Source organism: Kineosporia succinea, from assembly GCF_030811555.1.
In the GTDB taxonomy this organism is placed as follows: domain Bacteria; phylum Actinomycetota; class Actinomycetes; order Actinomycetales; family Kineosporiaceae; genus Kineosporia; species Kineosporia succinea.
This window is the reverse complement of sequence record NZ_JAUSQZ010000001.1, coordinates 4,651,562-4,766,904: the sequence shown is the minus strand read 5'-3', so window position 1 is coordinate 4,766,904 and position 115,343 is coordinate 4,651,562. Positions and strand designations below refer to the sequence as shown.

Annotated in this window: 91 protein-coding genes, 1 tRNA gene, 3 rRNA genes and 2 pseudogenes (2 of these 97 running past the window's edge); 14 read left to right on the top strand and 83 right to left on the bottom strand. The window is 69.7% G+C overall.

Features of this window, described 5'->3' with window-relative positions:
- Positions 1 to 214 carry the 3' portion of a NucA/NucB deoxyribonuclease domain-containing protein gene (locus tag J2S57_RS20705; protein ID WP_307245507.1) on the top strand. It extends 1,157 nt beyond the left edge of the window, so 214 of the gene's 1,371 nt are visible here — the last part of the coding sequence; the start codon falls outside the window, past its left edge; its stop codon occupies positions 212 to 214.
- Positions 215 to 1,666: 1,452 nt separating this feature from the next.
- Here J2S57_RS20705 and J2S57_RS20700 read toward each other — a convergent pair.
- Positions 1,667 to 2,512 carry an NAD(P)-dependent oxidoreductase gene (locus J2S57_RS20700; RefSeq protein WP_307245505.1) on the bottom strand — a complete coding sequence of 282 codons (846 nt, stop codon included), beginning with the start codon at positions 2,510 to 2,512 and terminating at the stop codon, positions 1,667 to 1,669.
- Between the two features lie 45 nt (positions 2,513 to 2,557).
- Here J2S57_RS20700 and J2S57_RS20695 point away from each other — a divergent pair, with 45 nt between their 5' ends.
- The 3 genes and pseudogenes from J2S57_RS20695 (at position 2,558) to J2S57_RS35390 (ending at position 5,391) form a co-directional block, all read left to right on the top strand.
- A complete protein-coding gene (locus J2S57_RS20695) occupies positions 2,558 to 3,904 on the top strand; it encodes a DUF3631 domain-containing protein (protein WP_307245503.1) in 1,347 nt (448 codons plus the stop codon).
- 28 nt (positions 3,905 to 3,932) lie between these two features.
- Positions 3,933 to 4,142 carry an excisionase family DNA-binding protein gene (locus J2S57_RS20690; protein ID WP_307245501.1) on the top strand — a complete coding sequence of 70 codons (210 nt, stop codon included), beginning with the start codon at positions 3,933 to 3,935 and terminating at the stop codon, positions 4,140 to 4,142.
- Positions 4,139 to 5,391: pseudogene (locus tag J2S57_RS35390) on the top strand (tyrosine-type recombinase/integrase). Before J2S57_RS20690 ends, J2S57_RS35390 begins: the two are co-directional and overlap by 4 nt.
- A gap of 102 nt (positions 5,392 to 5,493) precedes the next feature.
- On the opposite strand, the gene J2S57_RS20675 reads toward J2S57_RS35390, so the two are convergent.
- From J2S57_RS20675 to leuS, 3 genes are all read right to left on the bottom strand, one after another.
- Positions 5,494 to 8,070, bottom strand: coding sequence for a DEAD/DEAH box helicase (locus J2S57_RS20675; protein WP_307245495.1), 2,577 nt, complete (start codon positions 8,068 to 8,070; stop codon positions 5,494 to 5,496).
- A gap of 312 nt (positions 8,071 to 8,382) precedes the next feature.
- Positions 8,383 to 8,456: transfer RNA gene (locus J2S57_RS20670), tRNA-Pro, on the bottom strand.
- Positions 8,457 to 8,545: 89 nt separating this feature from the next.
- The gene (gene leuS / locus J2S57_RS20665; RefSeq protein WP_307245493.1) at positions 8,546 to 11,056 is read right to left on the bottom strand and encodes a leucine--tRNA ligase; all 2,511 of its coding nucleotides are present in this window, start codon (positions 11,054 to 11,056) and stop codon (positions 8,546 to 8,548) included.
- Positions 11,057 to 11,248: 192 nt separating this feature from the next.
- Here leuS and J2S57_RS20660 point away from each other — a divergent pair, with 192 nt between their 5' ends.
- Complete coding sequence (locus J2S57_RS20660; RefSeq protein WP_307245491.1) at positions 11,249 to 12,217, top strand: intradiol ring-cleavage dioxygenase; 969 nt, start codon at positions 11,249 to 11,251, stop codon at positions 12,215 to 12,217.
- A gap of 72 nt (positions 12,218 to 12,289) precedes the next feature.
- Here J2S57_RS20660 and der read toward each other — a convergent pair whose 3' ends face one another.
- The 11 genes from der to ald form a co-directional block, all read right to left on the bottom strand.
- The gene (gene der, locus J2S57_RS20655) at positions 12,290 to 13,801 is read right to left on the bottom strand and encodes a ribosome biogenesis GTPase Der (RefSeq protein WP_307245488.1); all 1,512 of its coding nucleotides are present in this window, start codon (positions 13,799 to 13,801) and stop codon (positions 12,290 to 12,292) included.
- Positions 13,801 to 14,562: a (d)CMP kinase gene (gene cmk / locus J2S57_RS20650; RefSeq protein WP_307245486.1), complete on the bottom strand. Its 762-nt coding sequence runs from the start codon at positions 14,560 to 14,562 to the stop codon at positions 13,801 to 13,803. Before cmk ends, der begins: the two co-directional genes overlap by 1 nt.
- Positions 14,563 to 14,870: 308 nt before the next feature.
- Complete coding sequence (locus tag J2S57_RS20645; RefSeq protein ID WP_307245484.1) at positions 14,871 to 15,977, bottom strand: prephenate dehydrogenase; 1,107 nt, start codon at positions 15,975 to 15,977, stop codon at positions 14,871 to 14,873.
- Positions 15,978 to 15,981: 4 nt separating this feature from the next.
- Positions 15,982 to 16,368, bottom strand: a complete 387-nt coding sequence (aroH, locus tag J2S57_RS20640) for a chorismate mutase (RefSeq protein ID WP_307245482.1) — start codon at positions 16,366 to 16,368, stop codon at positions 15,982 to 15,984.
- Positions 16,369 to 16,420: 52 nt separating this feature from the next.
- Complete coding sequence (locus J2S57_RS20635; protein WP_307245480.1) at positions 16,421 to 17,320, bottom strand: pseudouridine synthase; 900 nt, start codon at positions 17,318 to 17,320, stop codon at positions 16,421 to 16,423.
- Positions 17,317 to 17,988 carry an SMC-Scp complex subunit ScpB gene (scpB, locus tag J2S57_RS20630; RefSeq protein ID WP_307245478.1) on the bottom strand — a complete coding sequence of 224 codons (672 nt, stop codon included), beginning with the start codon at positions 17,986 to 17,988 and terminating at the stop codon, positions 17,317 to 17,319. The genes J2S57_RS20635 and scpB overlap by 4 nt, the downstream gene beginning before the upstream one ends.
- Positions 17,989 to 18,031: 43 nt before the next feature.
- The gene (locus J2S57_RS20625; protein ID WP_307245476.1) at positions 18,032 to 19,063 is read right to left on the bottom strand and encodes a segregation and condensation protein A; all 1,032 of its coding nucleotides are present in this window, start codon (positions 19,061 to 19,063) and stop codon (positions 18,032 to 18,034) included.
- Positions 19,047 to 19,862, bottom strand: coding sequence for a ParA family protein (locus J2S57_RS20620; protein ID WP_307251086.1), 816 nt, complete (start codon positions 19,860 to 19,862; stop codon positions 19,047 to 19,049). The genes J2S57_RS20625 and J2S57_RS20620 overlap by 17 nt, the downstream gene beginning before the upstream one ends.
- Positions 19,863 to 20,133: 271 nt before the next feature.
- Positions 20,134 to 21,111, bottom strand: coding sequence for a site-specific tyrosine recombinase XerD (gene xerD, locus J2S57_RS20615; protein ID WP_307245474.1), 978 nt, complete (start codon positions 21,109 to 21,111; stop codon positions 20,134 to 20,136).
- On the bottom strand, positions 21,101 to 21,352 hold the full coding sequence (locus J2S57_RS20610; protein ID WP_307245472.1) for a hypothetical protein: 252 nt from the start codon (positions 21,350 to 21,352) through the stop codon (positions 21,101 to 21,103). The genes xerD and J2S57_RS20610 overlap by 11 nt, the downstream gene beginning before the upstream one ends.
- A gap of 164 nt (positions 21,353 to 21,516) precedes the next feature.
- Positions 21,517 to 22,632, bottom strand: coding sequence for an alanine dehydrogenase (gene ald / locus J2S57_RS20605; protein WP_307245470.1), 1,116 nt, complete (start codon positions 22,630 to 22,632; stop codon positions 21,517 to 21,519).
- 159 nt (positions 22,633 to 22,791) lie between these two features.
- On the opposite strand from ald, the gene J2S57_RS20600 reads away from it, so the two are divergent.
- Positions 22,792 to 23,400, top strand: a complete 609-nt coding sequence (locus J2S57_RS20600) for a hypothetical protein (RefSeq protein WP_307245467.1) — start codon at positions 22,792 to 22,794, stop codon at positions 23,398 to 23,400.
- Between the two features lie 1,133 nt (positions 23,401 to 24,533).
- On the opposite strand, the gene J2S57_RS20595 is transcribed toward J2S57_RS20600, so the two are convergent.
- From J2S57_RS20595 to J2S57_RS20395, 41 genes and pseudogenes are all read right to left on the bottom strand, one after another.
- Entirely contained in the window at positions 24,534 to 25,412 is an 879-nt protein-coding gene (locus J2S57_RS20595; protein WP_307245465.1) for an alpha/beta fold hydrolase, read from the bottom strand.
- A 126-nt stretch (positions 25,413 to 25,538) separates the two neighbouring features.
- Entirely contained in the window at positions 25,539 to 26,177 is a 639-nt protein-coding gene (locus tag J2S57_RS20590) for an NUDIX domain-containing protein (RefSeq protein ID WP_307245463.1), read from the bottom strand.
- Complete coding sequence (gene pyrG, locus J2S57_RS20585) at positions 26,174 to 27,877, bottom strand: CTP synthase (protein ID WP_307245461.1); 1,704 nt, start codon at positions 27,875 to 27,877, stop codon at positions 26,174 to 26,176. Before pyrG ends, J2S57_RS20590 begins: the two co-directional genes overlap by 4 nt.
- Before the next feature lie 93 nt (positions 27,878 to 27,970).
- On the bottom strand, positions 27,971 to 29,080 hold the full coding sequence (locus tag J2S57_RS20580; RefSeq protein WP_307245459.1) for a glycosyltransferase family 4 protein: 1,110 nt from the start codon (positions 29,078 to 29,080) through the stop codon (positions 27,971 to 27,973).
- Positions 29,077 to 30,738, bottom strand: a complete 1,662-nt coding sequence (gene murJ, locus J2S57_RS20575) for a murein biosynthesis integral membrane protein MurJ (protein ID WP_307245457.1) — start codon at positions 30,736 to 30,738, stop codon at positions 29,077 to 29,079. The genes J2S57_RS20580 and murJ overlap by 4 nt, the downstream gene beginning before the upstream one ends.
- Before the next feature lie 64 nt (positions 30,739 to 30,802).
- Positions 30,803 to 31,645, bottom strand: coding sequence for a hypothetical protein (locus J2S57_RS20570; protein ID WP_307245455.1), 843 nt, complete (start codon positions 31,643 to 31,645; stop codon positions 30,803 to 30,805).
- Positions 31,642 to 32,658, bottom strand: a complete 1,017-nt coding sequence (locus J2S57_RS20565; RefSeq protein WP_307245453.1) for a copper transporter — start codon at positions 32,656 to 32,658, stop codon at positions 31,642 to 31,644. The genes J2S57_RS20570 and J2S57_RS20565 overlap by 4 nt, the downstream gene beginning before the upstream one ends.
- Entirely contained in the window at positions 32,658 to 33,890 is a 1,233-nt protein-coding gene (gene steA / locus J2S57_RS20560; RefSeq protein WP_370882689.1) for a putative cytokinetic ring protein SteA, read from the bottom strand. The genes J2S57_RS20565 and steA overlap by 1 nt, the downstream gene beginning before the upstream one ends.
- A gap of 140 nt (positions 33,891 to 34,030) precedes the next feature.
- Positions 34,031 to 35,785, bottom strand: coding sequence for a DNA repair protein RecN (gene recN / locus J2S57_RS20555; protein WP_370882688.1), 1,755 nt, complete (start codon positions 35,783 to 35,785; stop codon positions 34,031 to 34,033).
- A gap of 22 nt (positions 35,786 to 35,807) precedes the next feature.
- A complete protein-coding gene (locus J2S57_RS20550) occupies positions 35,808 to 36,863 on the bottom strand; it encodes an NAD kinase (RefSeq protein ID WP_307245446.1) in 1,056 nt (351 codons plus the stop codon).
- A 145-nt stretch (positions 36,864 to 37,008) separates the two neighbouring features.
- On the bottom strand, positions 37,009 to 37,809 hold the full coding sequence (locus J2S57_RS20545; RefSeq protein WP_307245443.1) for a TlyA family RNA methyltransferase: 801 nt from the start codon (positions 37,807 to 37,809) through the stop codon (positions 37,009 to 37,011).
- Complete coding sequence (locus J2S57_RS20540; RefSeq protein WP_307245441.1) at positions 37,810 to 38,688, bottom strand: hypothetical protein; 879 nt, start codon at positions 38,686 to 38,688, stop codon at positions 37,810 to 37,812.
- A gap of 57 nt (positions 38,689 to 38,745) precedes the next feature.
- Positions 38,746 to 39,807, bottom strand: a complete 1,062-nt coding sequence (locus J2S57_RS20535) for an HAD-IIA family hydrolase (protein WP_307245439.1) — start codon at positions 39,805 to 39,807, stop codon at positions 38,746 to 38,748.
- The gene (locus J2S57_RS20530) at positions 39,804 to 40,247 is read right to left on the bottom strand and encodes a hypothetical protein (protein WP_307245437.1); all 444 of its coding nucleotides are present in this window, start codon (positions 40,245 to 40,247) and stop codon (positions 39,804 to 39,806) included. Before J2S57_RS20530 ends, J2S57_RS20535 begins: the two co-directional genes overlap by 4 nt.
- A 112-nt stretch (positions 40,248 to 40,359) precedes the next feature.
- Entirely contained in the window at positions 40,360 to 43,452 is a 3,093-nt protein-coding gene (locus J2S57_RS20525; RefSeq protein WP_307245435.1) for a hypothetical protein, read from the bottom strand.
- A 551-nt stretch (positions 43,453 to 44,003) separates the two neighbouring features.
- A 5S ribosomal RNA gene (gene rrf / locus J2S57_RS20520) occupies positions 44,004 to 44,120 on the bottom strand.
- Positions 44,121 to 44,223: 103 nt separating this feature from the next.
- Positions 44,224 to 47,352: ribosomal RNA gene (locus tag J2S57_RS20515) — 23S ribosomal RNA — on the bottom strand.
- Between the two features lie 434 nt (positions 47,353 to 47,786).
- Positions 47,787 to 49,303, bottom strand: a 16S ribosomal RNA gene (locus J2S57_RS20510).
- The 16S, 23S and 5S rRNA genes sit together here, the layout of an rRNA operon.
- Positions 49,304 to 49,819: 516 nt before the next feature.
- Positions 49,820 to 50,887, bottom strand: a complete 1,068-nt coding sequence (locus tag J2S57_RS20505; RefSeq protein ID WP_307245433.1) for a beta family protein — start codon at positions 50,885 to 50,887, stop codon at positions 49,820 to 49,822.
- 145 nt (positions 50,888 to 51,032) lie between these two features.
- A complete protein-coding gene (gene tyrS / locus J2S57_RS20500) occupies positions 51,033 to 52,331 on the bottom strand; it encodes a tyrosine--tRNA ligase (protein WP_370882687.1) in 1,299 nt (432 codons plus the stop codon).
- A gap of 112 nt (positions 52,332 to 52,443) precedes the next feature.
- Complete coding sequence (locus J2S57_RS20495) at positions 52,444 to 53,052, bottom strand: DNA-3-methyladenine glycosylase (protein WP_307245429.1); 609 nt, start codon at positions 53,050 to 53,052, stop codon at positions 52,444 to 52,446.
- Positions 53,053 to 53,465: 413 nt separating this feature from the next.
- A complete protein-coding gene (argH, locus tag J2S57_RS20490) occupies positions 53,466 to 54,896 on the bottom strand; it encodes an argininosuccinate lyase (protein ID WP_307245427.1) in 1,431 nt (476 codons plus the stop codon).
- Between the two features lie 124 nt (positions 54,897 to 55,020).
- Positions 55,021 to 55,548 (bottom strand): arginine repressor, encoded by a 528-nt coding sequence (locus J2S57_RS20485; protein ID WP_307245425.1) that lies wholly within the window; start codon positions 55,546 to 55,548, stop codon positions 55,021 to 55,023.
- Complete coding sequence (argF, locus tag J2S57_RS20480; protein ID WP_307245423.1) at positions 55,545 to 56,474, bottom strand: ornithine carbamoyltransferase; 930 nt, start codon at positions 56,472 to 56,474, stop codon at positions 55,545 to 55,547. Before argF ends, J2S57_RS20485 begins: the two co-directional genes overlap by 4 nt.
- A complete protein-coding gene (locus tag J2S57_RS20475) occupies positions 56,471 to 57,658 on the bottom strand; it encodes an acetylornithine transaminase (RefSeq protein ID WP_370882686.1) in 1,188 nt (395 codons plus the stop codon). The genes argF and J2S57_RS20475 overlap by 4 nt, the downstream gene beginning before the upstream one ends.
- Before the next feature lie 62 nt (positions 57,659 to 57,720).
- A complete protein-coding gene (gene argB / locus J2S57_RS20470) occupies positions 57,721 to 58,620 on the bottom strand; it encodes an acetylglutamate kinase (RefSeq protein ID WP_307245419.1) in 900 nt (299 codons plus the stop codon).
- A complete protein-coding gene (gene argJ, locus J2S57_RS20465) occupies positions 58,617 to 59,771 on the bottom strand; it encodes a bifunctional glutamate N-acetyltransferase/amino-acid acetyltransferase ArgJ (protein ID WP_307245417.1) in 1,155 nt (384 codons plus the stop codon). Before argJ ends, argB begins: the two co-directional genes overlap by 4 nt.
- Positions 59,772 to 59,791: 20 nt before the next feature.
- Positions 59,792 to 60,181 carry an ACT domain-containing protein gene (locus tag J2S57_RS20460; RefSeq protein WP_307245415.1) on the bottom strand — a complete coding sequence of 130 codons (390 nt, stop codon included), beginning with the start codon at positions 60,179 to 60,181 and terminating at the stop codon, positions 59,792 to 59,794.
- Positions 60,182 to 60,224: 43 nt separating this feature from the next.
- Positions 60,225 to 61,271: an N-acetyl-gamma-glutamyl-phosphate reductase gene (gene argC, locus J2S57_RS20455; RefSeq protein WP_307245413.1), complete on the bottom strand. Its 1,047-nt coding sequence runs from the start codon at positions 61,269 to 61,271 to the stop codon at positions 60,225 to 60,227.
- Positions 61,272 to 61,418: 147 nt separating this feature from the next.
- Positions 61,419 to 63,935: a phenylalanine--tRNA ligase subunit beta gene (gene pheT / locus J2S57_RS20450; protein ID WP_307245411.1), complete on the bottom strand. Its 2,517-nt coding sequence runs from the start codon at positions 63,933 to 63,935 to the stop codon at positions 61,419 to 61,421.
- A complete protein-coding gene (pheS, locus tag J2S57_RS20445; RefSeq protein ID WP_307245409.1) occupies positions 63,935 to 65,023 on the bottom strand; it encodes a phenylalanine--tRNA ligase subunit alpha in 1,089 nt (362 codons plus the stop codon). Before pheS ends, pheT begins: the two co-directional genes overlap by 1 nt.
- 102 nt (positions 65,024 to 65,125) lie before the next feature.
- The gene (locus J2S57_RS20440; RefSeq protein ID WP_307245407.1) at positions 65,126 to 66,286 is read right to left on the bottom strand and encodes a TrmH family RNA methyltransferase; all 1,161 of its coding nucleotides are present in this window, start codon (positions 66,284 to 66,286) and stop codon (positions 65,126 to 65,128) included.
- Positions 66,287 to 66,334: 48 nt separating this feature from the next.
- Positions 66,335 to 66,715, bottom strand: coding sequence for a 50S ribosomal protein L20 (rplT, locus tag J2S57_RS20435; protein ID WP_307245405.1), 381 nt, complete (start codon positions 66,713 to 66,715; stop codon positions 66,335 to 66,337).
- A gap of 64 nt (positions 66,716 to 66,779) precedes the next feature.
- Positions 66,780 to 66,974 carry a 50S ribosomal protein L35 gene (gene rpmI / locus J2S57_RS20430; protein ID WP_307245402.1) on the bottom strand — a complete coding sequence of 65 codons (195 nt, stop codon included), beginning with the start codon at positions 66,972 to 66,974 and terminating at the stop codon, positions 66,780 to 66,782.
- Positions 66,975 to 67,871: 897 nt separating this feature from the next.
- Positions 67,872 to 68,442 (bottom strand): annotated as a pseudogene (infC, locus tag J2S57_RS20425) (translation initiation factor IF-3); the annotation flags it as partial.
- Positions 68,443 to 68,793: 351 nt separating this feature from the next.
- Entirely contained in the window at positions 68,794 to 69,531 is a 738-nt protein-coding gene (locus J2S57_RS20420) for an SseB family protein (protein ID WP_307245400.1), read from the bottom strand.
- A 25-nt stretch (positions 69,532 to 69,556) separates the two neighbouring features.
- Positions 69,557 to 70,312 carry a bifunctional 1-(5-phosphoribosyl)-5-((5-phosphoribosylamino)methylideneamino)imidazole-4-carboxamide isomerase/phosphoribosylanthranilate isomerase PriA gene (gene priA / locus J2S57_RS20415; RefSeq protein WP_307245398.1) on the bottom strand — a complete coding sequence of 252 codons (756 nt, stop codon included), beginning with the start codon at positions 70,310 to 70,312 and terminating at the stop codon, positions 69,557 to 69,559.
- A gap of 225 nt (positions 70,313 to 70,537) precedes the next feature.
- The gene (gene hisH / locus J2S57_RS20410; RefSeq protein WP_307245396.1) at positions 70,538 to 71,185 is read right to left on the bottom strand and encodes an imidazole glycerol phosphate synthase subunit HisH; all 648 of its coding nucleotides are present in this window, start codon (positions 71,183 to 71,185) and stop codon (positions 70,538 to 70,540) included.
- Between the two features lie 71 nt (positions 71,186 to 71,256).
- The gene (locus J2S57_RS20405; RefSeq protein WP_307245393.1) at positions 71,257 to 72,006 is read right to left on the bottom strand and encodes a succinate dehydrogenase/fumarate reductase iron-sulfur subunit; all 750 of its coding nucleotides are present in this window, start codon (positions 72,004 to 72,006) and stop codon (positions 71,257 to 71,259) included.
- Positions 72,007 to 72,027: 21 nt separating this feature from the next.
- Positions 72,028 to 74,013, bottom strand: a complete 1,986-nt coding sequence (locus tag J2S57_RS20400; protein WP_307245391.1) for a fumarate reductase/succinate dehydrogenase flavoprotein subunit — start codon at positions 74,011 to 74,013, stop codon at positions 72,028 to 72,030.
- A 1-nt stretch (position 74,014) separates the two neighbouring features.
- Positions 74,015 to 74,635 (bottom strand): succinate dehydrogenase cytochrome b subunit, encoded by a 621-nt coding sequence (locus J2S57_RS20395; RefSeq protein ID WP_370882685.1) that lies wholly within the window; start codon positions 74,633 to 74,635, stop codon positions 74,015 to 74,017.
- Positions 74,636 to 74,805: 170 nt separating this feature from the next.
- Here J2S57_RS20395 and J2S57_RS20390 point away from each other — a divergent pair, with 170 nt between their 5' ends.
- Positions 74,806 to 75,747 (top strand): LysR family transcriptional regulator, encoded by a 942-nt coding sequence (locus tag J2S57_RS20390; protein WP_307245387.1) that lies wholly within the window; start codon positions 74,806 to 74,808, stop codon positions 75,745 to 75,747.
- A gap of 77 nt (positions 75,748 to 75,824) precedes the next feature.
- Here the strand turns inward: J2S57_RS20390 and hisB are convergent, their stop codons facing one another.
- Together hisB and J2S57_RS20380 are read right to left on the bottom strand one after the other, a co-directional pair.
- The gene (gene hisB / locus J2S57_RS20385; RefSeq protein WP_307245385.1) at positions 75,825 to 76,424 is read right to left on the bottom strand and encodes an imidazoleglycerol-phosphate dehydratase HisB; all 600 of its coding nucleotides are present in this window, start codon (positions 76,422 to 76,424) and stop codon (positions 75,825 to 75,827) included.
- 33 nt (positions 76,425 to 76,457) lie between these two features.
- Positions 76,458 to 77,597 (bottom strand): histidinol-phosphate transaminase, encoded by a 1,140-nt coding sequence (locus J2S57_RS20380; RefSeq protein WP_307245383.1) that lies wholly within the window; start codon positions 77,595 to 77,597, stop codon positions 76,458 to 76,460.
- A gap of 128 nt (positions 77,598 to 77,725) precedes the next feature.
- Here J2S57_RS20380 and J2S57_RS20375 point away from each other — a divergent pair, with 128 nt between their 5' ends.
- Positions 77,726 to 78,613 (top strand): hypothetical protein, encoded by an 888-nt coding sequence (locus J2S57_RS20375; protein WP_307245382.1) that lies wholly within the window; start codon positions 77,726 to 77,728, stop codon positions 78,611 to 78,613.
- Between the two features lie 41 nt (positions 78,614 to 78,654).
- Here J2S57_RS20375 and J2S57_RS20370 read toward each other — a convergent pair whose 3' ends face one another.
- Positions 78,655 to 79,575 carry an SDR family NAD(P)-dependent oxidoreductase gene (locus tag J2S57_RS20370; protein WP_307245380.1) on the bottom strand — a complete coding sequence of 307 codons (921 nt, stop codon included), beginning with the start codon at positions 79,573 to 79,575 and terminating at the stop codon, positions 78,655 to 78,657.
- Between the two features lie 162 nt (positions 79,576 to 79,737).
- Between J2S57_RS20370 and J2S57_RS20365 the strand changes: the two genes are divergently transcribed.
- Positions 79,738 to 80,304 carry a TetR/AcrR family transcriptional regulator gene (locus tag J2S57_RS20365; RefSeq protein ID WP_307245378.1) on the top strand — a complete coding sequence of 189 codons (567 nt, stop codon included), beginning with the start codon at positions 79,738 to 79,740 and terminating at the stop codon, positions 80,302 to 80,304.
- Here the strand turns inward: J2S57_RS20365 and J2S57_RS20360 are convergent.
- Both J2S57_RS20360 and hisD read right to left on the bottom strand, forming a co-directional pair.
- Complete coding sequence (locus J2S57_RS20360; protein ID WP_307245376.1) at positions 80,294 to 80,824, bottom strand: DUF1697 domain-containing protein; 531 nt, start codon at positions 80,822 to 80,824, stop codon at positions 80,294 to 80,296. The genes J2S57_RS20365 and J2S57_RS20360 overlap by 11 nt on opposite strands.
- A 7-nt stretch (positions 80,825 to 80,831) precedes the next feature.
- On the bottom strand, positions 80,832 to 82,160 hold the full coding sequence (hisD, locus tag J2S57_RS20355; RefSeq protein WP_307245374.1) for a histidinol dehydrogenase: 1,329 nt from the start codon (positions 82,158 to 82,160) through the stop codon (positions 80,832 to 80,834).
- 89 nt (positions 82,161 to 82,249) lie between these two features.
- Here hisD and J2S57_RS20350 point away from each other — a divergent pair, with 89 nt between their 5' ends.
- Both J2S57_RS20350 and ybaK read left to right on the top strand, forming a co-directional pair.
- Positions 82,250 to 82,903, top strand: a complete 654-nt coding sequence (locus J2S57_RS20350; protein WP_307245372.1) for an LON peptidase substrate-binding domain-containing protein — start codon at positions 82,250 to 82,252, stop codon at positions 82,901 to 82,903.
- A gap of 66 nt (positions 82,904 to 82,969) precedes the next feature.
- Entirely contained in the window at positions 82,970 to 83,494 is a 525-nt protein-coding gene (gene ybaK, locus J2S57_RS20345) for a Cys-tRNA(Pro) deacylase (RefSeq protein ID WP_307245369.1), read from the top strand.
- Positions 83,495 to 83,551: 57 nt separating this feature from the next.
- Here the strand turns inward: ybaK and J2S57_RS20340 are convergent, their stop codons facing one another.
- The 21 genes from J2S57_RS20340 to mraZ all read right to left on the bottom strand — a co-directional run bounded on the left by J2S57_RS20340 (position 83,552) and on the right by mraZ (position 109,118).
- Positions 83,552 to 84,034: a hypothetical protein gene (locus J2S57_RS20340; RefSeq protein WP_307245367.1), complete on the bottom strand. Its 483-nt coding sequence runs from the start codon at positions 84,032 to 84,034 to the stop codon at positions 83,552 to 83,554.
- Positions 84,035 to 84,110: 76 nt separating this feature from the next.
- Positions 84,111 to 87,650: a DNA polymerase III subunit alpha gene (dnaE, locus tag J2S57_RS20335; RefSeq protein ID WP_307245365.1), complete on the bottom strand. Its 3,540-nt coding sequence runs from the start codon at positions 87,648 to 87,650 to the stop codon at positions 84,111 to 84,113.
- A gap of 314 nt (positions 87,651 to 87,964) precedes the next feature.
- The gene (locus J2S57_RS20330) at positions 87,965 to 88,894 is read right to left on the bottom strand and encodes an RluA family pseudouridine synthase (RefSeq protein ID WP_307245363.1); all 930 of its coding nucleotides are present in this window, start codon (positions 88,892 to 88,894) and stop codon (positions 87,965 to 87,967) included.
- Positions 88,887 to 89,519, bottom strand: coding sequence for a signal peptidase II (gene lspA / locus J2S57_RS20325; RefSeq protein WP_307245362.1), 633 nt, complete (start codon positions 89,517 to 89,519; stop codon positions 88,887 to 88,889). Before lspA ends, J2S57_RS20330 begins: the two co-directional genes overlap by 8 nt.
- 72 nt (positions 89,520 to 89,591) lie before the next feature.
- Entirely contained in the window at positions 89,592 to 89,969 is a 378-nt protein-coding gene (locus tag J2S57_RS20320; protein ID WP_307245359.1) for a TraR/DksA family transcriptional regulator, read from the bottom strand.
- Between the two features lie 259 nt (positions 89,970 to 90,228).
- On the bottom strand, positions 90,229 to 90,996 hold the full coding sequence (locus tag J2S57_RS20315; RefSeq protein WP_307245357.1) for a DivIVA domain-containing protein: 768 nt from the start codon (positions 90,994 to 90,996) through the stop codon (positions 90,229 to 90,231).
- Positions 90,997 to 91,166: 170 nt separating this feature from the next.
- Complete coding sequence (locus J2S57_RS20310) at positions 91,167 to 91,448, bottom strand: YggT family protein (protein WP_307245355.1); 282 nt, start codon at positions 91,446 to 91,448, stop codon at positions 91,167 to 91,169.
- 457 nt (positions 91,449 to 91,905) lie between these two features.
- The gene (locus J2S57_RS20305) at positions 91,906 to 92,403 is read right to left on the bottom strand and encodes a cell division protein SepF (protein ID WP_307245353.1); all 498 of its coding nucleotides are present in this window, start codon (positions 92,401 to 92,403) and stop codon (positions 91,906 to 91,908) included.
- A 36-nt stretch (positions 92,404 to 92,439) separates the two neighbouring features.
- Complete coding sequence (locus J2S57_RS20300; RefSeq protein ID WP_307245351.1) at positions 92,440 to 93,132, bottom strand: YggS family pyridoxal phosphate-dependent enzyme; 693 nt, start codon at positions 93,130 to 93,132, stop codon at positions 92,440 to 92,442.
- A 31-nt stretch (positions 93,133 to 93,163) separates the two neighbouring features.
- The gene (gene ftsZ, locus J2S57_RS20295) at positions 93,164 to 94,615 is read right to left on the bottom strand and encodes a cell division protein FtsZ (protein WP_307245349.1); all 1,452 of its coding nucleotides are present in this window, start codon (positions 94,613 to 94,615) and stop codon (positions 93,164 to 93,166) included.
- 191 nt (positions 94,616 to 94,806) lie between these two features.
- Positions 94,807 to 95,940 (bottom strand): cell division protein FtsQ/DivIB, encoded by a 1,134-nt coding sequence (locus tag J2S57_RS20290; RefSeq protein WP_307245347.1) that lies wholly within the window; start codon positions 95,938 to 95,940, stop codon positions 94,807 to 94,809.
- A complete protein-coding gene (gene murC / locus J2S57_RS20285; protein ID WP_307245345.1) occupies positions 95,937 to 97,490 on the bottom strand; it encodes a UDP-N-acetylmuramate--L-alanine ligase in 1,554 nt (517 codons plus the stop codon). The genes J2S57_RS20290 and murC overlap by 4 nt, the downstream gene beginning before the upstream one ends.
- Complete coding sequence (locus J2S57_RS20280) at positions 97,487 to 98,575, bottom strand: UDP-N-acetylglucosamine--N-acetylmuramyl-(pentapeptide) pyrophosphoryl-undecaprenol N-acetylglucosamine transferase (RefSeq protein WP_307245343.1); 1,089 nt, start codon at positions 98,573 to 98,575, stop codon at positions 97,487 to 97,489. The genes murC and J2S57_RS20280 overlap by 4 nt, the downstream gene beginning before the upstream one ends.
- The gene (gene ftsW / locus J2S57_RS20275) at positions 98,572 to 99,828 is read right to left on the bottom strand and encodes a putative lipid II flippase FtsW (RefSeq protein ID WP_307245341.1); all 1,257 of its coding nucleotides are present in this window, start codon (positions 99,826 to 99,828) and stop codon (positions 98,572 to 98,574) included. Before ftsW ends, J2S57_RS20280 begins: the two co-directional genes overlap by 4 nt.
- Positions 99,825 to 101,273 carry a UDP-N-acetylmuramoyl-L-alanine--D-glutamate ligase gene (gene murD, locus J2S57_RS20270; RefSeq protein ID WP_307245339.1) on the bottom strand — a complete coding sequence of 483 codons (1,449 nt, stop codon included), beginning with the start codon at positions 101,271 to 101,273 and terminating at the stop codon, positions 99,825 to 99,827. Before murD ends, ftsW begins: the two co-directional genes overlap by 4 nt.
- Positions 101,270 to 102,355 (bottom strand): phospho-N-acetylmuramoyl-pentapeptide-transferase, encoded by a 1,086-nt coding sequence (gene mraY / locus J2S57_RS20265; RefSeq protein ID WP_307245337.1) that lies wholly within the window; start codon positions 102,353 to 102,355, stop codon positions 101,270 to 101,272. Before mraY ends, murD begins: the two co-directional genes overlap by 4 nt.
- A 177-nt stretch (positions 102,356 to 102,532) precedes the next feature.
- A complete protein-coding gene (locus J2S57_RS20260) occupies positions 102,533 to 104,113 on the bottom strand; it encodes a UDP-N-acetylmuramoyl-L-alanyl-D-glutamate--2,6-diaminopimelate ligase (protein WP_307245335.1) in 1,581 nt (526 codons plus the stop codon).
- A 31-nt stretch (positions 104,114 to 104,144) separates the two neighbouring features.
- Positions 104,145 to 106,451, bottom strand: a complete 2,307-nt coding sequence (locus J2S57_RS20255) for a peptidoglycan D,D-transpeptidase FtsI family protein (RefSeq protein ID WP_307245334.1) — start codon at positions 106,449 to 106,451, stop codon at positions 104,145 to 104,147.
- Positions 106,452 to 106,597: 146 nt separating this feature from the next.
- Positions 106,598 to 107,092: a cell division protein FtsL gene (gene ftsL, locus J2S57_RS20250; RefSeq protein WP_307245331.1), complete on the bottom strand. Its 495-nt coding sequence runs from the start codon at positions 107,090 to 107,092 to the stop codon at positions 106,598 to 106,600.
- Positions 107,089 to 108,147, bottom strand: coding sequence for a 16S rRNA (cytosine(1402)-N(4))-methyltransferase RsmH (gene rsmH / locus J2S57_RS20245; protein ID WP_307245329.1), 1,059 nt, complete (start codon positions 108,145 to 108,147; stop codon positions 107,089 to 107,091). Before rsmH ends, ftsL begins: the two co-directional genes overlap by 4 nt.
- 539 nt (positions 108,148 to 108,686) lie before the next feature.
- Positions 108,687 to 109,118: a division/cell wall cluster transcriptional repressor MraZ gene (mraZ, locus tag J2S57_RS20240; protein WP_307245328.1), complete on the bottom strand. Its 432-nt coding sequence runs from the start codon at positions 109,116 to 109,118 to the stop codon at positions 108,687 to 108,689.
- A gap of 660 nt (positions 109,119 to 109,778) precedes the next feature.
- Between mraZ and J2S57_RS20235 the strand changes: the two genes are divergently transcribed.
- From J2S57_RS20235 to J2S57_RS20225, 3 genes are read left to right on the top strand one after another with little or no spacing between them, the layout of a single operon-like run.
- A complete protein-coding gene (locus J2S57_RS20235; RefSeq protein WP_307251083.1) occupies positions 109,779 to 110,771 on the top strand; it encodes an AAA family ATPase in 993 nt (330 codons plus the stop codon).
- Positions 110,768 to 112,126, top strand: a complete 1,359-nt coding sequence (locus tag J2S57_RS20230) for a DUF58 domain-containing protein (protein WP_307245326.1) — start codon at positions 110,768 to 110,770, stop codon at positions 112,124 to 112,126. The genes J2S57_RS20235 and J2S57_RS20230 overlap by 4 nt, the downstream gene beginning before the upstream one ends.
- A complete protein-coding gene (locus J2S57_RS20225; protein ID WP_307245324.1) occupies positions 112,123 to 114,585 on the top strand; it encodes a transglutaminase TgpA family protein in 2,463 nt (820 codons plus the stop codon). Before J2S57_RS20230 ends, J2S57_RS20225 begins: the two co-directional genes overlap by 4 nt.
- A 377-nt stretch (positions 114,586 to 114,962) precedes the next feature.
- Here J2S57_RS20225 and J2S57_RS20220 read toward each other — a convergent pair whose 3' ends face one another.
- On the bottom strand, positions 114,963 to 115,343 hold the 3' portion of the coding sequence (locus J2S57_RS20220; RefSeq protein ID WP_307245322.1) for an SCO2097 family morphological protein. It continues 6 nt past the right edge of the window; the window shows 381 of its 387 coding nt (coding positions 7–387); the start codon falls outside the window, past its right edge; it ends in the stop codon at positions 114,963 to 114,965.

Below are 115,343 nucleotides of genomic sequence, written 5' to 3'. Positions count from 1 at the left end.
CGGACTGTGCGCAGACATCGTTCCACTGCTCCAAAATGGCACCTGGCGGTTCTACCAGGACCCTAATGCGCCTGCTGTCACTTTCAACGAACCATGCGTTCGCGGCCACGTCCCCGAAACGTTGAACGAGGCGGCCGGTGGCGCCCTCGGAAACAACTCGCTGAATCAGCGCGTTCTTGACCTCGAGAAGTTCACCGTCGCGATCGTTGCCTGAAGTCGGTTCGACGTTCGGGGCGCGACTCGTTATCATTCGAGGCGCGCCCCTCAACTTGTCATGGAGGAAGAGTGAATGAAACAGGAACCCATCCGTGGAGTTGGGCACTGGGCGGTCGCTACCCAGGATTTTCCCTGACTTTCACTCACGGAATTTCCGTGGCCGATCTTCTTGCTCGTTACTCAATTGATCCCGAATCCGTCCAGGAACTCGACTTCTCTCGCGCCCAAACCCTATTGCATCCGGGTCCGGAAGAGGCGATCCTTCGGGTCGGTGAATTGCAGGGCTGGGCTTTCGGGTTTGAGAACCTTGGTTTCGAGGGTTCGGCACCGTCCCGGCTGCATGCCTTGTCACGGGACACAGAAACTCTGCTGTTGGTCAAGGGGCACTCTGCTCCCGACAAATTTGCTCACTGGGTGAACTCGGAGCCGAGGGAAATTTTTTCGCCCGGTAACGAATACACTCTCAGAGCGGTTGACTCGCATCCGTTCTGGGATGCGACGGAGGCTCTTGGTCTGGCCGTGCCTCCGGTCGAGGGCCTCTTGGCTGCGATGCAGGTAGTGGGTGAACACGTCGGCTTTGCTCTGAGCGAGGAGACAGAGCGCGGAAACCTGCTTTCAGGGCTCCTGGCTCAAGCTCTTCCGCCTCTCCCCTCACCGGTGCCCCAACCGCCACGGGTTCATCCGCAGCCCCAAGCGCGCGGGCTTGGGCCACATCTAGGTGACTTGCGGCAGCCCTAGATCGGCCCCGGAACCAGGACGCCCCATTGGCAGGGCGCCCTACTCGTTATTCGCGTAGCGATCCCAGAAAAATGCCGGTCGGAACTAAGACGATCAGCAACTGATAGTAGCCATTACCTCGCTGACGTTGCTCGGAGGCGATCTTCGTGGCCGTGAAGTCTACGGTTGCGAGCAGTATCTTCTTCGCCTCACTGTCGTCCTCCACTTTCGTCACCAGCTCGGCGTCCGCCGCAAGATCCTCACGCAGCCTATCCAGACCTAAGTTTGGTCACAGCCGTTCGGTTTCTCTCGACGCACCTCGCTGACCTGCAGCGAGGTCGAGCGATGTGGCCAATCCCAGGCACTAAGTAACTGCCCAATGCGGCCTCAGGCGGCATCCGTTTTGGCAATCGTTCTCAAGTCTGCTTGAAGTCCATTGTTTTGCAACAGCTTTCGATCCATCGCAAGTGGGTCAGAAGTACAAGTGACGTCCATGATGCTCGGCCGCGTCGTGGCCAGCCGGCCAGGCAAGCGGTCGGCGCGGCGTGAGCACGGACCGACCTGTGCTTTTGCCCGGTTTCCGGTCCTCCGCCAGCTCTGGATCTCAGGCACTAAGCGAATGACCGAACTCAGGACTGAGGCCGGCCGATCCCCACCAGGCAGAACGAACCGGCCCCGGCTCAAGGTAGGAGCCGGGGCCGGTTCTCTGCGCAGGTGGCAACCGTACGCCCGATCAGTGGCGCAGAACGTCCGTGGCTGCCTGAGGCGTCAGGTCCCAGTTATTGCGGGTCTCGCTCCACTGATCCAGCACATCGGCCAGGGCCGCAACGGACGCGCCCGGATATCCCGCCGCGTCGAGCTCTGAGGCCGCGACCGTGAGGTCCGGCGACCAGCGCCAGGCAATCGCCGCCATCTCGGCCACGTAGTCAGGTTCGCTGAGGTAGCTACCGCTGCGCTGCTGCGCCAGGGCAAGCAGTTCGTCTCTGACACCGTGCTCGTCGCCCAGGGCGTGCGCCAGAACGGTGAGGACGCGGGCGCCCTTCTGGTAGATCGAGTAAGCCGATTTGAGGGCTGAGGCCTTACCCAGCTCAGTTCCCAGGGCCTTCACGATGACGTCGGTTCCCTCGAAGAGCGCCGCGACGGTCGCCGTTGCCTCGCTCGGGCCGGAGACGTACAGCGCGGGCTTCTTCCCGGTGCCGGGGACGGATCCGATGATCGCGCCGTCGACCACGGTGGCGCCGGGCAGCGTCTTCACGATGCCGTCGAGTTGCTGGCTCGTGACCGGGTTCGCCTCGACATACACGCGTCCGTTCACGTCGTACCGACCCACGTCGTCCGCGACCGCTTCGGCGAACATCGGCGGGCAGATGCTCAGGATGACGTTCGAGCGCTCGACCAGGCCCCGCACGTCCGCAACCGCGGTGAGGCCGGCCGCCGAAGCACGCGCCACGGTCGCTTCACTGCGGCCAGCCGAACACCAGAGCACGTCTTCGGAGTTGGTCCGGGCCTGAGCTGCGATCCCTGCGCCCATCCGGCCGGGGTGAAGAACGCCAACGGTCAGCGCTTCTGAGGACGTCACAAAGCCTCCTGCGTAACGGTTTCGAGCTATACCTAGGCCGATGCCTTGAGCACCCTGTCTACCAGTGCTGCCACCCACGGCCTGAAGTTCTGGACGCACGCCGCGCGCCTGGTGATCCGGGCCCCTGAGAAGCGGTGCGGCAAGTCCCGGCTCCTGGACATCATCGAAGCCCTGTGCTGGAACGCCCTCATTACCGTGAACGCCTCCCCGGCAGCGGTTTACCGCAGCATTGGCAGCGACGACCCGCCGACGCTCCTGATCGACGAGGCCGACACGATCTTCGGTCCGGCCGCCGCCGGAGCGAACGAAGACCTGCGAGGGCTGCTGAACGCCGGGCACCAGCGCAACCGGCCCACGATCCGTTACGACGCGTCCAAGAACAAGGTCGAGAAGATCCAGACGTTCACGATGGCCGCCATCGCCGGAATCGGTGCCATGCCCGACACGATCGAGGACCGGGCCGCGGTGATCCTGATGCGCCGACGCGGCCCTGGCGAGTCGGTCGCCCCCTACCGGGAGCGTCGCGACGGCCCGGCCCTGCGAAAGCTGGCCAACCAGCTCAACAAGTGGATCCGCTCTCACCCCGAGCTACAGCACTCCGAGCCCACCATGCCGGTCGAGGACCGTGCCGCCGACACCTGGGAATCCCTGGTGGCCATCGCCGACCTGGCCGGAGGTGAGTGGCCTGCCCGGGCTCGCGCCGCCTGTCTGGCGCTGACGGCCGAGCGGGAAGCGAACGCGGATGTGCCGCTACAGGTTCGGCTCCTGGCCGACATCCGCACCGCGTTCGAGGGTGACGACGCGCTGCCCACGGCAACGCTCCTGGCCCGCCTCAACCTCGACGAAGAAGCACCCTGGATCGACTACGGACCCCGGGGCGAGAGCCTGACCGCGACCCAGCTGGCGAAACTGCTTCGCGAGTACGGCATCCGGGTCCGCAACTTCCGCTTCGCCAACGGCAACCAGGCCAAAGGCTACGGCCGAAGCATGTTCGCCGACGCGTGGGCCCGCTACTGCCCCGAGACGCCGGCCGACGCTGAACCGGAGGTCGAGGCACAGGGCCCGCTCTGGGAGCCGTCCCCGCCGTCCCAACCGTCCCCGCCCTGGTCGGAACGTCCCCGACCGCTGCCTGAGCCGTCCCAACTGCCGTCCCACGACACCCCGGGAGCCGTCCCGACGCCGATCCGAGGCGTCGAGCTGGGACGGCTGAGCGCCACACGTGGGACGGCTCCTGGGACGGTAAACGCTGAGTCGGTCACGCCCTTGACCAGCGACGGGACGGCCGGGACGGCTGGGACGGCATCTCAGGACACGCACCCGGCCGTCTGCATCCGCTGCCGCGAACCCATGACCTATGACGACGGCACCCACACCCACCCCGCCTGCGCCTGAAACCTCACAGACGAGGAGAACACCCCGCATGAAGGCACAGCACGCCGTCATCGCCCCAAAGTGGCACACCGTGGCCGAAGTCGCCGCAATGCTCGGCTACGGCCTGACCAAAACCAAAATGCTCGTCATCACCGGCGAAATGCGATCGCTGAAAGACGGCCGGTCCCGCCGGATCCTCCCCGAGTGGGTAGACGAGTACATTGCCCGCCGCGTCGATGAAATGGAGCGTGCCGCGTGACCAGGTCCCGAGCGAACGGTGAGGGCTCGATCTTCCCCTACCGAAACGGATACGGCGCTTACGTCTGGATCACGACGCCTTCCGGGAAGCGCCAGCGCAAGTACGTCTACGGCAAGACGCGTGAGATCGTGCACGACAAGTGGATCAAATTGATGGGCGAAGCCAGCAAGGGTTCCGTCGCCCCGAAGGTTCCTAAGCTCGGCGATTACCTCAACACGTGGCTTACCGAGGTAATTGCCCCCGGGGCCGCGCCAGCAACATACGCGATCTACGAATCGCACACGCGCCTGCACATCATCCCGCACCTGGGAGAGAAGCGACTGGACAAGCTCGGTGTCCGTGACGTGCAGATCTGGATCAACAATCTCCGAAAGACCTGCCTTTGCTGCGCCAACGAGCGTGACGCAAAGCGTCCTATCCCCCGCTGCTGCGCGGCCGGTAAGTGCTGCAATGACTTCCTTTCCGATCGCAGCGTCGGGGTGTCCGTGCCGTTCTCCGGTCGGCCCTCTCGCAAGCCATGCGCGAGGAACTGCTGAGCCGCAACGTGGCCATGTCAGTTACGGTCCCTACTCGCCGCAAGAGGAAGCGGAGTTCCTGGACAAGCGACGAGGCGCGCACGTTCCTCGAAAGCGCCCGAAGCGCCCAGGACCCGATGTATGCCGTCTACGTGCTGATCCTCACGATCGGTCTCAGGAAAGGTGAGGTCCTGGGATTGCTCTGGAATGACGTTGATCTTTCCGGCGAAACATTGGCCGTCAATCATCAACTGCAGCGCGTCCACGGAAAGCTGTACCACCGCGCGACTAAGACCGAGGAATCTGAGGATTCGCTACCGCTGGTCTCTCTTGGGACCGCCGCCCTTCGCTGGCAGTACGCTGCCCAGGAACGGGCCAAGAGAGCCGCTGGCGAAGCCTGGCAACCCGGGAGCTGGGTGTTCACGACTCGGTACGGCACTCCGATCGAGCCTCGAAACTTCAGTCGCTATTTTGAGGCCCGCTGCGAGGCGGCCGGCGTCCCCCGTATCACTGTGCACGATGCCCGCCGTACGTGCGCAACACTACTTGTTGACCTAGATGTGCACCCGCGAGTCATTATGAGGATTCTACGGCACACCCAAATTTCCATGACGATGGATATCTACGCGCAAGCATCGTCCAAAGCGACCAGGGAAGCACTGCGACAACTTGGCAATGAGCTAGACCCCCCAGAGGCCCAGTTGCCTGGCGACGGACTTGAAGGACATCACTGATGATCAAATCCCACTGAATCTAATCACGTAAAAGAAGTCGAGGCCAGCGCCCCAATGAAGCAGAGCTCCGGCGTTCAGGAAACGCCGGAGCTCTGCTGACGCCTACTCTCCCGGTCGAATCCGATCTTGCATGAGGCGATCAAGCACCTGCGAAGGCAAACAACCGTTGTCCACAAGCGTGGTCTGGACATGTTGACGAATTACGTTCAACGTTCGAGAGATCGATGCGGCGGCCAGGAGATCATTCCACACGGCTGCTGTGTCTCCAGCTATCTGCCGAACAACTTCGGTAGAAGCAAGGTAGACGCTTGCGTTGGCAACAGGAGCATGTTCAGGATCCACGGTGAGTCGATCTGAAATCAAAATTGTTGGACTTCCCGCAGGGGCATGATCAACACCAAGATCTGACGCCAACTGATCCATTTGAGTGTTTGCTTGGCGAATATCCTTTAGCGGCAGAAGTCCATCCGAGTGCTCCTCGGATTTTGCCTCAATCGCCAGCCACATCGCCATATCCCAGCGCCAAGCTGAATCGCAACGACCTTGACCAGCCGGTTTGTTTGCTGCCGCTCCTAGATACTTGCCCAGGAGTGTCAAAGCCATTTCATAGGGCCCTGAATCGTCTTGATCCAAGTTGATCTTCATTTGCTCCAGATCGGCCCTTATCCGGTCCGCCCTCAGTTGCCCCGTGAGCACTGCGACAATATTGTTAACTGCGATACTGTCAGATTCCAAAATCGACATCTCGTCAGCGCCTGGAAAATCTGCCATTTCCCTGAGCCATGTGCTTCGATTCGACGCCGCTTGGGCGTCACGTACAAGTTGCCTCGCTCGGGCCCTATGTGCCTCGCCTTGGGCGCCCAGGTGAAGCCAAACACCTGCGATATACAGCAGTAAGCCTCGGTACTCTCGCGTTGCGGAGCCCCCAGCGCCAACAGCACGAGCAGCCCTTTCCAGTTCTTGGCTGGCGGCGAGCCAATCGCTATCGTGAGCGAGTTCCCAAGCCGCGACCTCGATCTTTGCCGACTCGCCAAGGGCTATAGCACCAGGTTCATCTACCTTTTTGGCATCCTCGCGAAACTCTACTACGTGGGGCTCGCCACCCTCACGCCAAGCAAGCCCATGATCGAGGAAAACTCGAACATTATCGAGAATGTCGGAAGCAACCTGGCTTTTGCTATTCTGCCAGCCAAAATCAACTTCCGCCTGAAGCTCGGGCTCAAGCGCCTTCCTGTTTTCAGTTCGTGAAAAGTACCGCGTTATATCTGATCCCAGCACGACTACCACAGCGTAGTCATTCGGCCCCCTGGTGCATCGACCAGCGCCCTGAATTATCCTAGTCCGGAGGCGCTCAGCGAGAGCAGCACTCGACTGCGCGCGCTCACTCAAGAATTTCTCTTGTAAGGTCCCTGCATCCGGTTTTCCCACTAGCACGACAACCCGGCATGAATCTCCAGGCAGGTCCATTCCGTCATAGCGATTGGCCAAGCCTAGAATCCCAGTGGGCGACTTCTTGAATTCTGCAAGTCCATTTTCTAGCACGCTTTTTCCAAGCACCGGAACATCTTCGCTTGCAAGGGTACGGGAGATTTGCTCAGTACTCTCCGAAGAAGATTGACTGAGAACCAGAGCCTTGTTCGTGACCCCTACGATTTCCTTGGTTAAGGCTACGGCATCACCATCGGCAGCAAGATCCGGGAAAACAAATAGACGCCGTCCTGAGCGTGGAGGCGTTTTGGATGGCAAAGGCATTCTCACGATTTCAGATCGACCAAACGCGCGCTCAAGTTCTCCCCCCGCGCCTAACGTGGCTGAGAGGTAGACTCGCTGCGTCGCACTAGCAAAAACAGTATTTGCAAACGTCGGGGGAATCATGGGTCGAATTTGTATTCCCCCGTATGATAGATAAACCGCGCATGCAGCCAACCCTGTTCGAATCATAGCCAGCTGAAACTTGAATGGCTCAGCAAGTCGCGCCAGCGCAGCATCTAGATTGCTCAGCGCTTCTGGGTTAACAGCGGGAAGAATCATGCGCACCTGATGATGCGCCCCTGGATCGGGTAGACCTTGGAAACGCTGTATTTGCAGGCCCGACAAGAAGGGGCGTAGAGATTCAAGTATAGCTAGGTAGGCCTCTTCGGATTCATATCGGCGAATATTGACACCGTATTGCTCTCCCACAAATTGCTCACCGGCGTGCGCATCGTCAAGAACGATGAGGTGAGGTTGCGGCAATTTCGGGCTACTGTTGAATATGGAACTATAGTTCGTAATTCCGATTGCTTCACCGCTATCGACATTGCTCTGGTGAGTTGTGTCCCAGTTGTGATGGCTTCCGATGAGCAGATGCGCTGAAATTCCCTCCGCTTCTGCCGTAAACGCGACCTGGCGGGCAAGTTGTTTAGTCGGAGTCGCATAAAGTACTGGCCCCTTAGCCTGGCGCCGGACCCATTCAGCGATTAAGAGGCCGGGGAGTGTTTTTCCGGTGCCAGTCGGGAGCTCGAGCGCAAGATCAGATATGCCCTCATGCTCCTTGGCGTAAGCTCGCAGCACATCTCCTTGATGGATCCACAAGGAGCTGACAGCGTCGCTCGTCCGAGGTAAGGCCCCACGCGAGTACAGCTCTTCAGGCGTCTCAAATTGCTGTTGGGCCTTCTTGGGCTTGCCTACGAATGCCACGAAACAGTCCCCTCTGTCGCGATCGTCACCCGACAGCACCACGACGGGCGTAAGACCTCATTGGCAGTAGTCGCCGCAATCTTAGGTGGCCTGCTGCTGTTCCGCTCCAACCTCGCCTCCACGTGCCACAGAGCGGCTCATGCAGGCAAGAGCTAGGCCTCCGTCAAGGTGGGCGCGAGCAACCGTTGCTGTACTAGGTTGCTGTACTTCCGAGATTGGAACGCTCAGCCCGGGCGAAGCGCCAGAAACAAATAATGGCTCTGACCAGCATTTCTGCTGGTCAGAGCCATTATTCGCGGCGAACCGCGTCTGTCGGGCTGACAGGATTTGAACCTGCGACCCCCTGACCCCCAGTCAGGTGCGCTACCAAGCTGCGCTACAGCCCGCCCTCAGTTCCGGTTTCCCGCCCTGAGTGCTCCGCTAGCTTAGCGCACTCCGGACGGTGCTCCGCGCACCGTCCGGAGTGCCCCACGGCTCAGCGGGCGAGTGCGATGTTCACCAGCTTCGGCGCCCGCACGATCACCTTCGCGATCGTCGCGTCACCCAGCGCCTTGCGCACCACGTCCGACTCCAGGCTCAGGGCCTTCAGGTCGTCTTCGGTGATCCCGGCCGGCACCTGCAGACGGGCCTTCACCTTGCCGTTGATCTGCACCACGCAGGTGACCTCGTCGTCGACGGTCAGCGCCTTGTCGACCACCGGCCACGACGTGGTGGCGACGGAGGGCTCGTGGCCCAGCTTCACCCAGGCGTCGTCAGCGGTGAACGGGGCGAAGCAGGACAGCACCACGACGAGACTCTCCACGCCCTCACGCACGGCCGGGTCGTCCGCACCGGGCCCCTTGTCGATCGCCTGCTGCAGCAGCGTCGTCAGCTCCATCAGCCGCGCGATGACGACGTTCTGGCGCACGTCTTCCATCTTCTGCGTGATCTCGTCGAGCAGCCGGTGCACACCGCGCCGCACCGCGACATCCCCCGAAGCCACATCAGCGCCCAGGGTCGAGACAGGCACCGCCGAAGCCAGGCGTCGCACCCGGTTCAGCCACTTCACCGCACCGGCCGGCGAGACCGTGGCCCAGTCGATGTCGTCTTCCGGCGGGCCGGCGAAGATCATCGTGACGCGCACCGCGTCCGGACCGTACTGAGCGATCTGTTCCTGGAGGTTGACGATGTTGCCCAGGCTCTTGCTCATCGCCTTGCCCTCCATGATCACCTGACCCTGGTTGGTCAGGCGCCGGAAGGGCTCCACGAAGTGCAGCAGACCTGCGTCGTGCAGGGCCTTGGTCATGAAGCGCGCGTACAGCAGGTGCAGGTTCGCGTGCTCCTTGCCGCCGATGTAGTGATCGACCGGCAGCCAGCGCTTGACGCCCTCGGGGTCGAACGGCCCCTCGGCGTAGTCCGGGTTCGGGAAACGCAGGTAGTACCACGACGAGTCGACGAACGTGTCCATCGTGTCGGTGTCCCGCCGGGCCGGCTTGCCGCACTGCGGGCAGTCGACCTTGAGCCACTCGGTGGCCGTGCCCAGCGGCGACTGGTTCGCGTCGGGCTTCAGCGAGAAACCGCTCTCCGGCAGCTTCACCGGCAGCTGGTCGACGGGCACGCCGACCTCGCCGCAGTCGTCACAGTGGATGATCGGGATCGGCGTGCCCCAGAACCGCTGCCGCGACAGCAGCCAGTCGCGCAGGCGGTAGGTGATCGCGCCCTCGCCCAGGCCCTCTTTCTCCAGGTGCGCGATGATCGCGGGCAGGGCCTCCGCCGACGGCAGACCGTCAAAAGCACCGGAACCGACCATGGTTCCGCGAGCGGCCGTGGCCACGCCCGTAACCGCAGGGTCTTCCTCACCGGTCTCGACGACCTTGCGAACCGGAAGCCCCATCGCCTTCGCGAAGTCGAGGTCACGCTGGTCGTGCGCCGGAACGGCCATCAGCGCGCCGGTGCCGTAGTCGGCCAGCACGTAGTCGGACGCGTAGACCGGAATCTGCTCGCCGTTGACCGGGTTGACCGCGTACGAGCCGAGGAACACACCGGTCTTGGCGCGGTCGGAGGCCATCCGCTCGACCTCGGACGTGCCGCCCAGCGCGGCGATGTACGTCTCGAGCGCCTCGCGGTGCTCGTCGGTCACCAGCTCGCGGGCCAGCGGCGCGTCGGCCGCGACCACGAAGAACGTGGCGCCGTAGAGGGTGTCGGGACGCGTGGTGAACACGCGGACCGGCTCGTCACGACCCACGATGGTGAAGTCGACGTGCGCACCGGACGAGCGGCCGATCCAGTTGCGCTGCATGGCCAGGATGTCTTCGGGCCAGGTGCCCTTGAGCTGGTCCATGTCGTCGAGCAGACGCTGCGCGTAGTCGGTGATGCGGAAGAACCACTGCGTCAGGTTGCGGCGCTCGACCAGGGTGCCGCACCGCTCGCACGCCCCCTGGACGACCTGCTCGTTCGCCAGCACGGTGTGGTCTTTCGGGCACCAGTTGACCGGCGAGGCCTTGCGGTAGGCCAGGCCCTGGTCGAACAGCTTCAAGAAGATCCACTGGTTCCAGCGGTAGTACTCGGGGTCGCTGGTGTGCAGCCGCGTGCGCCAGTCGAACGAGACACCCAGACGCTTGAACGACGCTGCCTGCACGGCGATGTTGTCGTAGGTCCAGGTGCGCGGGTGCAGGTCACGCTTGATCGCGGCGTTCTCGGCGGGCAGGCCGAAGGAGTCCCAGCCGATCGGGTTCAGCGTGTTCAGGCCCCGCAGCCGGTCGAACCGGGCGATGACGTCGCTGATGGAGTACACCTCGGCGTGACCCATGTGCAGGTCGCCGGAGGGGTACGGGTACATGCTGACGATGTACGAGCGCTGGTCGCGACCCTCAAGAGCCTCTTCGTGGCCGGGCTCGGGCGCCGTGAGGCCGTGGGCCTCGAACGTGCGCTTCTCGTCCCACACCTTGACCCACTGGTCCAGGTCGATCTCGTCGACGGAGTCCCGCCGCTCCTCATGCTCGTTCATATCGCCCAACATCTGCATGGTTCCGGGAGGTTGACCTCACAACTCTAGTGGACTAGGCGTCCGCACCCGACCTCCCCGGGTTCTCCCAGACAGCCGGGACGTGAGGAACAGGGATTCCACAGCCGACGCATAGATCAGCTTGCTTGGCTCGTGTCACTCCAGAAACCAGCACACACCACCAGGAGCCCCACCGTGAGCCCCGACCTTCCCGACCCGATCACCGACAACGCCGCCTACGTGCGGGCCGTGCACGACAAGGGCCTGAGCTTCGACCTGAAGACGATGTCCCGGCGCCGGATGCTGGGCGGCCTCGGCGCGCTGTTCGTGCTCAGCGCCTGCAGCAGTACCTCCTCCGAGGCGACCACCACCGAAGCAGGCACCGGCATCGCCGAGATCGACTCCGAGACCAACGGCCCCTACCCGGCCGACGGCACCAACGGCGTCGACGTGCGCACCGAGTCCGGCATCGTGCGCAAGGACATCACCTCGTCGTTCGGCGACTCGACCACGACGGCGGAGGGCATTCCGCTGACGTTCGAGATCACCGTCACCGACCTGACCGGCGCCGCCGTCTCCGGGGCCGCGGTCTACGCGTGGCACTGTGACCGCGACGGCAACTACTCCCTCTACTCCGAGGGCATCACGAACGAGAACTACCTGCGCGGCATCCAGGAGACCGACGCGAACGGCACGGTCTCGTTCGAGAGCATCTACCCCGCCTGCTACACCGGTCGCTGGCCGCACATCCACTTCGAGGTCTACAAGTCCGTCGCCGACGCGACCAGCGGCGAGGGCACCATCATCAAGACCTCGCAGATGGCCCTGCCCGAGGACACCAACAACGCCGTCTACGCCACCGACGGCTACAGCAAGAGCGTCAGCAACCAGGCGCAGGTCACGCTGGCCACCGACAACGTCTTCAGTGACGACGAGGACGGCAACGAGAACGCGACGGTGACCGGGAGCGTCGACAAGGGGTACGTGGCCACGCTGACCGCCGCGATCGATCCCGTCAGCGAGGAGAGCGCGGCCGCCGCACCCGGTGGGGGTGGCGGCGAGGGCGGCACTCCCCCGAGCGGCGCCCCCGGTCAGGGCGGCACCCCGCCGAGCGGTGGCACTCCCCCGAGTGGTGCCCCGCAGCCGATGGCCACGAGCAGTTGAACCAGAACCAGCAATGGTGGACGCGCCGGGAGACTCGCGTCTCCCGGCGCGTCCACCATTGGCGATCGGCTTTTACTTCTTCTTCGAACGCTTCTCGCGCGGACGCACGGACACCTCGATCGGCGTGCCCTCGAACCCGAACGACTCACGCAGCCGCCGCTCGATGAACCGGCGGTAGCCGGCCTCGAAGAACCCGCTCGTGAACAGCACGAACCGCGGCGGACGGGTGGACACCTGCGAGCCGTACAGGATGCGCGGCTGCTTGCCACCGCGCAGCGGGTGCGGGTGCGACTGCATGATCTCGGCCAGCAGCTGGTTCAGCTTGCCGGTCGGGACCCGCGTGTCCCAGGACTCCAGCGCCTTGTCGAGCGCCGGGGTCAGCCGGTTCGTGTGCCACGCGGTCGACGCCGAGATGTTGATGCGCGGGGCCCACTGGATCTGCACGAGGTCGGTCTCGAACTCCCGCTCGAGGAACTTGCGCCGCTCCTCGTCCATCAGGTCCCACTTGTTGTAGGCGACCACCATGGCCCGGCCCGAGTCGACCACCATCGAGATGATGCGCTGGTCCTGCTCGGACAGCGGCTCGCTGGAGTCGAGCAGGATGACCGCGACCTCGGCCTTCTCGAGCGCGGCGTGCGTGCGCAGCGACGCGTAGAAGTCAGCACCGCGGGTCAGGTGCACGCGACGACGGATACCCGCGGTGTCGACGAAACGCCACTGCCGGCCGTTGATGTCGATGATCTCGTCGACCGGGTCGCGGGTGGTACCGGCGACCGAGTCGACGACCACGCGGTCTTCCCCGGCGAGCGCGTTGAGCAGGCTGGACTTGCCCACGTTCGGGCGGCCCAGCAGCGCGACGCGGCGCAGCCCGCCGACCGACTCCGGGCCGACCGCGCTGACCTCGGGCAGGGCCGCGAGCACGGCGTCGAGAAGGTCACCGCTGCCTCGGCCGTGCAGTGCGGAGACCGGGTACGGCTGGCCCAGGCCGAGCGACCACAGGGACGCGGCCTCGAGCTCGCCGCGGGTGTCGTCGACCTTGTTGGCGGCCAGGATCACCGGCTTCTTGGTCTTGCGCAGCAGGCGGACGACGGCCTCGTCGGTCGCCGTGGCGCCGACCTGGCCGTCGACGACGAAGAGCACGGCGTCGGCCAGCTCGATCGCCATCTCGGCCTGCTCGGCGACGCGCGCCGCGAGGCCCTTGGCGTCGTGCTCCCAGCCACCGGTGTCGACGACGACGAAACGCCGCCCGGCCCACTCGGTCTCGTAGCGCACGCGGTCACGGGTGACGCCGGGGACGTCTTCGACGACCGCCTCACGACGGCCGAGCACCCGGTTGACGAGCGTGGACTTGCCGACGTTGGGACGCCCGACGATGGCGAGAACCGGCAGCGCGCCGCCGTTCTCGTCACCCTCGAGCTCGTTGCCCTCGGCGTCGAGCAGCCGCAGGTCGGACTCGGACAGGTCGTACTCGGACAGCCCCGCACGCAGCGCGTGGTCGAGGCCGGGGGTCTCAGGTTCTTCGGCTCCGTAACCGGACGCCACATCGTGGACGACGGTCTCGTCGGAGGGTTCTTGCGGGGACATCAGGAAACGGCACCAGCCCTGGCGTGTTCGTCGAGGTCGGTGACCGAACCGGTGACGATGCGGTTGATGGCGGCCAGCACGGCATCGACGGTCTGCTCGAAGTCGAGCGCCGAGGAGTCCAGGTGCAGCACGCCGTCCGCGGCGACCTCGAAGTTGGAAACGGTGGAGTCGTCGGAGTCGCGACGCACGATCTGGTCGCGCGTGGCCTCGACGGAAGCGGCGTCGGCGTTGCCGTGCAGCTCCTTGGAGCGGCGGGCCAGACGTGCTTCCTCGCTCGCGGTGAGCAGGATGCGCACGTCGGCGTCGGGAGCGACGACGGTGGTGATGTCACGGCCCTCGGCCACACAGCCCTGGTGAACGCCGTCCCGCCCGGCGGCGATCAGCTCACGCTGACGCTTGAGCAGTTCGGCGCGCACGTCGAGATTGGTGGCGACCTTGGAGACGACCGTGGAGATACGGGTCTCGCGGATCGCCTCGTTGACGTCGTGACCGGCCACCCAGACTCCGGGAGCAGACGGGTCGGTGGCCATGGTCAGGTCGAGGTTGCGCACGTGCTCGGCGACCTTGACGGCGTCTTCCAGATCGACACCGCTCTCGATCACCGACCAGGTGGCGGCGCGGTACATCGCGCCGGTGTCCAGGTACTCCAGCCCGAGCCGGCGGGCGACCTCCTTGGAGACGCTCGACTTGCCCGACCCGGAGGGGCCGTCGACGGCAATCACCAGGGGACGCGCTTCGGTGAGGACAGACTGCGCGGACACGGTGATACCTCCGGGAGATCGGCTGGACTGGCGGCACGTGAGGCCTTCGTGGCCTCCACGGTCAACGCCGCACAGGGTCGTGACCTTCCTAGGCTAGTCGAGTCGCGCACCACATACCGCATCGCGGCGGACGGCCACCCGTCGGAGGGATACCCCTCACGACCTCCGTGATCGGGCGCGCACCACCGGCGGCCGAGGCGTGACGGTGCGTGGCCAGGGTGTGGAGGGGGTCTGGTTCTCACGATCCCCGGACGATCGGCGAGGACCTGACGCGGCGCCCGCCTGGTTCTCCGGGCGAACGGCCGGCACTACGCGGCGACGTGCCAGCCGCGATCGGTCAGGGCCTTCTCCAGGGCGTCGCGCACGGCCGGCAGCACCGACACGTGCCCCAGACCCACACGGGCGCCCGGGATGTGCTCGAGGCTGAACTCCTCGACGTTGATGCCGGCCTCGCCGATGTCCTCGAACAGCCGCGCCAGCTGACCCGTGCTGTCCGGCAGCAGCGCCGTGACCAGGGCGTACCGGGTCTGCGGGTCGCCGTGCTTGCCGGGGATGCGCTCGCGGCCCTCGCGGCCCTGGTGGATCACCCGGGCCACGGCGGCCCGGGCCCCCACCGCCCCGCTGTCGTTCAGCGCGTCGAGGGCCTCGATCATGCCGTCCAGGTCGGTGCGCAGGTCTTTCAGCACCCCGGCCACCCGCGGCGCGTTCGCCGACAGGATCTGCGCCCACAGCATCGGGTCGCTGTCGGCGATGCGGGTCACGTCGCGCAGCCCCTGACCGGCCAGACCGACAGCCGGGTCACCCGCCTTGACCAGGCGCGACGCGACCAGGCTGGCCGCGATCTGGGGCACGTGCGAGACCAGGGCCACCGCGTCGTCGTGCTCGGAGGCGGGCATGAACACCGGCGTCGAGCCCAGCGCGATCGCCAGCATCCGCACGGCCTCGGTGCGCTCGCGGGCCTGGCCGGGCGACGACGGGCACACCACCCAGGGCCGGCCGACGAACAGGTCACCCCGCCCGGCGGTCGGACCGGAGCGCTCCCGGCCGGACATCGGGTGCCCGCCCACGTAGCGATCGATCCCGTCGGCCCCGGCCAGCGCGTGCGCGATACCGCCCTTGACGCTGGCCACGTCGGTGACCGTGGCCCGGGGGTGCGCCGCCAGTTCGGCGCGCACCACCCCGGCCGTGACGTCCGGCGGGGCACCGACGACGACGAGGTCGACGGGCACGTCACCCGGGTCGATCTCGCCGGCGCCGACGTCGCGGGCCAGGGCCAGCGCGGTGGGCGAGGGGTCGTGCAGGAGCACCCGCACGCCCAGGCCACGCAGGCCCAGGCCGATGCTCGCGCCGAGCAGGCCGGTTCCGACGATGCGGACGGTGCCGAGGGTCTGCGCGGCCGCGGGATCGACGCTCATCGGATCAGTCTCCCGGAAGGACCCCGGGAATGGGAGGGACACCGACCCGCAGCTTGTCGGTACCCCTCAGGTACCGGTTCTGGATCTCGTCGCGCGCGAGGTCGGTCTCGATGTGCGCGACCAGGCGCACCAGCATGGGCATCGCGCCCTCCACGTGCATCTCCTGCACGCAGATCAGCGCCGGCTCGTTCAGCCCCAGCTGACGCGCGGCCAGGGCCGGCGCCACGGACGCGACGTCCTGCGTGGCGGTGAAGAAGATGCTGATGATGGAGTCCTGGTCGAGCTTGTTGGCCTCCATCACCTCGGACACGAGCTCACGGGTGCGCTCGAGCACGTGCTCACGCTCGTCGACATCCACCTGGGTCGCCCCCCGGACAGCCCGGACAACCACTGTTACCTCCTAGAGATCTACCGCGTCGAAAACAGTTGCGCCCGGGACGATCTCATAAACCGGCAGCCTCGAACAGCTTGCTGAGCTCTTCTCCGTGGATCGCACGGGTTCGTCCCGAGCGCAGGCCGCCCATCTGGACCGGCCCGATCTGGGTCCGGCAGAGCTGGAGAACCGGGTAACCCACCTCCGCCAGCATCCGGCGGACGATGTGGTTGCGCCCCTCGTGCAGGGTGATCTCGAGCAGCGCCTTTCCGGGCCGGGAGTCGACCATCCGGAAGGAGTCGACCTTGACCGGGCCGTCTTCCAGTTCGATCCCGGACCGAAGCTTCTTGCCGATGTCCTTGCTCACCGGCCCGGCCACCTCGGCCAGGTACGTCTTCGGCACCTCGTGGCTCGGGTGCGTCAGGCGGTGGGTGAGGTCACCGTCGTTGGTGAGGATCAGCAGACCCTCGGTGGCCGTGTCCAGACGGCCGACGTGGAACAGCCGCTCCTCCAGGGCGTTCGGCCGCTGCGACAGGATGTCACCGATGCAGGGCCGGCCCTCCGGGTCGGACATCGTGGTCACGACGCCCGGCGGCTTGTTCAACGCCAGGTAGATCAGCGACTGGTCGAGCTGGATGCGCACGCCGTCGACGAAGACCACGGACTTCTTCGGGTCGATGCGCACACCGAGCTCACGCACGGTGGCGCCGTCGACCTGCACGCGGCCGGCCTCGATCAGGTCCTCACAGGCGCGGCGCGACGCGACGCCGGCCTGGGCCAGCACCTTCTGCAGCCGCACGCCGTCGGGGTCGTGCACGTCGACCTGCGGTTCCTGCAGCGCACGCTGCAGCGGCCGGGAACCGGCCGGGGCCCCGGTGCGGTCGCGGCCACCGCGTGCGGTGGTGCGGGCGCCGGGGACCTTGGGGGTCTGACCGCGGTGAGCGGTCTTGCGGGGCTTGGGGGGAGTCATGAAACACCTGCCGGGAAGTCGTCGAGGGCATCGATCTCGGGCAGGAACGGCGCCAGGGAAGGCAGCTCGTCCAGCGAGGTCAGGCCCAGTTTGTGCAAGAAGGTCTGGGTGGTGACGTACAGAGTGGCGCCGGTCTCGGGATCGTTACCGGCGTCTTCGACGAGCCCGCGGGTGACCAGGGTGCGCATCACCGCGTCGACGTTGACCCCCCGGACGGCGGACACCCGCGCACGGCTCACCGGCTGGCGGTAGGCCACGATCGCGAGGGTCTCCAGGGCCGCCTGGCTGAGTTTCGAGGTCTGCCCGTCGAGGACGAAGCGCTCCAGCACCGGCGAGAATTCCGCGCGGCTGTAGATGCGCCAGCCACCGGCCACGCGGCGCAGCTCGAACCCGCGGTCATCGTTGTCGTACTCGGCCACGAGCCCGGCCAGCAGTTCGGTCACGCGATCGACGGTGATGTCGAGCGCCGCGGCCAGCTGCACCTCTTCGACCGGGGTGTCGACCACCATGAGCACGGCCTCGAGAGCCGCGCGGGGGCCACCGGGCAGGTCGTCGAGATCGGGCAGCTCGCTGACCTCGCCGCTCTTACGCTCGCCCTTGCTCGCGACGGGGACCGCCGGGCCGGCACCGTCACCGGTGCTCTCCCCGGGCTGTTCCTCGTCACTCACCGGTCCATCATGCCCTGTCGTGCTGCATCCGCCGAACCAGCGATCATGACGACAGCGCGCGCAGGTCCTCCTCGGTCACGAATCCGGAGGGGTCCGCCTCCGCCTCGGTCACCACCTCGACGCCCTCGAACTCGTCGACGTCGATCTCCCCGATCTCGGCCCCGGTCCAGCGCACGGTCAGCTCCCCCAGCGGCGACACCTGGTCGAACGCCACGGCCGCCTCGCGGAAGAGCTCCAGCAGGGCCAGGAACCGGGCGATCACCACCAGCTTGCCGTCGGCGTCGCTGACCAGGGAGCGGAAGCTCGCCGTCTGCACCTGCCGCAGCCGGCCCACGATGAGGGCCGCCTGCTCGCGGACGCTGACGGCGGGGTTGTGCAGGTGGTCGAGCCGGACCTTGGGCGGCTCCTTCGGGGTCAGCGCCTTGGCCGCGATCTCGGCGAACTGCAGCGGGGTCAGGCCCAGCACGAGTTCGGGCAGGACCCTGGTGAGGTGTTCCTCGATCGCCACGTCGCGCGGCGCCCGGCGGGTCTCGGTCTCGATGTGCTGGGCCAGGGTCGAGGCCACGTCCTTGAACGCGCGGTACTGCAGCAGCCGGGCGAACAGCAGGTCACGGGCCTCGAGCAGGGCCAGGTCCTCGTCGTCCTCGACCTCGGCGGCGGGCAGCAGACGCGCGGCCTTCAGGTCGAGCAGCGTGGCGGCTACCAGCAGGAACTCACTCACCTCGCCGAGGTCCCACTCCGAGCCCATGGCCTTCACGTAGGCCAGGAAGTCGTCGGTGACCTGCGAGATCGCGATCTCGGTGACGTCCAGCTTGTGCTTGGAGATCAGCCCGAGCAGCAGGTCGAAGGGTCCGTCGAAGTTGTCGAGGTGCACCTCGAAGCCGCTGCTGCGGCCGGGCAGCACGCCGCCGGGCGTCTCCAGGCTCTCCGCAGGGCCTTCAGTGCTTTCAGGGCTTGAGGACGTGCCGGTCGGCTCGACCGGTCGGGTCGCCTCGGTCTCCCCGGACGTCAGCGGCACCGACGGGGCGACGTCGTCCTCCCTTGACTGTCTGTTCAGTTCAGGCTGCGTCGCCACGGGCGATCAGTTCACGGGCCAGGAGGCGGTAGGCGTAGGCACCCGCGTGCGACGAGGCGTAGGTGGTGATCGGCTCGGCGGCGACCGAGGCGTCGGGGAACTTCACGGTGCGGCCGATGACGGTGTGGAACACCCGGTCGCCGAACGCCTCGACCACGCGCGAGACGACCTCCCGGCTGTGCAGGGTGCGGGGGTCGTACATGGTGGCCAGGATGCCGTCGACCTCGAGGCCGGGGTTCAGCCGGTCTTTCACCTTCTCGATCGTCTCGACCAGCAGCGCCACACCGCGCAGGGCGAAGAACTCGCACTCCAGCGGGATCACGACGCCGTGCGAGGCGGTGAGGGCGTTGATCGTGAGCAGACCCAGCGAGGGCTGGCAGTCGATGAGCACCACGTCGTAGTCGTCGAGCACCGGACGCAGGGCGCGGCTCAGCACGGTCTCCCGGGCCACCTCGCTGACCAGCTGCACCTCGGCCGCCGACAGGTCGATGTTGGCCGGCAGCAGGTCGAGGTCCTCGATCTCGGTCGGCCGGATGACCTCACGCACGTCGGTCGAGCGGTCCATCAGGACGTTGTAGATCGTCTTGTCGAGCTCGTGCGGGTTGATGCCCAGTCCCACCGACAGGGCACCCTGCGGATCGAAGTCCACGAGGAGCACGCGACGGCCGTACTCGGCGAGCGCGGCCCCGAGGTTGATCGTCGACGTGGTCTTGCCGACGCCGCCCTTCTGGTTGCACATCGCGATGATGCGCGCGGGGCCGTGGGCGGTGAGCGGATCCGGATTCGGGAACGACGGCATCGGGCGACCGGTGGGGCCGTCGCCGCCGGAACTCACCAGCAGCAGGCCGTCGCCGCCTCCCCGCTCGACGGCTATGTTCGACATAGCCGCAGCGGTCGTGTTGTTCGTCACGTCGTCTCCTCGGTTGCGCTAGTCGACGGTGGGCCGACATCGGGACATGACACCGGGCAGATCGTCGATGTCCATCCTCGCGCGTTGCCGGACTAGACCTCGCGAGGCTAGTCGGCGCGTCGTCTGGTACTCAAGCCGAGTTCCGCGCTATGTGCGCTGGTTAGGCCCTGAGTGCTCGGGGGTGCGCGGCTACATATACCTCACGCAGCGTGTCTGCAGTAACACGGGTGTAGAGCTGAGTGGTGGTGACGGAGGCGTGTCCGAGCAACTCCTGCACCACGCGGACGTCGGCGCCACCCTCGAGCAGGTGGGTGGCGAACGAGTGCCGAAGTGTGTGCGGAGACACCTTTCCGGAGAGCTCGGCGCGGTCGGCGGCACCGGCCAGAACGGCCCAGGCGCTCTGGCGGGACAGGGGTCCGCCGCGGGCGTTGAGGAAGATCGCCGGAGAGCCCTTGCCCCGTTGGGCCAACTCCGGACGGCCGCGCACCAGGTAGGCCTCGACCGCCGCGACGGCGTAGCTGCCGATGGGCACGATGCGTTCCTTGTCGCCCTTGCCGCGCAGCCGCACCAGACCTGACCGCAGGTCGAGATCGTCGATGGCGCAGCCCACCGCCTCGCTGATGCGGGCGCCGCACCCGTACAGCAGTTCCAGGAGTGCCCGATCGCGCAGCCCGGTGGCCGTCTCGGGCGGACCGGCCGCGGCCAGCACCCGCTCCACCGCGTCGAGGCTGATCGCCTTGGGCAGGCGCTTGGGCGGTGACGGAGGCTGCACCTGCCCCGCCGGGTCGGTAGTGGTGCGCCCTTCCAGCAGCAGGAACCGGTGGAACCCCCGCACCGCCACCACCGTGCGCGCGGCCGAACTCGCGCTCAGGGCGGCCGAGCCGTCTTCGCCGGTGCGGATCGCGGCCAGGAAATTCGTGACGTCCCGCTCGGACACCCGGGCCGGATCGTCGAGCCGGTGCGACAGCAGGAAGTCCACGTAGCGCCGCAGGTCACGGCGGTAGGCCCCGAGGGTGTTGGCGGCCAGACCCCGCTCGACGGCCAGATGGTCGAGATACCCGACCAACGCGGTCTCGACCGGCGTCACCTCACCCCGCGGGGCCCCGACCGCTACCCCGCGTGTCACCTCAACCGACACGAATCTCACCCCGCGGGACGACACCCTGCACGGCCCCGCTCGACCCGGTCCCGCCCTGCGCGACCCCGCCCTGCGCGACCCCGCTCGCCCCGGCCCGGTCCTGCACGACCCCGTCCTGCCCGGCCCCGCTCGACCCGGCCCGGTCCTGCACGACCCCGTCCTGCCCGGCCCTGCTCGCCCCGGCCCGGTCCTGCGCGACCCGGTCCTGCGCGACCCGGTCCTGCCCAGCCCCGTCCTGCACGACCCCGTCCTGCACGACCCCGCTCGCCCCGGCCCCGCTCGACCCGGCCCCGCTCGACCCCGCCCCGCTCGACCCCGCCCCGTCCGGCCAACCTCCACCCGGCAGAGCTACGCCCTGGTTCTGGGCAGACGGCCGCGCCTGGGGGGCGGACGTCTCGGACGGATTCAGGCCAGCACCTCGGCGAGGGCGACGAACGGCATGTCGTGCGCCTGCGCGACCGGGGCGTTGACCACGGCGCCGTCGAAGGTGTTCAGGCCCAGCGCGAGCGCCGGGTCGGCCCGCAGAGCGTCGCGCCAGTCACGGCCCGCCAGCTCGACGACGTACGGCAGCGTGACGTTGGTGAGCGCGTAGGTGCTGGTGTGCGGCACGGCGCCGGGCATGTTGGCCACGCAGTAGAAGACCGAGTCGTGCACCCGGTAGGTCGGGTCGTCGTGCGTGGTGGGACGGGAGTCTTCGAAGCAGCCCCCCTGATCGATCGAGATGTCGACCAGCACGCTGCCCGGACGCATACCTGCCACCTGCTCGTTGCTGATCAGCTTGGGCGCCTTGGCCCCGGCCACCAGCACCGCGCCGACCACCAGGTCGGCATCACGGATCGCGGTCTCGACCTCGAGCGAGTTCGAGGCGATGGTCTGCAGGTGGCCCTGGTAGATCCGGTCCATCTGGCGCAGCTTCTCGATGTCGCGGTCGAGCACCAGCACCTCGGCCTGCATGCCCAGCGCGATCGCGGCGGCGTTGGCCCCCGCCACACCGGCACCGAGGATGACGACCTTGGCCGCGTACACCCCGGAGACCCCGCCCAGCAGGATTCCCCGGCCGCCCTCGGCCCGCATCAGCGTGTGGGCACCGACCTGCGGGGCCAGCCGCCCGGCGACCTCGCTCATCGGGGCCAGCAGGGGCAGCGCCCGGTTCGGCAGCTGCACGGTCTCGTACGCGATGGCCGTGACCTGGCGTTTCAGGAGTTCTTCGGTGAGCCGGCGGTCGGCGGCCAGGTGCAGGTACGTGAACAGCACCTGCCCCGGGCGCATGCGCCCGTACTCCGCCTCGATCGGCTCCTTCACCTTGAGCACCAGATCGGCCGCCGCCCAGACCTCGTCGGCGGTGGGCAGGATGGCTGCCCCGGCCGCGACGTAGTCGGCGTCGGAGATCGACGACCCGGCTCCCGCCGACGTCTCGATCAGGACCTCGTGCCCGGCCCGGACCAGCTCGTGCACCCCGGGAGGGGTGATCGCGACCCGGTACTCGTGGTTCTTGATCTCGCGCGGTACCCCGACCCTCACTCGATCAGCCGCCTCTCGTCAGCCCGACCCGGTTGGTGATCGACTTCGAGGCCCACTCTAGGACGGACCTCCGACAGTCACCGCGTGACGCGACAGTGAAAGCGCCCGGTAAGCGCTCTGGAGCGGAAACTGTCGGCGGTGTGTGATTCGATCATTGCCATGAGTGCACGGTTCGTCCCGTATGCGGCCACCCCCGGCCGCGCCGTCGTGCAGGTGCTCGCCGACCTGAGCGTGGTGCTGTGGGCGGTGGCCTGGTACTACGTCGGCAAGGCCGTGCACACGGCGATCTCCGCGATCGCCGATGTGGGCGCCGACGTCGAGAGCGGCGCCAACGGCATCTCCAGCAACCTGAGCGGAGCCGGCAAGAGCGCCGGTGACATCCCCCTGGCCGGAGACGCCCTGGCCAAGCCCCTGAACGCGGCGGCCGGGGCCGCCGGCGACATCGCGAGCGCCGGCCACGGCCTCGACGAGAAGGCCACGTTCCTGGCGATCCTCCTGGCCCTCGCCGTGGCGATCCCCCCGGTGCTGGCCATCGTGGTCCCCTGGATCCTGCTGCGCCTGCGGTTCGCCCGCCGCGCCGGCGCCACCGCCGAACTGGCCCGCACCGACGGGGGCGCCGACCTCCTGGCCCTGCGCGCCCTCGCGAACCGCCCCATGCCCAAGCTCCTGAAGATCGCCGACGACCCGCTCGAAGGCTGGCGCACCGGCGATCCCGAGGTGGTGGCCCGCCTGGCCCAGCTGGAACTGCGCTCCGCCGGCCTGAAGTAGCCCCACTCGCCGGGTCTCACGCACACCAGACCCTTCGGGACACACCGTGCCGTGAGCCGGGTAGGCCCCCGCGAATGCGGAGTGCCACCAGGTGCCGGGTGCCACCAGGTGCCGGGTGCCACCAGGTGCATCCAGGTGCCGCCGGGCGCTGCTGGGCGCTGCCGGGCGCTGCCAACTACCACCGGGTGTCGCCGGGTGCCACCAGCTGCGCGGTCACCAGGGCACAGGTCACGCCAGGTGCTCGAGCTCTTACGAAGGACGCGGGTCCATCCGAGGCCGTCTCGCAATCCGACTCCAGCGCGCCATCGACCAAGACCGCACTTCTGGGGTGGAGAGCGCGAGTGTGCTGCTTTCGACTATCGATAATCGAAAGCAGCAGGATCTTCCGCGCGGGGTGAAGAGTCGCGGATGGGCACGCCTGATCGGATGAGGCTCGGCCTCATTCGCCTGGCATCTGTCGGCGGCGGCCCAGCAGAGGTTGACGATCAGCACTGCCCGGCGACAACCCAGCAGAAGATTGGCGGCCCAGCACCTCCAGGGCGATAACCCAGCAGAAGGTTGACAGCCCAGCACCTCCAGGGCGACACCCCAGCAGAAGGTTGACAGCCCAGCACCTCCAGGGCGACACCCCAGCAGAAGATTGGCAGCCCAGCACCGGTCGACGGTCGCCCGCCACACGTCGGCGCCGTCCAGCGGATACCGGGGCAGGCCGCGGCCCTGGGAGAAGACTGCGGCCTGGAGCAGGGCACGATCTTGAGAGAGGCAGGCCTTCAGCCGAGGCGGGGTGAGGTCTGGGGCAGGGCGAGGCTCAGGGCGCTGCAGTTCGGAGTTGGCGCCGGTGTGGGACGCGGATGGGCCCCCGGGGCCCGGCGGCTCCGAATCGGCGCCGGCGCGGAACGCGGACGCGACCCCGGCGCGCTGCGGCTCCGAATCGGCGCCGGCGTGGAACGCGGACGCGACCCCGGCGCGCTGCGGCTCGGAGCAGGCGCCCGCGTCGAACGCAGACGCGACCTCCGGGCCCTGCGGCTCCGGATCGGCGCCGGTGTGGGACGCGGATGCGACCTCGGGGCGCTGCGGCTCGGAACTGGCGCCGGGGCGAGGGTGGCTCTGGGTGCCGCGGGCTGGGGCGGTCGTCAGTCGTCGTGGGTGTGCGGCACCGGGCGGCGGGTGCGGCCGGAGCCTTCGGTGCCCTGTACCCGTCCGACGATGGCCTGGGCCACCTGGTCGGGGTTGGTCTCGGGGAGCCAGTGTCCGGCGTCCAGCTCCACGAAACGGTAGTCGTTGCGGTAGTTCGCGTCGATGTGCTGGGCCGAGGCCTCGGCGGCGGCGCGGCCGAGGAACGGGTCCTGGGCGCCCCAGACATAGGTGACGGGGAGCTTCGCGACCCCGGCCGGGGTCCCACCCGAGTACGGGATACCGCGGTACCAGTTCAGGGCGCCGGTGGCGGCGTTCGGCTGGCGCAGACGCCGGGCGTCGCGCCGGGCCAGGGGCTCGGGCAGGCCCGAGCGCATCAGCTCCTGCTGGAAACGGTCACTGCGCAGCAGCGCCTCCGGGCCGTACGGAATCTGGAAAGCGCCCATGTACCAGGACTTCAGGGCCTGCGAGCTGGACGTCCAGGCCTTCGACATCGCGGCCGGGTGCGGCGTCGAGAGCACCGTGACCGAACGGAACCTGTCCGCGTGCCGACCGGCCAGCGACCACGCCAGTGCCCCGCCCCAGTCGTGCCCGACCAGGTGCGCCGTGCGGTGGCCGACGGACTCCAGGAGGGCGACCACGTCGTCCATCAATTCGGCCGTGGCATACCGCTTGCGCTGCAGCGGACGCGCGCCGGGCGAATAGCCGCGCTGGTCGGGCGCAATCGTGCGGATGCCGTGGGAGTGCAGCAGCGGTTCCACCTTCGCCCAGCAGGTGGAGGTCTGCGGGAAACCGTGCAGCAGGATGACGGGAATGCCGTTGTCCGGTCCGCTGTCCCGTACGTCGAAGCTCAGACCTGTCCGCGTGTATCGCCGCATGCACCCAACGTAGGGCCCTGCGCCGAACGAGGCGCGCCGGCGACCACCCCCGAAACGGCGAAGACCACCCGTCGGCACCAATGCGGTGCCGACGGGTGGTCACCCACAGCCAGGATCAGCCGGACGTCAGTGCCGGTAGTGCCGGTGCGCCGGCCAGGGAGCGTCCGCGGGCCGCAGCGTCTTCCAGCCCGCGTCCCGCGCGGCCACCGCGGCCAGGATCCCGATCACGGCCCCCGGGTTGTGGATCTTCCCGGCCAGCACCGCGTCGCGGGCCTCGTCCAGCGGGACCCAGCGGGTGGGCATGTTCAGCTCTTCCTCACCCCGCTGGTACCTCTCGGCCTCGGGCACCTCGGAGATCCCTCGCGCCAGGTAGCAGCGCAGCGCCTCGTTGCTGCCCCCGGGCGAGTTGAACCACTCGGCCAGCAGCGACCACTCCGAGGCCCGAAGGTCGGCCTCTTCCAGCAACTCCCGCTTCGCCGCCTCGACCGGGTTCTCCCCCGGCACGTCGAGCAACCCCGCGGGCAGCTCCCACAGCTCCATGCCGACGGGGTGCCGGTACTGCCGGATCATCAGCACCCGGTCGGACTCGTCGAGCGCCAGCACCGTCACGGCTCCCGGGTGGTCCATCAGTTCCCGGGTGACCTGGCCGCCCTCACCGAGGTCGACCTTGTCACGCACGATGTTCCAGATGTACCCCTCGTGCACCACATCGTGTGCGAGCACCGGCCGCTCGGCGACGAAGTCCTCCAGCCCGTCGGACGTCACGCCGTCACCGGGGCCGCGTCGTCCGAAACCACGTGCGGCGGCTCGACGTCCACCAGCTTCTCGCCCCGCTGCCGGTCCACGGCGGCGGCGATCAGACCGGCGAACAGCGGGTGCGCCTTGTCCGGGCGGCTCTTGAACTCCGGGTGCGCCTGGGTGCCCACGTAGTACGGGTGCACCTCGCGCGGCAGCTCCACGAACTCGACCAGCGACCGGTCGGGAGACATCCCCGAGAACGAGATCCCCGCGTCCTCAAGCTGCTTGAGGTAGTTGTTGTTGACCTCGTAACGGTGACGGTGCCGCTCGGAGACCTTCGCGCTGCCGTAGACGTCACGCACGATGCTGCCCTCGGCCAGCACCGCCGGGTACGCCCCCAGGCGCATCGTGCCGCCCATGTCGCCCTCGCCCGAGACGATGTCCTTCTGCTCGTCCATCGTCGCGATGACCGGGAACCCGGTCTCCGGCTCGAACTCGGTCGAGCTCGCGCCCGGCAGGCCGGCCACGTTGCGGGCGTACTCGATCACCATGCACTGCAGGCCGAGACACAGCCCCAGCGTGGGGATCTGGTTCTCCCGTGCGAACCGGAGAGCACCGAGCTTGCCCTCGATCCCCCGCACCCCGAAACCACCCGGCACGCAGATCGCGTCGACCCCGCGCAGCGCCTTCGCGGCACCCTTCGGCGTCTCGCAGGAGTCGGAGGCGACCCAGCGGATCTTGACCTTGGCGTCCTGGTCGAAACCACCGGCGCGCAGCGCCTCGGTCACCGACAGGTAGGCGTCGGGCAGGTCGATGTACTTGCCGACCAGCGCGAGCTCGATCTCGTGCCGCGGCTGGTGCACCCGGCGCAGCAGCTCGTTCCAGTCGTCCCACTCCACGTCCCGGAACGACAGCCCCAGACGACGCACGACGAACGCGTCGAGGCCCTCCGAGTGCAGCACCTTCGGGATGTCGTAGATCGACGGCGCGTCGGCGCAGTTGATCACGGCCTCCTGGTCGACATCGCAGGTGAGGGCGAGCTTGCGCTTCATGTCCTCGGGGATGTCGCGGTCGGAGCGGCAGATCAGCGCGTCGGGCTGGATGCCGATGTTGCGCAGCGCCGCCACCGAGTGCTGGGTCGGCTTCGTCTTCAGCTCGCCGCTGGGCGCCAGGTACGGCACCAGCGAGACGTGGATGAACAGCACGTTCTCGCGGCCGACGTCACGGCGCACCTGACGGGCCGCCTCGAGGAACGGCAGCGACTCGATGTCGCCGACCGTGCCACCGATCTCGGTGATGATCACGTCGGCCACGTCGGCCTGCGCCCGCATCCGGGCCTTGATCTCGTCGGTGATGTGCGGGATGACCTGCACGGTGTCACCGAGGTACTCGCCGCGGCGCTCCTTGGCGATCACCGCCGAGTAGACCTGGCCGGTGGTGACGTTGGCCGACTGGTTGAAGTTCACGTCGAGGAACCGCTCGTAATGACCGATGTCCAGGTCGGTCTCGGCCCCGTCGTCGGTCACGAAGACTTCACCGTGCTGGAACGGGTTCATCGTGCCGGGGTCGACGTTCAGGTACGGGTCGAGCTTCTGCATCGCGACGCGAAGTCCACGGGCCCGGAGAAGGTGGCCCAGGCTGGACGCCGACAGCCCCTTACCGAGAGAAGAGGCGACGCCACCCGTGACGAAGATCTGCTTGGTGTTTTCTGGTATCCGCTGGGCCACGGGCTCTCAAGCTATCAGTGTCTGGAGGGCCCCGTGGCCCCACCCGCCCGGTTCGCCGGGAAGCACCCGAATATCAGTACGGGATTTACGTCACTAGGGTGCCGAGATCAACCGCCGGTAGCGCTCCGACCAACCCTGGGTGACCTCGTCCTCGCCGGGCAGCGACGTGATCCGGCCTCGGGCCCTCTCGACCAGATCGGCCGCCCGCGCGGGGTCTTTCAGCAGTCTCACCACCCCGGCCGCCAACGCCGCCGCGTCTCCCGCCTCGACCAGCTCCCCCGCGTCCGCCAGCAGGTCCGGCACTCCACCGACCCCGGTGGCCACCACCGGTACCCCCGCCGCCATCGCCTCCTGCACCGCCAGGGGACGCGCCTCCCAGTCGCTGGACAGCGCGAACACGTCCGCCCGGGCCAGCAGCGCCGGCACGTCCTCCCGGCGCCCCAGGAAGGTCACCGGCGCGTTCATCCGGTTGCGTCGCCGCTCCAGCTCCTCGAGCAGTTCCGGGTCACCGTCACCGGCCACCACCCAGCGCACCCCGAGCACCTCGGCGGCGACCAGCGCCGCCGCGTCCACCAGCACGTCCAGGCGCTTCTGGGGCGCGATCCGCGACACGGTGAGCACCAGGGGCCCGCGGCGCGGCTCCAGCAGGGCGTCGAGCTCGATGGTGGACGCGTCGGTGGGCTCCGGGGGAACCGTCGCCTCCGCCGACACGATGGTCAGGACCGGGTTCTTCGCCCCCAGTTCGCGGGCCCGCGCCACCAGGTCCGACGACGCCCCCGTGACCAGATCGGCCCGCCGCGCCTGGGCCAGCTCGGCCAGCGCCTGCGCCTGCCGCCTGGCCCCTCCCCCGAGCACCGCGTTGTGCCAGGTCACGACCACCGGCGGCGCACCGTCGCGCAGCGTGGCCGCAGCCAGCACCGTCAGCAGCCCGGCCTGGTGACCGTGCGCGTGCACCACCGAGGCCCCCTTGACCAGCGACCGCAGGGTGCGCAGCGCCGGCTTCAGGTTGTGCCGCCCGGTCGGCCAGGCCGGCACCACCTCGAGAGTCGTGCCCGCCGCCGGCAGCCGGGTCGCCGTGACCGGGCTCGTGAACACCGTCACGTCCCAACCCAGCCCGGCCAGGCCGGACGCCAGCCCGGCGACGTGCCCCGCGACCCCACCGGTGGCGGGGCCGGCGACGAGCAGAACACGATCAGCACTCACGGCTTGTTCCTCCTGATGATCCGTCCGGCCAGCATGCCCAGATTCTTGCGGTCCAGCACCGCGAGCAGCACCCCGAACACACCGGCCGAGACCACCGCCGCGAGCACCCCGGCCGGCAACGCCCGGCCCACCGACGCGGAATGCCCGTCCAGCAGCACGAATCCGGCTTCCCGCCCGGCCACCGCCGCGACCACCGCCGACGCCCCCGCCAGCAGCACCAGCCGTGCCAGCCCCCGCGTCGAGGCCGGACCGGCCACCCGCCGCAGCGCCAGCACCAGCAGCACCCCGGCCACCGTCATGCCCGCCGTGTTGCCCCAGGCCAGCCCGGTCACCACCGACGTCGTCAGCGCGCCGATCACCGACCCGGCGATCACCACGAGCCAGCCCAGCGACGTCGCCACCGCCGCCGCCCGGCCCCGCTCACGCGCGTACAGGGCCCGGCCGATGTGCGCGATCAACGCGAAACCGGTCAGGCCCCAGGCCATCACGAACAGGGCCGAGCCCATCGAGGCGAGCGCGTCACTGCCGCCGGAGGCGTCGATGGCCCCGAAGAACTCCCCCACCGCGACCGAGGTCCCGCCCAGCACCGCGGTGCCGAACAGCGAGACCAGCACCACCAGGCGGGTACTGCTCGCGGCGGTCGCGGCGAACCCCTCGTCGTCGCCCGTGCTCGCCTTCTCCGCCAGCCGCGGGAACGCGCTGGTCGCCAGCGGTACCGCGAGCACCGCGTACGGCAGCACGTAGACGGCCTGCGCGTACTGGTAGACGTTGATGGTGCCGTCGCCCTCGGGACCCAGGTGGTTGGCCAGCAGCAGCACCACGACCAGCGAGGCCTGCTGCGCCAGCAACGCCGAGATCCCGGCGGCGGCCAGTCCCAGGCCGCGCCGGGCGACGCCCGGCGGGAAACTCAGTGTCGGCCGGATGCGAATACCCGTGCGGTAGGCCGGGATCAGCAGCGGCAGTGTCATCACGGCCACTCCCGCCGTCGTGCCCCAGGCCAGCCACGCCTCCGCCGCACCGGGCAGGTTCTGCGGGGTGGGGTCACCCGTCACCAGCGCCCCGAACACCAGGTAGGCACCGATCACCACGACGCTCGAGAACAACGGCGCCGCGGCCGGCCAGAAGAACCGGCGCTGTGCGGTGAGCACCCCCGTCAGCACCACACCGATGCCGTACAGGGCCACCTGCGGCGCGAACACGGCCACCATCCGGGCCACGAGTTCCCGCTGCCCGGGCGTCCCCTCCTCGACCAGCACCTTCGACAGCGGCCCGGCCAGCAACGCCAGCACCACCGACATCGGCACCAGCACCACCAGCACCCAGCCGATCAGCGCCGAGACGATCCGGTTCAGATCCGCCCGGTCGTGGCGGGCCAGCGGCCCGGCCAGCAACGGCACCACGGCACCGGCCAGCGCCCCACCGGCCACCACCTCGTACAGCACGTTGGGCAGCAGGTTCGCCGTCGAGTAGGCCGCACCGACCGCGTTGCTGCCGACGCCGCCCGAGAACGCCAGCCAGCGGCCGAACCCGATCACCCGGGCCACGACCGTGACCACGGCGATCAGGGCGGCCGAGGCGAGCAGCCCTCGCTGAACCGCCGGCATGGAGGACGACGCGGTCGGCTCCTGCGGCGGCCCACCGGCCGTCGGGGTCGTCACTGGCTCCACTGTCATCCCGTCCGCCGGGAAACCGGCTGTGCTGTGCCGCCTTACGGCACGGCCCCTACTGGGCGGCGGGACGCCGGCCCAGCTGGTCCAGCTCCCGCAGCACCGGTGTGCGCGCGATCACCTTGGTGAAGCTGACCTTCTCGCTGGCCAGCGTCAGCCCGCCGACCACGGCCAGCACCACGAGCTGCCCCTTCCGGTCCAGCCCGCTGATCGCCGCCGTGCCCAGCAGGGCCCCGGCCGCGTTCGCGCCGGTGTCACCCAGCATCGCCTTCTCGGCCAGGTCGATCGGCAGCAGCCCGGCGCCCGCACCACAGACCACGGCCACCAGGCGTCCACCCGCACCGTCCGAGGCCACCGCGGCCGGCGCGAACAGCAGCGCCACCTTGATCGCCCGGCCCGGCCGCAGGTCGAACAGGTTGAGCAGGTTGGCCGAACCGGCCACCACCGCCCCCTGCACCGCGGTGTCCAGCACCCTCCCGGCGAACCCGGACGACGACCGCGAGGGCACCAGCAGCGCCGCCACCAGCCCGGTCGCCCCGATGCCGAGCACCTTCAGCCCGCCGGTGGTCACGTGCCCGGCGGCCAGCTCGCCCAGGTGCCCGCGCAGCCCCTTGCTCTTGCCGGTCTCGCGCAGGTCGTCGATCGCCCCGAAGACGCCACCGCCCACCGTCGCGACCACGGCCGCCGTCTTGACCCGCGCCGGGATCCCGGGGGTCAGAGCCGTCGCGAGCGCCGCCCCGGCGGTGAAGGCCGGGCCCTCGAGCAAGGTCAGCGTCTCGCCGCGGTGATTGACCCGCTCCCACAGCCTGCGGCCGCCGGGCGGGTTCTTCTGCAGCAGGTCCCAGGCCACCCGGGCCGCGACGGCCCCGGCGCCCGCGATCAGCAGCCGCCGGATCACTTGGCGCTCTTCTTGGGTGTCGGGGTGACGGCGGGCTCCGACGTCCGCGCCGCGATCGGCGGCAGGATGCCGTCCACCCCCTCACCGAAACCGTACGAGCCGGAACCTCCGGCCAGCTGTTCCTCCAGGGCGAGCACGGCGGAGACCACTCCCATCGCGGTAGTGCCGGTGTCCACGGTGGACACGTCCGCGTCCACCGTCTCGTCGTCACGGATCGAGGTCAGCACACCGCCACTGGTCGCGGCCGAGGCCGGGCCCGTCGCCACCGCGCCGCCACCGGTCGCGTCGAGCCGCGCCGCCAGCGACACGTAGGCCGAGGCGCCCTCCTGCGTCACCGACGCCGTGGCCGAGGCCTTGCTGATCGCCTCGAGGTTGGCCGGCACCAGCATCAGCGCGCCCGTGGCCAGACCGTTCACACTGCCGTCGACCTCGATCAGCCCGGCGTCCGTCAGCCCGCTCAGCGCGGTCGCCGCGGCGGCCGTGTCCCCCGCGACCGCGTCCCCGGCGGCCGTGACCACCGACGTCGCCAGGACCTGGGCCAAGCGCTCACCGCTCGTGCCGTCGGCCGGCACGTAGCCACTCGGCAGCTTGCCGGTCAGGCTCGCCAGCGTGCTGACCCGGTCGGCCTCCTTCTCGGTGGACGACCACTCCTCACCCACGTTGATGCGGCCGGTGACGCTGCCGCCCGCGGTGCCCACCGCGTCCGCCAGCTGGTTCACCGTGTCGTCCTCGACGCCGGGCAGCGTGACGACCACGACGGTGCGACCGGTCAGCGCCCCGGACACCAGTGCGGACGTGGTGGCCTGGGTGAACTCGTCGCGGTGGGTGACCGCGCTGTTCGCGGTGGCCAGCTGCTCGCGCAGGTCGTCGCGGTCCGAGCGCAGCGCGTTGACCTGCTCGGTCAGCGTCGAGCCGATCGAGTCCTGCAGCGGGCCGGCGCCCAGCACGATGCCGACCGCCAGGGCCAGGAACACCGAGATGAGCGAGACGAGGTGGTACCGAAAATCGATCATCAGCTGAGGAATCCCCGCCAGTTCTGCGTCAGTGCCTCGGGGGCCGGGTCGGTGAACCATCCCCGCACCCAGGAGGTGAGGTCGTCCCAGCGGGCCCCGATCAGCGAGTAGAAGGTCTGCCCGCCCTCGGTGGAGGCGAGCGCGACGCCGAGCGCGACCAGCCCGGCGACGGCCAGCACGGCCAGCTGCCAGTTGCTGATGCGCTGGCGGTAGAGCCGGGACACGCCCTTGGCGTCGACGAGCTTGCTGCCCACCCGCAGCCGGGTGAGGAACGTGCTGGCCATGCCGGCGCGGCCCTTGTCGAGGAACTCGACCAGCGTGACGTGGGTGCCGACGGCGACGATCAGCGAAGCGCCCTTGTCGTCGGCCAGCAGCATCGCCACGTCTTCGCTGGTGCCGGTGGCCGGGAACACCACCGGGTCGACGCCGAGCTCACGCACCCGTGCCAGACCGGGCGCGTTGCCGTCGCGGTAGGCGTGCACCACGATCTCCGCGCCGCAGGTCAGTGCCCGGTCGGAGACCGAGTCCATGTCCCCGACGATCATGTCGGGGTTGTAGCCGGCCTCGAGGATCGCGTCGGCCCCGCCGTCGACACCGACCAGGATCGGCCGGTACTCGCGGATGTACGGGCGCAGCGTGGCCAGGTCTTCCTTGTAGTGGTAACCACGCACCACGATCAGCACCTGACGGCTCTCGAACGAGAGCTTCACGTCGGGCACGCCGACGCCGTCGAGAAGGAGGTCGCGCTCCTTCTTCAGGTACTCCATGGTGTTCGACGCGAACGCCTCGAGCTGCTCGTTCAGCCCGGCCCGGGCCTCGTCCATCGCCGCCGACACGGTGGCCGCGTCCTGCTTGATACCGCGGGCCACGACCGCGTCACCGGCCCAGATCTCGTTGCCGTCGATCCGGATCGGTGTGCCCTCGGCCAGGTTGGTCATGACCGCCTCGCCCACCCCGTCGATCAGGGGGACGCCCGCGGCCAGCAGGATCTGCGGCCCCAGGTTGGGGTAACGGCCCGAGATGCTGGCCGCCGCGTTCACCACCGCGGCCGGTTTCGCGGCCACCAGCGCGTCGGCGGCCACCCGGTCGATGTCGGTGTGGTTGATGACCGCGACGTCACCGGGCTTCAGCCGTTTGGTGAGGTCTTTCGTGCGCCGGTCGACCTTGGCCACGCCGTGCACGCCCGGGCCCTGGGAGGGCTCAGGACGGCGGCCACGGGTCAGGGACGGCAACTTCACATCTGCGATCGTGCCATGTCCGGCGAAGTGCTTTGGCCGGGGACGGTTCCGGATGACAACGATTCGGTGCCGATCCCCCGTAACCGAACGTGATTCATCAAAGCTGGATCACCCGGCTGCAGCAGGCGAAACCCTCAGACCAGCTGCCGATCGGCCTCGGCCATCTCCAGCAGCTCCTCGGCGTGGGCCTGGGCGGACCCGCTGTCTTCGAGACCACCGAGCATGCGAGCAAGCTCACGCACCCGCCCCTCGGTGTCGAGGGTGTGCACGCCACTGCTGGTGACCTCGCCGTTGCGGGCCTTGCGCACCAGCAGGTGCTGGTCGGCGAAGGCCGCGACCTGCGGGAGGTGGGTCACCACGAGGACCTGACTGTTGCGCGCCAGCCGGGCCAGACGCCGCCCGATGCCGAGCGCGGCCTTGCCGCCGACGCCGGAGTCGACCTCGTCGAACACGAACGTGGGCACCGGGTCGACCGCACCGAGCACGACCTCGAGGCCGAGCATCACGCGCGAGAGCTCACCACCCGAGGCGCCCTTGCCCAATGGACGCGGCGAGGCGCCCGGGTGCGGTGCCAGGAGCATCTCGATCTCGTCGGCACCGTCCGGGCCGAAGGCCACCGGCCCCGCCTGGTCGGTGAGGTCGATCGTGCCCTCGTCGCTGATGACCAGACCGTCGGCGTCGGGCTTGTAATTCACCTCGACGAACAGCTTGGCGCCGGCCATCGACAGTTCCTGCAGCTCGGCCGTCACCGCCTTGCCCAGCTTGGCCGCGGCCGTGCGCCGCGCCCTGGTCAGCGCGGCCGCCTGCCCGGCCAGGGCCTGCCGGAGGTCTTCGAGCTCGGCGGCGAGCGACTCCACGGACTCGGAGTCGCTGTCCAGCTCGAGCAGCCGTACCGACGCCTCCTGCGCCCAGGCCAGGGTCGCGTCCACGTCCTCGCCGTAACCGCGCACCAGGTGGCTGAGCGTGGCCCGGCGGTCTTCGACCGCGGCCAGACGCACCGGGTCGGCCTCCACCCCGGCCGCGTACGACGCGCACTCGGTGGAGAGGTCGTCGACCAGGTAACCGATCTCGGCCGCGCGCCGGGCCAGGTCGCCCAGCGCCGGGTCGTGCGCGGCACCGCCCTCGAGCGCGCGGCGCACCTGGTTCATCAGCAACGCGACGGCGTAACCGCTGCCCTCGGAGTCGGACAGCGCCTGGTTCGCCGTGGCCGCCGCCTGCTGCAGCCCCTCGGCGTGCGACAGGCGCTGCGACTCGGCCTTCAGCTCGTGATCCTCCCCGGCGACCGGCCCGACCTTCTCGATCTCGGCCAGACCGGTGCGCAGCCGCTCGGCCTCCGCGGCGCGCTCGGCGAACTGCTGGGTGATCTCGCGGTGCTTCTTCTCGGCGCGGCGCATCTGCGTGTACGTCTTGCGGTAGGCCGCGAGCGCCTTCGCCACCGGGCCGCCCGCGAACCGGTCGAGCGACTCACGCTGCTTCACGGTCGACTGCAGCCGGATCTGGTCGCTCTGGCCGTGCACCGCCACCAGGTCGCCGGCCATCTCGCCGAGCAGCCCGTTGGGCACGCCCCGCCCGCCGACGTGAGCCTTCGAGCGCCCCTCGGCCGAGACCGTGCGGGCGATGACCAGGGTGTCGCCGTCGTCCAGCTCCGCCCCCGCCTCCACCGCACGGGTCACCGCGGGATTCTTCGGGTCGAGGGTCAGACGCCCCTCGACCAGAGCGCTCTGATAGCCCTCACGCACGGAGCCGGCATCGGCCCGCCCGCCCATGAGCAGGCCCAGTCCGGTGACGACCATGGTCTTACCGGCGCCGGTCTCACCGGTGACGACGGTGAGGCCGGGTCCGAATTCCAGCACCGCGTCGTCGATCACACCGAGACCGCGCAGGTGCATCTCCTGAAGCACGTCGACGACTCTAGGGCAGGTTTTGCGTCGTCGGCGATGCCGACGGCCCGGATCCGTCCGGGTTCTTCCCGGATCCGCCGTTCGAAACGGTGTTCGAAGGACATTCCGGACTCTCGGTTCTGCCCTCGGACGAACCGACCCGCGAATCCCACCCGTCGGATCCACGCAGACGCCCGCGCCACCCGTGCACCGGCAACCCGAACTTGGCCACGAGCCGGTCGGTGAACGGCGGACGCGCCAGCCGGGCCAGCCGCACCGGCACGGCCGAACGCCGCACCTCGACCCGGGCCCCCGGCGGCAGGTCCATGCTGCGACGCCCGTCGCACCAGAGCATCGCCCGCCCCGGGGTGTCCTGCACCAGCTCCACGGCCGGCACCGAGGTCGGCGCCACCACCATCGGGCGCGAGAACAGCGCGTGCGCACTCAGCGGCGTCAGCAGCAGAGCCTCGACCTCCGGCCAGACGATCGGCCCGCCCGCCGAGAACGAGTACGCCGTCGAGCCGGTCGGCGTGGCCATCACGACCCCGTCGCAGCCGAACTCGGTGACCGGCCGGCCGTCGACCTCGATCACGACCTCGATCATGCGCTCGCGGTCGGCCTTCTCGACCGACGCCTCGTTCAGCGCCCAGGTCTCCATCAGCCGCTCGCCGTCGAGGTGCACGGAGACGTCGAGCGTCATCCGTTCCTCGACCTCGTAGTCGCGCGCCGCGATGCGCTGCACGGTGTACGCCAGGTCGTCACGCTCGGACTCGGCCAGGAACCCGACGTGCCCCAGGTTCACCCCGAGCAGCGGCGCCACGTGCCCGCGCACCAGCTCGGCGCTGCGCAGGATCGTGCCGTCGCCGCCCAGCACGATGACCAGCTCGACCGCGTCGAGCGGGTCTTCGTCACCGGCCCAGTGCAGCAGTTTCATGGTGCTGTCGGTGAGGCCCTCGGCGTCGCCGGGCATCACGATGGGCTTGATGCCGGCGTCGACGAGCAGACTCACGAGCTCTTCGGCCGCCAGAACGGCGCTTTCACGGCCCGTGTGGGCCAGGACGAGCACCCGGCGGTCGGGTGTGCTCATGAAGCTCCCTCGATCGGTGCTGGATTCGGTGCTGTTCGCTGGGCTGTTGGCTGGGCTGTTCGCGGGGCTGTTCTCGTGACGGCGCGGCTGCCTGTCCGCCTGGTCTCCTGCCCGGCTCTTCCCGGGCGGTTCCGGATCGCGGGGTTCAGGCCGGCCCCTCGCTGATCGCGCGTTCCAGGGCGGCCGGCTCCAGCGGCGGCGCCCCGGCGGTCATCCAGAGGAAGTATTCGACGTTTCCGCTCGGACCGGGTAGCGGACTCGCCACCACACCCCGGACGCCCCGCCCCAGTTCGAGCGCCGCGTCGGCCACCATCTGCACGGCGTCGGCCCGGATCGCCGCTTCCCGCACCACCCCACCGGACCCCAGCCGATCGCGCCCGACCTCGAACTGCGGCTTCACCATGAGCAGCAGATCGGCGTCGTCGGCCGCGCACGTCACCAGGGCAGGCAGCACGAGCCGCAGCGAGATGAACGACAGGTCGCCCACCACCAGCGACGGCGCGGGCGCCACCTGCTCGGGCCGCAGTTCGCGGATGTTCGTACGGTCGAGCACGGTCACCCGCGGATCCTGCTGCAGCGCCCACACCAGCTGCCCGTAGCCGACGTCGACCGCCACCACCTGCTCGGCACCGCGGCGCAGCAGCACGTCGGTGAAACCGCCGGTGCTCGCGCCCGCGTCGAGGCAGCGACGACCGGTCACGTCGATCTCGGTGAAGTGGTCGAGTGCCCCGGCGAGCTTGTGCCCGCCCCGGCTGGCGTAGCCCGGATCGGACTCGTCCTGCTTCACCACGATCCCGACCGCGGGATCGATCTGCGTGGCCGGTTTCAGGGCGATCGTGCCCTGCACCGTCACCCGCCCGTCGTGCACGAGGGCGGCCGCGGCCTCCCGGGAGCGGGCGAGTTTGCGGCGCACGAGCTCCGCGTCGAGCCTTCGTAGCTTGGCCATCTAGCTTTCAACGTCCGCGAGTCGGTCCTGCAGGGTCTGGTGGGCGGATTCGTAGGCCTGGAGCTGGAGCTCGAGGTCGCCGCCGAAGCTGTCGGACACCAGTTCCATCGCCTCGTCGACCAGCCGGTCGCCGGTCACGGGTGGTTTCGGGGCCGGGACGGTGGACGGCGTCGCACTGCCGGCCCGCTCCGGCGCCCCGGGGGTTTCGGTCAGATCCACGGACGGCGCGTCGCTCACGCCCTGCGCCCACTCCGATGCGGGTTCGGCTTCGGTCACGTCGACGGACGGTGTGGTCACCTCGTGCGGGACCGGCTCGGCGAGCAGGCCGTCGGCTTCCGGTTCGGGCGTCGAGGGCTCCCCCACCGCTTCGAGGCCAGGGTCCGGATCGGCTGAGGACTGCCACTCGCCGCCACGGCCTGTTATCGCATTGCCGGAGGCGACGAGTATCGCGTGGTCGGAGGCGACGGGTATCGCATGGTCGGAGGTGACGGGTTCGGGCGACCCATCGGGCTCGTGGCGCTCCCCGCCCTCCCCGCCCTCCACGTTCGGCTCATCTTCGCCCTCGGGTGGGGCGCTTTCCGCCTCCAGCGCCTCTTCGGCGGCGGAACGGGCCAACCACTCCTGGGCCGTCATGAAGCCGGGCGCGTCGTCGTCAGCGTCGTCGGGGTCGTCAGCGTCGTCGGGGTCGTCAGCGTCGTCAGGGTCGTCAGGGTCGGCTTCGTCCACCGGGTCAGCGGGGTCGTCGTCGATGGCGTCCACATCCTCGGCGGCGAGCGGCTCATCGGGCAGCGACCACGGCTGCGGCGGACGGATGGACAGCGGCGTGGCCCCGAACGTCCCGGGCAGGCCGGGGCGGACGGGCGGGTACTCGCTCGTCACCGGGCGACCTCCGGGAAGTTCTGGCTGAACGGGAACGACAACATGCTGACCGTCACGCTACCTGCCCCACGGACCCTCGCTCTCCATCGCGTACAGCGCCTTGAGCAGGGCCTCGTGATCGGCCACCGACCCGGTGGCGTCACGGTGCGCCCAGGCCGCGACCACTCCGGCACGGGCCAGGTCGAGCGCGTCGTCTCCGTTCTCGAGCACGGTGACCGCACCGTTCTCGACGCGGGCCCTCGAGGTACCGACCGTCACCGAGCCGTTCTCGCCGGACGTCGGACCGGCGTGGGCCTCCATCAGACCTCCGAGGTCACGCGCGATCAGGTGCGGACGGACGTGCGGCTCAGCCGCCACCAGGTCAGCGATGCGGTGCACCCCGGTGAGCACGATCATCCCGACCATCTCGGCGCTGCGCGCACCCTCGAGATCGGTGTCGAGACGGTCACCGACCACGATCGTGCGCTGGCTGCCGTAGCGGGCAGCGGCCTCGAGGAACAGCGTGGGCTGGGGCTTTCCGGCCACCTCGGGCTGCACCTGGGTGGCGGTGACGACGGCCTCGACCATCGTGCCGTTGCCGGGGGCCGGGCCGTAGGGAGTGGGAACCGTCGCGTCCATGTTGGTGGCGATCCAGGGCAGCCCGGCGCGCACCGCGCGGGTGCCCTCGACCAGCAGCTTCCAGTTCACGTCGGGGGTGAAGCCCTGCACGACGGCGACGGGCTCCTCCTCCATCGAGCCGACCGGTTTCAGGCCGGCCTCCTCGAGCGCCTCGTAGAGCCCCTGCCCACCCACGACCAGGATCTTCGAGCCCGCCGGCAGCCGCTTCGCGAAGAGCGCGGACGCCGCCTGGGCGGAGTTGACCACGTCGTCGTCCTCCGCGTGCACGCCCAGCTCACGCAGATGCTCGGCGACCACCCGCGGCGGACGGGACGCGTTGTTCGTGACGAACGCCGTGCGGGTGCCCTCGGCGCGCACCCGCTCGAGCGCCTCGGGCGCCCCGGGAACGGCCTTCGGCCCGATGTACACGACCCCGTCGAGGTCGAGCAGCACGGTGTCGAACTCGGCGGACGGCGCACGGTCCAGCTGGATCAGCGTGGCCTGCGGGGAGGAAGCACTCACAGGACGTCACCGTAGTCGTCCACCGCCATCAGGGTGTCCTCGACCTCGACCCCTGTGGACAAGTCGCCGTTCGTACCGGCATCTGTCGGTGACTCACCGGGAACCAGCGCCATCGACTCGTCATCAATGTCGATCAGGGCGGGCCGGTACTCGGGCTCGGGGTCGACGCCGTCGAGCAGATCGACGCCGGTGCCCAGGTCCTCACCGCCGGGCGGTTGCGCGGGCTCCGGATCCCCCGGCCTGAGGACGCCCCGGTCACCGGACCCGTGATCCGTCACCTCGGTCACGGGGCCGGGTGACGTCTGCGGGACCGGCTGCCGGTCGCGCTCGTCGGTCACCTCGCGGTCGAGGTCGCCCTCCAGCTCACCGGGTTCGGAACTGAGGACGAGCTCCAGCCCGTCGGGTACGTCGGCACCGCTCGCGTCCATGGAGGTGACCATCGGTTTCTCCGTCCGTGGAGAAGGCGCCGGCAACCGCTGCGGCCGGGTGACGTGATGTCACCCGGCCCCGGTCAGTTCTGCGCGACCACGTCCGACCTACGGACGTGGTGCACTACTCCCGGTCGGCGCCCTTGTCGGCATCCTCGCGCGCGCCGTCGTAGAACCGCATCTCGAGAGGCGAGGACTTGGCGCCGCCGGCCTTCGCGCCGGTGTCGTCGCCGTCCTTGGCCTCGGCCTTCGCGGCGACGGCCTCGTCCTGGGATCCGGCGACCGCCTGGTCGTCGTCCAGGTCGTCCTCGTCGTCGTCCAGGTCCTCGTCGTCGTCCTCGTCCAGGTCCTCGTCGTCCGCGTCGTCATCCGCGTCGGCGTGGTCCCGGACGTCGTCGTCGAGGTCGTCCTCGTCCTCGTCGTCCAGGTCGTCCAGGTCGTCGTCCGCGTCGTCCACATCGGAGTCACGCGGGGCGTTGTCCTGGTCGTCCTGGCCCTCGGAGGTGTCGGAGTCCTCGTCGTCGTACTCCTCGAGGTCGATCACCTCGAGGTCGTCGTCGAGCTCGTTGACGCCGGCCGTGCCGTCCGGGTCCTCGGAGATGGCCCGGCTGCGCCAGGTGTCCGCCTCCTGGTGACGCTTGGCCGCCTTCAGCGCCTCCGCATAGGCGAAGCGCAGACGGGCCAGGGTCGGCGAACGGCGGCTGCTGTCCAGCTCGGGGACCTGCAGCACCACGACCGCGGCCTCGAACTCGCCCATGTCGGCCCGGGCCCCGGACTCGACGATCTTCAGCTCGATACGGCCGTCGGCGTCGAGGGTCTTGGCCTCCGGACCGCGGGCCAGCTCGATCGCGCGCTCGGGACGCCCCAGGCCCCGCTCGGCGTCGGCCATCACCGGGAGGTGCTCGTTCGTGCCGGTGATCCGTCGGTGCGTGCGCAGTTCGGCGAGGGCGTCGGCGTAGCGACCCGTGCGGTAGGCGGCCAGACCGGCCGTCTCCCGAACGACACCGAGACGCGAGCCCAGCTTGCGAGCGGCCACGGCGTGCTCCCAGGCGCGCTCCGGGTCGGACTCGATGAAGTAGTTCGCCGCGGCCAGGTGGCCGCCGGTGCGCACCGCGACCTCACGGCTCAGGCCGGAGAGCTCGTTCCGCACGTCCTTCTCGAGCATCGTGACGCTGATGCCCTCGGGGACCTCCGGGTCACGGCCGGCCGACTTGCGCACCGGCATCGGGCGCAGGGCGCGGCCGTCGTCGGCCCGCTGCGAACGCGTCGGCGCCGCCGGACGACGCTCGGAACGCTCACGCGCGTCCCGTCCGCCCCAGCTGCGGCCGGCACCCCGGTCGCCACCGCTGCGGCGCTGACCGGGGAAACCGCTCTCGCTGCCCCCCGGCTCGCTACCGCCCCGCGCCTCGGTCGAACCGGGCGCCGACGAGGCACCGTCGCTGGAGTCGTTGCCGCCCCAGCCCCGACGCTGCCCGCTGAAGCCCGCACTGTCGCCGCCCCGGCCGGTCGGACGGTCACCGCGGTCGTTGCGGAAGCCACCCCGGTCACCGGACGGACGGTCGCCACTGGACGGACGGCTGTCCCGGTCACCCCGGAAACCACCACGATCGCCACCGGGACCACCGGAACGGAAGCCACCACGGTCGCCGGAGCCACCGGAACGTCCACGGTCGCTGCTGAAGCCACCCTCGCGTCCACCCGGACGGAACCCGCCCCGGTCACCCGAGCCACGGTTGTCACGGTCGCCACCGGAACGGAAGCCGCCGCGGTCGCCACCCTGGCCACCCGACCGGAAGCCCCCGCGGTCACCACGGTCACCCCGGTCGTTGCCGAAGGTACGGTCGCCACCACGGTTGTCGCGGAAACCGCCGCGGTCACCACGATCGCTGTTGAAGCCACCCTCGCGGCCGGACGGACGGGCGCCACCCGGACCACCGGAGCGGAAGCCACCACGGTCGCCACCGGGACCGCCGGAGCGGAAGCCGCCCTGACCGCCACGGTTCTCACGGTCGCCGCCACCGCGGTTGTCACGGTCGCCGAAGCCACCGGAACGCCCGCGGTCACCGCCGGGACCACCCGAGCGGAAACCGCCCCGGTCGCCGCCCCGGTCCTTGCTGAAGTCACGGTCGCCACCGCGGTTGTCGCGGAAACCGCCACGGTCACCACGATCGCTGTTGAAACCGCCGGACGGCCGCCCGCCGCGGTCGCCACCCGGGCCGCCGGAACGGAACCCGCCCCGATCGCCACCGGGACCCGAGCGGAAGCCGGACCGGTCACCACTCTGGTTGCCCCGGAAACCGCCGCGGTCACCGCCCGGACCGCCGGAGCGGAAGCCGCCCTGGCCGCCACGGTTGTCACGGTCGCCGCCACCGCGGTTGTCACGGTCGCCGAAGCCACCGGAACGTCCGCGGTCACCGCCGGGACCACCGGAACGGAAGCCGCCCCGGTCGCCGCCCGACGCGCCACGATCGGCGAAGCCGCGCTTGTCACGGTCGAAACCGCCACCGGAGCCGCCACGATCGCCACCCGGACCACCGGAACGGAACCCACCACGATCGCCACCGGGACCGCCCGAACGGAAACCGCCCTGGCCACCACGGTCGCCAACGGAACGGAAACCGCCACGGTCGCCGCCCGACGCGCCACGATCGGCAGAGCCACGCTTGTCACGGTCGAAACCGCCACCGGAGCCGCCACGATCGCCGCCGGGACCACCGGAACGGAAGCCGCCCGAGCCACCACGGTCACCACCGGAGCGGAAACCACCCCGGTCACCACCCGGACCACCGGAACGGAACCCACCCCGGTCGCCACCGGGACCGCCGGAGCGGAAGCCGCCCTGGCCGCCACGGTTGTCACGGTCGCCGCCACCCCGGTTGTCACGGTCGCCGAAGCCACCGGAACGCCCACGATCGCCACCAGGTCCACCGGAACGGAAGCCACCACGGTCTCCGCCGGGACCACCGGACCGGAACCCACCACGGTCACCACCGGGACCGCCGGAACGGAACCCACCACGGTCACCACCAGGACCGCCGGAACGGAAGCCGCCCTGGCCGCCACGGTTGTCACGGTCGCCGCCACCCCGGTTGTCACGGTCGCCGAAGCCACCGGAACGCCCACGATCGCCACCGGGACCACCGGAACGGAAGCCACCGGAGCGGGAGTCACCGTCACGCGAGGAGCCGCCCTCGCTGGAGGAACGGGACGTGCGCATACCGGCCACGCGGCCGCCGGGGCCACCGGAACGGAAATTGCCACGTGACGGGGCACGGCCACGGTCGCCGGCGTGCGACTGCCCGTCCCGACCGCCACGGCCTCCGGCGGCGCCTCTGCCGGCTCCGCCGTTACCGGACTCGTTCGATCGCGGACGCTGCCTGTCGGGCTCCCCGGCCATGACTTCCTATCCTTTGACTGCTCGATGATGCTCGTTCGTGGTGCTCGCGCAGTGCACGGCACGTCGTCTCGTCGCAGGCGGAAGCTGCTGGGCCCTGGGCGGGCGCGCCGACATCGGGGGCGCCCAGCTCCGCCGAGTACCGGCGGCCACCACTGTTCAGAAGACGTACCAGTACATCACGAGCCTGGCACTGCTCTTGCCGTTCGCATCCGTAAGGACCCGAACAGCGGCATGAAACAGTGGTGGCGGCCTGCTCCTTGTCCGTGTCCGTTACCCCGGAATTCTCGTTGCCCCGCGACGAACGCGGGTGAGAATTCGACGGGTGAACACGGCCATGAACTGGAGCGGCCGCCACCACTATCTATGAAGTTGTCCGGCGATGTCCTACTCTCCCACACCGTAACCAGTGCAGTACCATCGGCGCAGGCAGGCTTAGCTTCCGGGTTCGGAATGAGACCGGGCGTTTCCCTGCCGCTATGATCGCCGTAACTCTACCGGCACAACCAGCCACCCTCAGGGGTGGGCGTGGTCGTTTCCCGTGAACCGCATAGTGGACGTGAACAATCTTTACGCGCTCAACTCAACGAGTGAGTGAGTAAGTCATCGGCATATTAGTACCGGTCAGCTTCACAAGTCTTCAGTCCTTGCTTCCACATCCGGCCTATCAACCCAGTAGTCTAGCTGGGAGCCTCTCACACCTCGAGGGTGCATGGAAACCTCATCTTGAAGCGAGCTTCCCGCTTAGATGCCTTCAGCGGTTATCCCTTCCGAACGTAGCTAACCAGCGGTGCCCTTGGCAGGACAACTGGCACACCAGAGGTTCGTCCGTCCCGGTCCTCTCGTACTAGGGACAGCCCTTCTCAAGTTTCCAACGCGCGCAGCGGATAGGGACCGAACTGTCTCACGACGTTCTAAACCCAGCTCGCGTACCGCTTTAATGGGCGAACAGCCCAACCCTTGGGACCTACTCCAGCCCCAGGATGCGACGAGCCGACATCGAGGTGCCAAACCATGCCGTCGATATGGACTCTTGGGCAAGATCAGCCTGTTATCCCCGGGGTACCTTTTATCCGTTGAGCGACAGCGCTTCCACAAGCCACTGCCGGATCACTAGTCCCGACTTTCGTCCCTGCTCGACCTGTCGGTCTCACAGTCAAGCTCCCTTGTGCACTTACACTCGACACCTGATTGCCAACCAGGCTGAGGGAACCTTTGGGCGCCTCCGTTACTCTTTAGGAGGCAACCGCCCCAGTTAAACTACCCACCAGGCACTGTCCCTGATCCGGATCACGGACCAAAGTTAGACATCCAGAACGACCAGAGTGGTATTTCAACGTCGACTCCACCAACACTAGCGTGCCGGCTTCACAGTCTCCCACCTATCCTACACAAGCCGTACCGAACACCAATACCAAGCTATAGTAAAGGTCCCGGGGTCTTTCCGTCCTGCTGCGCGTAACGAGCATCTTTACTCGTAGTGCAATTTCGCCGAGTTCGCGGTTGAGACAGCGGAGAAGTCGTTACGCCATTCGTGCAGGTCGGAACTTACCCGACAAGGAATTTCGCTACCTTAGGATGGTTATAGTTACCACCGCCGTTTACTGGCGCTTAAGTTCTCAGCTTCGCCCTTACGAGCTAACCGGTCCCCTTAACGTTCCAGCACCGGGCAGGCGTCAGTCCGTATACATCGTCTTGCGACTTCGCACGGACCTGTGTTTTTAGTAAACAGTCGCTTCTCCCTGGTCTCTGCGGCCCTCAAACGCTCACCGGAGCAAGTCCAGGTCACGCCTCAGGCCCCCCTTCTCCCGAAGTTACGGGGGCATTTTGCCGAGTTCCTTAACCACGATTCACTCGATCGCCTTAGTATTCTCTACCTGACCACCTGAGTCGGTTTAGGGTACGGGCGGCTCGAACCTCGCTAGATGCTTTTCTCGACAGCATAGGATCACCCACTTCCCGCCAATGCGGTCATCATCACATCTCAGGCTCATCATCAAAGAAAGAACTGCGGATTTGCCTACAGCTCGCCCTACATGCTTAAACGTGGACAACCATCGCCACGCGGAGGCTACCTTCCTGTGTCACACCATCGCTTAACTACTACCAGTCCAGGTCACAGGCTCAACTCCTTCGGCCCGAAAGCCGGCAGAGCATCACGAGTTTAGTATCGCTGGGTTCGCTATGGGCGGTTCTACGCCGGTACGGGAATATCAACCCGTTGTCCATCGACTACGCCTGTCGGCCTCGCCTTAGGTCCCGACTTACCCAGGGCGGATTAGCCTGGCCCTGGAACCCTTGGTCATTCGGCGGACGGGTTTCTCACCCGTCTTTCGCTACTCATGCCTGCATTCTCACTCGTGTGGCGTCCACGCCTGGGTCACCCCGACGCTTCACTCGCCACACGACGCTCCCCTACCCATCTGTTCCCCTGAAAGCCGGATCAAGCCGGTCTAGGGTCATGAACAAATGCCACAGCTTCGGCGGTGTACTTGAGCCCCGCTACATTGTCGGCGCGGAATCACTTGACCAGTGAGCTATTACGCACTCTTTAAAGGGTGGCTGCTTCTAAGCCAACCTCCTGGTTGTCACAGCAACTCCACATCCTTTCCCACTTAGCACACGCTTAGGGGCCTTAGCTGGTGATCTGGGCTGTTTCCCTCTCGACTACGAAGCTTATCCCCCGCAGTCTCACTGCCACGCTCTCACTTACCGGCATTCGGAGTTTGGCTGACGTCAGTAACCTTGTAGGGCCCATTAGCCATCCAGTAGCTCTACCTCCGGCAAGAAACACGCAACGCTGCACCTAAATGCATTTCGGGGAGAACCAGCTATCACGGAGTTTGATTGGCCTTTCACCCCTACCCACAGCTCATCCCCCAGGTTTTCAACCCTGGTGGGTTCGGTCCTCCACGCGGTCTTACCCGCGCTTCAACCTGGCCATGGGTAGATCACTCCGCTTCGGGTCTAGAGCATGCGACTAAAGATCGCCCTATTCGGACTCGCTTTCGCTACGGCTACCCCACACGGGTTAACCTCGCCACACACCACTAACTCGCAGGCTCATTCTTCAAAAGGCACGCCGTCACCCCGCAAGGCTCCGACGGATTGTAGGCACACGGTTTCAGGTACTATTTCACTCCCCTCCCGGGGTACTTTTCATCTTTCCCTCACGGTACTAGTCCGCTATCGGTCACCAGGGAGTATTTAGGCTTAGCAGGTGGTCCTGCCAGATTCACACGAGATTCCACGAGCCCCGTGCTACTTGGGAAACCATTAAGTGAGACCATGACATTTCGTCTACGGGACTAACACCCTCTACGGTCGCCCATTCAATGACGTTCGACTATGACATGATTTTCTGACTCACCCGACACTCGACAGCGCGCCGAAAACAGCTCCCACAACCCCGGACATGCAACGCCTGTCAGCTATCACACACGCCCGGTTTGGCCTCATCCGCTTTCGCTCGCCACTACTCACGGAATCACTGTTGTTTTCTCTTCCTGACGGTACTGAGATGTTTCACTTCCCGTCGTGCCCTCCCAACACCCTATATATTCAGGTGCAGGTGACTGGACTTGCCTCCAGCCGGGTTACCCCATTCGGAAATCCTCGAATCACAGCTCGGTTGCCAGCTCCTCGAGGCTTATCGCAGGCTCCTACGTCCTTCATCGGCTCCTGGTGCCAAGACATCCACCGTGTGCCCTTAAAAACTTACCAACACACCCCGAATCAAATCAGGATGCACTCGGAAAAATTAAGCACAGAATTAAAGATGCTCACGTCCACTATGCAGTTCACAAGCAACGAACACACACAACCCTCAAGCTCACCAATTACCCCACCGCCGGCACGAGACCCGCTGCGAGGCACTGTGATGAAGGACTGTCATGCCTTCGGAAAGAAGCTCTTCCAAGCCTCAGACCCAAGTTCACGGCCCACCAGACTGTTTCCAGCCTCGTGGTCCGCTCCCTCAGGACCCAACAGTGCATCCCCATCTCCGCCCCGGAGATGAGAGCCAACCGATGTTCCACCCTTGAGCGGCCACCCCAGAACCAGGCCGACCATGATTGGCCGGCTCATCGTCTGGGCAGTGACACAGCCTCTGAACCATCAACCAGCCTGAGCCGGTGAGGTTTTCGAGTGCTCCTTAGAAAGGAGGTGATCCAGCCGCACCTTCCGGTACGGCTACCTTGTTACGACTTCGTCCTAATCGCCAGTCCCACCTTCGACGACTCCCTCCCTTACGGGTTAGGCCATCGGCTTCGGGTGTTACCGACTTTCATGACGTGACGGGCGGTGTGTACAAGGCCCGGGAACGTATTCACCGCAGCGTTGCTGATCTGCGATTACTAGCGACTCCGACTTCACGGGGTCGAGTTGCAGACCCCGATCCGAACTGAGACCAGCTTTTTGGGATTCGCTCCACCTCACGGTCTCGCAGCCCTTTGTACTGGCCATTGTAGCATGCGTGAAGCCCAAGACATAAGGGGCATGATGATTTGACGTCATCCCCACCTTCCTCCGAGTTGACCCCGGCAGTCTCCCATGAGTCCCCACCATAACGTGCTGGCAACATGGAACGAGGGTTGCGCTCGTTGCGGGACTTAACCCAACATCTCACGACACGAGCTGACGACAACCATGCACCACCTGTGAGGCGCCCTTGCGGACCCCGTATCTCTACGAGTTTTCACCCCATGTCAAGCCTTGGTAAGGTTCTTCGCGTTGCATCGAATTAATCCGCATGCTCCGCCGCTTGTGCGGGCCCCCGTCAATTCCTTTGAGTTTTAGCCTTGCGGCCGTACTCCCCAGGCGGGGCGCTTAATGCGTTAGCTGCGGCGCAGAACACGTGGAATGTGCCCCACACCTAGCGCCCAACGTTTACGGCATGGACTACCAGGGTATCTAATCCTGTTCGCTCCCCATGCTTTCGCTCCTCAGCGTCAGTAGTGGCCCAGAGACCCGCCTTCGCCACCGGTGTTCCTCCTGATATCTGCGCATTTCACCGCTACACCAGGAATTCCAGTCTCCCCTACCACACTCTAGCCTGCCCGTACCCACTGCACGCCCAGAGTTAAGCCCTAGGTTTTCACAGCAGACGCGACAGACCGCCTACGAGCTCTTTACGCCCAATAATTCCGGACAACGCTTGCACCCTACGTATTACCGCGGCTGCTGGCACGTAGTTAGCCGGTGCTTCTTCTGCAGGTACCGTCACTTGCGCTTCTTCCCTGCTGAAAGAGGTTTACGACCCGAAGGCCTTCATCCCTCACGCGGCGTCGCTGCGTCAGGCTTTCGCCCATTGCGCAATATTCCCCACTGCTGCCTCCCGTAGGAGTCTGGGCCGTGTCTCAGTCCCAGTGTGGCCGGTCGCCCTCTCAGGCCGGCTACCCGTCGTCGCCTTGGTAGGCCATTACCCCACCAACAAGCTGATAGGCCGCGAGCTCATCCCTGACCGAAAAACTTTCCACACACAGACCATGCAGCCATGTGTCATATCCGGTATTAGCCACCGTTTCCCGTGGTTATCCCAGAGTCAGAGGCAGATTACTCACGTGTTACTCACCCGTTCGCCACTGATCCCCTCCGAAGAGGTTCACCGTTCGACTTGCATGTGTTAAGCACGCCGCCAGCGTTCGTCCTGAGCCAGGATCAAACTCTCCGTAAATAATCTTCTAGGAAGACTTTTAGCGAAGTGTTGCAAGAATCCTGACCAACAACTCCGATCCCGTTACCCAGACCACCGACGGGGGTCGATGACCTGCAGAACCGAAGACCATTAGCCAGAGACCATCCCAATCGGGACAATCATTTGGCATCGGTTGTTCAGATGCACTGTTGAGTTCTCAAGGAGCGGACGCTCACCATCAGACCCTCTTCCGAAGGCCCTTCGGGGCAACCTCTCTAACTTACCCGGCTGACCGAGCGATGTAAACCTTACCAGAAGGTTTTCATCATCCGGACCACCCGGTTCCAGGCGGAGCTCAGCGACCCGAACCCGCGAGGGTCAGAGTTGCGACTCGTTCTGGGGAGCTGGCCCCGGGACCGGCCACTCTCGTGTCCGTGCCTCCCGCGCTGCCAACACGTAGAACTTTACGGACGGCTGACCAGCAGGTCAAATCGCGATGTCAAGCGCCACCCGAGCAGCTCAGATAACTCTCCGATATAGATCCGTAACGGACGGTCAGGGAAGGCCGGTCCGGGCCAGCGCGTCCACGACGAAGTCCGCGTGGTGCGCCGTTCCGACGGCGATCCAGTCCTTGGCCGCGCCCGGCCCGAACGACCGGGCGTCCGCGATCCGTCCGTCCGCCGGTCCCAGGCCGGCGCCGCAGAAGCGGTCGTCCGCGCTGATCTCCTGGCAGATGTCGTAGAACTGCGCGTTCCTGCGGGGATGGTCACGCCTCCCCCGCAGCACCAGCCACCTCGCCGCCACCGTGTACCGCAGGTGGGGAGAAGGCCGCCGGATCTCTCCGGACGAGGGCGGATGGAAGCCGGGATGCGTGATCGCATAGTCGCCGTACACCGGAAGACGTTCCGGATCGCGCGCTTTCAGATACTCCCAGAGCGCCGCGTCGTGCCGGGCCACCTCGGTCAGCCGCTGCGGGCGCACCGTGCCCGAATCCGGAGGGAAGGCCCCGGCCGTCAGCACCACGGTGCGGTACCGGGCCAGGCCGGACGTCTCGCTCAGCACCCGGTCCACCAGCCGGCTCCCGTGCACGGCGGCAGCATCGTCGGCGACGTACCCCAGGTCGAGCAGCAGATCGGTCTGCTCCGGCTGCACCCCGACGTCGTGCAGCAACTCGCTGAGCTGCCGGGCCACCAGAGCCGGGGCCACGAACAGATCGTCACGCCGCACCTGCACCGCCACCCCGTTGCCGTCCTGCCGCACCGCGTCGGCCGCGTCGAACCGCACGGCCGCGTCGTCCTTCAGGCGCACCACCGGAACGGCCTGCGTGAACGGGCCCCGCGCGGCGTCCATGACGGTGCGCAGACCGGTGTCGCCCCGGGTCTCCCGGTCGGTGAGGCGGGACCCGTCCACCATGATCCGGCCCTCCCACTTCTGGGACAGCGTCGCGAATCGCTCCGCCAGACGCCACGGCTCGTGCGGCTTCGTCTCCACGTCGGGAACGATCACGATCAGCGGGTAGCTCCGGGACCGGGTGGCCGGCGCCATCATCTCCAGCGCGTCGAACTCCCCCAGGTGCCCCCGCAGCACCGGCACGTAGAGCGGAGGTTCCGTTGCCGCCAGCATCACTGTGCGCCTCCTGGGATCGGGCCTCCTCCCAGTAGCAAGCACGGCCCCGCCGGCGAAACCCCCCGCAGCACGACGAGGGCCCACCCACCGGATCGGTGAGCGGGCCCTCGGAGCGACGAGGAGGAAGCGGGGAGAGCGAGACCTACTCCCCCGCGAGCTCCACCGCGGCCAGCGAGCGCCGGCCCTTGCGCAGCAGGATCCAGCGGTCGTGCACCAGGTCGGCGGTGCTGACCGTGGCGGCGTCCCCGTCCGTCACCTTCACGTTGTTCACCGAGGCGCCGCCGTCGTTCAGCGTGCGCCGGGCGTCGGACTTGCTCTTCGCCAGCCCCGTGGCCACCAGGAGGTCGGCGACCAGGTGCTCGCCGCGTGCCAGGGTCACCTTCGGCAGTTCACCCAACGCGTCGGAGAGGGTGCGCGGGTCGAGACCCGCCACGTCTCCCCCGCCGAACAACGCCTTGCTCGCGTCTTCCACCCGGGTGGCCGCGAGGTCGCCGTGCACCAGGGCCGTCATGTCGTGGGCCAGGGCGCGCTGGGCGGAGCGGGTGTGGGCCGGGGCCGCGGCCAGCTCGTCGATCTCGGCGGCGCTCCGGAAGGTGAACACGCGCAGATAGTCGGCGATCTTCGCGTCCTCGGCGTTGAGCCAGAACTGGAAGAACGCGTAGGGCGAGGTCATCTCGGGGTCGAGCCACACCGCACCGCCCTCGCTCTTGCCGAACTTGGACCCGTCGGCCTTGGTGATGAGCGGCGTGGCCAGGCAGTGCACGTTCTGCTCGGGCCGCACCCGGTGGATCAGGTCGAGACCGGCGGTGAGGTTGCCCCACTGGTCGGACCCGCCGAGCTGCAGCGTGCACCCGTGGCGCTTGTTGAGCTCGAGGAAGTCCATGGACTGCAGGATCTGGTAGCTGAACTCGGTGTAGCTGATGCCGGCCTCGGAGTTCAGGCGGGCACTCACCGCGTCCTTGGCGAGCATCTTGCCGACCCGGAAGTGCTTGCCCACGTCGCGCAGGAACTCGATGGCGCCCAGGCCGGAGGTCCAGTCCAGGTTGTTGACCATGGTCGCGGCGTTGGGACCGGTGAAGTCGAGGAACGGCTCGATCTGGCCGCGGAGGCGCTCGACCCAGTTGGCCACGGTCTCGGGTGAGTTCAGCACGCGCTCGGAGCTGGGCCGCGGGTCGCCGATCAGGCCGGTCGCGCCGCCGACGAGGGCGAGCGGACGGTGCCCGGCCTCCTGCAGCCGCCGCATGGTGAGCACCTGCACCAGGTGGCCGATGTGCAGGCTCGGGCCCGTCGGGTCGAAGCCGATGTAATAGGTGACCGGCCCGGCGCCGAAGGCCTTCCTCAGCTCCGCCTCGTCGGTGGAGTTGGCGAGGAGGTTGCGCCACTTCAGCTCGTCAAGAACGTTGGCCGCCGTCGCGGAGGTCACGGTTTCGTCGGTACTCACGGTCACGCGTCAAACCATAGGGCCGCAGGCGGCACCGATGAGAACCGGATTGAGGACGACGTGGTCGCCGGTGCGGGCAGCGTTGACTCGGGGGGACACACGAGGGAGAGAGTCAGGTCCGGCGGGTGCGCGGCTTGCCCGGGCGGTAGGCCGAGACCGTGGGATCGCCCTCGATCCAGTAGCGCCACGGTGAGTCCGCCCCCAGCGTCACCCCGACCCGGGGACCGCTCAGCACCGCTCCCGGAGCAGTGCCCGGAAGCACCGTCACGGAACCGTTCGCGCAGACGTCGCGCCCGTCGTCCTCCCGCCCGAGACCCAATGCGCTGGCGAGCCGCGCCGGCCCGCGGGCCAGATCGACGTCGCGTCGACTGGCCGGGCGCCGCGAGCGCGCCTCGTCGAGCCCGGCGACCACCTCGCCCGCCCGCAGCAGTACCCCGCCGGAGACGCCTTCGGGGCGGCAGACCAGGTTGGCGCAGTAGTGCATGCCGTAGGTGAAGTACACGTACAGGTGGCCGGGCGGCCCCCACATCACCGCGTTCCGCGGGGTCTTGCCGCGGTGCGTGTGCGACGCCGGGTCTTCTCCCTGGCCGAGGTAGGCCTCGACCTCGGTGAGGCGGACGTCGACCGGCCCGTTGCGCAGGATCGCGCCGAGCAGGGCGGGCGCCACCACGAGCGGGTCCCGGTCGAAGAACGAGCGCGGCAGGGGTGCGGGTTCGGACACGCTGCGATCGTAGGACGGGGTTGCGGCCGCGCATGCAGAACGACAGGTGTCGGGCTGATGTAAAACCGTTCAGTGATCGGCCGATGGGGCCGTAACTCACTGCCAGCGGCGGAACTTCGAGACGTTTGATGCGTGGACCGCGCCATTGCGACCCACGCACGGCCCAGTCTTACCCCTCGCCCCGTCGACGTAAAGACACCAATTTTCACGCAGCAAGCAAAAGCGTTGCGGCACATGGATTTTACTATTTCAAATATGTTTCGCGCAGGGTTCGCGACGGTCGCATTGCGTTACGGGCGGCACTGCCCGTCACCTGCGAACGTCGCGAACCGGACGTTTTACCGCTCAACTCCCAGCCCCTGAGGGGTCAGCCGAATCCCCCGTCAGGCAACGGCTTTGATCACGGTTGGATCTCAGTTGGCGGCCCAGGCCCGCAGATCGGCGATCCCTGCGGCAAGCTCCTCCATCTGCTCCCGCACCCGGCGCGGGGAGGTGCCACCGCGTCCGTCGCGCGAACGCAGCGCGCCCTCGACGTTGAGCACCTCGCGCACGGCCGGCGTCAGGTGCGGTGAGACGGCGGCCAGGTCGTCGTCGGTCAGGTCCCACAGCTCCACCGGCACGCCCTCGGCGGCGGCGCGCTGCTCGCAGCGCTGCACGCAGGCCCCGGCGATCTCGTGCGCGTCGCGGAACGGTACCCGCTGCCGCACCAGCCACTCGGCGATGTCGGTGGCGAGCGCGAAGCCCTGCGGCGCCAGCTCGGCCATCCGCTCGGTGTGGAAGACCAGGGTGGAGACCAGGCCGGAGAGGGCGGGCAGCACGAGGAGCAGGGTGTCGGCCGCGTCGAAGACCGGCTCCTTGTCTTCCTGCAGGTCGCGGTTGTAGGCCAGGGGCAGCGCCTTGAGCGTGCCCAGCAGCCCGGCCAGGTCGCCGATGAGGCGCCCGGCCTTGCCCCGGGTCAGCTCGGCCACGTCCGGGTTCTTCTTCTGCGGCATGATGCTCGACCCGGTGCTCCAGGCGTCGTCGAGCGTGACGAACGAGAACTCCTTCGTCGCCCAGATGATGACGTCCTCGGACAGGCCGGAGATGTCGACGCCGATCATCGCGGCCACGAAGGCGAATTCGGCGCCCAGGTCGCGAGAGGCGGTGCCGTCGATCGAGTTCGGCACCGAGGAGCCGAAACCCAGGTCGGCGGCGACGGCTTCGGGGTCGAGGCCGAGCGTGGACCCGGCGAGCGCACCGGAACCGTAGGGCGAGACCGCGGCGCGGCGGTCGAAGTCGCGCAGCCGGTCGGCGTCGCGCAGCAGCGGCCAGGCGCGGGCCAGGAGGTGGTGGGCGAGCAGCACCGGCTGGGCGTGCTGCATGTGCGTGCGCCCGGGCATCGGCGCGGTCGGGTGCGCGGCCGCCTGCCCGGCCAGGGCCTCGGCGAGGTCGAGCACCTGGTTCGCGACGACCTTGGAGATGTCGCGCAGGTACATGCGCAGCAGGGTGGCGATCTGGTCGTTGCGCGAGCGGCCGGCGCGCAGGCGCCCGCCGAGCTCGGGGCCGAGGCGCTCGATCAGGATCCGCTCGAGGGCCGAGTGCACGTCCTCGTCGGTGGGGGCGGGCGTCACCGCACCGGAGGCCACGTCGGCGTCCAGCTTCTCGATCCCGGCGAGCAGGCCGGACAGGTCGTCGTCGGTGAGCAGCCCGGCGCGGTTCAGGGCGCGGGCGTGCGCGCGGGAACCGGCCAGGTCGTAACGGGCCAGGCGCCAGTCGAAGTGGGTCGACACCGACAGCGCGAACATCGCGTCGGCCGGGCCGGCGCTGAAACGTGAACCCCACAGGACCTTGGGCTCGGCGGTCACGGGTGTCTCCTTGTGGCAGTTGATCAACAAAGACGATGGGGGACGCGTCGGGCTCCCGGTCTTCCGGCCACCTCGGGAGGTGGCCGGGGAGACCGGGACGACCGGCGCGTCCACAAGCAGGTGTTTACTCGGAACTACCGGCGGCCAGCGACAGGAACCGGTTGGCGACCGTATCGCCGCCCAGCGGATCGCGGGTGACCACGAGCACCGTGTCGTCACCGGCGATGGTGCCGAGCACGTCGGGCAGCACCGAGTGGTCGATCGCCGAGGCGAGGAACTGGGCGGCCCCCGGCGGGGTGTGCAGCACCACCAGGTTGGCCGACGCCTCGGCCGTGACCAGCAGTTCCTCACACAGCCGGGCCAGCCGCGAGACCAGCATCTCCTGCTCGACACCGGCCTGGGGCGTACGGTCACCGCCCTCCCCCGGCACCGCGTAGACCAGGCCGCCGTCGGGATGACGCACCTTCACGGCGCTCAGCTCGACCAGGTCGCGCGAGAGCGTGGCCTGGGTGACGGCCTGTCCCTCGGCGGTGAGCATCTGGGCCAGCTCGACCTGGGAGCGCACCTGGTTGTGGCGCAGCAGCTCGACGATGCGGCGGTGCCGGGCGACCTTGGTGTGTGCCCGCCCCGCCGACTGGCTGGGGAAACTCATCCCGATCGCTCCAGCAGCCACACCAGCAGCGCCTTCTGGGCGTGCAGCCGGTTCTCGGCCTCGTCCCAGACCACCGACTGCGGGCCGTCGAGCACCGACGCGGAGATCTCCTTGCCCCGGTAGGCGGGCAGGCAGTGCAGCACGATCGCGTCGGACGCGGCCTTGCCCAGCAGTGCGTCGTCGACGCAGTAGGGCGTGAAGACGCCGGCCCGGTCGCTCTTCTCGCCCTCCTGGCCCATGCTCACCCAGGTGTCGGTGGTGATCACGTCGACGCCGGCGACGGCCTCGGCCGGGTCGGTGGTGACCGTGACCGAACCGCCGGTGTCGGACGCCAGCGCCCAGGCCTGCTCGAGGATCGCCGGGTCGGGCTGGAAGGCCTCGGGCGCCGCGACCCGCACGTGCATCCCCGCGTTCGCACCGGCCAGCAGGTACGAGTGCGACATGTTGTTCGCGCCGTCGCCCAGGTAGGCCAGCGTCAGCCCGGCCAGACGGCCCTTGTGCTCGCGGATCGTCTGCAGGTCGGCCAGCAGCTGGCAGGGGTGGTACTGGTCGGTGAGCGCGTTCACCACGGGAACCGTTGCGGCGGAGGCCATCGCCTCGATGCGGCTCTGGTTACCGGTGCGCCAGACGATGGCCGCGACCTGCCGGGAGAAGACGCGTGCGGTGTCTTCGATCGGCTCGCCGCGGCCCAGCTGGCTGCTGCCCGACTCGATGACCAGGGGGTAGCCGCCGAGGTCGGCGATGCCGACGCTGAACGAGACCCGGGTGCGGGTGGACGACTTGTCGAACAGCACGGCCACGGTCTGCGGGCCCTCGAGCGGCTTGCGGGCGAACCGGTCGGCCTTGAGCCGGTCGGCCAGGTCGAGGACCTCGATCAGCTCGTCGGGCGAGAGGTCGTCGTCTTTGAGGAAGTGCCGGACGGTCACGGGTTCTCCTGCGGAACTGAGTCGAGGGCGGCGGGCAGGGCCGCGATGAACGAGTCCGCCTGGGCGGCGGTGAGAATCAGGGGCGGGGCCAGCCGGATCGCGTCGGGGGCGACGGCGTTGACGATGAAACCGGCGTCGAGGAGGTTGCTCGCCGCCGCGGCCGCCACGGGCTCACGCAGCTGGATCGCGATCAGCAGCCCGTGGCCCCGGACCCCGTCGACCAGCGGGTGGGCCTGCACGCCTTCCTGGATGCGCCGGCCGACCGCCACCACGTTGGCCAGCAGCCCGTCGCGCTCGATCACGTGCAGCGTGGCCAGACCGGCGGCCGCCGCCACCGGGTTGCCGCCGAAGGTGGTGCCGTGCTGGCCGGGCTGGAGCAGTTCGGTGACCTTCGGGCCGAAAGTCACCAGCGCCCCCACCGGGATGCCGCCGCCCAGGCCCTTGGCCAGGGTCATCACGTCGGGCGTGATGTCGTCGCCGCCGTTGAGCTCGGCCAGCTGATGCGCGAACCAGGCTCCGGTGCGGCCGATTCCGGTCTGCACCTCGTCGAAGATCAGCAGGGCGTCGTGGGCCCGGGTGACCCGGCGGGCCGCCGCCAGGTAGCCGGCGGGTGCGGGACGCACACCGGCCTCGCCCTGGATCGGCTCGAGGATGACCGCGGCGGTGTCGTTGTCGACGGCCTCGGCCAGCGCCTCGGCGTCGCCCCAGGGCACGTGCACGACGTCACCGGGCAGCGGTGCGAACGGCTCGCGGTAGGCCTGCTTGTAGGTCATCGCGAGCGCGCCCATGCTGCGCCCGTGGAACGCGCCGGTGGCCGCCACGACCTTGGTGCGGCCGGTGCGACGGGTCAGCTTGAACGCGGCCTCGTTGGCCTCGGTGCCGGAGTTGCAGAAGAACGCCGCCGAGCCCTCGGGGGCCTGGGCGAGCTCGAGAAGCCGCTCGGCGAGAGCGATCTGGAGCGGGTTGGCGAAGAAGTTGGAGACGTGGCCGAGCGTGGCCAGCTGCGCGGTGACGGCGGAGACCAGGAACGGGTGGGCGTGACCGAGCGCGTTCACGGCGATGCCGCCGAGCAGGTCGAGGTAGCGCTGACCGTCGGCGTCCCAGACGTGAGCGCCCTCGCCGCGCACCAGAACGCGCTGCGGGGTGCCGAAGACGCCCAGCACTGAGCGCTGGTAACGCTCCATCCACTGCGCCGAACCCTGGCCGGCGTCGACGAGCTGCTGGTTCGCGGCGGTGAGGTCGGTGGTCACTGCTGGTCCTCGTTCTCGGTTGATTTCTCGGGGACGACCATGGTTCCCACGCCGTCGGTGGTGAACACCTCGAGCAGCAGGCTGTGCGGCACCCGCCCGTCGATGACGGTGGCGGTGGGCACTCCCCCGCGAACGGCCCGCAGACAGGCCTCCATCTTCGGCACCATGCCCGATTCCAGCGACGGCAGCATGGTCTCGAGCTGGCTGTCGGTGATCTCGGTGAGCAGGCTGGACCGGTCGGGCCAGTCCGCGTACAGACCCTCGACGTCGGTCAGCACCACGAACTTGCGGGCCTGCAACGCGATCGCGAGCGCGGCCGCGGCGGTGTCGGCGTTGACGTTGAGCACCTGGCCGTCGTCGTCGGGCGCCACCGTGGAGACGACCGGGATACGCCCGGCGTCGATCAGGTCGAGCACGGCGGCCGGGTCGACCTCCACCACGTCACCGACGAGGCCGATGTCGACCTGCGAGCCGTCGATCAGCGCACCGCGCTTCGCGGCGAGGAACAGCCCGCCGTCCTCACCGGACAGGCCGACGGCGAGCGGGCCGTGCTGGTTGATGAGGCCGACCAGCTCACGGCTGACCTGACCGGTGAGCACCATCCGGACCACGTCCATGGTCTCGGGGGTGGTCACGCGCAGGCCGCCGCGGAACTCGCTGGTGATGCCCAGACGCTTGAGCATGGCCGAGATCTGCGGCCCGCCACCGTGCACGACAACGGGTTTCAGGCCGGCCGCGCGCAGGAACACGACGTCCTCGGCGAACGCGCGCTTCAGCTCGTCGTCGATCATGGCGTTGCCGCCGTACTTGATCACGGCGATCGCGCCCTGGAACCGGCGCAGCCAGGGCAGGGCCTCGACGAGGACGGCGGCCTTCTCGGCCGGGGTGTCGATCATGACGAGTACGCGCTGTTCTCGTGCACGTACGCGTGGGTGAGGTCGTTCGTCCACACCGTCGCCGTGGCCGGACCCGACTTCAGGTCGATGGTGACACTCACCTGGCGGTCGGTCAGGTCGATGCCCTCGGCGGACTCGGCCGGGGTGCTCTTGCGGCACACCCAGGTGCCGTTGAGGGCGACGTCGAGGTCGGCCGGGTCGAACTGGGCCCGGGTGGTGCCGACCGAGGCCAGGATGCGGCCCCAGTTCGGGTCCTTGCCGAAGATGGCGGCCTTGAACAGGTTGCTGCGGGCGACGGACCGGCCGACCTCCACAGCCTCCTCCTCGGAGACGGCGCCGAGCACCTCGATCGCGATGTCGTGGTCGGCGCCCTCGGCGTCACCCAGCAGCTGCAGCGCCAGGCTCTTGCAGACCTCGGTGACGGCGGCGGTGAACTCGGCCTCGTCGGGCTCCACACCGCAGGCGCCCGACGACATCAGCACCACGGTGTCGTTGGTGGACTGGCACCCGTCGGAGTCGAGGCGGTCGAAGGTGACCCGGGTGGCCTTTCGCAACGCCCGGTCGAGGCCTTCCGGCGACACCTCGGCGTCGGTCGTGACGACCACCAGCATGGTCGCCAGTGCCGGCGCGAGCATGCCCGCGCCCTTGGCCATCCCGCCCACGGTCCAGCCGGCCGGGGAGGTGACGGCGGCTTCCTTGGAGACCGTGTCGGTGGTCATGATCGCGGTCGCGGCCTCGGTGCCACCGTCGGCGCGCAGCTGCGCGGTGGCGTCGGCGACACCTTTCAGCATGCGGTCTTTCGGCAGGTTCAGCCCGATCAGGCCGGTGGAGCAGACCAGCACGTCGAAAGGCGAGAGGCTGCTCAGGCGGGCCACCTCCTCGGCCGTGGCGTGCGTGACCTGGAAGCCCTCGCTGCCGGTGTAGCAGTTGGCGCCACCGGAGTTCAGCACCACGGCCCGCAGGCGGCCGTCGGCGATGGCCCGTTCGCTCCACAACACCGGGTTCGCCTTGCAGCGGTTGCTGGTGAAGACGGCCGCGGCCGCGTCGTTCGGCCCGTCGTTCACGACCAGCGCGACGTCGGGGGCCCCGGTGCTCTTCAGCCCGGCCGCGACCCCGGCGGCCCGGAAGCCCTTCGCCGTGGTGACGCTCATGTCTTTCCTTCCAGAGATGGTTATTCGGCGTCTTCGGTCACGGTGTAACCGGCGTGACGCCAGACCGAGGCAGCGATACCGGACTGCGCGGCCGGCACGAGCACCCAGTCGGTGTCGAAGGTGGACACGTTCAGCACCGGGATACCCGCGTCCGCCAGTGGTTTCAGCAGACGCAGGAGCACGCCGATCTGGCTGAACTCGAGGGCTCCGGCGGCCCGGGTGACGGTGAACGGGCCCTCGACCGGCCCCGGAACCGGCTCGGGCAGGCTGGTGGTCGGGCAGACCACGCTGATCTCGTCGGTGGTGCGCGAGATGCTCACCAGCGGGACCCCGTAGGCCCAGCTCGGGTCGGGACTGTCGGGGGCGAGCCGCACGAGAGCCATGGCCTGGCGGTACTGGATCAGATGCACGATGCCTCCAGGCTCCCGGCGTTGCGCGGCGTCTCGACGAGGTTCACGGCGCCACCCCGACCAGGGGGAGCCCCAGGGTCTCGGGCAGATCCAGCGCCAGGTTGGCCGACTGGATCGCTCCGCCGGCCGTGCCCTTGGTCAGGTTGTCGATGGCGCTCACGGCCACCACCCGGCCCACCCGCGCATCGACGGCCACCTGGATCAGCGCCGTGTTCGCGCCCAGCGTGTCGGCCGTGCGGGGCCAGCGCCCCGGGGGCAGAACGTGCACGAAAGCCTCGTCGCGGTACGTGTTCTCCCAGGCCTCACGAATCTGCTCCGGCGTCACCCCCGGCCTGATCCTCGCCGTGGCCGTCGCCAGGATGCCCCGCGACATCGGCGCCAGGGTCGGGGTGAACGAGGCCGTCACCTTCAGGCCCCCCGCCAGCTCGAGGTTCTGCTCGATCTCCGGGGTGTGACGGTGAACGCCACCCACGCCGTACGGGCTCATCGAGCCCATCACCTCGCTGCCGACCAGGTTCGGCTTGGCCGCCTTGCCCGCACCGGACGTGCCACTGGCCGCGACCACCACCACGTCGTCACCCTCGAGCAGACCGGCCGCGAAACCGGGGGCCAGAGCCAGGCTCGAGGCGGTCGGGTAACAGCCGGGAACCGCGATACGCCGCGCGCCGCGCAGGTTCTCCCGCTGCCGCTCGCCGCCCGCACGGGGCAGCTCGGGCAGACCGTACGCCCAGGTGCCCGCGTGCTCACCGCCGTAGAACTCCTCCCACGCGGCCGCGCTCGAGAGCCGGTGATCCGCGCCGCAGTCGATGACGACCGTGTCGACCGGGAGCTCGGCGGCGATCTTCGCACTGGCGCCGTGCGGCAGGGCCAGGAACACCAGGTCGTGACCCTTGAGCTCGTCGGCCGTGGTCGGCGCGAGCACCCGGTCGGCCAGCGGGAGCAGGTGCGGCTGGTGATCGGCGAGCTTCGAACCCGCGTTACCGCCCGCGGTGAGCGTGCCGATCTCGATCTGGGGATGCGACAACAGGAGTCTCAGCAGCTCGCCGCCGGCGTACCCACTTGCCCCTGCCACTGCTGCCGTGATGCCCATGACGCATGACTATACGTCAGAGCGAAAACTTATGCATAGTGCATTGCGTTACATCACGAATGCTGACGGGCACGGCTCGCAAAATCAATGGTGGACGCGCCGGTCACCTTCGTCATGAAGGTGACCGACGCGTCCACCATCGGTGAACTAACCCCGCTGAACCGCACCCGTGCGCTCGCCCGCCGCGGCGACGGCGGCGTCCCGCGCGGCTGCGGTCTCCTCGGCGGTCAGCGTGCGGTCGGGGGCCCGGAAGCGCAGCGCGAACGCCAGCGACTTGTGCCCGGGCTCGATCGGCGCCTGGGCGTACAGGTCGAACAGGCGCACCGATTCGAGCAGTTCGCCCGCCCCGGCGACCAGCGCGGCCTCCACGTCGGAGCTGGCGACCTCGTCCTTGACCACCAGGGCCACGTCTTCCTTGGCCAGCGGGAAGGTCGAGATCGGCAGCGCCGTCACCGAGGCGCGGGCGGAGGCCTCGATCAGCACCTCGAGGTCGACCTCGGCCGCCACCGTGCGCGGGGGCAGGCCCAGCGCCGCGACGACCTTCGGGTGCAGCTCACCGGCGTGACCGAAGAGCTTGCCGTCGATCTCCAGGCGCGCGCAGCGGCCCGGGTGCCAGGGGGCGTGGTTCTCGTCCTTCGTCACCGTCGTGCTGACGTTGACCGTGCCGGCCACCAGGACCGCGGCCTCGACGGCGTCCGACCAGTCCGCGGCCCGGCCCGGCGCGTTCCAGCCCGGCAGGTCACGCTGACCGGTGAACACGATCGCGGCCCGCAGCGGCTGGTCCGGGATCGCCGCCTTCAGCTGGGCGAGCTCCTCGTCGGACGGACGCCCCGCGACACTCGGGTGCCCGGCCTTCGGCTCGTCGCCGGTGGGCAGGGTGACCGAGCCGATCTCGAACAGCGCGAGGTCGGTGAAACCGCGGCTGACGTTGCGCTTCACCGCGTCGACGAGCGTGGCCAGCAGCGACGTGCGCAGGAACGGCTGCTCGTCGGAGAGCGGGTTGGCCAGCTTCAGCGCGGTGCGGCGCGGGTCTCTGCGGTCGAGGCCGAACGCGTCGTGCACGGCCGCGCCCATGAACGGGTAGGTCAGCACCTCGACCGCGCCGTGCTCGGCCAGCGCCCGCGCCACCGAACGGCGCAGCCGCTGGCTGTGCGTCAGGCCACGGCCGGGAGGCGCGACCGGCAGCTGTGACGGGATGTGCTCGTAACCCCGCAGCCGGGCGACCTCTTCGACCAGGTCGACCGCGACCTTCAGGTCGGAACGCCAGCTCGGCGCCTTGACCGTGAGCAGGTCGTCACCGGAGACCTCGCAGCCGATCTGGGTGAGGTTCTCCACCACCTCATCACGCGTGTAGTCGAGGCCCACGATGCGGCTGGGGAAGTCGGCGGCCATCTCGATGGTCGCGCTCTCGGCCGGGGTGCCGACGTCGGTGACCGGGCCGACCTCGACCGCCTCACCGCCGTACTCGACCAGCAGGCGAACCGCCAGCTCGGCCGCGACGTCGGCGAGCTGGGTGTCGACGCCGCGCTCGTACCGCTTGCCGGCCTCGGTGCTGAGCTTGTGCCGGCGCATCGTGCGGGCGACCGTGATCGGGTCCCAGTGCGCGGCCTCGACCAGCACGTTCGTGGTGGTGGCGGAGACCTCGCTGCTGGCGCCGCCCATCACGCCGGCCAGGCTGAGAACCCTGGAGGCGCGGCCTTGGGGTGAGTCGGTGACCAGGAGGTCTTCGGGGTGCAGCGTGCGCTCGACGTCGTCGAGGGTGGTGAGCTTCTCCCCCTCGGCCGCCCGGCGCACCACGATCGGCTCGGCCAGCTGGTCGAGGTCGAAGGCGTGCAGCGGGTGCCCGACGGCCAGCATCACGTAGTTCGTGACGTCGACCGCAAGCGAGATGGGGCGCATCCCGGCCTGTTCCAGCCGGCGCTGCATCCAGCGCGGGCTGGAGGCCGTGGCGTCGACGTTCTTGACCACGCGGGCCACGAAGCGGTCGCCGCCCAGGACACCGTTGACGGGGGCCTGGTCGTCGAGCTCGACCTTGAAGCCTGTGTCCGTGGCCTTCGGCACCTCGATGGCCGCCGGGTCTTTGAAGACCGCCCCGGTGGAGTGCGAGTACTCCCGCGCGACACCGCGCACGCTGAAGCAGTAACCGCGGTCGGGCGTGACGTTGACCTCGACGGTCTCCTCGTCGAGCCCGAGCAGCTTGATCGCGTCGTCACCGGGCTTGACGTCGTCGAAACCCAGCTCGGTGAGCCGGATGATGCCGTTGTGGTCGTCGCCCAGGCCGAGTTCGAGCGCGCTGCAGATCATGCCGTCGGACGTGTGCCCGTACGTCTTACGCGCGGCGATCGTGAAACCACCGGGCAGCACGGCGCCGGGCAGACAGACGACGACCAGGTCGTCCTTGAGGAAGTTACCCGCGCCGCAGACGATCCCGCGCGGCTCCGCCTCACCGACGTCGATCGAGCACCAGCGGATCGTCTTGCCGTTCTTCTGCGGCTCGGGCGTGAAGTCCAGCACCCGGCCGACCACCAGGGGGCCGGTGACGTCGCCGCCGTGCACCCCTTCTTCTTCCAGGCCGACCTTGACCAGGTCGGCGGCCACCTCGAGAGCCGTTGTGCCCTGCGGCAGTTCGACGTACTCGGCCAGCCACGTCAGTGGGGCGCGCATCAGGCCTCCATTCCGTAGTGCAGGCTGAACCGCACGTCGCCCTCGATCATGTCGCGCATGTCTTCCACCCCGTTGCGGAACATCAGCGCCCGCTCGATACCGGCGCCGAAGGCGAACCCGGTGTAGACGTCCGGGTCGATCCCGGCCGCGCGCAGCACGTTCGGGTTGACCATTCCGCAGCCCAGCCACTCGATCCAGCCGGTGCCACCGCAGGTGCGGCAGTCGTCGCTCTTGCCGTCACACACGAAGCAGCGCAGGTCGAGCTCGGCACTCGGCTCGGTGAACGGGAAGAACGCCGGGCGCAGCCGGGTGGTGACCTCACGGCCGATCAGGGTGCTGGCGAAGTGCTGCAGCGTGCCCTTGAGATGAGCCATGGTCAGGCCCTTGTCGACGGCCAGGCCCTCGATCTGGCTGAAGACCGGGGTGTGCGTGGCGTCGAGCTCGTCGGTGCGGAACACCCGGCCGGGCACCACCACGTAGATGGGGGGCTCGCGGTCGAGCATGGTGCGCGCCTGCACCGGCGAGGTGTGGGTGCGCAGCACCAGACCCGCGTCGACCGGGTCGGCGAAGAACGTGTCCTGCATCTGGCGGGCCGGGTGGTCGGGACCGAAGTTCAGGGCGTCGAAGTTGAACCAGTCGGCCTCGACCTCCGGACCCTCGGCAACCTCCCAGCCCATCGCCACGAAGATGTCGGCCATGCGCTCCGAGACGGTCGAGAGCGGGTGACGGGCCCCGGCCGGGCGGTGCTCGGCGGGCAGGGTGACGTCGACCGACTCCTCGACCAGCACCCGCGCGTCGCGCTCGGCCTCCAGCTCGGCCTGACGGCCGGCCAGCGCCTTGTTCACCTGGCCACGTGCCTTGCCGACGCGCTTGCCGGCCTCGGCCTTCGCGGCCGGCGGCAGCGCGCCGATCTCGCGGTTGGCCAGGGCCAGGGGGCTGCGGTCGCCGGCGTGGTCGAGCCGCGCCTGCTTCAGGGCCTCGAGGCTGTCCGCCGCGGCGAAGGCAGCCAGTGCCTGCGCGACGTATCCGGCCAGGGTGTCCTCGGAGAGCACCGCGACCTCCACCGGGTCGTAGTCCTTGGTACTCACAATGCGATCCTCACGTGCTTCATCGTCTCAGACGGCGGCCAGTGAATTTCTCGCCTGGCCGTAGGGCAGGAGTGAGTGACGGCGGAACCCGGCCTTCGCGTTCTAGGCGGGGTCCGCCTCGGTAAATCGGCGCGGTTCGGCACTGGTCTCGGCCCGGTGTTCGGCCCGGTGTTCGGCCCGGTGTTCGGCCCGGTGTTCGGCCCGGTGTTCGGCCCGGTGTTCGGCCCGGCGTTCGGCTCGGTGCTGGGCGCGGGCCGTGGCGTAGAGACAGACGGTGGCCGCCGTGCCCAGGTTCAGGCTCTCGGCGCGGCCGTGCACGGGCACCCGCACCACGGCGTCGGCCAGGTCGCGGTCGGCCTGCGGGAGGCCCCAGGCCTCGTTGCCGAACACCCAGGCCACGGGGCTCTCGAGGTGAGGGGAGCCGATGACGGACGACGCGGTCACCCCGGTGGCCCCGGTCGTCCCGGTCACCTCGGTCGCCTCGGTCGCCTCGGTCGCCTCGGTAGCCCCGGTCGCCTCGGTCGCCCCGGTCGCGCGGTCCTCGGCGTCGTCGGCCAGGTCGTCCAGGTCGTGGTCGCCCGCCCCGTCGGCCGCGAGCACCTGCAGCCCGGCGTCTTTCAGGGCCTTCACGGCCTCGTCGAGCGGGACGCCGACGACCACCGGCAGGTGGAACAGGCTGCCGGCGGTGGAGCGCACACACTTGGGGTTGTGCACGTCGACGCTGGAGTCGGTGAGCACCACGGCATCGGCCCCGGCGGCGTCGGCGGCCCGGATCACGGTGCCGGCGTTGCCCGGATCGCGGACCTGACTGAGAACGGCCACCAGCCGGGGCTTCTCAGCGAGCACGGCGGCGAGCGGAACGGTGATCAGGTCGCACACCGCGAGCAGGCCCTGCGGGGTGGTGGTGCCGGCGCCGGCCAGCATGGCGGCCAGCACCTCGTCGGTGACCAGTCGCGGCCACACACCGGAATCGGCGGCGGCGTCGAGGATCTCGGGATGGCGGTCGGCAGCGTCGGGAGTGGCGTACAGCTCTCTCAACGCACCCGGCGCCTCAGGTGCCGATGCGCTCCCGGGCGACCGGTGCGTGCGCGATCGGGCCCTGGCAGCGTGCTCGGCGACCGCCTCACGCACCGCCTGCGGGCCCTCGGCCAGGAACCGGCCCGCTCGCTGACGCGCGGAACGCCCGGACAGCCGGGCCACCGCCTTCACCCGGTCGGACCGGGGGTTGGACAGCAGCTCGGGTGCCGGGCGTTCCGTCGTCATGTTCGTGTCGCTCTTTCACGAGCCCTGCACGGGCGCGCGAAGTCGGCCTCAGGCCGCGGTGGTGCCCGCGGTCGCCGGGAGGGCGTCCTTGGCCAGCTTGACGAGCGCGGCGAACGCGGCCTCGTCGTTCACGGCCAGCTCGGCCAGCATGCGACGGTCGACCTCGATCTCAGCGGCCTTGAGGCCCTGGATGAAGCGGTTGTACGTCATGCCGTTCAGGCGGGCAGCAGCGTTGATGCGCTGGATCCACAGCTTGCGGAAGTCACCCTTGCGCGCACGACGGTCGCGGTACGCGTAGACGAGCGAGTGGGTGACCTGCTCCTTGGCCTTGCGGTAGAGGCGCGAGCGCTGGCCACGGTAACCGCTGGCGCGCTCCAGAACCTCGCGACGCTTCTTCTGGGCGTTGACTGCCCTCTTCACGCGTGCCACGTGAGTACTCCTTGTTTCTGATCACCGGCCGGAACCGGTGACGGGGGTCTGTGAAGGGGGAAAATCAGCGGCCGAGCAGGCGCTTGGCGGCGCGCAGGTTGCCGTCGGCAACGGGCTCGTCGGACGCCAGGCGGCGGGTGCGGCTGGAGGGCTTGCCCTCGAACAGGTGGCGGCGGTTGGCCTGCTCGCGCATGAGCTTGCCGCTACCGGTCACCTTGAACCGCTTCTTCGCACCGCTGTGCGTCTTGTTCTTCGGCACGTCTGTGTCTCCTCATCGATCCGCCGGCGGAAGTTCCGCCGGCGGAAGGTGGATCGGGACCGGGCGGAGCGCACACTTTCGTGAATCCGCCCGGTCACCTGCTGTCTGGCTCAGCCTCCGCCGGTCAGGCGTCGGCTGCTGTCTCCTGTTCGGAGGAAGCCGGCTTGGGGGCTTCCTCCGGTGACTTCGCGTCTGCCGCGGCCGCCGGAGCGGGGCGCGGGGCAGGACCCGGAGTCGGCCGCGGGCCGGGGCCCGGGGTGGGACGCGGGCCGGGGCCCGGGGTCGGACGAGGGCCACCGGCCGCGAACGGACGCGGCCCGGGGGTGGGACGCGCGCCCGGAGCGGGAGCCGGACGAGCACCGGCGGCCGGCGCCGAGGCGCCTGCTCCCGGGGCGACCGCCGGACGCGGGGCCGAGGCGGGACGACCGGCCGGGGCACCGGGACCGGCAGCCGCCGGACGCGGGGCACCGGTCGGCGCGGGACGGTCGGTGCGGGGGCCACCGGGACGGTCGCCGCTGTAGGGCGGACGCGAACCGGCCGGACGGTCACCACGGGGGCCACCGGGACGGTCGCCGTAGGGCGGACGCGAGCCACCCGGGCGGTCACCACGGGGGCCACCGGGACGGTCACCACGATCGCCGCGGTCACCGAAACGGTCACCGGACGGGCGGGACGACGAACTCGAGTACGCGGGGGCGCCGGCCGGAGCGGCGGCAGCCGGGGGCAGCGGCGCGCGCTTGATGAAGATCGGCTCGTCGTCGCTCTCGGCGTCGCTGTCGGCGGTGATCGCCTCGGCGGCGGCGGCAGCGGCGGCCGCGGTCTTCTCGGCGGCGGCAGCAGCCTCTTCGCGGCGCTTCTCCTGCCGCGCGGCCCGCTCCTCGGCGAGCTGGTCCTTCTGCTCGGCCTTGGCCTCGGTCTTCTTCTTGTGCGGGCCGATCACCATGACCATGTTGCGGCCGTCCTGCTTGGGGTTGCTCTCGATGTAGCCGTCCTCGGCGACATCTCCAGCCATCCGCTGCAGCAGGCGGTAGCCCATCTCCGGGCGCGACTGCTCGCGACCACGGAACATGATCATGACCTTGACCTTGTCACCGGCCTCGAGGAACCGGACCACGTGACCCTTCTTGGTCTCGTAGTCGTGCGGGTCGATCTTCAGGCGGAGCCTGATTTCCTTGAGGACCGTGTGGGCCTGGTTCTTGCGGGCCTCGCGATCCTTGATCGCGGACTCGTACTTGAACTTGCCGAAGTCCATGAGCTTGCAGACCGGCGGCCGCGCCTGCGGGGCGACTTCGACGAGGTCGAGGTCGGCCTCCTGGGCGAGACGCAACGCGTCTTCTACCCGGACGATGCCGACCTGCTCCCCGTTGGGGCCGACCAGCCGCACCTCTGGGACGCGGATACGGTCGTTAATCCGGGGCTCGCTGATGTGTGACTCCTTCGTACGGTCTCGGAGACCGCCGGCAAACAGGAGAAGGCTCCCGAATGCAGGCGCTCGGGAGCCTCAATAACGGTCACTCGGCGAGTGAATATTCCACCCGCCGTGCAGCCTCACCTGGTTAGGGCGAGGGGCTCCTCCTGGTCGGGAGGAGCGGACCGGGACCCGCTGCCATGGCTGGCGACGGGTGGGAGAGACTCCACTTGGCGCACCGGATCATGTTCTTGCCCTCACCTTGCGGCTCAGTCGAGGACATGACTCGGTCGGTCAGCTGCCAGGATAACAGCACTCGGACGGTGGTCGCGACCGAGGCGCTGGTCAGGCCTGTTCGGGCCCGATCGCGAACAGACCGGGCGCACGAACAGACCGGGCGCACGAACAGGCCTAGACCGAGCGCACCGCCAGCCGCACCGACTCGGTGCGCTCGGTCACCACCTGATCGGTGAGCAGCAGCTCGCCGATCCGGCCGGTGGTGGCGCGCAGCTGCTCCCGGTCGAGGCCCGGAGGCAGGCCGAGCACGACCACCAGACCGGCCTCACCGTCGGGCTCGCAACGGTGCGCCCTCACCTCGGGCACGGCCCGCACCAGGGCGGCGATGCCGGCCAGCAGCTCCGGGTCCTGCGCGGGCGGCAGCCAGTCGCGGCCCTGCGCCACCGCCCAGACCGCCGGGCGGGGCAGCTCGACCGCGGCGCCGGCCGGGTCGATGACGATGCGCGGGCACTCCTCCACCACTGCGGCCTGCGCGGCGCGGGCGGCCTCGACCGGCACCGGCCGGGCCCGCGGGTTCCAGGTCTGCAGCGCCTCGACGCTGGTGAAGACCGGCAGGACGCGCGCCTCGTCGTCGCCCACCAGGGTCACCAGGGCCATGTCGGCGCTCTTGTCCCCCTGCGAGGCGACCAGGTCGGCACCGTCGTCGCCGAGCACCGCGACGATCGGGACCATCGCGCGGGTCGGGGCCCAGGCCCGGGTGATCGCCACCAGGTCGCCCGTGGCCAGCGCGGCGATCAGCGCCGGGTCGGCGCTGCCGTCGTCACCCGGGAAGGGCTGCGCGGTGAGGGTGCGGCCGGCCCACGGGGTGCCGGCCGAGTCGGTCAGGTTGTCGTCGTTGGTGCCGTGCGCCATGTTCGACCATCTCCGATCGGCGTCGTCAGCCGGCCACGCGAAGCGCCTGCTCGAGCGTGAAAGCGCCGCTGTAGAGCGCCTTCCCGACGATGGCCCCCTCCACCCCGACCTTGGTCAGGGCCCGCAGGGCGGCGATGTCGTCGAGGGTCGAGATGCCGCCGGAGGCCACGACCGGCTTGCTGGTGCGGCTGCACATCTCGGCCAGGAGGTCGAGGTTCGGCCCCTGGAGGGTGCCGTCCTTGGTGACGTCGGTGACCACGTAGCGGGCGCAGCCGTCGTCGTCGAGGCGGGTCAGGGTCTCCCACAGGTCGCCGCCCTTGCTGGTCCAGCCACGCCCGGCCAGCTCGGTGCCGCGCACGTCGAGGCCGACGGCGATGCGGTCGCCGAACTCGGCGATGGCCTTGCGGGTCCAGTCCGGGTTCTCGATGGCGGCCGTGCCCAGGTTCACCCGCGCGCAACCGGTGTCCATGGCGGCCCGCAGACTCGCGTCGTCGCGGATGCCGCCGGACATCTCGACCTTCACCCCGAGCCCGCTGAGCTCGGTGACGACCCGGGTGATCAGCTCCCGGTTGCTCCCCCGGCCGAACGCGGCGTCGAGGTCGACCAGGTGCAGCCACTCCGCGCCCGCCCGCTGCCAGTTGAGGGCGGCCTCGAGTGGGTCGCCGTAACCGGTCTCGCTGCCGGCCTCGCCCTGGGTGAGGCGCACGGCCTGGCCGTCGACCACGTCGACGGCGGGCAGGAGCTCGAGCTTGCCGGGCGGGGTCGGGTCGAGGTCAGACATGAGGGAACCTTCCGGGTGGTCGGCCGGGGCAGCCGGCCGGTTGAAGTCGGCGTCCACGCTATCGCGGCCCGAACGCGGTGGTGCACGGCCTCGGACCGGCGGTCCGGCGAGCGCGGTCGAGGGAGGATGACGTGGTCACCTCGACGCCGGCCCGGCCACCGGTCCGGTGACCCGGGAGTCCGGGCGACCGCGTCGTCCGCCGTTGAACGCCTGCCGCAACGGCTCTCAGACCGTGGCCAGCCAGTTGCGCAGCAGCTGGATGCCCGCGTCACCGGACTTCTCCGGGTGGAACTGCGTGGCCGTGAGCGGGCCGTTCTCGACGGCGGCGACGAACCGGCCGCCGTGCTCGGACCAGGTGACCAGCGGCGGCTTGAGCACCGCCAGCGGGTCGCCGGGCGAGGGGAGCTCCCACTTCTGCACGGCGTAGGAGTGCACGAAGTAGAAGCGCTCGTGCTCGATGCCGGCGAAGAGCCGGGTGTCGTCGGGGGTCTCGACGGTGTTCCAGCCCATGTGCGGCACCACCGAGGACGGCAGCAGCTCGACCGTGCCGGGCCACTCCCCCAGGCCCTCGACGTCGTCGCGCCCGAACTCGGAGGACTTCTCGAACAGCACCTGCAGACCCACGCAGATCCCCAGCACCGGACGGCCACCGGCCAGGCGACGGCCGATCAGCCGGTGCCCCCCGACCGCGCGCAACTGCTCGGCGACCGATGCGAAGGCACCCACGCCGGGCACCACGAGCCCCTCCGCGTCCAGCGCGCGATGGAAGTCGGCGGTCAGCTCCACCTCGGCACCGGCGCGCTCCAGCGCGCGGACGGCGGAGCGGACGTTGCCGGAGCCGTAGTCCAGCACCACGACCTGGGGTGAAGTCATGACGGCAAGTCTAGGGCCGGGCCGCGTTCATGCTGCGGCCCGGCCCTGAATCCGGCGCTGGATACCGAAGCTCAGCCCTTGCGGCCCGACTTCACCGCGCGGCGGTACTCCTTGTTCAGGTTCGCGATGCTGACGAACGGGATCTCCTTGGGGCACGACACCGTGCACATACCGGTGTTGGTGCAGCCACCGAAGCCCTCCGCGTCCATCTGCTCGACCATGTTCAGCACCCGCGACTCGCGCTCCGGCTGGCCCTGGGGCAGCAGGTTGAGGTGCGTGACCTTGGCCGAGACGAACAGCGAGGCCGAGCCGTTGGGGCAGGCCGCCACGCAGGCGCCGCAGCCGATGCAGGTCGCGTTGGCGAACGCCTCGTCGGCGTCGGGCTTGGGGATGCGGGTGCTGTTGCCCTCGGGCGCGGAACCGGTGGGGGCGGTGATGTAGCCACCCGCGCCGATGATCCGGTCGAACGCGCTGCGGTTGACCACCAGGTCTTTGATGACCGGGAAGGGCGCCGCGCGCCACGGCTCGATGATGATCTCCTCGCCGTCCGAGAAGGCACGCATGTGCAGCTGGCAGGCGGTGGTCTGCTCGGGACCGTGCGCCTCACCGTTGATCACGACGCCGCAGCTGCCGCAGATGCCCTCCCGGCAGTCGTGGTCGAACGCCACCGGGTCCTCACCGTCGAGAATCAGCTTCTCGTTGAGGGTGTCGAGCATCTCCAGGAACGACATGTCGGGCGAGACGCCGTCGATGTCGTAGGACACCATCGCGCCGGCGTCGGCGGCGTTCTTCTGCCGCCAGATCTTCAGCTTGAGCTTCATCAGGTTTCCTTACCGATCAGATCAGGCGTAGCTGCGCTGGGCCGGGTGGACGTAGTCGAAGATCAGTTCTTCCTGGTGCAGCACCGGGTCTCCGCCCGTGGTGCCGAACCGGCCCTGACCGCCGTACTCCCAGGCGGCGACGAACGAGAACTTGTCGTCCTGCCGGGCGGCCTCACCGTCGGGCGTCTGGCTCTCCTCGCGGAAGTGGCCGCCGCACGACTCCTCCCGCATCAGCGCGTCGATGCACATGAGCTCGCCGAGCTCGATGAAATCGGCGACCCGGTTGGCCTTCTCGAGCGACTGGTTGAGCTCGGCCCCGGTGCCGGGCACCTTGACCCGCTTCCAGAACTCGTCGCGCAGGTGGCGGATCTCGCTGATCGCCTTGCGCAGCCCGGCGTCGTTGCGGGCCATGCCGCAGTAGTCCCACATGATCTGGCCGAGCTCCTTGTGGAAGGAGTCGACCGTGCGGTCGCCGTTGATCGAGAGCAGCTTCTCGATGCGCTCCTTCACCAGCGTCTCGACCTCGACCACGTCGGGGGCGTCGGTGGGGACGGCGGCGAACTTGTTGCTGGCGATGTAGTGGTTCACCGTGTTCGGCAGGATGAAGTAGCCGTCCGACAGGCCCTGCATCAGCGCCGAGGCGCCGAGGCGGTTGGCGCCGTGGTCGGAGAAGTTGGCCTCACCGGCGGCGAACAGGCCCGGGATGGTGGTCTGCAGGTCGTAGTCCACCCACAGCCCGCCCATGGTGTAGTGCACGGCCGGGTAGATGCGCATCGGCTGCTTGTACGGGTTCTCCGCGGTGATGCGGGCGTACATGTCGAAGAGGTTGCCGTACTTCTCGCGCACGGTGTCCTCGCCCATCCGCGCGATCGCGTCGGCGAAGTCGAGATACACACCCTGACCACCCGGGCCGACACCGCGGCCCTCGTCGCAGACGTTCTTGGCGGCGCGGGAGGCGATGTCCCGCGGCACCAGGTTGCCGAACGCCGGGTAGATGCGCTCGAGGTAGTAGTCGCGCTCGTCCTCGGGGATCTGCTCCGGCGGGCGGTTGTCGCCCATCTGCTTGGGCACCCAGATCCGGCCGTCGTTGCGCAGCGACTCGCTCATCAGGGTGAGCTTGGACTGGTGGTCGCCCGAGCGCGGGATGCAGGTCGGGTGGATCTGCGTGTAGCAGGGGTTGCCGAAGTAGGCGCCGCGGCGGTGAGCCCGCCAGATCGCGCTGGTGTTCGAGCCCTTCGCGTTCGTGGACAGGAAGAAGACGTTGCCGTAGCCGCCGGTCGCCAGGACGACCGCGTCACCCAGGTGCGTGGACAGCTCACCGGTGACCAGGTTGCGGGCCACGATGCCGCGGGCCCGGCCGTCGACGATGATCAGGTCGAGCATCTCGTGGCGGGCGTGCATCTCCACGTTGCCGGCGTCGATCTGCTTGCTCAGAGCCTGATAGGCGCCGATGAGCAGCTGCTGCCCCGTCTGGCCGCGGGCGTAGAAGGTGCGCTGCACCTGCACACCGCCGAACGAGCGGGTGTCGAGCAGGCCGGAGTACTCGCGGGCGAAGGGCACACCCTGCGCGACGCACTGGTCGATGATCTTCACGCTGTTCTCGGCGAGGCGGTGGATGTTCGACTCCCGGCCCCGGAAGTCGCCGCCCTTCACCGTGTCGTAGAACAGGCGGTAGACCGAGTCACCGTCGTTGCGGTAGTTCTTCGCGGCGTTGATGCCACCCTGCGCGGCGATCGAGTGCGCGCGGCGGGGCGAGTCCTGGAAGCAGAACTGCACGACGTGGTAGCCCTGCTCGGCCAGCGAGGCGCCGGCGGCGCCCCCGGCCAGGCCGGTGCCGACCACGATGACCTTGTGCTTGCGGCGGTTGGCCGGGTTCACCAGCTTGGCGGCGAACTTGCGGCGCTCCCAGCGGGTCTCGATGTCCCCGTCCGGGGCGGCCGGGTCGGTGAGACCGGTGCCGACGCTGTAGAACTCGCCCTCACCGACGAACTTTGTGGAGTCGGACATCTCAATCCACCAACCCGAAGACGACGCTGTAAGGAATCAGGAGGAAGCCGAACGCGATGACGAGCGCGAAGGCGACCGCGAAAGTGCGGAAGGCGGCCGTGGTCGCGCGGTTCCAGCCCAGGGTGTTGGCCGCGCTCCAGAGGCCGTGCCAGATGTGCATGCACAGCGCGACCATGGCCAGCGTGTAGAACACGACGTTCCACCACTGGTCGAACCCGGCGGTGATCCGCTCGTAGGGCTCGTTGGTCGCGGCCGGGTTCACCGTGCCGGTGGTCATGTCGAGGATGTGCCAGATGATGAAGAGCAGCAGCGTGACGCCGCCCCAGCGCATCGTCGAGGTGGCGTAACCACCCTTGCGCCTGGCCACGTACTTGACCGGCCGGGCCTTCACGTCGTGGCGCGACAGCGTGATCGCGGCCCAGATGTGCAGGACCAGGGCGACCAGCAGCACGACGCGCATGATCCACAGGAACCACATGTGGTGGAGCGCCGGCTCACCGATCGTGCGCAGCCAGTGCGCGTACTCGTTGAACTCGGTCTCCCCGAAGAAGATCTTCAGGTTGCCGATCATGTGCACGACGACGAACCCGAGCATGATCAGGCCGGTGACGGCCATGATCATCTTCCGCCCGATGGTCGAGCGGTGCAGGGTGCCGAATCCCGTCACTCGCGGGTTCTTGCTGAGCGTCTCTACCACGAGTGGCAAGGTAGGCCCTAGAGGCTGATTAGGTCCAAGAGATGATGCGTTGGTTGTCGATAGCCCAGGACTATCAACCTGGTTACCCTGTGCTGGTGCAACTACAGCAGCTCGTGTATTTCCTCACGGTCGCGGAAACCAAGCACTTCACCCGGGCGGCGCAGCTGCTGGAGATCGCCCAGCCCTCGCTCTCGCAACAGATCCGGGCGTTGGAAGCATCACTCGGGGCCGAGCTCTTCGACCGGGTGCGCGGCAACATCACGCTCACCCCGGCCGGCGAGGCGCTGCTGCCGATCGCCCAGCGGATCACCGCCGACGTGGATTCCGCGCGCCAGGAGGTACGGGAGCTGGTCGAGCTGCGCAGCGGGCGGGTGCGGCTGGGGGCGACGCCGAGCCTGCTGACCGGTCTGGTGCCGGAGGTGGCGCGGCGCTACCGCCGTCGGTACCCCGCGATCCGGCTGGTGCTGCAGGAGAGCGGATCGCGTGACCTGGTGGCCAAGACCGCCTCGGGCCTGATCGACCTCGCGCTGCTCGTGCTCCCCCTGCACGCCGACGACCCGGCGCTGGAGACCGTTCCTCTCCTGCGCGAGGACCTGGTCGTGGTGTCGTCCACGCGCGACCCCGCCCCCACCGACGGCCGGCCGATCGCGATCGCGCAGCTGCGGGGGCGTCCGCTGGTGATGTTCCGCAAGGGCTACGAGCTGCGGGACGTGACCGTGGGGGCCTGTCGCCGGGCCGGTTTCGCGCCGACGCTGGCGGTCGAGGGCGGCGAGATGGACGCAGTGCTCAGCATGGTCGAGGCCGGGTTGGGACTGGCGGTGGTGCCGAGCACGGTGGTGGCCGGGAAGTCGGTCACGCACCGGGTCACGCCGATCGCGGCTCCGGGGCTCTCGCGCACGATCGGTCTCGCGCACCGGCGGGGCGCACAGCCGTCGCGCGCGGCGCAGGAGCTGCGCGCCGAGCTGCTCGGTTACCTGGGCACGGCCTCGGTCGACGGCACGCTGCCGCAGGGCACCGAGTTGATCGCCCCTTCCTGACCACCAGACACCCATGGGGGACGCGTCGGCCTCCTGGTGCCGACGCGTCCCCCATGGGTCTGGCTGGCTTCTGGGGTCTAGAGCGCACCCTTGGTGCTCGGGATGCCGGTGACCCGGGGATCGGGCTCGACCGCGACGCGGAGCGCGCGGGCGACGGCCTTGAACTGCGCCTCGACGATGTGGTGCGGGTCGCGACCACCGAGGACCCGCACGTGCAGGCCGATCGAGGCGTGGTGCGCGAGCGTCTCGAGCACGTGGCGGGTGAGCGAGCCGAGGTAACGGTCGCCGATCTGCACGTACTGCTGGCCCTCGGGCTCACCGGTGTGCACGCAGTACGGACGGCCCGACACGTCGACCACGGCCTGCGCGAGCGCCTCGTCGAGCGGGACCAGCGCGTCACCGAAGCGGCGGATGCCGGCCTTGTCGCCCAGGGCGATCTTCAGCGCGTCGCCGATCGCGATCGCCGTGTCCTCCACCGTGTGGTGGGCGTCGATGTGCAGGTCGCCCTTGGTGTTCACGGTCAGGTCGATGAGCGAGTGCTTGGACAGGGCGTTCAGCATGTGGTCGTAGAAACCGACCCCGGTGCTGATGTCGGCCTTGCCGGTGCCGTCCAGGTCCAACTCGACGACGACGCTGGACTCACTGGTCGTCCGCTCGATCCGGGCGGTGCGGGACATGCGTGGGTCTCCTTGTTTCGTCAGGGGTCCTGCTCAGACAGCCACGGGCGCGTCGAGCAGCGAGTCGGCCAGGGCGTCGAGGAACTTCGTGTTCTCGGCCGGGGTGCCCGCGGTGACCCGGAGGAATCCGGCCAGTCCGACGTCCCGGATCAGCACCCCGCGCGAGAGCAGCGAGCGCCACACCGCCTTCTCGTCGTCGAAACCGCCGATCAGCACGAAGTTCGCGTCGCTCGGGGCGGGCTTGAGACCGAGCTCGGTGACCGAGGCCACGATGCGGTCGCGTTCGGACTTGATCGTCTCGACGGTGTCGAGGAGCACGTCGGAGTGCCAGAGCGCGGCCTGGGCGGCGGCCTGGGTGAGCGAGCTCAGGTGGTAGGGCAGGCGCACCAGGCGGATCGCGTCGGTGACCGCGGGGTGGGCGGCCATGTACCCGAGACGCACTCCGGCGAGCGCGAAGGCCTTGCTCATGGTGCGGCTGACGATGAGACGCTCGCGGCCGGGCAACAGGCTCAGGGCGCTGGGCGTGCCGGAGCGGGCGAACTCGTGGTACGCCTCGTCGACGATGAGGATGCCGTCGGTGGCGGCGTAGGCGGCCTCGACCAGGGCGAGGTCGAGCGCGGTGCCGGTCGGGTTGTTGGGCGAGCACAGGAACGTGACGTGCGGCCGGTGCACCCGGATCTGCTCGACGGTCTCGTCGATGTGCAGGTCGAACTGGTGGGGGTCGTCGGCCGCCTGGCCGTCGAGGCCGCGCCGGCCGTCGACCCAGGTGGCGCCGGTGCCGGTGCTGATGATCGGGTGCATCGAGTAGCTCGGGGTGAAGCCGAGCACCGTGCGGCCCGCGCCCGCGAACGCCTGGAGCAGCTGCTGGAGCACCTCGTTGGAGCCGTTCGCGGCCCACACCTGCTCGGCCTCGAGGTCGTGACCGAGGTAGTTGGCCAGATCCTCGCGCAGGCCGGTGAACTCGCGGTCGGGGTACCGGTTCAGATGGCGGGCCTGCTGGCGCACCGCATCGAGGATGGCCTGGACCACCTCGCCCGGGACGTCGTGACTGTTCTCGTTGGTGTTCAGCCGCACCGGGACCTCGAGCTGCGGCGCACCGTAGGGGGTGCGTCCGCGCAGGTCGTCACGCAGGGGCAGACGGGCGAGAACCTCGGCCCTGGACTCTTCGCTCACGGAGGGGAGTCTAACGACGACGGATGACACCGACGCGTGTCGGCTTCGTGTCGCGCTCGTCTCGGCCCGTTTGTGCCTGATGTTCCCTAGAGTGGCCTGGTCGCGCGGGGTGTCAGGTTTGGAGCAAGGTGAACGAGGGCAGGATCGCGGTTCTCGCCGCCGGGTGGGCCTTCCGGCGTCCCCAGCTGGCGGCCCGCTTCCAGCGGCTGACCGGTGGCGACCGCTCCGAGGCCTACCTGACGTCGCGGGTGCTCACCCTGCCGGAGGCCTCCGAGCTGGTCGAACTGGGCTGGACGCCCGCCGACCTGCACCGGCTGGTGCGGTACGAGCGTCCGCGCTGGCTGGTGCCCGATCCGGTCGCCGTCACCCGCGACAACCCCGATCCGGACGCCCCGGAACGCAGCTGGTACCCCTACGACGATCGGCCCGATCTCCCCCGCCGCCGCGACCTGGCCTTCGAGCACGTGGTGACGTGGGCCCGGCTGCGCCCCTCGGACCAGGCCTGGCTGGCCGGCATCACCTCGATCGAGGTGCGGTGGCTGGGGATGCCGCACGTGATGGAGACCGTCGAGCCCTACCTCACGTCGCCGCTGGACATCGACGCGGGAACGGTGCTGCTGCAGGGACGGCGTTACGTGCCCTACTCCCTGTTCGAGGCGGCGGTGACGGCGCGCGGTGGGCTCGACGGGCTGCGCGACGAGTGGATCGGCGAGGTGCTGAGCGGGCACTGGATCCACGAGGTGCCGGAATGGGAGACGGTGGGCTGGATCTCGCACCCGGCCCAGGCCCCGCTGCTGTTCTCCCCCGCGTCCGGGGGGCGTGACCCCTCGGAACGCTGGGCCCGCTGGCACCCGGTCGCCTCCCGGGCCGGCGCCGACGGCATCCACCCGGCCGACTGGTGGGCCGCCGGCTTCAGCGTCGAGGAGGCGTTGCGGGCGTTCGAGCGGGGACGCGTGCCCGAACGGTCACGCCTGGCGGCGATGGCCGTCGTGCGGGGCACGGCGCCGAGGGACTGAGACGCGGGCGACGGGTGCGCGTGCGGGGTCCGGGACCGGGCCTAGAGGCCGAGCGTCGTGACGCTGTAGTCCCAGAGCCGTTCGGCGGCCTGCGGATCCAGGGCGTGGGCCGAGACCCCGTGCCGGGCGCCGATCCGGCCGAGCGGAGCCTCGGCGCAGTCGTCGAAGTACGTCCCGGTGACGCCGGCGACGAGCGGTGAAGCGGCCAGCAGCACCGAGGTGGCGGCGCCCTCCTCGACGCTCTTCCAGCGCAGTTCCTCACCACCGGCCGCCGCCGCGGTGCGCAGGGCCTCCAGTTCCTCGTCGCTCACGTGGCGCTGCAGGTTGGTGCGGATGCCGCCCGGGTTCAGGGCGTTCACGGTGATCCCGTCGGCCGCCCAGCGCTTCGCGCCCTCCACGGCGAAGAGCACGTTGGCGGTCTTCGACTGGCCGTAGGCCGTCCACGGTTCGTAGGCACGGCGCTCGAAGTGGATGTCGTCGAAGTCGATGCCCGCCCGGTGGTGCGCGCTGCTGCTGACCGCGACGACGCGGGCCCCGTGCGCCGCGGCGAGGGCGTCGTGCAGCCGGACCGCGAGCGCGAAGTGGCCGAAATGGTTGGTGGCGAACTGCGATTCCCAGCCCTCGGCGGTGCGGGACAGGGGGCTGGCCATCACCCCGGCGTTGTTGACGAGGATGTGCAGCGGGCCCTGCCACCTCTCGGCCAAGGCCCGCACCGAGGCCTGGTCGGACAGGTCGAGGTGCTCGACAGCGGACCCCGGGATCGTGGCCGCGGTGCGCTCCCCCGCCTCGAGGTCGCGCACGGCGATGGTCACCTGGGCTCCGGCCCCCGCGAGGGCGCGGGCGGTCTCGACCCCGATACCGCTGGCGGCGCCGGTGACGATCGCGCGCTTCCCGGTGAGATCGGTTCCGGCGACGACCTGCGCGGCCGTGGAGTATTCGTCGAACGGGGTGGTGATGGGCATGTCGGTCGTTCCTTCCCGGCGTACGATTTTCTGGAGGAGCCTCCGGTTCTGAAGCTATGCGGAGGCACCTCCGTTTGCAAGCGGACGGGGGTGGCGGGCATTCCCGGGTGGTGAGGAACAATGAACCGTCATGAACCACGTGACGCAGGAGGAGGTGCCCGTATGACGGCACCGAACGACCGGCCCCTGCGCGCGGACGCCCGCCGCAACCGCGAGCGATTGCTGGTCTCGGCAGTGAAGGCGTTCAGCCGCGACGGCACCGAGGCCTCGCTCGAGGGCATCGCGAAAGACGCGGGCGTCGGGATCGGCACGCTGTACCGGCACTTCCCCACCCGCGACGAGCTGGTCGAGGCCGCCTACCGCAACGAGCTGGCCAAGCTCTGTGACTCCGCCGATGACCTGCTGCGGGCCGGGCCCACCGACGAGGCGCTGCGGCGCTGGATGGACCGCTTCGTCGACTACATGACCACCAAGCGCGAGATGGCCGACGCCCTGCACGCCGTCATCGCCTCGGGGCGCAATCCCTACGCGATGAGCCGCGACCGGCTGACGGCCGCGGTGAAGCTCCTGCTCGACGCCGGGGTCGAGGCGGGCACGCTGCGCGAGGGCGTGGATCCGCTCGACGTGCTCACGGCCGTCAGCGGGGTGGCCATGGCGACCGGGCAGCACGACCAGCGCGAACAGGCCGGGCGCATTCTCGATCTGCTGATCGGCGGGCTCAGGCGGTGAGAGCCGCCAGCTTCTTCACGGTGTTCCAGTTCCGCGTGGTCGCCGGCACCCCCTTGATCCTGCCGACGGCGATCGAGAGCCGGCTGTCCGCGAAACCGTTCGGCAGCCGCAGGAAGAGCTCGGTGCCGTGGGCGACGCACTCGTCCGGTGCGAAGGCGGCCGGATCGAGCTTCGCCAGCTGATCGGCCCCCAGCGGCGAGCGGAGGAAGACCACCGCGTGACGGGAGCCGTCCGCGTCCGCCGTCGGGAACGGGTTCGCCGCCACGACCGCCGCCAGCTCGGCCCCCGTGCGGGCCATGACCTCGGTGGTGAGCCCCGCGTCCTTCATCAACCGGGTCTCGAGCTCCTGCGCGACCTCGGCGGGCGGGCGCGACGTGGTCACGACCGCCTGCCCGCTCGCCATCAGGGTTTTCACGTCGGCGTGGCCGAGCCGCGTGAGCAGGTCACGCAGCTCGGCCATCGGCAGCTTGCGGGCGCCGCCGAGATTGACACCCCGCAGCAGGAGCGCGAGCTTGCTCATCGGACCGTCACTCGAACCGGGCCGTGACGGCCTCACCGTGCGCCGGGAGGTCTTCCGCGTTGGCCAGCGCGACCACGTGACCGGCGACCCCCTCGAGCGCGGCCCGGTCGTACGTCACCACGTGGATGCCCCTGAGGAACGACTGCACGCTGAGACCGCTGGAGAAGCAGGCACATCCACCGGTCGGCAGCACGTGGTTGGAGCCCGCGCAGTAGTCGCCCAGACTCACGGGCGAGTACGGGCCGACGAAGATCGCGCCCGCGTTCCGCACCCGGGAGGCGACCTCCGGTGCGTTCCTGGTCTGGATCTCCAGGTGCTCCGCCGCGTAGGCGTCGACGACCGCGAGACCCGCGTCCACGTCGTCCACCAGCACGATCGCCGACTGCGGACCGGACAGCGACGTGGTGACCCGCTCGGTGTGCCGGGTCGCCGCGACCCGGGCCGCGACCCGGACCTCGACCGCCGCCGCCAGCTCCTCGGAGTCGGTGACCAGCACCGCCGCCGCCAGCGGGTCGTGCTCGGCCTGGCTGATCAGGTCGCTCGCCACGTGATCGGCGTCGGCCGAGTCGTCGGCCAGCACCGCGATCTCGGTCGGGCCCGCCTCCGCGTCGATGCCGATGACCCCGCGCAGCAGACGCTTCGCCGCCGTCACCCAGATGTTGCCCGGGCCGGTGACCAGGTCGACCGGCTCGCAGATCCATGTGTTGTCAGCGTCTTTGGCGCCGTACGCGAACATGGCCACCGCCTGGGCGCCACCGATCGCGTACACCTCGTCGACCCCGAGCAGGGCGCAGGCGGCGAGGATCGCCGGGTGCGGCAGACCCTCGAAACCGGCCGGGTTGTCTTTCTGCGCCGGGCTGGTGACGGCGATGCCGCGCACACCCGCCTCCTGCGCCGGAACGACATTCATCACCACGCTGCTCGGGTAGACCGCGCGGCCACCCGGCACGTACAGGCCCACCCGGTCGACGGGGACCCAGCGCTCGGTGACCGTTCCGCCGGCCACGACCTGCGTGGTCGTGTCGGACCGGCGCTGCTCGGTGTGCACCAGGCGGGCGCGGCGGATGCTCTCCTCGAGCCCCGCGCGCACGGCCGGGTCGAGGGTGTCGAGCGCCTTCTGCAGCGCCGCGGCCGGGACCCGGACGGAATCCAGCGTCACGCCGTCGAACTTCTCGGTGAACTCGACCAGGGCCGGCACTCCCTCGGTGCGCACGCGCTCGCAGATCGGGCGCACGGTGTCGAGAGCATGCTCGACGTCGAGGTCGGCGCGGGGAACCACGGCGCGCAGATCACGGGACGTCAGGTGCTGGCCACGCAGGTCAAGTCGGCGGATCACGGCGGTGATTCTATGTCGCGATGCCGACAGTCTGTTCGTCCTGGCGCGGGAGGGGACGCAGAGCCTGCAAGTTTGACTAGTTTGGTCCCGTGGCGACCCGGCTTCCGCTCTTTCCGCTCAGCACCGTCCTGGTGCCGGGTCTCGTGCTGCCGCTGCACATCTTCGAGCAGCGCTACCGGATCCTGGTGCAGGCCCTGATGGATCTGCCCGAGGGCGCCCCCCGGCACTTCGGGGTGATCGCGACCCGGCCCGGCGGTGACCCGGAGACCCTCGACGGTCTCTACGGGGTCGGGTGCACCGCCCAGATCCGCGAGGTGACGCCCTACGACGACGGCCGTTTCGACCTGGTCACCGTCGGGAACCTGCGGTTCCGGCTGGAGGGTCTCGACGAGGAGGCGGGGGCGCCGTACCACACGGGTCTCGTCGACCTCCTCGAGGAAGACGACGGCCCCGGCGACCTGGACGCGGTGGCCGAGCTGGTCGGGCTGCGCTTCGCGGCCTACCGCGACCGGCTGCGGGTGGAGCAGTCCGGGGTGCCGACCGATCCGCGGGTGCTGTCGTACCTGGTCGCGGCGGCCGCGGTGCTCGAGCTGCCCGAACGGCAGAGCCTGCTCGAGGCACCGAGCACGCACGAGCGGCTCACCGCCGAACTGGCCCTGCTGAAGCGGGAGATCGGCCTGCTCGACGCGTTCAACTCGCTGCCCGCGGTGGAGCTGACGAAGGAACCGTTCACTCCCAACTAGGACCTGTCTCGGCAAGACCCCGGGGCCGCGGCCCCGGCGCTGCGCCCCGCGTCTATGCTCCGCGTCGTGGCGAAGAAGAAGGACGCGACGGCCGGCACCCCCGCGACCACGCTGCTCACCCGCGAGCGCGTGACGTTCACCGTGCACACCTACGAGGCCGAGGACCGCAGCCGGGCGTCCTCGTCCTCCGACCGGGTCGCCTTCGGCACCGAGGCCGCCTCCGCGCTGGGGGTGGACGAGGCGCGCGTCTTCAAGACGCTGGTCGCCGAGGTCGACGGGTCGATGTGGGTGGCGGTCGTGCCGGTCGGGGGTCTGCTCGACCTGAAGGCACTGGCCGCCGCCGCGGGTGGCAAGAAGGCGGTGATGGCCGATCCGGCCGCCGCCGAGCGCAGCAGCGGTTACGTGGTGGGCGGGATCAGCCCGCTCGGTCAGCGTAGGGCCCTGCCGACCGTGGTCGACGCCTCGGCGCTCGAGCACGCGACGGTGTATGTCAGTGGTGGGCGGCGCGGCCTCGACCTGGAGCTGGCCCCCGCCGACCTGGTGCGGCTCACACGAGCGCGGACCGCACCGATCGGGCGGGGTCCGGAGTAGTTCCCCGATCGTGACGGCCAGGTCGTCGATGTCCTCGAGGTGCCGCCCGCCCGCGGGTCAGTGACGGGCGGGGGCTTCCAGACGGCGGCTCGTCCACGGCAGGATCGCGCCGACCATGATCACGACCGCCGTGGTGGCGGGCCACACGAACGCCGAGCCGATCGCCCGCAGTGCCGGCGTGCCCACCTGGTTGCCGAGGCCCCAGGAGACGGCCGCGCCGATGGTCGAGGTGATCAGCACGACCAGCACCCGCCGCACCGGGGTGGCCCCCGGCCGCAGCAGGGTGAGGCCACCGACGGCCAGGCCGGTCAGCAGCCCCAGCCCGGCGAGGGTGCCGTCGACCGCGGCCGCGACCTCCTGCTCGTCGCCGAAGCCCTCGGTGACCGGGATGAGCAGGCGCCACGCGACGGCCATCACGACCCCCAGCATCAGCGGCCCGACCAGGGCAGCGGTCTCTCCCGCCAGGAGCTTCTTCGGGCGGGGACGCCGGCCTTCGGACGGCTCCGGCTGCCACGGCTGCCCGGAACGTTCGTCAATCATGCTCATCGTGACTCAAATCTAGGGCCCCGGCCTGTGGGCCGACGACTTTTGCCGACGACCCACGGACTGGAGGAGATCAGGCGGAGGCCAGGCAGCTCGGGCCGAGCAGCGCCTTGAGGTCACCGAACAGGGCCGGTGACGGAGTGACCCGCAGCCGGTCGTCGAGACGCATCGTGGTCTGGCGCCCCGGCTGCACCAGGCGCAGGTGCACCTCGCTCGAACCCGGGTGGTTGACCAGCACGTCTTTCAGCTTGCCGACCGTGGGAGGGGTGCAGCGGCTGACCGGCATCGACAGCACGACCGGGCCGTTGCTGCTGACCGTCAGGTCGGGGATGGTGAGTTCCTGCGCGTAGATCGTGGGCACGTCGTCACGCCGGTTCACCCGCCCCTTCACCACGACCACCAGGTCTTCGGCGAGCACGTGCAGCACCGTCTGGTAGGTCTGCGGGAAGAACAGCACCTCGATGGCACCACCCAGGTCTTCGACCGTCGCGATGGCCCACGGGTTGCCGTTCTTGGTGAGCTTGCGCTGCAGCGAGCTGATCATGCCCGCGATCACCACGGTGGCGCCGTCGGGACGGCCGTCGTCACCGGTGAGCTGCGAGACGGTGCAGTCGGAGGACTTGGCCAGGATGTGCTCGACGCCGAACAGCGGATGGTCGGAGACGTACAGCCCGAGCATCTCCCGCTCCGAGGCGAGCAGCACCGACTTCTCCCACTCGCCCTCGGGCACCGGCGGCACCATCGAGAGCTGGGGGGCGTCTTCGTCGTCCATGCCCATCAGCGCGCCGAACAGTGAGTCCTGCCCGTTGGCCTCCTGGCGCTTGTCGGACACCACGGCCTCGACCGCCTGCTCGTGCACCGCGACCAGGCCCTTGCGGGTGTGGCCCAGGGTGTCGAAAGCGCCGCCCTTGATCAGTGACTCGATGGTGCGCTTGTTGCAGACCACCAGCGGCACCTTGCGCAGGAAGTCCTCGAACGAGGTGAAGCGGCCCTTCTCCTCACGCGCGGCCACGATCGCCTCGACCACGTTCGCGCCGACGTTGCGGATGGCGGTGAGGCCGAACCGGATGTCGACGTCGACGGCGGTGAAGTTGGCGCTGGACTCGTTCACGTCGGGCGGCAGCACCTTGATGCCCAGGTGCCGGCACTCGTTCAGGTACAGCGCCGACTTGTCTTTGTCGTCGCGGACGCTGGTGAGCACGGCGGCCATGTACTCGGGCTGGTAGTTCGCCTTGAGGTACGCGGTCCAGTAGCTGACGACGCCGTACGCCGCCGAGTGCGCCTTGTTGAAGGCGTAGTCGGAGAACGGGACCAGGACGTCCCACAGGGTCTTGATCGCCTCGGGGCTGAACCCGTTGTCGAGCATGCCCTGCTCGAAGCCGACGTACTCGGCGTCGAGCACCTCGCGCTTCTTCTTACCCATGGCTCGCCGCAGCAGGTCGGCCTTGCCGAGCGAGTAGCCGCCCAGCTGCTGGGCGATGGCCATGACCTGCTCCTGGTACACGATCAGGCCGTAGGTGGTGCCGAGGATGGGTTCGAGGGCCTCGGCCAGCGAGTCGTGCGGGTAGCTGATCTCCTGCTGCTTGTTCTTGCGCAGCGCGTAGTTGGTGTGCGAGTTGGCGCCCATCGGGCCCGGGCGGTAGAGCGCGCCCACGGCCGAGATGTCCTCGAAGTTGTCGGGGCGCATGAGGCGCAGCAGCGAGCGCATCGGCCCGCCGTCGAACTGGAACACGCCCAGCGTGTCACCGCGCTGCAGCAGCTCGTAGGTCTTCGGGTCGGTGAGCTCCAGCGACTCCAGCTCCACCGGCTCCTTGCCGTTGAGCACGATGTTCTGGAGCGCGTCGTCGAGAATCGTCAGGTTGCGCAGACCCAGGAAGTCCATCTTGACCAGACCCAGGTTCTCGCAGGTCGGGTAGTCGAACTGGGTGATGATCGCGCCGTCCTGCTCGCGGCGCATGATCGGCACGTGGTCGATCAGCGGCTCGCTGGACATGATGACGCCGGCCGCGTGCACACCCCACTGACGCTTCAGCCCCTCCAGGCCCCGGGCCGTCTCCACGACCTTGGACACGTCGGCGTCGGTCGCGTGGAGCTGCCGGAACTCCTCGGCCTCCTTGTAGCGCGGGTGCTTGGGGTCGAAGATCCCGTAGAGCGGGATGTCCTTGCCCATCACGGCCGGGGGCATCGCCTTGGTCATGCGCTCGCCCAGCGAGAACGGGTAACCCAGCACCCGGCCGGCGTCTTTCAGGGCCTGCTTGGCCTTGATCGTGCCGTAGGTGACGATCTGGGCCACGCGGTCTTCGCCGTACTTGTCGGTGACGTAGCGGATCACCTCACCGCGCCGGCGCTCGTCGAAGTCGACGTCGAAGTCGGGCATCGACATACGCTCGGGGTTGAGGAACCGCTCGAAGATCAGGCCGTGCTGCAGCGGGTCGAGGTCGGTGATCTTCATGGCGTAGGCGGCCATCGAGCCGGCACCCGAACCACGGCCCGGGCCCACCCGGATGCCGTTGTTCTTGGACCAGTTGATGAAGTCGGCCACCACGAGGAAGTACCCGGCGTAGCCCTTGCTGGTGACGACCTCGCACTCGTAGTTGGCCTGCTTCTGCACGTCGTCGGGGATGCCCTTGGGGTAGCGGTGCATCAGGCCCGTCTGGACCTCCTTGATGAACCACGACTGCTCGTCCTCACCCTCGGGCACCGGGTAGCGCGGCATCAGCGAGCCGACCGACTCGGTGAACGAGATCTCGCAGCGCTCGGCGATCTCGAGGGTGTTGTCGCACGCCTCGGGCAGTTCGCGCCACAGGTCACGCATCTCGGCCGGGGACTTGAGGTAGAACTCGTCGGCGTCGAACTTGAACCGCTTGGGGTCGGCCAGCGTGGAGCCCGACTGCACGCACAGCAGCACCGAGTGGGCCTTCGCGTCTTCGGGTTTGGTGTAGTGCAGGTCGTTGGTGGCGACCAGCGGGAGCTTCAGCTCGCGGGCCAGCTTCACCAGGTCCTGCTGGATGCGGCGCTCGATGCCGAGCCCGTGGTCCATGATCTCGCAGTAGAAGTTGCCCGCGCCGAACAGGTCGCGGTACTCGGCGGCGACCTCCACGGCCTCCTTGTACTGCCCCAGCCGCAGCCGGGTCTGCACCGCGCCGGAGGGGCAGCCGGTGGTCGCGATCAGGCCCTCGTGGTACTTCTCGAGGATCTCGCGGTCCATCCGGGGCTTGTAGAACATGCCCTCCATGGACGCCAGCGAGGCGAGCCGGAACAGGTTGTGCATGCCGGTGTTGTTCTCGGACCACAGCGTCATGTGGGTGTAGGCGCCCGTACCCGAGACGTCGTCACCACCGCCGTCGCCCCAGCGCACGCGGGTGCGGTCGGAACGGTGGGTGCCCGGGGTCACGTAGGCCTCGACCCCGACGATCGGCTTCACGCCGTGCTTCTTGGCCTTCTTCCAGAACTCGTACGCACCGAAGACGAACCCGTGGTCGGTGGTGGCGACCGCGGGCATGCCCATGCGGGCGGCCTCGGAGAAGAGGTCGTCGATCTTCGCCGCACCGTCGAGCATCGAGTACTCGGTGTGGTTGTGCAGATGCACGAACGAGTCGGACGGGCCGGGCACGGACGCCTCCAAGCGGTCAGCGACATGCCTTGGATCACGGGCACGCCGGCAGGTCGGGGACCAGGACGGGCACCAGCACAGCGACCGGGGGAAGAGGCACCGGCGGCCCGGCGCGGGCCGGGGAGCCGATGAGGTCTGGTGCGGGTGGATCGCCAGCCAGTCTAGGTCCCGCCACCGACAGAATCAGCGAGGCCCCGAGGCTGCCCGGTCGGCCCGGCGTGTCACCCGGGCCTCCCCCCAACAGCCGAGAGCCAAAGGCGACAATGGTGGACGACGTGCGCACGTCGTCCACCATCGTCGCCCTGGGATCGTGGTCAGCTCGCGTCGCTCAGGCGCTCCAGGGCGACGGCCAGATCGTCGGGGTACTCGCTGGAGAACTCCACCCACTCCCCCGTGCCCGGGTGGTCGAAGCCCAGCCGCACGGCGTGCAGCCACTGCCGGCTCAGCCCCAGCCGGGCCGAGAGCGTGGGGTCGGAGCCGTACATCGGGTCGCCCACGCAGGGATGGCGCAGCGTGGAGAAGTGCACGCGGATCTGGTGCGTGCGCCCGGTCTCCAGATGCACCTCCACCAGCGAGGCCGCGCGGAACGCCTCGAGCGTCTCGTAGTGGGTGACGCTGTCCTTGCCGCCGGAGATCACCGCGAACTTGTACTCGTGCGAGGGGTGCCGGCCGATCGGCGCGTCGATCGTGCCGCGCAGCGGATCGGGATGGCCCTGCACGATCGCGTGGTAGGTCTTCTCCACCGTGCGCTCACGGAAGGCCTGCTTCAGCATCGAGTACGCGTACTCGCTCTTGGCCACGACCATCAGGCCACTGGTGCCCGCGTCGAGCCGGTGCACGACACCCTGACGCTCGGCCGAACCGGACGTCGCGATCGAGTAGCCCGCGGCCGCCAGCCCCTGAGTCACCGTCAGGCCCGCCCACCCCGGACTCGGATGCGCCGCGACCCCGGCCGGCTTGTCGATGACGACCAGGGAGTCGTCGTCGTGAACGATGCGCAGGCCCGGCACCGGCTCCGGCGGCGGCAGCTCGGCGGGCTCGGCCCCCGGCATCGTGATCTCCAGCCAGGCACCCGCCCGCAGACGCTCGGACTTGCCCGCGGGCGAGCCGTCGAGCAGCACGGCCCCGTCGGTGGCGAGATCGGCGACGGTGCTGCGGGACAGGCCGAACAGCCGCGACAGGCCGGCGTCGAGCCGTTCGCCCGCCAGACCGTCGGGCACCGGCATCGAACGCACCTCAGGCATCGGGCTTCTTGTCCTCGGGGTCGTTCGTGCCGTCGTTCTTGTCGTTCTTGCCGTCGCTGACCTTCTGGCCGTCGGTGCCGATGCCCATCACGGACAGGACCGCGATCAGCACCGCCGCGCAGGTGATCGAGCAGTCGGCCAGGTTGAAGATCGGCCAGTTCGGCAGCTCGAGGAAGTCGACGACGTGCCCGCGGAACACCCCCGGCGAGCGGAACACCCGGTCGGTCAGGTTGCCCACCGCGCCGCCCAGCAGCAGGCCGAGCGCGACCGCCCAGCCCCAGTGCCCCAGCGTGCGCGAGATCCGGATGATGAAGACCGCCACCGCGATCGCGACCACCGAGAAGATCCAGGTGGCCCCGGTCGCCATCGAGAACGCGGCCCCGGGGTTGCGGATCAGGTAGAAGCCGAACAGGTCGCCGACCACGTCGACCCGGCCGCGGCCGGTGAGCTCTTCCACCGCCAGGTACTTGGTCAGCTGGTCCAGCCCGAGCACGACCAGGGCGATCAGCGGGACGGCGGCGGCGTAGGCGCGGCGGCGGGTCGGGGCCACGGAAGGCACCGGCCCGGCCGGATCGACCGCTTCGGCGGGATCCGGCGTGGTGGTGGGCGGGGTCGGCTCAGTCATCGTGCTCATAGGGTGCCATGCCCACACCCGCGGTCGGCACCGGTGCTCCCGGCGCGGGGCACCCCACCGGATTCACCGCCGTTCCTGCCTCTGCTTGCACGCCACGCAGGAGGCCGCCCGCGGGAACGCCTCCAGCCGCGGCAGCGCGATCGGCTGCCCGCACCCCTCACAGACCCCGTAGGTGCCCGCGTCGATCCGGTCGATCGCCTCACGCGTGGCCCGCACCGCCTCGTTCACCCGTTCCAGCAGCGCCTGCTCGTGCTCACGCCCGAAGGTCTTGCCGCTGGAGTCGGCCGGGTCGTCGCCCGAGCCGGTCTGGCTGTCGCGGATCACCTCTTCCAGCCCGGCCAGCACCACGGCCTGCTCGGCCTGCAGGGTGCTCAGCTCGGCGACGAGCTCCTGGCGGATCCCCTCGAACTCACTGACGGTCTTGCGCTGCGCCCGTGGCACGTCGGCAACCTCCAGTCGGCTCCGGCTCGATCACGATGCCCGCCCGGTTGCTCGTGTGCCCGTGCACACGACCGAACGGGACGCCCGAGCCACGGCGCGAGCAAACGCGAGCGGCGCCGGGCATGCGTGTGACAACGCATGAACCGGCACCGCTCGCGGGTGGCACGCTTCCCCGTCACCAGGACGGGGGCGCGCCGGATGCGGCTCTGGCGGATTCAGACAAGTCTGAACCCGCCGGGCCGTACTGGCTAGCCGTGTATCAGCTCTGTCCGCCGAAGGGGTACTGCGCCGGAGCGTCGGCACCCGCGTCGGAGTAGCCACCACGGGTCGGGAGCGGTGCGCCGTAGGGCGCGGCACCCACACCGGCGGGCTGGGACTGAGGCTGCTGCGGCCCACGGGTGGGCACGACGGCGGCCTTCGACTCCAGCTCGCGGAGCTGACCCTCGAGGTAGGACTTGAGCCGGCTGCGGTATTCGCGCTCGAAGGCCCGCAGCTCGTCGATCTTGCGCTCGAGCAGCGAACGCTCCTGCTCCAGCGAACCGAGGGTCTGGCGCTGCTTCTCCTCGGCCTCACGGATCAGGCGGTTGGAGTGCTCGCGGGCCTCGCCGACGATGCGGTCACGGGTCTGCTCACCGTTGCGCACGTACTCGTCGTGCAGCTTCTGGGCCAGAGCCAGCATGCCGGCGGCGGCCTCGGGGCCCTGGCCCTGGGTCTCCATCACGGCGGGCACCCGGACCGGCTCCGGCGCGACCGCGGCCACGGGCTGCGGCGCCGGCTGCGGAATCGGCATCGGGGCGGGAGCGGGCTCCGGGGCGGACTCGCGGGCCACATTGGCGCGAGACAGCTCTCCGACGCGGCGCTCGCAGGAGCTCAGCTTGCCGCGGAGCTCCTCGTTCTCCTCACCGAGTCGACGGAGCTCGTTGACGACCTCGTCCAGGAAGTCGTCGACCTCGTCCTGGTCGTAGCCTTCGCGGAACTTGGTCGCCTGGAAGCGCTTATTAACAACGTCTTCGGGCGTCAACGCCATCTGGTCACCTCGCGTTGGTCACTCAATCGGAAGTGCGGAGCCGCTGCTACGCCACCGTACCGGAAGCTGACGCTACACAAGGGCAGCGCAGAAGGCCACTTCCGGAGCAACGGACGGTCATGTGTCACGCACACTCTGTCACCTTAAGTTGCTACGTACGCCTCTTGAGACTACGGCCGCAGCACCGACATCAGGATGCTCACTATGAGGAACAACACGATGAAGGCCAGGTCGAGCTGAATCGCCCCGATGCGCAGCGGCGGCAGGAGCCGGCGCAGGGCCTTCAGAGGCGGATCGGTGCCGGAGTAGATGCCCTCCGCGATCACCAGCACCGCACCCCGGGGGCGCCAGTCGCGGGCGAACACCTGGATCCAGTCGATCACCAGCCGGCCGATCAGGATGATGAAGAACAGGAAGACGACGTAATAGAGCAGGTACCTGATCACGTCCACGACGGTTGCGACTCCGCTTGCACTCAGATTCGGACCGGGAGGCCTGCGGACCTGCCGGATGTACTGCCGGAGGGGTCAAGCCTGCCCGAGGGGGACGGGCTGCGTCGAACGATGTTCACCGTAGCGAACCGGACATGGCCAAGCGGCGCCCGAATCGCCTAGGATCACTCTGGTTTCCCACGGGACCGGCCGAACCGGCCGGATCCTCGGGACGTCAGTCGTCCTTCGCATCAGCCGGTACAACGTGCCGGCCCGCCGTCCGGTGCCCACCCTCGCCCGTCCGGCGGCATCCGGCTCACCGGCCGGCTCGAACTGCCCTTCCGGGCAGCGCTCAGCGCTGCACCGGCGCACAGTGCTGCCCGGGGTCCGGGAGCAGACATGCGAAAGTCATCCGCCCGCACGAGGTGCGACGGGAGTGCAGATCAGCCCGCGAGGCGCGGTGCGCGCCCCGCGAGCCTCAGGACTGGTTGAAGAAGGCCGCGCGCTCGGGCGCCCGGGTCTTCTCCGGGGTCGCCACCTCGACGTTGGCCGGCGAGAGCAGGAAGACCTTGCCCGTCACCTTCTCGATCGACCCGTGCAGACCGAAGACCAGACCGGCGGAGAAGTCGACGAGACGCTTGGCGTCGGCGTCGTCCATGTCCGTCAGGTTCATGATCACCGGCGTACCCGAGCGGAAGCTCTCGCCGATGGTCTTGGCCTCGTTGTAGGTCCGGGGATGGATCGTCGTGATCCGGTGGATCTCGGCCGACGGGTGGGCGACCACCCGGGCCATCTGACCCGAACCCTGCGCGCGCCCGATCGCGGTGACCGGCGCCCGGCGGGGCTCTTCTCGTTCTTCTTCGTCATCCACGACCGGATCGAAGTCCTCGTCCTCGTACTCGTCGTACGCCGAGTAGCGGTCGTCGTCCTCGGCAAGGCCCAGGTACACCATGGTCTTGCGCAGTGCGCCGCTCATCGAAACCTCCGCATGTTCGCTCACCCTGCGACGAAGCTACCTGAGCGGCGGCCTCTGACCGAGGACCGCGCTGCCGACACGCAGGTGAGTCGCTCCGTGACGCAGCGCTTGCACAAAATCGCTGGTCATGCCACCCGAGATGCCGGTTGCCTCCGGATGTTGCTGGATTAGATGCGCGGAGGCACCCAAAAGATCGGAAAAGGCGCGATTTGGGTCCCACGTCACAGGCGGGACGGCCATCAGGCCCGCCAGCTGCAGGGACTCCGCCGAGGCAATCGCGTCGGCCAGCGCCGGGATGTCCTTGACGGGCGCTCCCCCGCGTGTCGGATCACCGTCCAGGCTGATCTGGAGGAAGCAGCGCAGCGTGCGCCCGGCCTCGGTGGCGCCCCGCGACAGGCCGGGAACGAGACTCGCCCGGTCGAGAGAGTGCACGGTGTGCGCGTACCGGGCCACGGCCCGGGCCTTGTTGCTCTGCAACCGGCCGATGAAGTGCCAGGTCAGATCCAGGTCGGAAGACTCCTCGACCTTGGCCGAGGCCTCCTGGTCGCGGCTCTCGCCGACGTCCCGGACGCCGAGCCCGGCCAGTGCCCGGATGTCACTGGCCGGGTAGGTCTTGGTGACGACGACGAGCGTGACCTCGGCCGGGTCGCGCCCGGCGTCCTCGCACGTCGTCGTCACCTGGGACCGGACCTTCTCCAGTCCGGTGGCCAGTTCCTGCTGCCGTTCCACCACGCCTCCTTGCCCGTAAGGGAGAGGGACGCTACTTGAGGAAGTCGGGGACGTCGAGGTCGTCGTCGTCCAGAACGATCGGACGCGGGGTGCGCGGACGCGGGTCCGTCACCTCGATGACCCGTGGCGGGGTCGGCGTCGGGTCCTTCGGGGCCTCGTACTGCGTGGCCTGCTCACCGGTCGGAGCCTCGGGCTCCGGCTCCGGCGGGTTCAGCGGCGTCGGCTGGGCGTAGCCGTGGTTGCCCGACGGGGCGTAACCGTTGCTGGTCAGCGGGCTGCCGGAGTGCGCGGGCACGGCCTGCTGCTGCGGCACCGGCGGGAGCTGACCGGTCGGGTGCTGACCGTGCAGACCCGGCTGCTGCTGGTACTGGCTCTGCGCGTACTGGTTCTGCGCCGGGGTGGGCAGCGTCGTCGGCGGCTGGGAGTGCGCGGGCCGCTGCGGTGGTTGCTGCGGCTGCTGGGCCTGGCCGGACGACGGTAACTGCTGCCGCCCGCTCACCTGGCCGAGCGCGTTCTCGTCGCGACGCTTCACCGGGGTGCCGCCGTCGAAACCGGCCGCGATCACGGTGACCCGCACCTCGTCGCCGAGGGCGTCGTCGATGACCGCACCGAAGATGATGTTGGCCTCCGGGTGGGCGGCCTCCTGCACCAGCCGGGCGGCCTCGTTGATCTCGAAGAGGCCCAGGTCGGAACCACCCTGGATGGAGAGCAGCACGCCGTGCGCGCCGTCCACGCTGGCCTCGAGCAGGGGCGAGGAGATCGCGGTCTCGGCGGCCTGGATCGCGCGGTCCTCGCCGCGGGCCGACCCGATCCCCATGAGCGCGCTGCCCGCCCCCTGCATCACGGACTTCACGTCCGCGAAGTCGAGGTTGATCAGGCCCGGGGTGGTGATCAGGTCGGTGATGCCCTGCACACCGGAGAGCAGGACCTGGTCGGCCGACCGGAAGGCGTCGAGCACGCTGACGTGGCGATCGCTGATCGACAGCAGCCGGTCGTTCGGGATGGTGATGAGGGTGTCGACCTCCTCGCGGAGGGAGGTGATGCCCGAGTCGGCCTGGGTGGAACGGCGCCGGCCCTCGAAGGTGAAGGGGCGCGTCACCACACCGATGGTCAGGGCACCGAGCGAACGGGCGATCCGGGCGACCACGGGCGCGCCACCGGTACCGGTGCCACCACCCTCGCCGGCGGTCACGAAGACCATGTCGGCGCCCTTGATCACTTCTTCGATCTCTTCGGCGTGGTCCTCGGCGGCCTTGCGGCCGACCTCGGGATCGGCGCCGGCGCCCAGGCCGCGCGTGAGCTCACGGCCGACGTCAAGCTTGACGTCGGCGTCGCTCATCAGCAGCGCCTGTGCATCCGTGTTGATCGCGATGAACTCGACGCCCTTGAGTCCCACCTCGATCATCCGGTTGACTGCGTTGACGCCGCCGCCACCGATACCTACAACCTTGATGACCGCGAGGTAGTTCTGCGGAGCTGCCACGTCGGGATGCCTCTCGCTCGCCGGATCCTTAGACCCTAACCCTCAACTGGAGGGTTATAGTTATGTCAGCCTGTACTGATAAGCGAACGTAGGTGCCCACCCGGGGCCTTTCAACGACCTCGCCGGTGTGTCGCCCGGGTGAGTAAGACCATGAGCGCCGAACGCGCCGGTCACCCACCGTCCGCCGACCGCTACGAGGCGGTGCTCGGCATCTCCGGAGCGCGCACGTCGTAGGTCTTCGCCTTCTGCTTCAGCAGCGCCGTGAGCACGCGAGCCTTCGTCCCGTTCTGCTCCGCGTCCCCCCAGCGCACCGTCACCGTGCGGTTCTTCGCGCCCTCGACCGGGGCCGACAGCTTCAGCCAGATCCCGTCCGGGGAGTCGGTGCCGATCGAGCGCAGCCGGTCCGCCAGGTCGTCGGGCAGGTCGTTGAGCACCGCGAGCGTCCCGCGCAGGTTGGCGACGCTCTGCTTCTCCCCCAGCGCCACCTCGATCCGGGGCAGGTCGCCGGGCAGCTCGGACACCGGCCGGGTCTCCACGACCACGCCCTCGTCGTCGACCAGCTGCATCATCTGCACGGTCTTCTTGGGCTTCTTGCCGTCGGTGGTGTTGGCCGCGACCTTCTCGGACGGCAGAGCCGCCACCGGCTTCCGCTCGGTGACCACGACGCGGATCGTGCCGGGCCAGACCCGGCTCACCGACACGTTCTTCACCAGCCGCAGCTTCTCCAGCCGGGCGCTCACGTCGGAGGTGCGGGCCAGCAGCATCGCGTGCCCGATCTCGGTGTCGGTGTAACCGCGCACCTGGGACTCGCTGATCCGGTCGAGCCCGCTGACCGTGACCCGCTCGACCTTCGCCCACGGCGACAGCAACGCGAGCCAGCCCACCCCCGCGAGCACCACCACGACCAGCGAGGTGGTCAGGGTGCGTCGGCGACGGCGGGCGCGCACCTTCGCGGCGAACCGCTGCGCCGACGTCTGCGAGACCACGGGACGCGTGGGCGGCGGGAGCAGTCCGGCGGAACGGCTGGCGGTGACCGGCCGGCGCACACCGGGCCGGCCGGTCGCGGGCTTGCGGGCGGCCGGCTTCTTCGCGGCCGGCTGCTTCTTCGCGGCCGGGGGCTTCCTCGCCGCGGGCTGCTTCTTCGCCGGCTGCTGGCGCGCCGGTGGTTTCGGCGGCTGGGCGGCCGGTTTCGGGGGCTTACGGGCAGAGGACGACTTGCCCGAGGACGCGGGTGGGCTCGGTTTGCGACGGGGGGACGACCCCCGGCCGGCCGGTCCCCGGGCAGGGCGGCGCCCCGGCCCGCTCGAGGAGGAGGACGGCGTCATGCCGGCTGCTGCTCGCCGTCGCCGGCGGAACGGATGGCCTCGAGAATGGCCGGGCCCAGGGCGGTCACGTCGCCGGCGCCGAGGGTGAGCACCAGGTCGCCCTTCTGCGCCCGCCGCACCACCTCGTCCACCGCGGCCGTGGCGGTCGGCCGGTAGGCGACCTGCTCCTCGGGCAGCCGCACCGCCTTCGTCACGAGCTCCCCGGTGACACCGGGTTCCGGGTCCTCCCGGGCGGCGTACACGTCGAGCACCACCACCTCGTCGGCCAGCGACAGGGCGGCGCCGAAGTCCTCGGCGAAGATCCGGGTGCGGCTGAACAGGTGCGGCTGGAACACGGCCAGCACCCGGCCCTGCCCCACCACGGCCCGCGCGGCCTTGAGCACCGCGCGCACCTCGGTCGGGTGGTGCGCGTAGTCGTCGACCACCCGCACCCCTCCCTCGGTGCCCTTGTCCTCGAAGCGGCGGCGGGTGCCGCCGAAGCTGCGCACCGCCGTCAGCGCGGGTGCCCCGGAGACCCCGAAGTGCCGGGCGACGCACCAGGCGGCCACCGCGTTCAGCGCGTTGTGCACCCCGGGCACGCGCAGCGTCACGGGGCCGATGCGGGTGCCGTCGGGGCGTGCCTCGATCGCGAAACGCACGCCGTCGGGCGTGTCCTCGACGTCGACCAGGCGCACGTCGTTGTCGGCGTCCAGACCGTAGTGACAGACCCGCACCGCGTGCGAGGCCAGCGCCTCGGAGACACCGGCGAGCACACGCCGCACGCCCGGGTCGTCACCGCAGACCACGACCATGCCACCGGGCACGACCCGCTGGGCGAACTCGGCGAACGCCGCCTCGACCGCCTCCTGGCTGCCGTAGTGGTCGAGGTGGTCGGGCTCCACGTTGGTGATGACCGCGACCTCGGGCTTGTACAGCAGGAACGAGCCGTCGGACTCGTCGGCCTCGGCCACGAAGATGTCGCCGGCGCCGTCGTGCGCGCCCTGCCCGCCCTCGGTCAGCTCGCCGCCGATCGCGAACGACGGGTCGAGCCCGCACTCGCGCAGCAGCACGGTGGTCATGCCGGTGGTGGTGGTCTTGCCGTGGGTGCCGGCGATCGCGACCGGGCGGCGGCCGGTCATCAGCGCGGCCAGCGCCTGGGAGCGGTGCAGCACCTTCAGGCCGCGGTCGCGGGCCTCGACCAGCTCGGGGTTGTCGGGGCGCACCGCCGACGAGATGACCACGGTGGAACCGGCGGGCACCTGGTCGGCCCGGTGCCCGATGAACACGGCGGCACCGCCCGCTCGGAGCGCGGCCAGCACCGGGCTGTCGCGGTTGTCGCTGCCGGACACCACGACACCGCGGGCGAGCAGCAGCCGGGCGATGCCCGACATGCCCGCGCCGCCGATACCGATCAGGTGCGCGGCCAGGATCGGCTCGTCGACCATCGGGGCCCCGGCCGCGTCCGTCACCGCGGCCTCACCGCTGAGGCGACCGCCCACCCGGGCGCCCGCCGTGGTGGGCACGCTCGGGGTCGGGTCCGCCTTGCCCGGAACCTCAGGTGTCCTGCTCATCGCCGTCCTCCCCTGGAAGCCGCGACCTCGACCATCGAGGCGAGCCGCTCGTCGGCGTCGCGGATCCCGAACCGGGCCGCCGCGTCCCCCATCGCGCTCAGGCGACCGGAGTCGCTCAGCAGCGGCAGGAGGGTGGTGCGCACCCAGTCGGGGGTGCACGCCTCGTTGTCGATGAGCAGGCCGCCACCGGCCCGCACCACCGGTTCGGCGTTGAGCCGCTGCTCGCCGTTGCCGATCGGCAGCGGCACGTAGGCGGCGGGCAGGCCGAGCGCCGTGACCTCGCTGACGTTGCCCGCACCGGAGCGGCAGACCACGACGTCGGCGGCGGCGTAGGCCAGGTCCATCCGGTCGAGGTACGGGGCGACGACGTAGCCGGGCGGCTGCTCGCCGGCGAACGGCACCTGCTTGTCGCGGCCCGAGGTGTGCAGCACCTGGATGCCGGCGTCGGTCAGCAGCTGGGCGCTGGCGCCGAACGTGTCGTTCAGCTGCTGCGCGCCCAGCGAACCACCGGTGACGAAGAGCGTGGTCTGGTTCGGCTTCAGACCCAGCGCCACGCGCGCGGTCTCGCGCTGCGCCGAGCGGTCGAGACCGGTGATCTGGGTGCGCAGCGGCAGGCCCATGACCTGGCCCCCGCGCAGCGGCGTGCCCGGGAAGGTCACGCCGACGTAGGGGGTGAAGCGGGCGCCGAGCTTGTTGGCCAGGCCCGGGCGGGCGTTGGCCTCGTGCACCACGAACGGCACCTTCTTGAGGTACGCCGCGATGTACGCCGGTGAGGACACGTACCCGCCGAAACCGACCAGCACGTCCGCGTCCTCGAGAGCGGCGGCGGCACTGTCGACGGCCGCCTTGAGCCGAGCGGGCAGCCGCAGCGCCTCGGCCGAGGGCTTGCGCGGCATCGGCACCCGGGGCATGACCTCGAGGTGGTAGCCGGCCGCCGGGACCAGCCGGGCCTCCAGGCCCTCGGCGGTGCCCAGCGCGGTGATGCGGGTGTCCGGGTCGCGACGGCGCAGGCAGTCGGCCAGGGCGAGCAGGGGGGCGATGTGACCGGTGGTACCGCCACCGGCCAGGACGACGGAGAGGCTCATCGGTTACGGGCCTCCCCACGCACCGGGAGAACGGCCAGCGAACGCTGCACCAGCCCGGCCCGGGCGGCCAGCGCCTCGGCCGCACCGCTCTCGCGCCGGGCGAACCCGAGCACCATGCCGAGGGCCGCGAGCATCGTGATGAGCGCCGTGCCGCCGCTGGAGACCAGCGGCAGCGGCATCCCGACGATCGGCAGCAGGCCGACGACCCCACCGATGTTGATGACGGAGTGGGTGACCACCCAGATCAGAACTCCCGAAGTAGCGATCTTGACGAACAGGTCGTCGGTGCGCAGCACGATCCGGGCCAGGCCGAGACACAGGGTCATCAGCAGGCCGATCACGAGCAGCGTCCCGACCAGGCCGAGCTCCTCGCCGACGATGGCGAAGATGAAGTCGTTGTGGGCCTCCGGCAGCAGGCCCCACTTCTCGCGGCTGGCGCCGAGGCCCACGCCCCACCAGCCGCCGGAAGCCATCGCCCACTGGCCGTGCACACTCTGGAAGCACGAGTCGAGCACGTTCGGGTTGCTCGCCGAGCAGCCCTCCAGCCAGGTGCCGATGCGGGCGCGCCGGTTCTCGGTGCTGGCCATCACCACGATGCCGAGCAGCAGCCCGACCGAGGCGAAGGCGAAGATGCGCATCGGGGCGCCCGCGACGAAGAGCAGGCCGGCCATGATCGCCATGACGACCATCGCGGTGCCCAGGTCTTTTCCGCCCAGGATCAGCATGAGCAGCACCCCGGCGCCCGGCACCAGCGGGATCAGGGCGTGCAGCGGCTGGTCCATCAGCGGCCGCTTCCGCACGAGAACCGTGGCACCCCAGACGATCAGCGCGAACTTGCCGACCTCGGCGGGCTGCAGGGTGAAGCCGGCGATCATGATCCAGCCGCGGTTGCCGTTGGTGCCGATACCGATGCCCGGCACGAACGTGAGCATCTGCAGCAGGAATGACGCGAGCAGCAGCGGCCAGCCCAGCACCTGCCACATCCGCACCGGCACCCGCATCGCCACGAACATCGCGGGCACACCGATCGCGGCGAACATGGCCTGCCGCCAGAACTCGGTGAACGGCGAGCTGCCCGAGGCGATCGACTCGACGCTGGAGCTGGACAGCACCATGACCAGGCCGATGCAGGTCAGCGCCACGGTGGCGCCGAACACCAGGTAGTACGAGGTGAGCGGGGAGTTCAGCCGGGCCGTGACGCGGTGCAGCGACCGGGGGCCGACACCCTCGAAGGGCGGGTCGGCGACCGTCACGCGGGCACGTCTTTCAGCGCCAGTGCGAAGGCCTGCCCACGGGCCGAGAAGGGTTCTCCCGCGGCCGCTCCGAACACCGGGGAGAACAGCACGGTGTCGCCCGGGCGGGCCAGACCGGCGGCCAGCGCCACGGCGGAAGCCAGAACGGTCTCGGTCATCGGCTCAGTCTCGGGGACGACGGCATCGAGGACCGGGACATCCGGGGCGTGTCGGCCCAGGGCCTCCCGCAGCGCGGGCGTGCCGTCGCCGGGCAGCAGCACCACGCCGCGCAGACGCCCGGCGTACTTCTCCACCACGGCGTCCAGGTCGGACGGCGCGGTGCCGTAGCCACCCGCGATCCAGACCGGCGTCTCGAAACTGGACAGCCCGGCCGCCGCCGCGAACGCGTCGGTCGCCGCCGAGTCGTCCACCCATTCCACCCCGGCCCGCTTCTCGAGCAGGTTCAGCCGGTGCGGGAGCGGGTAGTAGTGGCGCAGGCCGTCCCGCACCGCGGTCACCGCGACGCCGTAGGCGCGGGCCAGGGAGGCCGCGGCCAGCGCGTTGGTGACGTTGTGGGCGGCCAGCACCCCGGCCCCGGCCGTGCGGACGTCTTCGATCGTGCCCAGCTCGGCCGCCGAGGTGCTGCGCTGCGGCACGAACGCCCGGTCGCAGAGCACGTCTTCGACCAGGCCGAGCATGCTCACCGCGGGCACTCCCCCGGTGAAACCGATGGCCCGGGCGCCCTCGACCACGTCGGCCTCGCGCACCAGCGCCTCGGTGCCCTCGTCGGCCACGTTGTAGACGCAGGCGACCTGGGTGTTCTGGTAGACCCGGCCGCGGTCGGCCGCGCTGTCGTCGGCCGGGCCCACGTTCAGGCAGACCGAGGCCAGCGGTGACAGGCTCGAGCTCCAGCGCAGCTGGAACGCCGACAGCTGCACGGCGAGCACGTCGTACGGCTCCGGGTGCAGTACGGATTCCAGGAGTGAGGTACCGGCCTGCCCGGTGCAGGTGGCCCGCCGGCCGTCGGCGCTCAGCACGGTGGCGAGCATCGAGGCGGTGGTGGCCTTGCCGCGGGTGCCGGTGACGGTCAGCCAGGGGGCCGGGTTCTTCGCCGGGCGCAGGCGCCAGGCCAGCTCGGCCTCGGCCCAGACCGGAATGCCCGCGGCCAGGGCCTGCACGAGCACCGGCTCGTCGTCGGACCAGCCGGGCGACAGGACCAGCAGCTCGGCCGGCTCCCCGTTCACCTCGGGCAGGGCGCTCACGTGCTCGGGGCCCAGGCGGATGTCGGCGCCCAGGGTGTCGAGCACGATGCCGCGCTCCCGCTTGGAACCGGTGCCGTCGGCGTCCACCACGACCACCTGCGCGCCCCGCTCGAGCAACGCGTCCGCGCAGGCGAAACCCGAGATGCCGATGCCGGCGACGACGACCCGCAGGCCGTTCCACTCGTTGTCCAGAGGGTTGCTCATATGCCGACCACCCACTCCGCGTAGAAGACACCCAGGCCGAGGGCCACGAAGAGACCGGCGATGATCCAGAACCGGATGACGATCGTGACCTCACCCCAGCCCATCAGCTCGAAGTGATGTTGCAACGGGGCCATCCGGAACACCCGTTTACCGGTGAGCTTGAACGAGCCGACCTGGATGATGACCGACAGCGTGATCATGATGAACAGGCCGGCCAGCGGGACGAGCAGCAGCTCGGTGCGGGTGGTGACGGCGAGGCCGGCCAGGCCACCGCCGAGCGCCAGCGAACCGGTGTCACCCATGAAGATCTTGGCGGGCGAGGCGTTCCACCACAGGAAGCCGAAGCACGCGCCCATCACGCAGGCCGCGACCACCGCGAGGTCACGCGGGTCGCGCACCTCGTAGCACTGCGGGCCGGCGCCGGAGGCCAGCTGGCACGACTGGTTGGACTGCCAGATGCCGATCATCACGTAACCGCCGAACACCATCACGCTCGCGCCGGTGGCCAGGCCGTCGAGCCCGTCGGTGAGGTTCACGCCGTTGCTGGCGCCCGCGATGATGATGTACGTCCAGATCACGTAAAGGATCAGGCCGATGATCGGCCCGGCGAAGGCCAGGTCGACCGCGGTGTCGCGGATGAACGAGATGGCCGTGGTGCCGGGGGTGCGGAACCCGCTGTCCGGGAACTGCAGGGTCAGCACCGCGAACGAGATCGAGACGAACGACTGGCCGGCCAGCTTGCCGCCGGCGGTCAGGCCCAGACTGCGCTGGCGGCTGATCTTGATGAAGTCGTCGAGGAACCCGACCAGGCCCAGACCGGCGATCAGGTAGAGCACCAGGACGCCGGACATCGTCGGGCCGTCGAGCGTGACCGCGTGCGCCACCGTGTAACCGATCAGGGTGGACGCGATGATCACCGCGCCGCCCATGGTCGGGGTGCCGCGCTTGACGTGGTGCGAGGTGGGGCCGTCGTCCCGGACGAACTGGCCGTAGCGGCGCTTGACCAGGAACCGGATGAACCACGGGGTTCCGAACAGTGCGCAGATCAGCGACACGGCCGCGGCGATCAGGACCGTTCTCACGACGCTGCCTCGGTCTCTCTCGTCAGGTGGGGTTCGGGAAGTGCGGGGGCCGGCGTTCGGCCGGGGGAAGCAGAAGGGGTGCCGGACATCAGACGGAAGGTCTCCTGTACGTACCGTTGACGGGGCCCGTAGCGCTCACGCCGCCGCTCACCGTATCGACCCCGGGACGGCTGCGGGTCACCGGTTCCGCCCCTGAGCCACCGGGACCGCGGCCGGGCCGCCGGCCGGGCCTTCGGTGCGGTTGAGCACGCCGGCCAGCACCTCGCGGTCGTCGAAGGGGTGCTTGACCCCCTCGATCTCCTGACCCCGTTCGTGGCCCTTGCCCGCGACCAGCACGATCCCCGTCGCCCCGGCCCGGGCGACGGCGGTCTCGATGGCCGCACGGCGGTCGGCGACCTCGATCACCTCACCGGCACCGCCCCTCACCGATCGTGCCCCTTCGAGCACCGAGGCGCGGATGTCGGCGGGTGACTCGGAGCGTGGGTTGTCGTCGGTGACGACGACGACGTCGGCGTGGCGCGCGGCCTCGGCCCCCATCTTGGGGCGCTTGGCGCGGTCGCGGTCGCCACCGGCGCCCAGCACCACCACCAGAGGCCCGCCGGAGGCGCCGAGCGAGGGCCTCAGGGCGCGCAACGCGGTGGCCACGGCGTCGGGGGTGTGTGCGTAGTCGACGACGGCCAGGGGCTGCCCCGGGCCGCGCCGGGCGATGAGCTCCATGCGACCCGGCACGGCGGGCGCCGAGGCCAGCCAGCGCGCGGCGTCGGCCGGCTCGGTACCCGCGGCGACCAGCATGAGCAGCGCCAGAACGGTGTTCGCGACGTTGAAGTCGGCGGGCAGGGGGCAGCGGGCGTCGAGCCGGACGCCCGTGGGCCCGGTGAGGACGAAGTCGATGCCGCCGTCGTGAGGACGCGCATCGGACACCGACCAGTCGGCCTCGCCCCCGGGCGCCGTGGTGAAGGTCACCACCGGGACCGAGGCCTCGGCGGCCAGACGGCGGCCCCACTCGTCGTCCACGCAGATCACGGCCTGCTTCGAGCGGGCCGGTGTGAACAGCTCGGCCTTGGCCGCGAAGTAGTGCTCCATGGTCGGGTGGAAGTCGAGGTGGTCCTGGCTGAGGTTGGTGAACCCGGCCACGTCGAAGCGGATGCCGTCGACCCGGCCGAGGGTGATGGCGTGGCTGGAGACCTCCATCGAGCAGACCTCGACACCCCGCGCCACCATCGTGGCCATCAGCGCGGCCAGGTCGGGGGCCTCCGGGGTGGTGCGCACGCTGTCGACCTGCTCGTCGAGGATCCGCGTCATCACCGTGCCGATCAGGCCGCACGGCCGCCCGGCCGAGCGCAGCGCGCCGTCGAGCAGGAACGTCGTGGTGGTCTTGCCGTTGGTGCCGGTGACCCCGAACGTCAGCATCTTCTCGGCGGGGCGGCCGAACACCCAGGCGGCCAGGTCGCCGAGCACCTCACGCGGGTTCGGCACGATCACCAGGGGTAACGCGCCGTCGGCGGCGAGCGCCGCCCCCTCGGGGTCGGTCAGCACCGCGGCGGCGCCCAGCCCGGCGGCACCGGCGGCGAATCTCGCGCCGTGGGTGCGTGCTCCGGGCAGTGCCGCGTACAGATCGCCGGGCCGTACGGCCCGGGAGTCGAGGCAGACACCAGTGATCACGACATCACTCGCGGTGTCCGGCACGGTGGTGCCGAGAAGGCTCGCGACATCAGCGAGAGAACGGGCGGGCGCGGGTTCGCGCGACGGGGCCGGCACGGTCGTGAATCTATCCGAGTTTGAAGGCCACTCAGGACCACTCGAGGGCGACGTCGGGCTTCTTCGTCCCCGTCGGCTCGATCCCGAGGGAGGTCAGGCCGTAGGACATGATCTGCTGGAAGACCGGCCCGGCGACGGTGCCGCCGTAGTGCGCCTTCTTCGGCTGCTGCACGAACACGGCCACCACCAGTTCGGGGTCGTCGGCGGGGGCCATCCCCACGAAACTGGCCGTGTACCCGCTGTAACAGCCGCACTCGTCGTCGTAGGCCTGTGCGGTTCCGGTCTTGCCCGCGATCCGGTAGCCGGGGATCTTCAGGTTCGAGGCGGTGCCCCCCTCGCCGACCACGCTCTCCATCATGAGCCGGACCTGCCGGGCCGTACGGGCACTGACGACGCGCGTCTTCTTGCCCTCGGGCTCCGGCTCGAGCTTGCCGTCGGCGCCGGTGACGGCCTTCACCAGCTTGGGCTGCACGCGCACCCCGTCGTTGGCGATGGTCGCGAACACGTCGGCCGACTGCAGCGCGGTGACCGACAGTCCCTGCCCGAACATGACGTTGAGCCGGGTGCGCCCGTCCCACTCGTCGGGGGTGCCGAGGATGCCGGCCGACTCGGCCAGCCCGACGCCGGTCTTGCTGCCCAGGCCGAACTTGGTCAGGTAGTCGTACATGGTCTGCGACGACATCTTCTCGCCGACCTTGACCGTGCCGATGTTCGAGGACTTGGCGAGAACCCCGGCGAACGTGAGCTTCTCGGTGCCGTGCGCCTCGGAGTCGCGGATCACCCCGGCGGCACCGCGGTCGAGCAGACCGGGCACGGTGATCCTGCTGGAGGGCTTCACCACGCCCTCCTCGATCGCAGCCGCGGCGGTGATCACCTTGCTGGTCGAGCCGGGCTCGAAAACCTGCGTCAGGGCCCGGTTCCCGAGGTTGTCGGGATCGGCCTTGTTCGGTGTGTTGGCGTTGTAGGTGGGCGCCTCGGCCAGGGCCAGGATCTCGCCCTTCTTGTTCATCGCCACCAGGGTCGCCGACGCGGCGTCGAACTCCTTGACCGTGGCGGCCAGTGCGTCCTGGGCCTTCCACTGCAGGTCCCGGTCGATGGTGAGCTGGACGTCCTTGCCGTCGACCGGGTCGGTCTGGGTGGTCAGGCCGGTGGCGATCTGCTGGCCGCCGCTGCCGCGCTCGTAGGTGACGGTGCCGTCGGTGCCGCTGAGCAGCGAGTCCTGGGACTTCTCGATGCCGGCCGCGGCGCCCTCGGTGTTCATGTAGCCGAGCACGTTCGCGGCGACGGTGCCGGCCGGGTAGTTGCGCCGGCTGGCCTGCTCGCTGAAGATGCCGGGGATCTTGAGGGCCGAGACGTCACGCCAGACGGTGGGTTCCACGTCCTTCGTGACGTAGTTGAAGCGCTTGTTGCCGGCCAGGCGCTGGGCCACGTCCTTCACCGGCAGGTCGAGCACGTCGGCCAGGGCCCGCGACGCGCCGATCACACCCTTCTCGTCCTCCGGGACCTTGGCCTTCGCCTGGTACTCGGGCACCAGGGTCTGGTCGACCGTGATGTTGCGGCGTTCCATGGTGGTGGCGAGCACGCTGCCGTTGGTGTCGACGATGTCACCGCGGTGGGCGGGCAGCGACCGGGTGGTGGAGCGGTTCTGGAGGGCCTCGGCCGAGAGCTCGTCGGCGTCGAAAGCCTGCAGCTGCACGAGTCTTCCGGCGAACACCACGAAGACCAGCACCACGGCCGCGGCCACCCAGCGCAGGCGGGTGTCGGGCTCACCGGCGCGGGGCGGGCCGAGCAGAGGACGCCGCGGGCCACCGGGACCACCCGGTCCGCGACCACCCGGGCGGCGTCGCGCCTGGGTGCGCGCGGTGCGCACCGCCGGGCCGAGGGCCGAGCGGGTCAGGGTGCGGGCGGCCTTGCGGACCGGCTTGCGGGGCGCGGGTTTACGGCTGACCGGTTTACGGCCGACCGGCTTGCGGGCAGCAGGGTTGCGGGGCGCGAGCTGACGGGCCTTGGCGGACGCGCCGGTCCGGGTCGGGTTGCCGGGCACCGGTTTTCCGGCGCCCCGGCGGGGAGCCGGCTTGCGGGCCGGTTCCCCCGTGCGGGCCGCCCCGGTCCTGCGGGCCGGTTCCGTCTTGCGGGCCGGTTCCGTCTTGCGGGCCGGTTCCGTCTTGCGCGCCGGTTCCGTCTTGCGCGCCGGTTCCGTCTTGCGCGCCGGTTCCGTCTTGCGCGCCGCCGGCTGACGGGCGGGCTGCTGACGACCCGGTTGCTGACGGCCCGGCTGCGGGCGTCCCGACGGCTGACGTCCCGGCTGCTGGCGGGCCTGGGCTGCATCCCCACGCATGGCGTTCCTGGCACTTCCCGACACGGTTCCGGACGTGCCGGACGCACCGGGCACGGACTTCCTGACTGGTTTCGGCTCCGAGCCGGTGGTGGGGCGCCGCGGGTACCCGGCCCCCGACCGGGCGGCGGCGCCACCACCACGCGAGCTCATCGCGACGAGTCGACCTTCGTCGCAGGCTTCTTCGAGGTCTCCTCGGGCGCCGGGGCGTCGGCCGCCTCCGGCTCGCCCTTCACCGTGCCGTCCTCGGGATCGATGAAGGCCGGGTTCTTGGCCGGGACCATCCCCAGCTTCTTCGCCTTCGCGGCGAGCCGCCCGGGCGCCCCCTCGGCCTCGACCTGCTCACTGAGAGCCTGCCGCTGCTCGGCGAGTTCACGCTGCTGGGTCTGCAGGTCGCTGAGTTCGTAGGCACCCTTGCCGATGCTGATGTTGAGCAGGAGCAGGGCCAGGAGACCGGCGCCGAGCAGGGCGACGCACAGCACCGCCAGGCCGGTCTTGGACCGCCGGGGCGCGGGCACGACCCGCAGACGCGGACGGGCGGCACGGAGCGGCGGCCGGGCGGGTTGCCGGAGGTTCGGCCGGGCGTTCGGGCCGGACGGAACCGATTCCGGTGCAACCCTTGCGGTCGCGGTGCTCGTGCTCATGCCGCATCCCCTCCTCGTGCCCGGCGGTCGCCGGCGCGCCGCCTCGTGGTGGTACCCCCGTGGGCTTCCCGGATCCGTTCGGCCGCGCGCAGTTTCGCCGAGGCGGCGCGCGGGTTCTGCTCCATCTCCGACTCCGGGGGTAACTCGGCCCCGCGGGTCAGCAGACGCATACGGGGCGAGTGACCCTCCAGCTCGACCGGCAGGCCGGGCGGCGTGGTGCTGCGCACCTGGTCGGCGAAGACCCGCTTCACGATCCGGTCCTCCAGCGACTGGAAGGTGAGCACGGCGATGCGCCCGCCGACGGCGAGCGCGTCCACCGCCGCGGGCACGGCCCGCTGCAGCACCTCGAGCTCGGCGTTGACCTCGATGCGCAGCGCCTGGAAGGTGCGCTTGGCCGGGTTGCCACCGGTGCGGCGGGTGGCGGCCGGGACGTTGTCCCGCACCAGGTCGACCAGCCGGGCGCTGGTGGTGAACGGGGTCACCTCCCGTTCCCGCACGATGGCCGAGACAATCTTCTTGGCGAAGCGCTCCTCGCCGTAGTCGCGCAGGATCCGGACCAGGTCGCCGGCGCTGTAGGTGTTGAGGATCTCGGACGCGGGTGTGCCGGTCGTCTGGTCCATGCGCATGTCGAGCGGTGCGTCGACGGAGTAGGCGAAGCCCCGCTCCACCTCGTCGAGCTGCAGGGAGGAGACGCCGAGGTCCATCATCACGCCGTCGGCCCGGTGCAGGCCGAGCTCGTCGAGGACCTCGGGGATCTCGTCGTAGACGGCGTGCACGAGGCGCACCCGGTCGCCGAAACCGGCCAGCCGGCGGCCGGCCAGCTCCAGGGCCTGCGGGTCGCGGTCGATGCCGACCAGGGTGGCCTGCGGACAGGCGGTGAGCAGGGCCTCGCTGTGACCGCCCATCCCGAGCGTGGCGTCGACCACGACCGATCCGGGCTTGTCGAGAGCGGGGGCCAGGAGCTCGACGCACCGGTCGCGCATGACGGTGATGTGGCGTTCGTGGGCCTCGGCGGTGTCGGCCGGGCGGGCCTGACGGCTGTCAGGGCTGGTCATCGCGACCTCCCCTCGGGGGTGCGGCGCGGCCGGGGGGCGACCGGCGCGCGGGTGGACTTCTGGGCAGGGAAGCCACTGGGGCTTGCTGTTCTCACTGGACGGGTTCTCGCTGACCGCATTCCGTGACGGACTCGGTGATCCGGCTCCCCGGAGGCCGACGACCGGCCCGCCCGAGGAACCCCGGGCGCGGACACGGCCGTCCGACGTCCGCCGATCAGGTCTCCATCCGCTCCGACCGAACTGCGGCCTGACACCGGGGAAGGTGTGTCAGGACGCCTCGGGCGGCTGGAGACCTCATCGTCGGCGAATCGGATCGGCCGTGAGGTTGGCACCGGGATGCTCGGGATCTGGGTTCGTCGTCCGTTCTCGGGTCTACCCGGCCGGGGCCGGTGCAGGGTCGGATGCCGGGCGGACCTGCGTCCGCCGGTGCGGCGTGGGTTCGGCGAGTCGTCGGGACAGTGGGGCGTGCGGAGAGCCGGCTGGGGAAGCGGCCGGACGGTCGGTCGTCGTGGTGCTCCTGCGGGGTGGTGGCGTCTGCATCAGAACAGCCCGGGGACAACTTCCTCGGCCTGCTCGGCGAACGCCTGTTCCTGCTCCTGCAAGTACGACTCCCACGCCGCCAGGTCCCAGATCTCGATCCGCTGACCGGCGCCGATGACGGCACAGTCGCGGTTCAGACCGGCATAGGTGCGCAACAGGGCCGGGATGGTGACCCGCCCCTGTTTGTCGACCGCCTCGTCGGACGCCCCGGAGAGGAACACCCGAAGGTAGTCGCGCGCCTGCTTGCTGGTGACCGGCGCCTGACGCAACTGTTCGGAGATGCGGGAGAACTCGTCGACCGGGAACACGTAGAGACACCGCTCCTGACCCCTGGTCACGATCACCCCCTCCTCCAGTTGCTCGCGGAACTTGGCCGGAAGGATCAGCCGGCCCTTGTCGTCGAGACGAGGTGTGTGGGTACCGAGGAACATCGCCGGTCCCCTCCCCTCGCCCCTCCCTATTCAGAACAGCTGGAGCGTGAGGCGTCATCCGTGAAACTCCTCTCCGCTCCAGTGGCCTCCACATTACTCCACTTCCCCCCACACGCAATGGCGGAACGGCGGATTCCACAACCGTGACTTGCACGAACGCGCAGGTCAGGAGGTCGCAGTGGGCGGTGGTGACACTTTGCGTCCGGGTGTCGTCCACAGGCTTGACAGCGTTGCCCGTTTGGGCTTTTGCCCCCTTCGGGGAGCGTTGGGGGCGCTTCGGGGAGCGTCCGGGGAGCAAAGTGGAGGACGCGGGGAGCCCGGGACGCCCCCGGGTGGGGGAAGGTGGGGGCATCCGGTGGAGAGGTGTGGGGGCGATCACGCTGGGACGCGGGTCACATCACCGAAAGTGGCCACCCGTACGTCCTCAATCGGCTCTTAACCGACCATTGCCCCGCTGGGCCGGAAGAGTGGGTCGGAGTGGGGCGCCGCCGGCTGCTTCCGGCCGTCCTGCGGGGCGCTGCATGATGCTTCAGCGTTTGAGAGACTGATCGGCACCAAGCACTGCACTCATCAACGCACGACTTCTGCCGGGACACCCGGACGACAGGCACCCCCGGGCCGAGAAGGTCCGGAGGCACGGAGGCTGCACACGTGACGACCATGGCCGGCCCGCGCGAGCTCGAGTACCTAGCGGGCGTGACCGGAGCTATCAAGTCAGCGATCGAGTCGGTCATCGAGGGCAAGCCCGAGGTGGTCGACCTCGCGGTGACGGTGCTGCTGGCCGAGGGGCACCTCCTGGTGGAGGACGTCCCCGGCGTCGGCAAGACCATGCTGGCCAAGGCGATGGGCCGCGCTGTCGACTGCACGGTGCGCCGCATCCAGTTCACCCCCGACCTGCTGCCCAGCGACGTCACCGGCGTCAGCATCTACCGGCAGGAACGGCACGAGTTCGAGTTCAAGCCGGGTGCGATCTTCGCGAACATCGTGGTCGGCGACGAGATCAACCGGGCCAGCCCGAAGACCCAGTCCGCCCTCCTCGAGTGCATGGAGGAGCACCAGGTCACCGTCGACGGCGTGACCCACCGGCTGGAGTCCCCGTTCATCGTGGTCGCCACGCAGAACCCGGTGGAGATGGAGGGGACCTTCCCGCTCCCCGAGGCGCAGCGCGACCGGTTCATGGCCCGGGTGTCGATGGGCTACCCGTCGGCCAACGCCGAGCTCGACATGCTCGGGCACCACGGTGAGCACGACCCGCTCGCCGGTCTGCGCCCGGCCTGCGACGCCAACACCGTGCGCTCCCTGATCGCCGTGGCCCGCGCGGTGTACGCGGCCGACGGCATCAAGGAGTACGTGGTCAACCTGGTGCGGGCCACCCGCTCCACCCCGGAGCTGCGCCTGGGCGCCTCCCCGCGCTCGGCCCTGCACCTGCTGCGGGCCTCCAAGGCCCGGGCCGCGATCAGTGGCCGCGGCCACGTCATCCCCGACGACGTGCAGGCACTCGCCCCGCTGGTGCTGGCGCACCGGCTGATGCCGAGCGCCGAGGCCCAGCTGGCCCGCCGCTCCCCCGCCGACGTGCTGACCTCGATCCTCGGCCAGGTGCCGGTGCCCGCCCCGCGGGTCGCGACCTCGAGCAACGGGTCCTGGCCGGCGTGACCTCCGCGCTCTCCCGGGCCCGCGCGGCGCTGTCCGGCCTCACCACCCGGGGGCGCTCCTTCCTCTCGGCGGGGGTCGCGTCCGGCATCTGCGCGGTCGTGCTCGGCCGGCAGGACCTCCTGCGCATCGCCGTGCTGCTGCTCGTACTGCCCCTCGCCTGCGTCTACATGCTGACCCGGGCGCACTACCGGATCGGGCTGACCCGCACCACGACCCCACCGCGGGTCTCGGTCGGCAGCCCGATGCGGGTGCGCCTGGAACTGCAGAACCTGGCCTCGCTGCGCACCCGGGTGCTGCTGGCCGAGGACCGGGTGCCGCCCGCGCTCGGCGCGCCGCCCCGGTTCGTGCTCGACCGGATGCCCGGCGGCCAGCGCGCCGCCGTCACCTACTCCCTCACCGCGTCCATGCGGGGCAAGTACCCGATCGGGCCGCTGCGGCTGCGCGTCACCGACCCGTTCGGGATGTGCGAGCTGACCCGCTCGTTCACCGGCAACGACCACGTGGTCGTGGTACCCCGGCTGCACCCGCTGGTTCCCCTGACCGCGGGCGGCACCTGGGGCGGGTCGGGCGACTCGCTGGCCCGCGCGGCGGCTGTCAGCGGTGAGGACGACGTGGCCACCCGGGAGTACCGGGAGGGCGACGACCTGCGCCGGGTGCACTGGGCCTCCACCGCCAAGCGCGGCGAGCTGATGGTGCGACGCGAGGAACAGCCCCGCCAGATGCGCGCCACGGTGCTGCTCGACACCCGGGCCCGCGCCCACCGCGGCGAGGGGCCCTCGTCCTCGTTCGAGTGGGCGGTCAGCGCCGCCGCCTCGATCGCCGTGCACTTCGCCGAGGAGAAGCACGGCATCCGGCTGGTCATGGACGGCTCCCCCGCCGTCTGGTCGAACCCGCACTCCGGCGAGGCCTCGGGCGAACTGCTCGAGCGGCTCGCGGTGGTGCAGACCGGCGACGACGACGTGCTCGACGAGGCGATCGGCGTGCTGCACCGGGCCGGCGCGGGCGGTCTGGTGATCGCGGTGCTGGGTGACATCGACGAGTCCACGGCGCTGCGGCTCGGGGAACTCGGGCTGGCCGGGCGCGCCGGGATCGCGGTGCTGCTGGACACGCCGGAGTGGTCACCGAACGCGGCGCGCGGCTCCGTCGCCGGCCGGCAGCGGCTGGTCGCGCTGATGCGCGAGGGCGGTTGGGCCGTGGTCGAGGCGGGCCCGCGGCAGACGATCAGCGATGTCTGGAGCGGTGCGGCCGGGCCGGCGCTCGACGGTGGAGCCCAGGTGGTGCCGCCGGCCACAGCTTCGGCGTCTACTAATGGTCACAACGGTTCTCCGGACGGCTTCGGGCGGTTTGCTTCATGACCAACGGCTCCGACGAGCGGATGGCGGTGACGGCGGCGGTGGCCGCGCTGGTCGCCGCCCTCACCCTCGCCCCCCTGATCAAGGGCACGACCTGGCTGTTCGCCGCGGCCATCATGGTGCTGACCGTGATGGTGACCGGCATCGTCGCGCGTCAGCTGGCCCGGGGCTGGTGGCCGGCCGTGATCGGCCTGCAGGCCGTGATGCTGTTCCTGGCGATCGTGGTGCTGTTCGCCCGCGGTGAGATCGCCGACCCGCCCGGTGCGGTGCGTCTGCTGGCCGACCTGGTGCAGGCCGGGCTGCAGACCACCCAGAGCCAGTCGCCGCCGGTCGACGCCGACCGCGGCATCGTGCTGCTGGCCGCCGGCGGCACCGGGATCGTGGCGCTGGCCGTCGACATCCTGGCCACCTCGTTCCGTCAGCCCGCGCTGGCCGGGCTGCCCCTGCTGGCGATGTACTGCGTGCCCGCCGCCCTGCTCGACGACGGATTGCCCTGGTACCTGTTCTTCGCCGCGGCGGCCTCCTTCCTGCTGCTGCTGTCGGCCGACGCGGGCGACCGGGTGCGGGCCTGGGGCCGGGTGCTGGCCTCGGCCGGGCAGCGCGACGCCCGGCCGGCGGGTGACACCGGCCTGGCCCGGGGCGGGCGCCGGGTGGCGCTGGCCGCGGTCGCGGTGGCCGTGGCCGTGCCGGCCGTGGTGCCGGGCCTCGACAACCAGCTGCTGGGCGGCTCGGGCGACGGGGACGGCGGCAACGGCGGGACCGTGATCACCCGGATCAACCCGATCCTCGACATGCGCCGCGACCTGAACGACCCGGTCGACACCGAGCTGCTGGCCTACACCACCACGGTCTCCGACCCGGAACCGCTGCGGATCGTCACCGACGACGAGTACGACGGCAAGACCTGGAAGCCGAGCGGCAAGAAGATCCCGCGCTCCAACAACATCAGCGAGGGCATGCCGCAGGCGCCCGGCCTGACCTCGGCCGTGCAGACCAGCGACGAGTCCAGCAGCATCGAGATCTACCGGCTGCGCGAGACCTACCTGCCGCTGCCCTATCCCGCCCGCTCGGTCACCGGGCTCGACGGCGAGTGGCTCTACGACCCCGAGACCCTGAACGTCATCGGCAACAAGGTCGACACCACGCAGGTTCAGTACACGGTCGACTTCCTCAACGTCACGCCGACCGCCGACCAGCTGGCCGGGGCCACCACGCCGCCCGACGACATCGTCGAGAAGTACACGCAGCTGCCCGACGACATGCCCGCAGTGATCGAGGAGACCGCCCGCCGCGAGGCCGGCAACGGCAACAACTACGAGAAGGCCGTGCGGCTGCAGGAGTTCTTCCGCACCGGCGGCGGGTTCGTCTACAACACGCAGGCCCCCGAGTCCGAGGGGGGCGACGGCAGTGCCCAGGCCATCGTCGACTTCCTCCGGCAGAAGGAGGGGTACTGCGTGCACTACGCCTCCACCATGGCCGTGATGGCGCGTCAGCTCGGCATCCCGGCCCGGGTCGCCGTCGGCTTCCTGCCCGGCACCCTGCAGGCCGAGAACACGCGCATCATCTCCTCGCGCGACGCCCACGCCTGGCCCGAGCTGTACTTCAACAACGTCGGCTGGGTGCGTTTCGAGCCGACCCCGCGCAGCGGCCAGGCGGCGCCGGACTGGACGCTCCCGGACACCGGCAACGACAGCAGCAGCCCCGACGACGAGACCAGCACCACCACCGCCCCCGACACCAGCGAGGACGGCGCCAGCAGTACCGCCGAGGCGGAGGCCACGCAGGAGCAGGAGCAGGCGGCGGGCGCACAGTCGTCCGGCGGTCTGTCGGTGCCGTGGCAGCCGGTGCTCGTGCTCCTGGTCGTCCTGCTCGGCCTGGCCCTGCCGCGCCTGGCCGCCGGGATCGCCGCCCGGCACCGCTGGCGGCAGGCCACCACTCCTCCCGGGCTGGCGGCCGCCGCCTGGGACGACCTGCGGCTCGGGCTGAGCGACCTGGGGGTGCGCTGGGCGGCGTCCTGGACCCCGCGAGCAGTACGGCAGCGCCTGAACGACGACTACGAGCTCACCCCCGAGCAGGCGGAGGCGCTCGACCGGCTGGTCGAGGAACTGGAAGACGCCTTCTACGCGCCGCCCACGACCGAACCGGGCCGGGGTGCCGCCGAACGCCGCCAGGACGTGGCGCTGGTCGTGGGGGCAGTGGCGGTGCAGAAGTCGAGTCGCACCCGCTGGCAGGCGAAGCTGTGGCCGGCGTCGGGCATCACGGCCCTCACCGGGCTGGGCGCCTGGATCACGTCCCGGGTCCGGCGGAGAGGGGCCGAGGGCGACGACGTCCCGGACACCGCGGCGACCCCCGGTGACGAGCCGGGGCCTGCCGACCGTTCCGGTCGGTCTGGTCAATCCGGTCGGCCTGGTCAATCCGGTCGGCCTGGTCGGCGGGACAAGGCCGGTAGCGGCCGGAGCTGATTCCCACGTACGCACGAGAAGGGCTCCCCGGTTTCCCGGGGAGCCCTTCTCGTGGTGTGTGGACGACTGAGGAGGTTCTGGATTGCTCTGGTTCGCAGGTTGCCCGGGGTTTCCGGATCGGGGCACGTGTGTGAGGTGACCGACCCGCGATCGGTGCGCACGTCGTCTGCAAGCAGGGGTGATCGTGCCCGGACCACCCCGGTGACAGGGCGGGCCGGGCACCGGAGCTCACCGAGCAGCAAACAGCACTAGGCGGCGCCGCACTCGTGCGGTACCGCCTACATGAACCCTGCATTGAGCTTGTCGGCCCCTGCGACCGAGCCAGGTCGAGGGGCCCTTTGCTATCAAGCATCTTTCATGCCGTGCTGCGGATCTGATCAGCGTTCGTCGCGACGCCGATCCCAGCGCTGCTCCATGCGTTGCATGAAACTGCCCTTGTTGCGGTTGCGCTTCGCGGGGGGACGGACGGTTCCGGCCGCATTGACAACGCCTACTGGCCCTCTGCGCTTACTGGAGACGGCATACGCCGTGCCACCCAGCATGCAGACGAAGCCGAGCACCCCGACCGGGATGTTGTTGTTGGCCACGCCAAAGACGAGCACTACGAGCCCGAGCACGATACCCGTGCCCCCAATAGCAAGCCGCCGGCCGGCCCCTGGCCGTCGGTTGGCGCCACGCATTGCCGAGGCGAACTTCGGATCCTCGGCATAGAGCGCGCGCTCCATCTGCTCAAGCAGACGCTGCTCGTTATCGGAGAG

Coding starts and splice junctions, on each gene's coding strand:
- J2S57_RS20690 (WP_307245501.1), top strand. CDS start 3,933: ATGAAGGCACAGCACGCCGTCATCGCCCCAAAGTGGCACACCGTGGCC.
- leuS (WP_307245493.1), bottom strand. CDS start 11,056: ATGAACGAGCATGAGGAGCGGCGGGACTCCGTCGACGAGATCGACCTG.
- der (WP_307245488.1), bottom strand. CDS start 13,801: ATGTCCCCGCAAGAACCCTCCGACGAGACCGTCGTCCACGATGTGGCG.
- J2S57_RS20645 (WP_307245484.1), bottom strand. CDS start 15,977: ATGAGCGTCGATCCCGCGGCCGCGCAGACCCTCGGCACCGTCCGCATC.
- J2S57_RS20635 (WP_307245480.1), bottom strand. CDS start 17,320: ATGACTCCCCCCAAGCCCCGCAAGACCGCTCACCGCGGTCAGACCCCC.
- J2S57_RS20620 (WP_307251086.1), bottom strand. CDS start 19,862: ATGCCGTCGTTCCCGAATCCGGATCCGCTCACCGCCCACGGCCCCGCG.
- J2S57_RS20600 (WP_307245467.1), top strand. CDS start 22,792: ATGAGTGCACGGTTCGTCCCGTATGCGGCCACCCCCGGCCGCGCCGTC.
- J2S57_RS20595 (WP_307245465.1), bottom strand. CDS start 25,412: ATGCGGCGATACACGCGGACAGGTCTGAGCTTCGACGTACGGGACAGC.
- J2S57_RS20565 (WP_307245453.1), bottom strand. CDS start 32,658: ATGATCGATTTTCGGTACCACCTCGTCTCGCTCATCTCGGTGTTCCTG.
- recN (WP_370882688.1), bottom strand. CDS start 35,785: ATGCACCTGCGCGGTCTCGGTGTGATCGACGACGCGGTGCTGGAATTC.
- J2S57_RS20550 (WP_307245446.1), bottom strand. CDS start 36,863: ATGAGCACACCCGACCGCCGGGTGCTCGTCCTGGCCCACACGGGCCGT.
- J2S57_RS20545 (WP_307245443.1), bottom strand. CDS start 37,809: ATGGCCAAGCTACGAAGGCTCGACGCGGAGCTCGTGCGCCGCAAACTC.
- J2S57_RS20530 (WP_307245437.1), bottom strand. CDS start 40,247: ATGGTCACCTCCATGGACGCGAGCGGTGCCGACGTACCCGACGGGCTG.
- J2S57_RS20525 (WP_307245435.1), bottom strand. CDS start 43,452: ATGCGCACGTCCCGTTCCTCCAGCGAGGGCGGCTCCTCGCGTGACGGT.
- J2S57_RS20505 (WP_307245433.1), bottom strand. CDS start 50,887: ATGCTGGCGGCAACGGAACCTCCGCTCTACGTGCCGGTGCTGCGGGGG.
- J2S57_RS20485 (WP_307245425.1), bottom strand. CDS start 55,548: ATGAGTTTCCCCAGCCAGTCGGCGGGGCGGGCACACACCAAGGTCGCC.
- J2S57_RS20475 (WP_370882686.1), bottom strand. CDS start 57,658: ATGGAGCGTTACCAGCGCTCAGTGCTGGGCGTCTTCGGCACCCCGCAG.
- argB (WP_307245419.1), bottom strand. CDS start 58,620: ATGATCGACACCCCGGCCGAGAAGGCCGCCGTCCTCGTCGAGGCCCTG.
- argJ (WP_307245417.1), bottom strand. CDS start 59,771: ATGAGCGTCACCACGGCGAAGGGCTTCCGGGCCGCCGGGGTCGCGGCC.
- argC (WP_307245413.1), bottom strand. CDS start 61,271: ATGGGCATCACGGCAGCAGTGGCAGGGGCAAGTGGGTACGCCGGCGGC.
- pheT (WP_307245411.1), bottom strand. CDS start 63,935: ATGCGCGCCCCACTGACGTGGCTGGCCGAGTACGTCGAACTGCCGCAG.
- J2S57_RS20440 (WP_307245407.1), bottom strand. CDS start 66,286: ATGACGACGGAACGCCCGGCACCCGAGCTGCTGTCCAACCCCCGGTCC.
- J2S57_RS20420 (WP_307245400.1), bottom strand. CDS start 69,531: ATGGCGCACGGCACCAACGACGACAACCTGACCGACTCGGCCGGCACC.
- priA (WP_307245398.1), bottom strand. CDS start 70,312: ATGTCTGACCTCGACCCGACCCCGCCCGGCAAGCTCGAGCTCCTGCCC.
- hisH (WP_307245396.1), bottom strand. CDS start 71,185: ATGACTTCACCCCAGGTCGTGGTGCTGGACTACGGCTCCGGCAACGTC.
- J2S57_RS20405 (WP_307245393.1), bottom strand. CDS start 72,006: ATGAAGCTCAAGCTGAAGATCTGGCGGCAGAAGAACGCCGCCGACGCC.
- J2S57_RS20400 (WP_307245391.1), bottom strand. CDS start 74,013: ATGTCCGACTCCACAAAGTTCGTCGGTGAGGGCGAGTTCTACAGCGTC.
- J2S57_RS20395 (WP_370882685.1), bottom strand. CDS start 74,635: ATGATCATGGCCGTCACCGGCCTGATCATGCTCGGGTTCGTCGTCGTG.
- hisB (WP_307245385.1), bottom strand. CDS start 76,424: ATGTCCCGCACCGCCCGGATCGAGCGGACGACCAGTGAGTCCAGCGTC.
- J2S57_RS20370 (WP_307245380.1), bottom strand. CDS start 79,575: ATGCCCATCACCACCCCGTTCGACGAATACTCCACGGCCGCGCAGGTC.
- J2S57_RS20365 (WP_307245378.1), top strand. CDS start 79,738: ATGACGGCACCGAACGACCGGCCCCTGCGCGCGGACGCCCGCCGCAAC.
- J2S57_RS20360 (WP_307245376.1), bottom strand. CDS start 80,824: ATGAGCAAGCTCGCGCTCCTGCTGCGGGGTGTCAATCTCGGCGGCGCC.
- J2S57_RS20340 (WP_307245367.1), bottom strand. CDS start 84,034: ATGATTGACGAACGTTCCGGGCAGCCGTGGCAGCCGGAGCCGTCCGAA.
- J2S57_RS20330 (WP_307245363.1), bottom strand. CDS start 88,894: ATGCCTGAGGTGCGTTCGATGCCGGTGCCCGACGGTCTGGCGGGCGAA.
- lspA (WP_307245362.1), bottom strand. CDS start 89,519: ATGACTGAGCCGACCCCGCCCACCACCACGCCGGATCCCGCCGAAGCG.
- J2S57_RS20315 (WP_307245357.1), bottom strand. CDS start 90,996: ATGGCGTTGACGCCCGAAGACGTTGTTAATAAGCGCTTCCAGGCGACC.
- J2S57_RS20305 (WP_307245353.1), bottom strand. CDS start 92,403: ATGAGCGGCGCACTGCGCAAGACCATGGTGTACCTGGGCCTTGCCGAG.
- J2S57_RS20290 (WP_307245347.1), bottom strand. CDS start 95,940: ATGACGCCGTCCTCCTCCTCGAGCGGGCCGGGGCGCCGCCCTGCCCGG.
- murC (WP_307245345.1), bottom strand. CDS start 97,490: ATGAGCAGGACACCTGAGGTTCCGGGCAAGGCGGACCCGACCCCGAGC.
- J2S57_RS20280 (WP_307245343.1), bottom strand. CDS start 98,575: ATGAGCCTCTCCGTCGTCCTGGCCGGTGGCGGTACCACCGGTCACATC.
- murD (WP_307245339.1), bottom strand. CDS start 101,273: ATGAGCAACCCTCTGGACAACGAGTGGAACGGCCTGCGGGTCGTCGTC.
- J2S57_RS20255 (WP_307245334.1), bottom strand. CDS start 106,451: ATGCGTGGGGATGCAGCCCAGGCCCGCCAGCAGCCGGGACGTCAGCCG.
- ftsL (WP_307245331.1), bottom strand. CDS start 107,092: ATGAGCACGAGCACCGCGACCGCAAGGGTTGCACCGGAATCGGTTCCG.
- rsmH (WP_307245329.1), bottom strand. CDS start 108,147: ATGACCAGCCCTGACAGCCGTCAGGCCCGCCCGGCCGACACCGCCGAG.
- mraZ (WP_307245328.1), bottom strand. CDS start 109,118: ATGTTCCTCGGTACCCACACACCTCGTCTCGACGACAAGGGCCGGCTG.
- J2S57_RS20235 (WP_307251083.1), top strand. CDS start 109,779: ATGGCCGGCCCGCGCGAGCTCGAGTACCTAGCGGGCGTGACCGGAGCT.
- J2S57_RS20225 (WP_307245324.1), top strand. CDS start 112,123: ATGACCAACGGCTCCGACGAGCGGATGGCGGTGACGGCGGCGGTGGCC.